General features: G+C 52.7%; 119 protein-coding genes, 10 tRNA genes, 2 riboswitches and 2 other annotated features (1 of these 133 running past the window's edge). Of the genes, 50 read left to right on the forward strand and 79 right to left on the reverse strand.

Going from position 1 to position 111,998, the window contains the following annotated elements; translation table 11 throughout:
* Positions 1-144 precede the first annotated feature (144 nt).
* The 18 genes from KNP68_RS08190 to acpS all read right to left on the reverse strand — a co-directional run bounded on the left by KNP68_RS08190 (position 145) and on the right by acpS (position 7,369).
* Positions 145-221 (reverse strand) — tRNA-Ile (locus KNP68_RS08190).
* Between the two features lie 10 nt (positions 222-231).
* A tRNA-Arg gene (locus KNP68_RS08195) sits at positions 232-308 on the reverse strand.
* Positions 309-312: 4 nt separating this feature from the next.
* Positions 313-400 (reverse strand) — tRNA-Leu (locus tag KNP68_RS08200).
* Positions 401-431: 31 nt separating this feature from the next.
* Positions 432-507: transfer RNA gene (locus KNP68_RS08205), tRNA-Lys, on the reverse strand.
* Positions 508-517: 10 nt separating this feature from the next.
* Positions 518-589: transfer RNA gene (locus tag KNP68_RS08210), tRNA-Gln, on the reverse strand.
* A 7-nt stretch (positions 590-596) separates the two neighbouring features.
* A tRNA-Asp gene (locus KNP68_RS08215) sits at positions 597-672 on the reverse strand.
* 23 nt (positions 673-695) lie between these two features.
* Positions 696-771, reverse strand: a tRNA-Val gene (locus tag KNP68_RS08220).
* A 6-nt stretch (positions 772-777) separates the two neighbouring features.
* A tRNA-Glu gene (locus tag KNP68_RS08225) sits at positions 778-852 on the reverse strand.
* 27 nt (positions 853-879) lie between these two features.
* Positions 880-971, reverse strand: a tRNA-Ser gene (locus KNP68_RS08230).
* 9 nt (positions 972-980) lie between these two features.
* Positions 981-1,055, reverse strand: a tRNA-Asn gene (locus KNP68_RS08235).
* A gap of 210 nt (positions 1,056-1,265) precedes the next feature.
* A complete protein-coding gene (locus KNP68_RS08240) occupies positions 1,266-3,392 on the reverse strand; it encodes a Tex family protein (protein ID WP_214799471.1) in 2,127 nt (708 codons plus the stop codon).
* A 75-nt stretch (positions 3,393-3,467) separates the two neighbouring features.
* Positions 3,468-4,268, reverse strand: coding sequence for an RNA polymerase sigma factor SigB (sigB, locus tag KNP68_RS08245; RefSeq protein WP_016510526.1), 801 nt, complete (start codon positions 4,266-4,268; stop codon positions 3,468-3,470).
* Entirely contained in the window at positions 4,234-4,710 is a 477-nt protein-coding gene (gene rsbW, locus KNP68_RS08250) for an anti-sigma B factor RsbW (RefSeq protein ID WP_029596221.1), read from the reverse strand. Before rsbW ends, sigB begins: the two co-directional genes overlap by 35 nt.
* Positions 4,707-5,033: an STAS domain-containing protein gene (locus KNP68_RS08255; protein WP_021068183.1), complete on the reverse strand. Its 327-nt coding sequence runs from the start codon at positions 5,031-5,033 to the stop codon at positions 4,707-4,709. Before KNP68_RS08255 ends, rsbW begins: the two co-directional genes overlap by 4 nt.
* Before the next feature lie 140 nt (positions 5,034-5,173).
* On the reverse strand, positions 5,174-5,524 hold the full coding sequence (locus KNP68_RS08260) for a type II toxin-antitoxin system PemK/MazF family toxin (RefSeq protein ID WP_029596222.1): 351 nt from the start codon (positions 5,522-5,524) through the stop codon (positions 5,174-5,176).
* Positions 5,525-5,529: 5 nt separating this feature from the next.
* On the reverse strand, positions 5,530-5,808 hold the full coding sequence (locus KNP68_RS08265; RefSeq protein WP_021068181.1) for a hypothetical protein: 279 nt from the start codon (positions 5,806-5,808) through the stop codon (positions 5,530-5,532).
* A 129-nt stretch (positions 5,809-5,937) separates the two neighbouring features.
* Positions 5,938-7,014, reverse strand: coding sequence for an alanine racemase (gene alr, locus KNP68_RS08270; protein ID WP_214799349.1), 1,077 nt, complete (start codon positions 7,012-7,014; stop codon positions 5,938-5,940).
* Positions 6,992-7,369 (reverse strand): holo-ACP synthase, encoded by a 378-nt coding sequence (gene acpS / locus KNP68_RS08275; protein ID WP_214799351.1) that lies wholly within the window; start codon positions 7,367-7,369, stop codon positions 6,992-6,994. The genes alr and acpS overlap by 23 nt, the downstream gene beginning before the upstream one ends.
* A gap of 63 nt (positions 7,370-7,432) precedes the next feature.
* Here acpS and KNP68_RS08280 point away from each other — a divergent pair, with 63 nt between their 5' ends.
* On the forward strand, positions 7,433-8,158 hold the full coding sequence (locus KNP68_RS08280; protein ID WP_131471554.1) for a rhomboid family intramembrane serine protease: 726 nt from the start codon (positions 7,433-7,435) through the stop codon (positions 8,156-8,158).
* 48 nt (positions 8,159-8,206) lie between these two features.
* On the opposite strand, the gene argF is transcribed toward KNP68_RS08280, so the two are convergent.
* The 7 genes from argF to argC are packed head-to-tail and all read right to left on the reverse strand — an operon-like array spanning position 8,207 to position 17,326.
* A complete protein-coding gene (gene argF / locus KNP68_RS08285) occupies positions 8,207-9,133 on the reverse strand; it encodes an ornithine carbamoyltransferase (RefSeq protein ID WP_214799353.1) in 927 nt (308 codons plus the stop codon).
* Complete coding sequence (gene carB, locus KNP68_RS08290; protein ID WP_214799355.1) at positions 9,130-12,150, reverse strand: carbamoyl-phosphate synthase (glutamine-hydrolyzing) large subunit; 3,021 nt, start codon at positions 12,148-12,150, stop codon at positions 9,130-9,132. The genes argF and carB overlap by 4 nt, the downstream gene beginning before the upstream one ends.
* The gene (locus KNP68_RS08295; protein WP_214799357.1) at positions 12,143-13,192 is read right to left on the reverse strand and encodes a carbamoyl phosphate synthase small subunit; all 1,050 of its coding nucleotides are present in this window, start codon (positions 13,190-13,192) and stop codon (positions 12,143-12,145) included. The genes carB and KNP68_RS08295 overlap by 8 nt, the downstream gene beginning before the upstream one ends.
* Complete coding sequence (locus tag KNP68_RS08300; protein ID WP_214799358.1) at positions 13,189-14,334, reverse strand: aspartate aminotransferase family protein; 1,146 nt, start codon at positions 14,332-14,334, stop codon at positions 13,189-13,191. Before KNP68_RS08300 ends, KNP68_RS08295 begins: the two co-directional genes overlap by 4 nt.
* Entirely contained in the window at positions 14,294-15,073 is a 780-nt protein-coding gene (gene argB / locus KNP68_RS08305) for an acetylglutamate kinase (RefSeq protein WP_214799360.1), read from the reverse strand. Before argB ends, KNP68_RS08300 begins: the two co-directional genes overlap by 41 nt.
* Entirely contained in the window at positions 15,070-16,287 is a 1,218-nt protein-coding gene (gene argJ / locus KNP68_RS08310; RefSeq protein WP_131471566.1) for a bifunctional glutamate N-acetyltransferase/amino-acid acetyltransferase ArgJ, read from the reverse strand. Before argJ ends, argB begins: the two co-directional genes overlap by 4 nt.
* A gap of 13 nt (positions 16,288-16,300) precedes the next feature.
* On the reverse strand, positions 16,301-17,326 hold the full coding sequence (gene argC, locus KNP68_RS08315) for an N-acetyl-gamma-glutamyl-phosphate reductase (RefSeq protein WP_214799362.1): 1,026 nt from the start codon (positions 17,324-17,326) through the stop codon (positions 16,301-16,303).
* Positions 17,327-17,505: 179 nt separating this feature from the next.
* On the opposite strand from argC, the gene KNP68_RS08320 reads away from it, so the two are divergent.
* Entirely contained in the window at positions 17,506-17,952 is a 447-nt protein-coding gene (locus KNP68_RS08320) for a YusW family protein (RefSeq protein WP_165569424.1), read from the forward strand.
* A gap of 38 nt (positions 17,953-17,990) precedes the next feature.
* Here the strand turns inward: KNP68_RS08320 and KNP68_RS08325 are convergent, their stop codons facing one another.
* The 3 genes from KNP68_RS08325 to KNP68_RS08335 are packed head-to-tail and all read right to left on the reverse strand — an operon-like array spanning position 17,991 to position 19,092.
* A complete protein-coding gene (locus KNP68_RS08325; protein ID WP_131471572.1) occupies positions 17,991-18,308 on the reverse strand; it encodes a hypothetical protein in 318 nt (105 codons plus the stop codon).
* Positions 18,309-18,341: 33 nt separating this feature from the next.
* Positions 18,342-18,824, reverse strand: a complete 483-nt coding sequence (locus KNP68_RS08330; RefSeq protein ID WP_242678966.1) for a hypothetical protein — start codon at positions 18,822-18,824, stop codon at positions 18,342-18,344.
* On the reverse strand, positions 18,817-19,092 hold the full coding sequence (locus KNP68_RS08335) for a 4a-hydroxytetrahydrobiopterin dehydratase (protein ID WP_131471574.1): 276 nt from the start codon (positions 19,090-19,092) through the stop codon (positions 18,817-18,819). Before KNP68_RS08335 ends, KNP68_RS08330 begins: the two co-directional genes overlap by 8 nt.
* Positions 19,093-19,234: 142 nt before the next feature.
* Here KNP68_RS08335 and KNP68_RS08340 point away from each other — a divergent pair, with 142 nt between their 5' ends.
* Together KNP68_RS08340 and KNP68_RS08345 are read left to right on the forward strand one after the other, a co-directional pair.
* Positions 19,235-19,768 carry a cysteine hydrolase family protein gene (locus tag KNP68_RS08340; RefSeq protein WP_131471576.1) on the forward strand — a complete coding sequence of 178 codons (534 nt, stop codon included), beginning with the start codon at positions 19,235-19,237 and terminating at the stop codon, positions 19,766-19,768.
* 22 nt (positions 19,769-19,790) lie between these two features.
* Positions 19,791-21,236, forward strand: a complete 1,446-nt coding sequence (locus KNP68_RS08345) for a nicotinate phosphoribosyltransferase (protein ID WP_131471578.1) — start codon at positions 19,791-19,793, stop codon at positions 21,234-21,236.
* Positions 21,237-21,282: 46 nt separating this feature from the next.
* Here KNP68_RS08345 and KNP68_RS08350 read toward each other — a convergent pair whose 3' ends face one another.
* Complete coding sequence (locus tag KNP68_RS08350; protein ID WP_021068165.1) at positions 21,283-21,585, reverse strand: hypothetical protein; 303 nt, start codon at positions 21,583-21,585, stop codon at positions 21,283-21,285.
* 114 nt (positions 21,586-21,699) lie between these two features.
* Here KNP68_RS08350 and KNP68_RS08355 point away from each other — a divergent pair, with 114 nt between their 5' ends.
* On the forward strand, positions 21,700-22,173 hold the full coding sequence (locus KNP68_RS08355) for a YwpF family protein (protein ID WP_131471582.1): 474 nt from the start codon (positions 21,700-21,702) through the stop codon (positions 22,171-22,173).
* Between the two features lie 74 nt (positions 22,174-22,247).
* Here KNP68_RS08355 and KNP68_RS08360 read toward each other — a convergent pair whose 3' ends face one another.
* From KNP68_RS08360 to KNP68_RS08370, 3 genes are all read right to left on the reverse strand, one after another.
* On the reverse strand, positions 22,248-22,724 hold the full coding sequence (locus tag KNP68_RS08360) for a DUF456 domain-containing protein (RefSeq protein ID WP_131471584.1): 477 nt from the start codon (positions 22,722-22,724) through the stop codon (positions 22,248-22,250).
* Between the two features lie 10 nt (positions 22,725-22,734).
* Entirely contained in the window at positions 22,735-23,334 is a 600-nt protein-coding gene (locus tag KNP68_RS08365) for a histidine phosphatase family protein (protein ID WP_214799364.1), read from the reverse strand.
* A 66-nt stretch (positions 23,335-23,400) separates the two neighbouring features.
* Complete coding sequence (locus KNP68_RS08370) at positions 23,401-24,336, reverse strand: alpha/beta hydrolase (RefSeq protein WP_214799366.1); 936 nt, start codon at positions 24,334-24,336, stop codon at positions 23,401-23,403.
* A 172-nt stretch (positions 24,337-24,508) separates the two neighbouring features.
* On the opposite strand from KNP68_RS08370, the gene KNP68_RS08375 reads away from it, so the two are divergent.
* Positions 24,509-25,501: a metal ABC transporter solute-binding protein, Zn/Mn family gene (locus KNP68_RS08375; RefSeq protein WP_214799367.1), complete on the forward strand. Its 993-nt coding sequence runs from the start codon at positions 24,509-24,511 to the stop codon at positions 25,499-25,501.
* Positions 25,502-25,543: 42 nt separating this feature from the next.
* Here KNP68_RS08375 and KNP68_RS08380 read toward each other — a convergent pair whose 3' ends face one another.
* From KNP68_RS08380 to KNP68_RS08400, 5 genes are all read right to left on the reverse strand, one after another.
* Complete coding sequence (locus KNP68_RS08380) at positions 25,544-25,996, reverse strand: hypothetical protein (RefSeq protein WP_214799369.1); 453 nt, start codon at positions 25,994-25,996, stop codon at positions 25,544-25,546.
* Positions 25,997-26,061: 65 nt separating this feature from the next.
* A complete protein-coding gene (locus KNP68_RS08385) occupies positions 26,062-26,520 on the reverse strand; it encodes a DUF1877 family protein (RefSeq protein ID WP_021068158.1) in 459 nt (152 codons plus the stop codon).
* A gap of 81 nt (positions 26,521-26,601) precedes the next feature.
* Positions 26,602-28,044 carry an alanine/glycine:cation symporter family protein gene (locus KNP68_RS08390; RefSeq protein ID WP_131471594.1) on the reverse strand — a complete coding sequence of 481 codons (1,443 nt, stop codon included), beginning with the start codon at positions 28,042-28,044 and terminating at the stop codon, positions 26,602-26,604.
* A gap of 181 nt (positions 28,045-28,225) precedes the next feature.
* Positions 28,226-30,694, reverse strand: a complete 2,469-nt coding sequence (locus KNP68_RS08395) for a CoA-disulfide reductase (protein WP_214799371.1) — start codon at positions 30,692-30,694, stop codon at positions 28,226-28,228.
* Complete coding sequence (locus KNP68_RS08400; RefSeq protein WP_021068155.1) at positions 30,691-30,996, reverse strand: rhodanese-like domain-containing protein; 306 nt, start codon at positions 30,994-30,996, stop codon at positions 30,691-30,693. The genes KNP68_RS08395 and KNP68_RS08400 overlap by 4 nt, the downstream gene beginning before the upstream one ends.
* A 286-nt stretch (positions 30,997-31,282) precedes the next feature.
* Between KNP68_RS08400 and KNP68_RS08405 the strand changes: the two genes are divergently transcribed.
* The 3 genes from KNP68_RS08405 (at position 31,283) to KNP68_RS08415 (ending at position 33,081) form a co-directional block, all read left to right on the forward strand.
* Positions 31,283-31,549 (forward strand): metal-sensitive transcriptional regulator, encoded by a 267-nt coding sequence (locus KNP68_RS08405; protein WP_021068154.1) that lies wholly within the window; start codon positions 31,283-31,285, stop codon positions 31,547-31,549.
* Positions 31,550-31,615: 66 nt separating this feature from the next.
* A complete protein-coding gene (locus tag KNP68_RS08410) occupies positions 31,616-32,047 on the forward strand; it encodes a type III secretion system chaperone family protein (RefSeq protein ID WP_016509669.1) in 432 nt (143 codons plus the stop codon).
* A gap of 89 nt (positions 32,048-32,136) precedes the next feature.
* A complete protein-coding gene (locus KNP68_RS08415; protein WP_242678969.1) occupies positions 32,137-33,081 on the forward strand; it encodes a DUF4003 family protein in 945 nt (314 codons plus the stop codon).
* Between the two features lie 20 nt (positions 33,082-33,101).
* Here the strand turns inward: KNP68_RS08415 and KNP68_RS08420 are convergent, their stop codons facing one another.
* The 4 genes from KNP68_RS08420 to KNP68_RS08435 form a co-directional block, all read right to left on the reverse strand.
* Complete coding sequence (locus tag KNP68_RS08420) at positions 33,102-33,824, reverse strand: YwiC-like family protein (RefSeq protein ID WP_021068152.1); 723 nt, start codon at positions 33,822-33,824, stop codon at positions 33,102-33,104.
* Positions 33,825-33,904: 80 nt separating this feature from the next.
* Entirely contained in the window at positions 33,905-34,540 is a 636-nt protein-coding gene (locus KNP68_RS08425) for a YitT family protein (protein ID WP_034797492.1), read from the reverse strand.
* Between the two features lie 253 nt (positions 34,541-34,793).
* Positions 34,794-36,917, reverse strand: coding sequence for an MMPL family transporter (locus KNP68_RS08430; RefSeq protein ID WP_214799373.1), 2,124 nt, complete (start codon positions 36,915-36,917; stop codon positions 34,794-34,796).
* A 102-nt stretch (positions 36,918-37,019) separates the two neighbouring features.
* The gene (locus KNP68_RS08435; protein ID WP_214799374.1) at positions 37,020-37,811 is read right to left on the reverse strand and encodes a hypothetical protein; all 792 of its coding nucleotides are present in this window, start codon (positions 37,809-37,811) and stop codon (positions 37,020-37,022) included.
* Positions 37,812-37,951: 140 nt separating this feature from the next.
* On the opposite strand from KNP68_RS08435, the gene KNP68_RS08440 reads away from it, so the two are divergent.
* A complete protein-coding gene (locus KNP68_RS08440) occupies positions 37,952-38,116 on the forward strand; it encodes a YycC family protein (protein WP_021068148.1) in 165 nt (54 codons plus the stop codon).
* 18 nt (positions 38,117-38,134) lie between these two features.
* On the opposite strand, the gene pulA is transcribed toward KNP68_RS08440, so the two are convergent.
* The gene (gene pulA, locus KNP68_RS08445; RefSeq protein ID WP_214799377.1) at positions 38,135-40,129 is read right to left on the reverse strand and encodes a type I pullulanase; all 1,995 of its coding nucleotides are present in this window, start codon (positions 40,127-40,129) and stop codon (positions 38,135-38,137) included.
* Between the two features lie 70 nt (positions 40,130-40,199).
* On the opposite strand from pulA, the gene KNP68_RS08450 reads away from it, so the two are divergent.
* Positions 40,200-40,691 (forward strand): YajQ family cyclic di-GMP-binding protein, encoded by a 492-nt coding sequence (locus KNP68_RS08450; protein ID WP_021068146.1) that lies wholly within the window; start codon positions 40,200-40,202, stop codon positions 40,689-40,691.
* Positions 40,688-41,266: a metallophosphoesterase family protein gene (locus tag KNP68_RS08455; RefSeq protein WP_214715006.1), complete on the forward strand. Its 579-nt coding sequence runs from the start codon at positions 40,688-40,690 to the stop codon at positions 41,264-41,266. Before KNP68_RS08450 ends, KNP68_RS08455 begins: the two co-directional genes overlap by 4 nt.
* 38 nt (positions 41,267-41,304) lie before the next feature.
* Here KNP68_RS08455 and argS read toward each other — a convergent pair whose 3' ends face one another.
* Positions 41,305-42,987: an arginine--tRNA ligase gene (gene argS / locus KNP68_RS08460; protein ID WP_214799379.1), complete on the reverse strand. Its 1,683-nt coding sequence runs from the start codon at positions 42,985-42,987 to the stop codon at positions 41,305-41,307.
* A 52-nt stretch (positions 42,988-43,039) separates the two neighbouring features.
* Positions 43,040-43,252 (reverse strand) — a binding site (T-box leader).
* 154 nt (positions 43,253-43,406) lie between these two features.
* On the opposite strand from argS, the gene KNP68_RS08465 reads away from it, so the two are divergent.
* Together KNP68_RS08465 and KNP68_RS08470 are read left to right on the forward strand one after the other, a co-directional pair.
* Entirely contained in the window at positions 43,407-45,086 is a 1,680-nt protein-coding gene (locus KNP68_RS08465; protein WP_242678972.1) for a GGDEF domain-containing protein, read from the forward strand.
* A 96-nt stretch (positions 45,087-45,182) separates the two neighbouring features.
* Positions 45,183-45,278, forward strand: a riboswitch (SAM riboswitch).
* Between the two features lie 52 nt (positions 45,279-45,330).
* On the forward strand, positions 45,331-46,632 hold the full coding sequence (locus KNP68_RS08470; RefSeq protein ID WP_034797487.1) for a Na+/H+ antiporter NhaC family protein: 1,302 nt from the start codon (positions 45,331-45,333) through the stop codon (positions 46,630-46,632).
* A gap of 27 nt (positions 46,633-46,659) precedes the next feature.
* Here the strand turns inward: KNP68_RS08470 and KNP68_RS08475 are convergent, their stop codons facing one another.
* Complete coding sequence (locus KNP68_RS08475) at positions 46,660-47,304, reverse strand: TVP38/TMEM64 family protein (RefSeq protein ID WP_021068141.1); 645 nt, start codon at positions 47,302-47,304, stop codon at positions 46,660-46,662.
* 225 nt (positions 47,305-47,529) lie between these two features.
* Here KNP68_RS08475 and trhO point away from each other — a divergent pair, with 225 nt between their 5' ends.
* From trhO to ald, 4 genes are all read left to right on the forward strand, one after another.
* On the forward strand, positions 47,530-48,471 hold the full coding sequence (trhO, locus tag KNP68_RS08480) for an oxygen-dependent tRNA uridine(34) hydroxylase TrhO (RefSeq protein ID WP_034804313.1): 942 nt from the start codon (positions 47,530-47,532) through the stop codon (positions 48,469-48,471).
* Between the two features lie 116 nt (positions 48,472-48,587).
* Entirely contained in the window at positions 48,588-49,013 is a 426-nt protein-coding gene (locus tag KNP68_RS08485; protein ID WP_131471602.1) for a divergent PAP2 family protein, read from the forward strand.
* A gap of 102 nt (positions 49,014-49,115) precedes the next feature.
* On the forward strand, positions 49,116-50,339 hold the full coding sequence (locus KNP68_RS08490; RefSeq protein ID WP_214799381.1) for a PucR family transcriptional regulator: 1,224 nt from the start codon (positions 49,116-49,118) through the stop codon (positions 50,337-50,339).
* Between the two features lie 129 nt (positions 50,340-50,468).
* Positions 50,469-51,599: an alanine dehydrogenase gene (gene ald / locus KNP68_RS08495; protein ID WP_021068137.1), complete on the forward strand. Its 1,131-nt coding sequence runs from the start codon at positions 50,469-50,471 to the stop codon at positions 51,597-51,599.
* A 93-nt stretch (positions 51,600-51,692) separates the two neighbouring features.
* Here ald and murB read toward each other — a convergent pair whose 3' ends face one another.
* Positions 51,693-52,613 (reverse strand): UDP-N-acetylmuramate dehydrogenase, encoded by a 921-nt coding sequence (gene murB, locus KNP68_RS08500; RefSeq protein ID WP_021068136.1) that lies wholly within the window; start codon positions 52,611-52,613, stop codon positions 51,693-51,695.
* A gap of 155 nt (positions 52,614-52,768) precedes the next feature.
* Entirely contained in the window at positions 52,769-53,419 is a 651-nt protein-coding gene (locus KNP68_RS08505; protein WP_029596251.1) for a diacylglycerol/polyprenol kinase family protein, read from the reverse strand.
* A gap of 148 nt (positions 53,420-53,567) precedes the next feature.
* Between KNP68_RS08505 and KNP68_RS08510 the strand changes: the two genes are divergently transcribed.
* Positions 53,568-54,191 (forward strand): DUF1836 domain-containing protein, encoded by a 624-nt coding sequence (locus tag KNP68_RS08510; protein WP_029596252.1) that lies wholly within the window; start codon positions 53,568-53,570, stop codon positions 54,189-54,191.
* A gap of 70 nt (positions 54,192-54,261) precedes the next feature.
* Here the strand turns inward: KNP68_RS08510 and KNP68_RS08515 are convergent, their stop codons facing one another.
* The gene (locus KNP68_RS08515; RefSeq protein WP_021068133.1) at positions 54,262-54,741 is read right to left on the reverse strand and encodes an LURP-one-related family protein; all 480 of its coding nucleotides are present in this window, start codon (positions 54,739-54,741) and stop codon (positions 54,262-54,264) included.
* 217 nt (positions 54,742-54,958) lie between these two features.
* The gene (locus tag KNP68_RS08520; RefSeq protein WP_021068132.1) at positions 54,959-55,444 is read right to left on the reverse strand and encodes a restriction endonuclease; all 486 of its coding nucleotides are present in this window, start codon (positions 55,442-55,444) and stop codon (positions 54,959-54,961) included.
* 134 nt (positions 55,445-55,578) lie between these two features.
* Here KNP68_RS08520 and KNP68_RS08525 point away from each other — a divergent pair, with 134 nt between their 5' ends.
* Together KNP68_RS08525 and KNP68_RS08530 are read left to right on the forward strand one after the other, a co-directional pair.
* On the forward strand, positions 55,579-57,753 hold the full coding sequence (locus KNP68_RS08525) for a PAS domain-containing sensor histidine kinase (protein WP_021068131.1): 2,175 nt from the start codon (positions 55,579-55,581) through the stop codon (positions 57,751-57,753).
* The gene (locus tag KNP68_RS08530) at positions 57,750-58,820 is read left to right on the forward strand and encodes an SDR family oxidoreductase (protein ID WP_131471608.1); all 1,071 of its coding nucleotides are present in this window, start codon (positions 57,750-57,752) and stop codon (positions 58,818-58,820) included. The genes KNP68_RS08525 and KNP68_RS08530 overlap by 4 nt, the downstream gene beginning before the upstream one ends.
* A 17-nt stretch (positions 58,821-58,837) precedes the next feature.
* On the opposite strand, the gene KNP68_RS08535 is transcribed toward KNP68_RS08530, so the two are convergent.
* Positions 58,838-60,217: a TrkH family potassium uptake protein gene (locus KNP68_RS08535; protein WP_058765479.1), complete on the reverse strand. Its 1,380-nt coding sequence runs from the start codon at positions 60,215-60,217 to the stop codon at positions 58,838-58,840.
* A gap of 141 nt (positions 60,218-60,358) precedes the next feature.
* Between KNP68_RS08535 and KNP68_RS08540 the strand changes: the two genes are divergently transcribed.
* From KNP68_RS08540 to KNP68_RS08550, 3 genes are all read left to right on the forward strand, one after another.
* Positions 60,359-60,610, forward strand: a complete 252-nt coding sequence (locus tag KNP68_RS08540; protein ID WP_233005246.1) for a hypothetical protein — start codon at positions 60,359-60,361, stop codon at positions 60,608-60,610.
* Between the two features lie 87 nt (positions 60,611-60,697).
* A complete protein-coding gene (gene motA, locus KNP68_RS08545; protein WP_021068127.1) occupies positions 60,698-61,480 on the forward strand; it encodes a flagellar motor stator protein MotA in 783 nt (260 codons plus the stop codon).
* The gene (locus KNP68_RS08550; RefSeq protein ID WP_021068126.1) at positions 61,458-62,234 is read left to right on the forward strand and encodes a flagellar motor protein MotB; all 777 of its coding nucleotides are present in this window, start codon (positions 61,458-61,460) and stop codon (positions 62,232-62,234) included. The genes motA and KNP68_RS08550 overlap by 23 nt, the downstream gene beginning before the upstream one ends.
* 33 nt (positions 62,235-62,267) lie before the next feature.
* Here the strand turns inward: KNP68_RS08550 and KNP68_RS08555 are convergent, their stop codons facing one another.
* From KNP68_RS08555 to KNP68_RS08570, 4 genes are all read right to left on the reverse strand, one after another.
* The gene (locus tag KNP68_RS08555; protein ID WP_058765477.1) at positions 62,268-63,692 is read right to left on the reverse strand and encodes a dihydrolipoyl dehydrogenase family protein; all 1,425 of its coding nucleotides are present in this window, start codon (positions 63,690-63,692) and stop codon (positions 62,268-62,270) included.
* Entirely contained in the window at positions 63,689-64,054 is a 366-nt protein-coding gene (locus tag KNP68_RS08560) for a DUF1499 domain-containing protein (protein WP_058765475.1), read from the reverse strand. The genes KNP68_RS08555 and KNP68_RS08560 overlap by 4 nt, the downstream gene beginning before the upstream one ends.
* 64 nt (positions 64,055-64,118) lie before the next feature.
* Positions 64,119-65,498, reverse strand: coding sequence for a sensor histidine kinase (locus KNP68_RS08565; protein ID WP_214756382.1), 1,380 nt, complete (start codon positions 65,496-65,498; stop codon positions 64,119-64,121).
* Complete coding sequence (locus tag KNP68_RS08570; protein WP_021068122.1) at positions 65,495-66,187, reverse strand: response regulator transcription factor; 693 nt, start codon at positions 66,185-66,187, stop codon at positions 65,495-65,497. The genes KNP68_RS08565 and KNP68_RS08570 overlap by 4 nt, the downstream gene beginning before the upstream one ends.
* 125 nt (positions 66,188-66,312) lie before the next feature.
* On the opposite strand from KNP68_RS08570, the gene KNP68_RS08575 reads away from it, so the two are divergent.
* Positions 66,313-67,134: a Cof-type HAD-IIB family hydrolase gene (locus tag KNP68_RS08575; RefSeq protein WP_021068121.1), complete on the forward strand. Its 822-nt coding sequence runs from the start codon at positions 66,313-66,315 to the stop codon at positions 67,132-67,134.
* A gap of 35 nt (positions 67,135-67,169) precedes the next feature.
* A complete protein-coding gene (locus KNP68_RS08580) occupies positions 67,170-68,159 on the forward strand; it encodes an alpha/beta hydrolase (protein WP_021068120.1) in 990 nt (329 codons plus the stop codon).
* A 40-nt stretch (positions 68,160-68,199) separates the two neighbouring features.
* Here the strand turns inward: KNP68_RS08580 and KNP68_RS08585 are convergent, their stop codons facing one another.
* The 4 genes from KNP68_RS08585 to KNP68_RS08600 form a co-directional block, all read right to left on the reverse strand.
* Positions 68,200-69,762: an aromatic amino acid hydroxylase gene (locus KNP68_RS08585; RefSeq protein WP_214756383.1), complete on the reverse strand. Its 1,563-nt coding sequence runs from the start codon at positions 69,760-69,762 to the stop codon at positions 68,200-68,202.
* A 53-nt stretch (positions 69,763-69,815) separates the two neighbouring features.
* Positions 69,816-70,012: a binding site (T-box leader), on the reverse strand.
* A 121-nt stretch (positions 70,013-70,133) separates the two neighbouring features.
* Positions 70,134-70,811 carry a uracil-DNA glycosylase gene (locus KNP68_RS08590; RefSeq protein WP_214756384.1) on the reverse strand — a complete coding sequence of 226 codons (678 nt, stop codon included), beginning with the start codon at positions 70,809-70,811 and terminating at the stop codon, positions 70,134-70,136.
* Positions 70,812-70,892: 81 nt separating this feature from the next.
* The gene (locus KNP68_RS08595) at positions 70,893-71,528 is read right to left on the reverse strand and encodes an FMN-dependent NADH-azoreductase (protein WP_214756385.1); all 636 of its coding nucleotides are present in this window, start codon (positions 71,526-71,528) and stop codon (positions 70,893-70,895) included.
* Positions 71,529-71,649: 121 nt separating this feature from the next.
* Positions 71,650-72,081 carry a MarR family winged helix-turn-helix transcriptional regulator gene (locus KNP68_RS08600; RefSeq protein WP_214756386.1) on the reverse strand — a complete coding sequence of 144 codons (432 nt, stop codon included), beginning with the start codon at positions 72,079-72,081 and terminating at the stop codon, positions 71,650-71,652.
* Between the two features lie 159 nt (positions 72,082-72,240).
* On the opposite strand from KNP68_RS08600, the gene KNP68_RS08605 reads away from it, so the two are divergent.
* The 3 genes from KNP68_RS08605 (at position 72,241) to KNP68_RS08615 (ending at position 74,177) form a co-directional block, all read left to right on the forward strand.
* Positions 72,241-72,615, forward strand: coding sequence for a hypothetical protein (locus KNP68_RS08605; protein WP_021068115.1), 375 nt, complete (start codon positions 72,241-72,243; stop codon positions 72,613-72,615).
* A 93-nt stretch (positions 72,616-72,708) separates the two neighbouring features.
* The gene (locus KNP68_RS08610) at positions 72,709-73,596 is read left to right on the forward strand and encodes a diacylglycerol/lipid kinase family protein (RefSeq protein WP_214756387.1); all 888 of its coding nucleotides are present in this window, start codon (positions 72,709-72,711) and stop codon (positions 73,594-73,596) included.
* A gap of 56 nt (positions 73,597-73,652) precedes the next feature.
* Positions 73,653-74,177 (forward strand): GNAT family N-acetyltransferase, encoded by a 525-nt coding sequence (locus KNP68_RS08615; RefSeq protein ID WP_214756388.1) that lies wholly within the window; start codon positions 73,653-73,655, stop codon positions 74,175-74,177.
* 34 nt (positions 74,178-74,211) lie between these two features.
* Here KNP68_RS08615 and cbpA read toward each other — a convergent pair whose 3' ends face one another.
* Positions 74,212-74,847, reverse strand: coding sequence for a cyclic di-AMP binding protein CbpA (gene cbpA, locus KNP68_RS08620; RefSeq protein WP_021068112.1), 636 nt, complete (start codon positions 74,845-74,847; stop codon positions 74,212-74,214).
* A 188-nt stretch (positions 74,848-75,035) separates the two neighbouring features.
* Between cbpA and pdxK the strand changes: the two genes are divergently transcribed.
* Genes pdxK through bshB2 form a run of 3 tightly spaced genes read left to right on the forward strand, consistent with a single transcriptional unit; the run spans position 75,036 to position 76,935 of the window.
* Entirely contained in the window at positions 75,036-75,860 is an 825-nt protein-coding gene (gene pdxK, locus KNP68_RS08625) for a pyridoxine/pyridoxal/pyridoxamine kinase (protein ID WP_021068111.1), read from the forward strand.
* Positions 75,861-75,913: 53 nt separating this feature from the next.
* Positions 75,914-76,285 (forward strand): YojF family protein, encoded by a 372-nt coding sequence (locus tag KNP68_RS08630; RefSeq protein WP_029596267.1) that lies wholly within the window; start codon positions 75,914-75,916, stop codon positions 76,283-76,285.
* Positions 76,282-76,935, forward strand: a complete 654-nt coding sequence (bshB2, locus tag KNP68_RS08635) for a bacillithiol biosynthesis deacetylase BshB2 (RefSeq protein WP_029596268.1) — start codon at positions 76,282-76,284, stop codon at positions 76,933-76,935. The genes KNP68_RS08630 and bshB2 overlap by 4 nt, the downstream gene beginning before the upstream one ends.
* Positions 76,936-77,099: 164 nt before the next feature.
* Here the strand turns inward: bshB2 and KNP68_RS08640 are convergent, their stop codons facing one another.
* The 4 genes from KNP68_RS08640 to KNP68_RS08655 form a co-directional block, all read right to left on the reverse strand.
* Positions 77,100-77,933, reverse strand: a complete 834-nt coding sequence (locus KNP68_RS08640; protein WP_131471616.1) for an undecaprenyl-diphosphate phosphatase — start codon at positions 77,931-77,933, stop codon at positions 77,100-77,102.
* A gap of 88 nt (positions 77,934-78,021) precedes the next feature.
* On the reverse strand, positions 78,022-79,167 hold the full coding sequence (locus tag KNP68_RS08645; RefSeq protein ID WP_371819357.1) for an MFS transporter: 1,146 nt from the start codon (positions 79,165-79,167) through the stop codon (positions 78,022-78,024).
* A gap of 115 nt (positions 79,168-79,282) precedes the next feature.
* Positions 79,283-79,795, reverse strand: a complete 513-nt coding sequence (locus KNP68_RS08650; protein ID WP_029596270.1) for a type 1 glutamine amidotransferase domain-containing protein — start codon at positions 79,793-79,795, stop codon at positions 79,283-79,285.
* A gap of 68 nt (positions 79,796-79,863) precedes the next feature.
* Entirely contained in the window at positions 79,864-80,454 is a 591-nt protein-coding gene (locus KNP68_RS08655) for a DNA-3-methyladenine glycosylase (protein WP_131471620.1), read from the reverse strand.
* Positions 80,455-80,578: 124 nt separating this feature from the next.
* Here KNP68_RS08655 and KNP68_RS08660 point away from each other — a divergent pair, with 124 nt between their 5' ends.
* A complete protein-coding gene (locus tag KNP68_RS08660; RefSeq protein ID WP_131471622.1) occupies positions 80,579-81,052 on the forward strand; it encodes an NUDIX hydrolase in 474 nt (157 codons plus the stop codon).
* A gap of 60 nt (positions 81,053-81,112) precedes the next feature.
* Here KNP68_RS08660 and nhaC read toward each other — a convergent pair whose 3' ends face one another.
* Entirely contained in the window at positions 81,113-82,489 is a 1,377-nt protein-coding gene (nhaC, locus tag KNP68_RS08665; protein WP_021068103.1) for a Na+/H+ antiporter NhaC, read from the reverse strand.
* A gap of 208 nt (positions 82,490-82,697) precedes the next feature.
* Here nhaC and queC point away from each other — a divergent pair, with 208 nt between their 5' ends.
* Genes queC through queF form a run of 4 tightly spaced genes read left to right on the forward strand, consistent with a single transcriptional unit; the run spans position 82,698 to position 84,989 of the window.
* Positions 82,698-83,342: a 7-cyano-7-deazaguanine synthase QueC gene (queC, locus tag KNP68_RS08670; RefSeq protein ID WP_021068102.1), complete on the forward strand. Its 645-nt coding sequence runs from the start codon at positions 82,698-82,700 to the stop codon at positions 83,340-83,342.
* Positions 83,339-83,794, forward strand: coding sequence for a 6-carboxytetrahydropterin synthase QueD (gene queD, locus KNP68_RS08675; RefSeq protein WP_021068101.1), 456 nt, complete (start codon positions 83,339-83,341; stop codon positions 83,792-83,794). Before queC ends, queD begins: the two co-directional genes overlap by 4 nt.
* Positions 83,794-84,489, forward strand: coding sequence for a 7-carboxy-7-deazaguanine synthase QueE (queE, locus tag KNP68_RS08680; RefSeq protein WP_236355772.1), 696 nt, complete (start codon positions 83,794-83,796; stop codon positions 84,487-84,489). Before queD ends, queE begins: the two co-directional genes overlap by 1 nt.
* A gap of 11 nt (positions 84,490-84,500) precedes the next feature.
* Positions 84,501-84,989 (forward strand): preQ(1) synthase, encoded by a 489-nt coding sequence (queF, locus tag KNP68_RS08685; protein WP_021068099.1) that lies wholly within the window; start codon positions 84,501-84,503, stop codon positions 84,987-84,989.
* Between the two features lie 26 nt (positions 84,990-85,015).
* Here queF and KNP68_RS08690 read toward each other — a convergent pair whose 3' ends face one another.
* Positions 85,016-85,672, reverse strand: a complete 657-nt coding sequence (locus KNP68_RS08690) for a TVP38/TMEM64 family protein (RefSeq protein ID WP_131471624.1) — start codon at positions 85,670-85,672, stop codon at positions 85,016-85,018.
* Between the two features lie 115 nt (positions 85,673-85,787).
* Between KNP68_RS08690 and KNP68_RS08695 the strand changes: the two genes are divergently transcribed.
* The gene (locus KNP68_RS08695; protein ID WP_058765452.1) at positions 85,788-86,297 is read left to right on the forward strand and encodes a hypothetical protein; all 510 of its coding nucleotides are present in this window, start codon (positions 85,788-85,790) and stop codon (positions 86,295-86,297) included.
* Between the two features lie 188 nt (positions 86,298-86,485).
* On the opposite strand, the gene KNP68_RS08700 is transcribed toward KNP68_RS08695, so the two are convergent.
* The 3 genes from KNP68_RS08700 to KNP68_RS08710 form a co-directional block, all read right to left on the reverse strand.
* Positions 86,486-86,986: a hypothetical protein gene (locus KNP68_RS08700; protein ID WP_131471626.1), complete on the reverse strand. Its 501-nt coding sequence runs from the start codon at positions 86,984-86,986 to the stop codon at positions 86,486-86,488.
* 92 nt (positions 86,987-87,078) lie between these two features.
* Positions 87,079-87,534, reverse strand: coding sequence for a GNAT family N-acetyltransferase (locus tag KNP68_RS08705; RefSeq protein ID WP_251131487.1), 456 nt, complete (start codon positions 87,532-87,534; stop codon positions 87,079-87,081).
* Positions 87,535-87,592: 58 nt separating this feature from the next.
* Entirely contained in the window at positions 87,593-88,357 is a 765-nt protein-coding gene (locus KNP68_RS08710; RefSeq protein ID WP_214799385.1) for a TrmH family RNA methyltransferase, read from the reverse strand.
* 221 nt (positions 88,358-88,578) lie between these two features.
* Between KNP68_RS08710 and KNP68_RS08715 the strand changes: the two genes are divergently transcribed.
* The 3 genes from KNP68_RS08715 to KNP68_RS08725 all read left to right on the forward strand — a co-directional run bounded on the left by KNP68_RS08715 (position 88,579) and on the right by KNP68_RS08725 (position 92,349).
* On the forward strand, positions 88,579-90,207 hold the full coding sequence (locus KNP68_RS08715) for a PTS transporter subunit IIBC (RefSeq protein ID WP_214762495.1): 1,629 nt from the start codon (positions 88,579-88,581) through the stop codon (positions 90,205-90,207).
* Positions 90,208-90,260: 53 nt separating this feature from the next.
* Positions 90,261-91,052, forward strand: coding sequence for an endonuclease/exonuclease/phosphatase family protein (locus tag KNP68_RS08720; protein WP_214756394.1), 792 nt, complete (start codon positions 90,261-90,263; stop codon positions 91,050-91,052).
* Positions 91,053-91,167: 115 nt separating this feature from the next.
* Positions 91,168-92,349, forward strand: a complete 1,182-nt coding sequence (locus KNP68_RS08725; RefSeq protein ID WP_214799387.1) for an MFS transporter — start codon at positions 91,168-91,170, stop codon at positions 92,347-92,349.
* Between the two features lie 34 nt (positions 92,350-92,383).
* Here the strand turns inward: KNP68_RS08725 and KNP68_RS08730 are convergent, their stop codons facing one another.
* Positions 92,384-93,088 (reverse strand): alpha/beta hydrolase, encoded by a 705-nt coding sequence (locus tag KNP68_RS08730; protein WP_214799389.1) that lies wholly within the window; start codon positions 93,086-93,088, stop codon positions 92,384-92,386.
* Positions 93,089-93,163: 75 nt separating this feature from the next.
* On the opposite strand from KNP68_RS08730, the gene KNP68_RS08735 reads away from it, so the two are divergent.
* Positions 93,164-94,429: a purine/pyrimidine permease gene (locus KNP68_RS08735; protein WP_029596280.1), complete on the forward strand. Its 1,266-nt coding sequence runs from the start codon at positions 93,164-93,166 to the stop codon at positions 94,427-94,429.
* A 21-nt stretch (positions 94,430-94,450) separates the two neighbouring features.
* On the opposite strand, the gene KNP68_RS08740 is transcribed toward KNP68_RS08735, so the two are convergent.
* From KNP68_RS08740 to KNP68_RS08755, 4 genes are read right to left on the reverse strand one after another with little or no spacing between them, the layout of a single operon-like run.
* The gene (locus KNP68_RS08740) at positions 94,451-94,843 is read right to left on the reverse strand and encodes an RDD family protein (protein WP_029596281.1); all 393 of its coding nucleotides are present in this window, start codon (positions 94,841-94,843) and stop codon (positions 94,451-94,453) included.
* Positions 94,840-95,487, reverse strand: coding sequence for an NAD(P)H-binding protein (locus tag KNP68_RS08745; protein ID WP_021068087.1), 648 nt, complete (start codon positions 95,485-95,487; stop codon positions 94,840-94,842). The genes KNP68_RS08740 and KNP68_RS08745 overlap by 4 nt, the downstream gene beginning before the upstream one ends.
* Positions 95,488-95,522: 35 nt before the next feature.
* Positions 95,523-96,827 (reverse strand): nucleobase:cation symporter-2 family protein, encoded by a 1,305-nt coding sequence (locus tag KNP68_RS08750; RefSeq protein WP_029596283.1) that lies wholly within the window; start codon positions 96,825-96,827, stop codon positions 95,523-95,525.
* A complete protein-coding gene (locus tag KNP68_RS08755) occupies positions 96,824-97,405 on the reverse strand; it encodes a xanthine phosphoribosyltransferase (RefSeq protein ID WP_029596284.1) in 582 nt (193 codons plus the stop codon). Before KNP68_RS08755 ends, KNP68_RS08750 begins: the two co-directional genes overlap by 4 nt.
* Before the next feature lie 77 nt (positions 97,406-97,482).
* Positions 97,483-97,584: riboswitch (purine riboswitch) on the reverse strand.
* Between the two features lie 130 nt (positions 97,585-97,714).
* Between KNP68_RS08755 and KNP68_RS08760 the strand changes: the two genes are divergently transcribed.
* Genes KNP68_RS08760 through KNP68_RS08770 form a run of 3 tightly spaced genes read left to right on the forward strand, consistent with a single transcriptional unit; the run spans position 97,715 to position 101,083 of the window.
* Entirely contained in the window at positions 97,715-98,323 is a 609-nt protein-coding gene (locus KNP68_RS08760; RefSeq protein WP_214799391.1) for an NAD(P)-dependent oxidoreductase, read from the forward strand.
* Positions 98,324-98,383: 60 nt separating this feature from the next.
* Complete coding sequence (locus tag KNP68_RS08765; RefSeq protein ID WP_021068083.1) at positions 98,384-99,937, forward strand: ABC-F family ATP-binding cassette domain-containing protein; 1,554 nt, start codon at positions 98,384-98,386, stop codon at positions 99,935-99,937.
* 21 nt (positions 99,938-99,958) lie between these two features.
* A complete protein-coding gene (locus KNP68_RS08770) occupies positions 99,959-101,083 on the forward strand; it encodes a DUF418 domain-containing protein (protein WP_214799393.1) in 1,125 nt (374 codons plus the stop codon).
* Positions 101,084-101,155: 72 nt separating this feature from the next.
* Here KNP68_RS08770 and KNP68_RS08775 read toward each other — a convergent pair whose 3' ends face one another.
* From KNP68_RS08775 to KNP68_RS08795, 5 genes are all read right to left on the reverse strand, one after another.
* Positions 101,156-102,085, reverse strand: coding sequence for a manganese-dependent inorganic pyrophosphatase (locus KNP68_RS08775; RefSeq protein WP_029596287.1), 930 nt, complete (start codon positions 102,083-102,085; stop codon positions 101,156-101,158).
* Positions 102,086-102,181: 96 nt separating this feature from the next.
* On the reverse strand, positions 102,182-102,319 hold the full coding sequence (locus tag KNP68_RS08780) for a hypothetical protein (RefSeq protein ID WP_021068076.1): 138 nt from the start codon (positions 102,317-102,319) through the stop codon (positions 102,182-102,184).
* 94 nt (positions 102,320-102,413) lie between these two features.
* Positions 102,414-102,695 (reverse strand): HesB/YadR/YfhF family protein, encoded by a 282-nt coding sequence (locus KNP68_RS08785; protein WP_029596288.1) that lies wholly within the window; start codon positions 102,693-102,695, stop codon positions 102,414-102,416.
* A 67-nt stretch (positions 102,696-102,762) separates the two neighbouring features.
* Positions 102,763-103,722 carry a LacI family DNA-binding transcriptional regulator gene (locus KNP68_RS08790; protein WP_029596289.1) on the reverse strand — a complete coding sequence of 320 codons (960 nt, stop codon included), beginning with the start codon at positions 103,720-103,722 and terminating at the stop codon, positions 102,763-102,765.
* Positions 103,723-103,733: 11 nt separating this feature from the next.
* Positions 103,734-103,967 carry a hypothetical protein gene (locus KNP68_RS08795; RefSeq protein WP_029596290.1) on the reverse strand — a complete coding sequence of 78 codons (234 nt, stop codon included), beginning with the start codon at positions 103,965-103,967 and terminating at the stop codon, positions 103,734-103,736.
* Between the two features lie 236 nt (positions 103,968-104,203).
* Between KNP68_RS08795 and KNP68_RS08800 the strand changes: the two genes are divergently transcribed.
* The 4 genes from KNP68_RS08800 (at position 104,204) to KNP68_RS08815 (ending at position 108,567) form a co-directional block, all read left to right on the forward strand.
* Positions 104,204-105,493, forward strand: coding sequence for an NCS2 family permease (locus KNP68_RS08800; RefSeq protein WP_029596291.1), 1,290 nt, complete (start codon positions 104,204-104,206; stop codon positions 105,491-105,493).
* Positions 105,494-105,731: 238 nt separating this feature from the next.
* Positions 105,732-106,469: a (Fe-S)-binding protein gene (locus KNP68_RS08805; protein WP_029596292.1), complete on the forward strand. Its 738-nt coding sequence runs from the start codon at positions 105,732-105,734 to the stop codon at positions 106,467-106,469.
* 2 nt (positions 106,470-106,471) lie between these two features.
* Positions 106,472-107,875 carry a LutB/LldF family L-lactate oxidation iron-sulfur protein gene (locus KNP68_RS08810; protein ID WP_029596293.1) on the forward strand — a complete coding sequence of 468 codons (1,404 nt, stop codon included), beginning with the start codon at positions 106,472-106,474 and terminating at the stop codon, positions 107,873-107,875.
* Positions 107,872-108,567, forward strand: a complete 696-nt coding sequence (locus KNP68_RS08815) for a LutC/YkgG family protein (RefSeq protein ID WP_021068069.1) — start codon at positions 107,872-107,874, stop codon at positions 108,565-108,567. The genes KNP68_RS08810 and KNP68_RS08815 overlap by 4 nt, the downstream gene beginning before the upstream one ends.
* Positions 108,568-108,615: 48 nt before the next feature.
* On the opposite strand, the gene KNP68_RS08820 is transcribed toward KNP68_RS08815, so the two are convergent.
* Both KNP68_RS08820 and KNP68_RS08825 read right to left on the reverse strand, forming a co-directional pair.
* Entirely contained in the window at positions 108,616-109,641 is a 1,026-nt protein-coding gene (locus KNP68_RS08820) for a DUF4097 family beta strand repeat-containing protein (protein ID WP_029596294.1), read from the reverse strand.
* A complete protein-coding gene (locus tag KNP68_RS08825) occupies positions 109,638-109,958 on the reverse strand; it encodes a PadR family transcriptional regulator (RefSeq protein WP_021068067.1) in 321 nt (106 codons plus the stop codon). Before KNP68_RS08825 ends, KNP68_RS08820 begins: the two co-directional genes overlap by 4 nt.
* A 191-nt stretch (positions 109,959-110,149) precedes the next feature.
* Between KNP68_RS08825 and KNP68_RS08830 the strand changes: the two genes are divergently transcribed.
* Positions 110,150-111,998, forward strand: partial view of a HAMP domain-containing sensor histidine kinase gene (locus KNP68_RS08830; RefSeq protein WP_029596295.1) — the 5' portion only. It continues 107 nt past the right edge of the window; only the first 1,849 of its 1,956 coding nucleotides appear in the window; it begins with the start codon at positions 110,150-110,152; its stop codon lies beyond the right edge, outside the window.

A 111,998-nucleotide genomic window follows, 5' to 3' on the forward strand; every position in this document is an offset into this window, starting at 1 on the left:
CCGCCAGCGTTCGTCCTGAGCCAGGATCAAACTCTCCAAAGAATTTGATATAGCTCTTTAAAAATGACGAAGCTTGCGCTTCATTCAAAAATTGTAAAACTTTTTTTGCCTCATCGTTCAGTTTTCAAAGTTCGTCAGTTTAAATGGTGGGCCTAAGTGGACTCGAACCACCGACCTCACGCTTATCAGGCGTGCGCTCTAACCGGCTGAGCTATAGGCCCATAATAAAAATGGTGCACCCTGAGAGATTCGAACTCCCGGCCTTTAGATTCGTAGTCTAACGCTCTATCCAGCTGAGCTAAGGGTGCATATTGGTGCGGTCGAGAGGACTTGAACCTCCACGGTGTTAACCACCACTAGGCCCTCAACCTAGCGCGTCTACCGATTCCGCCACGACCGCAGCGTATTAAGGTGTTACGAGGGATAAAAAATGGTGAGTCATGCAGGGCTCGAACCTGCGACCCTCTGATTAAAAGTCAGATGCTCTACCAACTGAGCTAATGACTCAAATTATAAGCTGGGCCGGAAGGGATCGAACCTTCGCATGTCGGAATCAAAATCCGATGCCTTACCACTTGGCTACGGCCCAACGTAAATGGCGGTCTTGACGGGATTTGAACCCGCGATCTCCTGCGTGACAGGCAGGCATGTTAACCCCTACACCACAAGACCGTTATACGTGCTTAAATTTGAAATGGTGGAGGATGACGGGATCGAACCGCCGACCCCCTGCTTGTAAGGCAGGTGCTCTCCCAGCTGAGCTAATCCTCCGTATGATGGTGACCCGTACGGGATTCGAACCCGTGTTACCGCCGTGAAAGGGCGGTGTCTTAACCGCTTGACCAACGGGCCAGATGTATGTGTTTTCTAAAAATTAAGTGGCGGAGACGGAGGGATTCGAACCCTCGCACCGGTTTCCCAGCCTACTCCCTTAGCAGGGGAGCCCCTTATAGCCTCTTGGGTACGTCTCCAAAATAAAATGGCTCCGCAAGTAGGATTTGAACCTACGACCTACCGGTTAACAGCCGGTTGCTCTACCACTGAGCTATTGCGGAACGTTGCTTGAATTTATCGAAGTAACGATTTAAATTGTAACCGCAAACCAGAAACCTGTCAATCACTTTTTTAGAAAAGCTTTAATATTCCATGTCGTCTCTCGGCGACTTCTATAAGATAGCACGGGCAGAAAAGACCGTCAACACTTTTTTATAAAAAAACCCGAGCAAAATGAAAAACATTTTGCCCGGTACTAGTTCCTTCTTAATTTAACGCTTCGGCTCCAACATCGTGAGACTGATCCGTCCACGATTGGCGTCCACTTGTTCAATCCATACGGTGACGATATCACCGACTGCAACGACATCAAGCGGATGCTTGACGTAGCGATTCGACAATTTCGAAATATGGACGAGTCCATCTTGCTTCACCCCGATATCAACGAACGCCCCAAAGTCGATGACGTTTCGCACCGTCCCTTGGAACTCCATCCCCACTTGAAGGTCCTCCAAGTTCATAACGTCGGTCCGAAGCAATGGTTTCTGAATATCTTCGCGCGGGTCACGTCCAGGCTTCGCGAGCGACTTCAAGATATCTTCGACTGTCGGTAGTCCGGCATCTAGCTTCTCACTTAGCACTTTGGCATCGACCGTCTTTAATCGTTCCCGCAGTTCGGCCGTGCCAACAGCTTGTTTCGAAACACCGAGTTCCTTCAATAGAGAGAGTGTCAGTTTATAGCTCTCTGGATGAATCTCCGTCTGGTCGAGTACGTCGCTCCCGTTCGTAATTCGTAAAAAGCCGGCTGCTTGTTCATACGCCTTCGCTCCAAGACGTGGTACTTTCTTGATTTCTTTCCGTGTATCAAACCGGCCGAACTCGTCACGATACGCGACAATATTTTTAGCCGTCGTCTTATTCAATCCGGATACATACGTGAGCAGTGACTCCGAAGCCCGGTTCACATCGACGCCGACCATGTTGACGACACTCTCGACAACGAACTCGAGCGACCCTTTCAACTTGTTCTGACTGACGTCATGCTGATATTGCCCGACCCCGACAGACTGCGGATCGACTTTGACGAGTTCCGCCATCGCGTCTTGAATGCGTCGAGCAATCGAGACGGCCGAACGTTCTTCCACTTTCAATTCCGGGAACTCTGATCGGGCAATTTCTGAAGCCGAATAGACACTCGCCCCCGCCTCGTTGACGATGGCATAGGCTATCTCGCGTTCCGCCTTCTTTAGCCAGTTCGATACGAACTGTTCCGTCTCACGGGATGCGGTCCCATTCCCGATGACGATAACCGAGATTGGATAACGTTTCACGAGTGACGCCAACACTTTCTCTGAGCCCGCGACATCGTGTTTCGGTGCCGTCGGATAGAAGACACCGACCTCTTCGACTTTTCCGATTTCATTGACGACGGCCCATTTACAACCTGTGCGATAGGCTGGGTCAATTCCTAGGACGACGACCTCACGAAGCGGTGGTTGCATGTAGAGCTGTTTCAAGTTTTTTGAGAACACGTCGATTGCCTGTTCTTCAGCCGTCTCAGTCAACTCGCTCCGGACCTCGCGTTCGATGGCCGGGAACACCGACTTCTTGAAGGCGTCCTTCACGGCGAGCGTAACGAGTTCACGTTTCTCCGTCGGCAAGCGGTCAAACTTGCCGAGCGCTTGTCGCATGAAACCCGTCTCGTCGAAGACGATCTTCACTTGCAACACATCCGTGCGCTCTCCACGGTTCAAGGCGAGGATTCGGTGTGGGACGATTCCTGCGATTTTCTCTTCATATTCATAATACTGGGCGAACACTTCTTTCTCATCTTCCGCCTGCTTTTTCTTCTGTGAACGAAGGAGCGCCTCTTTCCGGACTCGTGTACGGAGTGATTGTCGAAGCGTCGCCACTTCGCCCCACTCCTCCCCGATAATCGATTGGACGAACGGAAGTGCTTCTTCAAGCGAGAGGTCCCCTGCTAACGACTGCGCTTCGGTCACCGAATATGGTGTTGGTTGACGATACCAGTCAGCGAGCGGTTGGAGCCCTTTCTCCCGACCTTGTTCGGCTTTCGTCCGTCGTTTCGGACGATACGGAAGGTAGATGTCATCGACTTGTTGCAGGCTCGTCGCCGTTTCAAGCGCACGGGTCAACTCTGGTGTCGCCTTCTCGAGTTCTTCGAGTTTGGCGAGGACGTCCGTCTTACGTTTGTGCAAACTCTCTTCATATTGTAAGGCATCGAGAATGGCTTTGATTTCCACTTCATCGAGATTACCGGTCATTTCTTTACGGTACCGGGCCATGAACGGAATCGTCGCTCCGTCCGCGGCGAGTTGTTGCACCGTCTCGACTTGACTCGTCTTCAACTTCAAATCTTTTGCGATTTTCGTAATCAATCGAATCACTTCCTTTTCTCTTCTCTCTTGAAGTGTAGCAAACTCACGCGTGGACGACAAAAAAACGATGACCGTTTAGTCATCGTTTGAGAATACTTCATTGAGCGGGACTTTGATGGCCTCGCGTAATTTCTCGAGCGCACGACGCTGTAAGCGCGATACGTGCATCTGTGAAATCCCAAGGAGCTCACCCGTCTCTTTTTGGCTCATGTTTTTATAATAAGCACATTCCAGAATCGCCTGTTCCCGTTCATTCAACACGCTGAACGCTTTTTCAAGGATGAGGCGCTGGTCAACCGATTCGTAACCACGTTCTTGACTCCCGACGAGGTCTAGGAGCGTGACGGTCGAACCTTCGTTGTCCGCTTCGATTGAGCTGTCGACGGAAAGGGCTTGGTAGCTCTTACCCATCTCGAGCGTTTCGAGAATCTCTTCATCCGATACGCCAAGATAATCGGCAATCTCATCTATGCGCGGTGAGCGTTGCAATTCGGTCGTCAATTCTTCGACCGTCTTCTTGATTTTCGGTCCAAGCTCTTTGATTCGGCGTGGGACGTGGACGCTCCACGTCTTGTCCCGGATGAAACGCTTGATTTCACCGATAATCGTCGGAACGGCGAACGACTCGAAACTGCGTCCAAACTCAGGGTCGAAACGGCGGAGGGCAGCGAGAAGTCCGATCATCCCGACTTGAACGAGATCATCATGGATGGCCCGGCCCCGCGAAAACTTTCGCGCGAGCGCCTCAACGAGGTCTGAGTATCGGTTGATGAGGAGCATTTGGACTTCTTCATTTTGATCGTCCTGTTGATAACGCTCAATCCACTCTAATACTTCATCATCACTGTGATGGCGTTGTTGAGATTTTGCTGGCACTCTGATCCACCTCGTCCCTGTTAAGGAGTTTCGTCATCGTCACCTTGACACCATTGTCCTTGTTGATCGAGACGTCATCCATTAAGGCTTCAATGAGGAAAAGACCGAGTCCTCCTTCGTGAAGCGATTCGATTTCAGCCGTCTCTTCGACTGGCGCCGCTTGGCGTTTCACGTCGTCGGCAAATGTTTTGCCCGAGTCTTCAATCGTCATTTCGAGACGATCTTCATAAACGCCGCACGTGAGCTTCACTTCACCCTCTTGATCTTCATAGGCATGTTGAACAGCATTGCCACAGGCTTCCGAGACCGCGATTTTAATATCTTCGATCTCGTCGTACGTATATCCCATACGGTTAGCGATTCCTGAGACGACTAAACGGACCACACCGACATACTCCGGTTTGGCCGGGAACGTCATCACCGTCTGTTCGATGTTACTCATTGCGTGCCACCTCTTACGTTTGTATTGATCGAAAGCAACTTGTGCAGCCCTGTCAATTCAAAGAGACGGTTGACGCGGTCGGTGACGCCGACGAGCGACAACTCTTTCTCGTTACGTTTGGCTATTTTAAGGGCACCGACAAATACGCCAAGACCAGTTGAATCCATATAGTCCACTTCATCCAAATGAACGGTAACATCCTGCTCCGTAATAGCCGGGTGCAAGACTTCCTTCAATTTTGGTGCGGTATATGTATCCACTTCTCCGGATACGTAAAGGTGTAATTGTTCTCCAATGACTTGCTCGCGAATCGCTAAATCCATCGTATATTCCCTCCTAATGTGCGTACAGAAAAATTGAGTACGATTAAACTAAATTCCCGTTTTACAGAATTCTAAACTATTTTTTGAAGATTTTTTTGAAAAAAAACCGATACCCATGTATCGGTTTCTTTATATGTAAGCTAGAGAGGGATTAATCCCAGACTAATCTCTAGCGCTCGGTCAACTTTGTGCATCGTCTCATCATCGAGATGAGTGACTTTATCTGTCAGACGACGCTTATCAATCGTTCGAATCTGTTCAAGCAAAATCACGGAATCTCGTTCGAGACCATGTTTGACTTGATATACCTCTACATGAGTCGGCAGTTTTGCTTTCTGGATCTGAGCCGTAATCGCAGCGACAATGACGGTCGGGCTAAAGCGATTGCCGATATCGTTTTGAATGACGAGAACCGGACGAACTCCACCTTGCTCTGAACCGACTACGGGCGACAGATTCGCATAAAACACGTCACCACGCTTTACGATCACTCCGCTCACACCCCGCTTACTTGACGTAAGAGAGCATGTTCGGCTTCCGTCTCAATCATCAGCATCTCTTCTGCCATATTCAAATTAAACGCGGCCATCTCTTGATAGCCTCTCGCCAATTCTTCGCGCAGTGTTTGTTGTCGATCAGCAATTTCTTTGGACAAGTACGTCACTACATCGTTCAATGACAATGATTCACGATCTTTCATCGAAATCGGACCCACATGTTGCGAGAACCGATCTGGAACGGACGCTAAAGCACCCGCAGTTCGCTGTTTCAACATCTTACACCTCCAGAATCGTTTCAATGACTGGCGGAAATCTTCCCGCGTTCTTTACCAATATAACACGCGAGTTTGGGAAAATATAGAGGATTCCCGAAAGAATTCAGATAATTTCACACGTTTTCCGCTTTACACATAACGTCGTGGGAGGCGGCTCGTCAATTGACAGACGACCTCGTAGTTGATTGTCTCGAGATGCGTGGCCAGTTCATCAATCGCGACCGGTCCACCGATGAGCGTGACGACCGTCCCGACCGGAACTGACTCGGGAAGCCTCACCATGAAGCGGTCCATACAGACACGACCGACAATCGGACAACGGTGACCGTTTACGTCGACTTTGAATCCGCTCGCTTTACGAATCCAGCCGTCGGCATATCCGACCGGCACGGTACCAATCCACTCATCTTCAGTCGTCGTATACGTCGCCCCGTAGCTGATCGTCTGTCCGGCCTCGAGTTGCTTCACTTGCATGAGCTTGCTCTTCAACGTGAAGGCTGGACGTAAGAATGAATAGAAGGAAGCCATCTCAGCCGACGGATACAATCCATAGAGCGCGATGCCGACCCGGACCAAGTTATACGGCACATCAAGTCCCGCCATACGGATGGCCCCGGCCGAGTTCGATGTGTGAATGTAACGGAATCGTGAATGGAGACCATCCATCAATTGAGCGAACCGCTCCTGTTGCTCATAATACAGCTGGCTGTCCGGCTCATCCGCCGTCGCGAAATGCGTATAGATACCTTCCACAACGAAGCGGTCATCGACCGCCTCGAGCAGCGCATCGAGTTCAGTGCGAGTCCGTAGACCGAGACGCCCCATCCCAGTATCAACTTTCACATGGACGGTGAGCGGTCGGTCAGATAAATAGCTGCTCGCCTCGCGCAACCAGTCGGCTGAAAAGACAGATAACGTCACATCATGCTCGGCCGCGACGCCTGCAAATTCTGGAAACTGGGCTTCCATAACGAGAATCGGTGCTTCAATCCCAGCCTCTCGGAGCTCGATGGCTTCTTCAAGCAAGGCCACGCCGAGCATCGTTGCCCCGTTCTCGAGTGCGATTTTCGCGACTTCGACGGCTCCATGTCCGTAAGCGTTCGCTTTGACGACGGCCATGAGCGCTTGCGGGATCCGTTTTTTGATTTCGATTACGTTATGCTTGATCGCCGCCCGATCAATTTCAATCCAACTTGGACGAAACATCGTGATCCCCCTCTTCAATGATGACTTGTGCCACGGCGTATTGCTCGCTGTGGCTGATACTCACATGAATCCGGCCTGAGTAAGGCGCCGTCATATGTGGTCGCCCGGCCTCATCCGGTAAGATTTCGATTTGTTGCCACGACAGGCCCCGGGCAATCCCGGTCCCGACCGCTTTGGCATACGCTTCTTTCGCCGCGAACCGTCCAGCGACGAATTCGATGCGGCGTTGTTCTGGATAGGCGTCGGCGAGCGCCCGCTCAGCTTCGGTCAACAGACGCGCGACGAAACGGTCATTCCTGATCGAGCGAGCAATCCGCTCGAGCTCGACGATATCGATTCCGATTCCCACAATCACAGGACACTCGCTCCTTTCCTTTTTCACTCGTTTCCTTATACAATTAAGGAAAGAGGTGATGCTATGTTTAGTCGTACTGAGAATGTTCAAACGTTCGTCCGAGCGTATCCGCTCGTAACGCTGTTCATTGTAATCCAACTGCTCGTGTTTGTCATCGATTCTTTGGTACCTGACCTCCGAATCGTCGCACTCGGTGGGTCGTTCCATCTCGCGCTCGCCCAAGGGGAATGGTACCGTCTTTTGACGGCCAACTTCATCCATTTAGGGCTCGGTCATCTGCTGTTCAACTCGTTCGCTTTGATTATCTTCGGTCCTGCCATGGAACGCATGGTCGGTCATATCAAATTCGCCGTGTTTTATCTCGTCGCCGGTGTCGTTGCCAACTTGCTGACGTTCTTCACGGTAAGTGAACTGTTCTACCTGCAGGCCGGTGCGTCAGGTGCGATTTTAGCGATTCTCGGCTTCTATGTGTACATCGGTCGGTTCCGCCGGACGCTCATCTATAGCCAGGACGCGCGACTCGTCTATATTTTCGTCGCCATCAGTGCCGTGTTCACGCTCATCGGGGCGAACGTGTCGCTCTGGGGACATGTGTACGGCTTCCTTGCCGGGTTCTTGCTCGCGATTCCGCTTTCCCGGTTCGCGGTCCCGTACTCGCGCCCGCTCCGTTACGGGAAGTACAAACCTCGCAAGTATTCGCCGCCCATCATTCATACGGGTGAAGGCAAATGGATTTTCTACGTGATCGTCGGACTGGCCGTGTTCGGTCTGTTCGCCCGCTTTTTATGATAGTAATAAAGAGAGGATTCGCCAAAGCGGCGAATCCTCTCTTTTGGGTTAGGCGAGCAGCGTGAGCATGAGCGCTTTTTGCGCATGTAAGCGATTCTCAGCTTGATCGAATACGACCGATTGCGGACCGTCGATGACGTCGGCCGTCACTTCTTCGCCGCGATGGGCCGGGAGGCAGTGCAGGAAAATCGCCTCCGACTTCGCTCGTTGCATGAGCGAAGCATCGACTTGGAACGTCGCAAACTGCGTCAACCGTTCCGCCGCTTCCGCTTCTTGCCCCATGCTCGCGAACACATCCGTGTAAATGACATCCGCACCCGTGGCGGCAGCAACCGGGTCTTGCCAAAGCGTGATGCTCCCCCCTGTCGTTGCCGCGAGTTCATTCGCTCGTTCGAAAATCTCGGTCTCGACCGTATATGCTTCTGGCGAGGCGATGCGGATGTGCATCCCACTGAGCGCGCCCCCGATCATGAGCGAGTGGGCCATATTGTTCCCGTCGCCGATGTACGTCAACGTCTTCCCTGTTCTCGTGCCGAACACTTCCTCGACCGTCAACAAGTCGGCGAGTACTTGGCACGGGTGATGGGAATCGGTCAATCCGTTGATGATTGGAATCGAACCTGCCGAAGCGAGCGTCTCGACCGTCGCGTGGGCGTACGTCCGAATCATGAGCGCATCGACATAACGGCTCATGACTTGTATCGTATCCGTCAGCGGTTCCCCACGCCCGATTTGTAAATCACTGCTGCTCAAGAACAGCGGATAACCGCCGAGTTCGACGACACCGACCTCGAACGACATCCGGGTCCGGGTCGAGGCCTTCTCGAACAAGAGCGCCACTTTCTTGCCGGCGAGCGCCGACTGGAACGCTTCCGGCTGTCGTTTCACTTCGGCCGCGAGTCCAAGCAAGTCGTCGAGGGCGGACGGAGTCAGCTCCTCGAGTGTCAGTAGATGATTGATGGTTTTCGTCGTCATAATGGTAGTCCCTCTCCTGTCTGCATCGTTTGAAGTGAACGGACCGGCATCGGTTCCGCTTGCATCGCTTGTTGATAGTATTCGGCAAGATGTGTCTCCGAGATGATGTGGACGCCATTTCGGACCGCCGTCTCACGTGCCGCTTGCTCTTCTGGTGCGTTCGAGAATAGGACCGACACGTTTTGGAACTCGGTCGTCTCATCAAGCGTTTGATCACTATATGACGACCAGCCTTGGCTGGCTACGGTCTCAGTGCGATTCATGACGCGCGTCGTCGTCGCATCGTAACAGAACCGTTCGGACACGTAAGGGGTCATGCTGAATTGGAGTGTCTCTCCGGTCGAGCGCATGACGGGTCCGGTGAGCGGGTCGACGCCTGGCAATTTCAAACTCGAGAACACCGGTGTCTTGATGGCATAGCCGCTCCATACCGGACGTGCCTCTGGGACGACGGTTGCCAACTCATGGCCGAACGCCGCGAGCGTCGCCCATTCGATGAGTGGTTCCCCGGTCACTTTACTGACGATTGGGACCGTCCGAGATGCACGCGGATTGATTTCGAGCACGTAAATGACGTCGCCCTTCAAAACGAATTGGATATTGAGCGCGCCCCGGTACGTGAGTGCTCGCCCGATTGTTTGAACGATGGCTTCAATCTCGGCTTGTTGCGCGAGTGACGTCTTGATCGGCGGCAGAATCATCGTCGAATCGCCCGAATGGACACCGGCTGCCTCAATCTGTTCGAGCAAGACCGGAACGTAGACGGTTTTCCCGTCAGTGACACAGTCGACTTCGAGTTCACGTCCATCGACATACGCATCGACGAGGAGCGGATAAGTCAAGTGCGGTTCGACTTGAGCCAACTCCGCCGCAGTCCGGATGATATACATGCCTTTTCCACCGATGACGTAGGAGGGACGGACGACACATGGATACCCGAGACGATCGATCGCGGACGTCAACTCGTCAACTGATCCGACCTCTTCTCCAGGGATGTGGGCCACCCCGATTTCGTCAAGGAATTGATAGAACCGATCCCGGTCCTCCATTTGATCGATGACGTCTGCCGTCGCCCCGAGCAAGTGGTAGCCTTTGGTTTCTAGCGCACGGGCGAGTGAGATGCCGGTCTGGCCGCCGAACTGGATGAGGACGTCCTGACAGCCTTCTGCCTCCAATACGTGGACGACATCTTCAAACGTCAACGGTTCGACGTACAGTTTGTCTGCGACCGTGAAGTCGGTTGACACCGTCTCCGGATTGTTGTTGATCATAATCGTCTCGACCCCGAGCTTTTGAAGGGCCCAGACAGCGTGCACCGAACTGTAATCGAACTCGATACCTTGCCCGATGCGAATCGGCCCTGACCCGATGATGGCGACTTTCGGGCGCTCGCTCGGCACGACTTCAGACGTCCCGTGCCACGACCCGTAAAAGTACGGTGTGTGGCTCTCGAACTCGGCGGCACACGTATCAATCATCTGATAGACCGGATGGATGTCGTGTTCGAGCCGCATCGCTGCGACTGCGTCGGCCGTGACGTTCATCTGTTGCGCAATCTGGGCGTCAGTGAAACCGAACCGTTTCGCTCGCAACAAGTTTTCTTTCATAGACAGGTCCAGACGGATTGTCGTCACGAGTCGCTCGAACGTCATCATGAAGTGCGGGGCGATACCCGTCAGCGCTTCAAGCTGTGACGCCGTGGCGATTCCCCGATCGAGTAACGCGAGGCACGCCAGGAGACGACGATCGGTCGGTGCCGAAATTTCAGCGTAGAGCGCGTCAGGATCAGCTGTCGCCATCCAACTCGGATAGAGCGGACTCTGCTCGACACCGGCACCGCGCCACGCTTTCTGTAGCGCTTCTTCGAGTGTTTTGCCCATCGCCATGCTCTCCCCGGTCGCTTTCATCTGCGGTCCGAGCGTCCGGTCCGTCCCATTGAACAAATCGAACGGGAACGTCGGCACTTTCGCCGTCACATAATCGAGGGCCGGCTCGAAGCTCGCCATCGTCCCGTTCGTGACGGGATTGATGCAATCGTCGAGTCGTTCCCCGAGGGCAAGACGGGTGGCAATCTTCGCAATCGGATAACCGGTCGCCTTCGAGGCGAGCGCCGAGCTACGTGAGACACGCGGGTTCACTTCAATCACGTAATAGGCGTCTTCCGTCGGATGAACGGCGAACTGGATGTTACACCCGCCGACGACACCAAGTGCCGAGACGATTCGGAACGCGGCGCTCCGTAACGTCTGATGCATGACATCCGATAGTGTCTGGGCCGGGGCGAACACGACCGAATCGCCCGTATGGACGCCTACCGGGTCGATGTTTTCCATGTTGCAAACGATGATACACGTCCCGTTGGCGTCGCGCATGACCTCATATTCGAACTCTTTATACCCGGCGATACTCTGCTCGATTAAACACTGCGAGATGGGACTCGCCTCGAGACCACGTTGCGCAAGCGTGTAGGCGGCATCAATCGTCTCCGCAATCCCGCCGCCGGTACCGCCGAGCGTGAACGCCGGACGGACGATGAGCGGGACGCCCGTCTCGGCGATAAAGCCGTCAAGGGCTTCGATCGATTCGATGGTCGTGCTGACGGGGAGCGGTTCCCCAAGTTCGTTCATCTTCTGTTTGAACCGTTCGCGGTCCTCCCCGTCGCGAATCGTCTCGAGCGACGTCCCAAGGAGGGCGATCCCGTATCGTTCGAGCACACCGGCCTCGTCCAAGGCGAGCGCCAAATTGAGGGCGGTCTGCCCGCCGACCGTGGCAAGCAAGTGGGTCGGACGTTCTGTCTCGATAATCAACTCGGCCTTCTCTAACGTCATCGCCTCGATGTATGTGTGATCGGCCAAACCGGGATCGGTCATGATCGTGGCCGGGTTCGAGTTGAAGAGCACGACCTCACAGCCTGCTTCTCGAAGCGCTTGGCACGCCTGTGTGCCCGAATAGTCAAACTCGGCCGCCTGTCCGATGATAATCGGACCTGAACCGATGACGAGTACTTTCTTATGCATAGACGTTCACCCCTTGCTGAATCATTTCGTCGAAGCGGTCAAAGATGGCTTGTGCTTCCTTTGGTCCCGGACTGGCCTCCGGATGAAACTGGGCCGAGAGAATCGGGGCCGTCCGGTGCAATGTCCCTTCGACCGACAAATCGTTCACGTTCTCAAATAGTAGCTCGAGCGGCGTCGCTTCCAAACTGTCCCGTTTGACGACGTACCCGTGATTTTGCGACGTCATCCACACTTCACCCGTCTGGACGTTCCGGACCGGATGATTGGATCCGCGGTGTCCGTAAGCCTGTTTTTCAATCTCACACCCGAAGGCGAGCGCGAGCAGTTGATGGCCCATACAAATGCCGAGCGTCGGATACGCCAGTGACACTTCACGCACATCCTCGAGGTAGTCGATTAAATCACGTGGGTCTCCCGGACCGTTCGACACGAGAATCCCGGTCGGCGCGAGCGCGTGGACTTGGCCGGCCGTCGTATCGAACGGAACGACTGTCACCGCGTACCCTCGCTCCACCATCGCTTGAACCATCGACGCCTTCACGCCGAAATCAAGACAGACGATATGTCCGCTCGCCCCATCGCCGTGACGCACATGACTTGGCGTCGAAACGGTCTCCGTAATCTGATGTAGGTCCCCATCGAACGACACATCTGATTCCGACGTCATCACACCCCACTGATCCCCGTGTTCACGGAGGGCATGGACGAGCGAGCGCGTGTCGACGTCAGACAGTACCGGCACACCGGACTGCTCCAACCAATCCTTCAAGTCGGTCGCCGCCCCGTTGCCAGCTAACGTCTGGACGAGCACGCCCGCCACTTGAATGTCCGCACTTTCAGATGCTGCGTCGGTCAACCCATATTGTCCGATGAGCGGATATGTGAACGCGACGATTTGACCGGCGTACGAAGGATCGGTCAACACTTCTTGATAACCGGTCATCCCTGTGAAGAAGACGACCTCCCCTTTCGCCGAGCGCGCACTCGTCTCCCACGTCCCGTTGAACTGTTGACCGCTTTGTAACGTCACTGTCCCCGTCATGACACCATCTCCTTTGTAATCACATGTCCAATGATTGCGAGCGCCTCATCCACTTCGGCTTCTGTAAGCAACAAAGACGGCAAGAAGCGAATCACGTCAGGACCTGCCGCAACGACCAAGAGGCCAGCGTCTCGCAACTGTTCGATCCATGCCGCGACCGATTGCGTCGCGACGAGCCCGAGCATCAAACCGAGTCCACGTACCCCGGTGAATGTCTCTCCGTCGACAAATTGTTCCAAGCCCGCTCGTAATCGCGCGCCCATCGCATTGACGTGGGCAAGTGCGTCCGCCTCGAACAAAATGTCGAGCGTCGCTTCCGCCGCGGCCATCGCGAGCGGATTGCCGCCGAACGTCGAACCGTGACTGCCAGCCGTGAAGACGTGTTCCGCACCTGCTGCTGTCAAAATCGCTCCGACAGGAAAACCACTACCGAGCCCTTTCGCGAGCGTGACGACGTCCGGTTTAAGCGGTGTCTGTTCGAACGCGAAACGGGTACCTGTGCGGGCAATCCCGGTCTGCACCTCATCGACGACGATTTTGACACCATGCTCAGTCGCTTTCGCTTGAAGCGCTTCGAGCCATGCCGCGTCAGCGACGACGACCCCACCCTCGCCTTGGACGATTTCGAGCCAGACCGCAGCCGTCTCGTCATCGATCATGCCGAGTGCATCCATATCGTTGAACGGCGCGTGTACAAAATCAGACACCATCGGGCCGAATCCGGCTTTGACCTTGTCTTGTCCGGTCGCCCCGAGCATGGCGAACGAGCGACCGTGGAACGATTTCGTGAACGTCACGATTTTTGTCTTGTTCGTCCATTTCCGAATCAATTTGAATGCCCCTTCGTTCGCCTCGGTCCCGCTGTTACAGAAGAACGCATGCGTCAAATGCGTCCCTGACATGAGCGTCTCGGCGACGCGCGCTTGCCCGCTGATGTTGTAAAGGTTCGAGGTGTGCCACACTTTTTGAAGCTGCGCCTCTAGCGTTTGGCTCACGTGCGGATGACGATGACCCGTCCCGCAGACGGCGATGCCCATGACGAAATCGAGATACCGCTTCCCCGCCGTATCGGTCACGTAGGACCCGCTCGCCTGCTCAATCTCAATATGTCGTTGTCCGTATGTCGGTAGTAGTGAATGCATGGTGCACCTCCTGTAGTGTTGTCCCGGGATGAACCGGGTCCTTGCCGTCACGGATGACGGCGACTGCAATCCCTCCTGCTAGAGCTGCTAAGAGCGCCTCGGTTTTCGGGATCATCCCCCCATAGATATCCCCTGTGGTGATGGCCGTTTGGACGTCTTCACGTGTCAGCGTTTGACGGAACGTCCCATCAATCCGGATACCTGGGACGTCAGTGATCATTTCGAAGCAGTCGGCCTGCAGCGCGACCGCGACGGCAATCGCACAATCGTCCCCATTACAGTTCAACGTGCCTTCCGTACCGTGTAATAATGATGTCACGACAGGCACGTAGCGACCCGCGAGCAACAGCTGGAACAAGTCTGTCTCGACCCGGTCGACTTCACCGACCGCCCCGAGTTCCACCAATTGCTTTCCTGTCAGCGTCTGTCCGTCCACACCCGAGAGACCGACCGCTTGAATATGATGACGACCGAGGGCAGCGACGATTTCGGTCTGCATCTCCCCCGCGAGCACGCGCTCGGCACCGGTCAACACGTCCGCTGTCGTGACACGACGTCCGTCTTGAAACACCGGTTCGATTTGTTGGTGCTCGCAATAAGCGGACAACGCAGGTCCACCCCCATGAACGATCACAAGCTCATGCCCTGCTTCAATCCACTCCCGCCACTCGTTGAAATAGTCCGGATGGAGCGTGTCCCAGACGCTCCCGCCGAGCTTGACGACTTTTCGCTGTCTCATGTCCGGTAACTCGCATTGATTTTGACGTAGTCGTAGGTCAAATCGCAGCCATACGCCTGACCTTGTCCCGTTCCGTCCTGCAATCGGATGTGAATCGGGACGACGTCTTGTCCCATCTCTTCTGTCGCGAGCGCCTCATCGAACCAGACCGGTGCACTTTCTATCAATACATGCTGTGATCCGATGCGGATATCGACGTGATTCACGTCAATCGGTTGCTCCGAGGCACCGATGGCGGCGATGATACGACCCCAGTTCGCATCTTGTCCGTAGACTGCCGTCTTCACGAGCGACGAGCCGACGACTTGTTTCGCAATCATCCGCGCCGCCTCATCTGTCTTCGCTCCGACAACCTCGACCTCAATCAGTTTCGTCGCCCCTTCCCCGTCCCGGGCGATCGCCTTGGCGAGATCCGTGCACACGTCGGTCAACGCTTGGCGGAAGCGATCATAGGCTGGCGTTCCTTCGATGATTTCGTCCATCTCGGTCATCCCACTTGCCAACGCGAGTACCATATCGTTCGTCGAACTGTCCCCGTCGACGGTGATGCTGTTAAACGAGGCGTCCACACTCTGTTTCAGGGCCCGGCGCAAGACGTCGGGCGCAATGACGGCATCAGTCGTGATGAAGCCGAGCATCGTCGCCATGTTCGGATGAATCATCCCCGAGCCTTTGGCCACGCCCGCAATCGTCACGGTAGTGTCGCCTTCGATGTACGCGACGCCCGTACATTTCGTTCCCGTATCGGTCGTCAAAATCGCTTCCGCGAACGACTCCGCCCCAGCTTCTTCCTGGCTCGGTTCAAGTAAATCGATGCCGTTCAAGAGCGTCCCCATCGGCAACAGTTGACCGATGACACCTGTCGAGGCGATTGCCACTTCTTCCGGTTTGACACCGAGATGTTCGGCCGCCTTATCGCGCATCGCATACGCGTCCTCGAGCCCTTGTGGACCGGTGCAGGCGTTGGCGTTCCCACTGTTGATTAAGACGGCGCGAATCTTTCCGCCCGACGCGTGTAGCGTCTCTTTCGTCACTTGAATCGGAGCCGCTTGGAACTGATTCGTCGTATAGACCGCGGCGGCACTCGCCAACTGTTCACAGACGAGCAACGCCAAATCTTTGCGCTTCCGTTTCAGTCCGGCGTGCACCCCGCACGCCTGAAATCCTTTTGGCGTGACGACGTGGACGACAGGGCTCATCGTTGTTTCAATCATCCGTTCTACCTCCTTATATGTACTGGGGCTGTTCCGTCAACCCGGCCGTTTCATTTACTCCGAAGCGGACGTTGGCGTTTTGAATCGCCTGTCCGGCCGCACCTTTTTGCATGTTGTCGATGACGGAGACGATGGTCAATCGATTCGTCCGTGTATCGGCATACACCCAGATGTCACAATAGTTCGAGCCGACGGCCGTCCGAATCTCCGGTTCGCCTTGTTGCACCCGGATGAACGGCTCATTCGCATACGCCTCATTCAAGACATGCACCCAGCCCGCCTCGCTCTGTTGGATCGTCGGCACGACGCTCATCGTCGCCATGATGCCGCGATTGATCGGCAGCAGATGTGTCGAGAGCGACACCGTCGCCGGAATGCCCGACAACGTCTGGAGCGTCTGCTCGATTTCTGGAATGTGTTGATGTGTATGGACTTTATACAGTTGCACGTTTTCGTTGGAACGGGCATGATGCGTTTTGGCGCTGAGTCCTTTCCCGGCACCCGTGATACCGGAGCATGCCGAGACGATGATTTCGTTCGGGTCGATCCAACCGCCTTTCACGAACGGCAACAACCCGAGGGCGACCGCCGTGGCATAACACCCGGGATTGGCAATCCGATCGGCCGTCTTCACGGCATCCCGATTCCATTCCGTCAATCCATATACCGCCTGTGCTTGAAGCGATGTCGGTACGGCCGGTTTGTCGTACCACGTCTCGTAGCTCGATGCCGGCAGACGTAAGTCTCCGCTCAAATCGATGACGACGCCTTCATACTCCGTCAACTGCTTTACATATTGCGCCGACACCCCGCTCGGCGTCGCTAAAAAGATGACATCGATGTCGTCTAATACGTCCATCCGGAACGGTTCGAGCGTCAACTTGTCTGTTTCTAACCAGGGATACAGTTCTTCGAGCGTCAATCCCGCGCTCGAATCGCTCATCGCCCGGACGAGTGTGAACTCGGGATGTTTCCCGATGAGCTTTAACAGCTCCATCCCGGCGTACCCTGTGACGCCGACGATTCCACATGTGATCATCTGCCGAACCTCCTTAAAAGAATAAACTGATTAAAACATACGTATATTTATACTGTCAATTGTATTTTTATTCAATAAAGAAACAATTTTCTCTTCTCCCTCTCCAAAAACGTGTAAGTACAAAGCAAGACGGGAATTTATATGATATGAGAAAAAAGATAAAACTGGAGGGATTCAAAATGAAACGTTTGAAATGGGCTTTACCTGTGACAGCGACGTTATTGCTATTGGTCGGATGTGGGGATGCTGACGAAGTGACGAATCAACCGAGCGATGCACCGGTTGAGAACGAAGCGAATTCTGAAAACAATTCGATGTACACGTTCAATAAGTTCGAGCTCGACGTTGATTATCCAAACGTCAACGATGCCATTCAAGTCGAGTATGAGACAGAAATGAATTCGACCGAAGCGTCCTATGAACGAAAAGAAGACGATTTGAATTTGAGGGGGGACGAAGCGATGCAAGAACTCGATTCATTATTTGGCCAGTTAAACTTTGATAAAGACACGCCTGACGAAGAAGTTTTAAATCAAATTAAAGCCACGTTCAATGTGGAAGATGCACAAAGCATCGAGGCTGACGTGACGTTCACCGACGGCACGGAAAAAGAATATAGAGAGTAATAAAAAATGGCCAAGCGTCTAGCGCTTGGCCATTTGCATTAGATTTGATTTTTATGACGAGCGTCTTGAAGCGCATCGACCAAGTCTTTCACGTCTTCGACGAGATTTTGAATCGTATCTTGGTTTTCTTCATAGAGCGCCTTCAAATCCATGACACGATCTTTCAAACTCGCTTTCGAAGTGGCTTGAAGGCCGACCGAATGAGCTTGTGTTGACGTATCGTGCGACTTGAGACGTGATTTCATATGTTTGAGTTGGCTGACTTGTTGCTCACGCGTCTCTCTGTGGAGAAGCGATGCCCCAGCTCCAATGACGGCACCTGCGGCCATACCTAACCAGAAGTAGTTCTTGTTCATAAAAAATCCTCCCCTAACGTAACGTTATGTTTATTATAGGTCATCCACTTCATCGACGACATAATGTTTTATGATTGGACCGGCTCCTTTTTGCTCGACGGCTTCTTTCAGCCATTCTTGGAACAAGACGTAATCGGTCGAATCACGGAAACGATTTCCGCCTTCGGTGAATTGGATGAAGATAATCCCGTGATTGTCGTCCGGGTCGACACCGAGCCGATAGGCGGCAAAACCGCTATGACTGGACCCTAGACGTGATTTGTCTTTCAACAAACGATGGAATAAGAGCGACCGGGCGTTCGAATCGACCGGAATGTTCGCATAGATAATATTCCCTTTCGGGGCGAATTGTCCTTCCGCTTCCTCGATTTGAAACGTCTTGCCGCTCTGGAACGGGGACTTGTCCCCTTCGGCGAGCAGAATCGTTTCTGTCCCGTTCGCGACGAGCACGCCCGATTGTTGACGCAATCGTTCAGCGACCGTACCTGAGGCGAATGTCATGAATAGCTTAGACAAGCTCCTCACAACCTTTCGCGAGCATGATGTCTTTCTCCGTGATTCCACCTTCGTCATGCGTCGACACGGTCAACGTGACGTTCCGATATTCGATTAAGATGTTCGGATGGTGGTCGAGCGTCTCCGCCAAGTCGGCGACGAGATGGACGAATTGAATCGCCTCTGGAAACGTCTCGAGACGATACGTCTTTTGTAATTCCCCTTCGACAACGTCCCAGCCGTTTAAGCGGGACAGTTGCTCTGACAGTTCGGTTGATGACAGCAGCATGTGCTGATTCCCCTTTCGCAAACAGTTCTTCTTACACCTAGTACCCGACCGCGATCAAAAATAATCTTTTTCGCTTCATGCAAAATGATTTAGAATAAGAAAGATAGCCAACTATTCTTTACATGAGAGAGGAGATCTCGCCATGCGTGGATTGATTGTGATCGACTACACGTTTGATTTTATCGCAGACACGGGTCGTTTGACTTGTGGAAAACCAGGGCAAGACATAGAAGAACGAATCGTCCAGTTGATTGAGGAGTTCGCGGACGAGGATTATGTCGTCGTCGCGAACGATGTCCACGACGCTGGTGACACGTATCACCCTGAGACGACGCTCTTTCCGCCTCATAACATTCGTGGGACTGAAGGCCGCGAACTTTACGGCGCCGTTAAAACCGCGGCGAGCCGGGCCGATCATTGGATCGATAAGACACGCTATAGCGCCTTCGCCGGTACCGACCTTGATTTGCGTTTGCGCGAACGGGCCATCACGGAGATTCATCTCGTCGGTGTGTGCACGGACATCTGTGTGCTCCATACGGCAGTCGACGCGTACAACCTCGGCTATACAATCGTCGTTCACGCCGATGCCGTCCAAAGCTTCAACCCAGTCGGTCACGATTGGGCGCTCGAACATTTTGTCACGACACTCGGGGCCACTGTGACCGGGAAGTGACATAAAACAGAAAGGAACGATTATGTTACATCGCAACCTAGCGCTTCATACCGACCTATACCTCCCACGTTGGATGTATATTTATTGGAAACAAGGCCGTCACAACGAACAAGTCGTGTTCGACCTGTATTACCGCTCGAATCCATTTAGCGGAGGCTACGTCGTCTTCGCCGGCCTACAAAACATCGTCCACTACTTGGAGAACGTCTCGTTCACGGAAGAGGACATCCGTTACTTGAAGCAACAACTCGACTTCGAGGACGAGTTCGCGGACGTGCTCCGCAACTTCAAGTTCACCGGTTCGCTTTATAGCGTCCGCGAAGGAGAAGTCATCTTCCCGAACGAACAAGTCGTCCGAATTGAATCGACAATCTTTGAGGCGAAACTGTTCCAGACGGCGCTCTTGAACATCGCCAACCATGAGTCACTCATCGCGACGAAATACGCGCGCATCCGTCAGGCAGCACCGAATGAGACGTTGCTCGAAGGTGGGGCCCGCCGCGCCCAAGGCGTCGATGCCGCCTATTACGGCACACGAGCCGCGTATATCGCTGGCTTCGACGTCACGAGTTTGGTTTCGGCCGGACGTGATTTCGATGTCCCGACCGGCGGAACGATGGAGCACGCCGACATCCAGTTCCATGATGAAGAGCTCGAGGCGTTCCGCTCGTTCGCGGAGATGTATCCGGACAACACGAGCCTGTTGATCGACACGTACGACACGCTCAAGTCGGGTCTTCCGAACGCGATCACGGTCGCCAAGGAACTCGAGGAAAAAGGCTATCGTTTGAAGTCGGTCCGACTCGACTCGGGCGATTTGGCTTACTTGTCGAAACGGGCTCGCAAAGCACTCGACGCGGCCGGGCTCGACTACGTCAAAATCGTCGTCTCAGGCGACCTCGATGAGTACGTCATTCAAGACTTGCGGATGCAGGGCGCTGAAGCCGACACGTTCCTCGTCGGGACGCGCGGCATCACGGCGTATGAACAGCCTGCACTTGGCATGGTGTACAAACTCGTCGCCCGCGAAGGCGCCGACGGGAAGTTGAAGCCGGTCATCAAAGTTTCGTCTTCGAAAGTGAAGACGACGACGCCGCACAAGAAAGAATTGTATCGCATCATCGATAACGAGACCGGGAAATTCAAAGGGGACTATATCGCCCTGGCTGATGAGCCGGTCGAAACGTATAACGAGATCGACTTGATTGACGTCCGCGACCCGGCGTTCCGGATCAAGACACGCAACTTTAGCGTCAAACGTTTGCTCGTCCCGATTTTCCAAGACGGCGAACGCGTCTATGACTTACCGAACGCGAAAGCGATTCGCGCGTATCATCATGAGCAGATGAACGGTCTATGGGAAGAGTACAAACGCCTCCGTTTGCCGGAAGTGTACTCGGTCACGTTCAGTAAACCGCTCTGGGACTTGAAACTCGAAATGATTCGTCAAACACGGATCCCGAAATAAAACGAAAGGCTACGGATTTGTTCCGTAGCCTCTTTTGATGATGGTTTTATGCCGTCGTCATCTCGTTCGCATGGATTTTATCTTCTTTTCTCCGAAAGTAAAGAGCGATTGAAAGAGAGATCAAAATCAATATGAAGTAAACGGTCCGTTGCCAAAACGTCGCTTCCGTATCCCCTTGGAACAACGCGATGATATAATCACTCCCGCTCACGAAGAACAATCCCGCGAGCAAGAGAAAGATTCGATATCCGGCCCGACTCCGCTCTTGCTTTACTTTAAAGAAAAGGACACCATAATAACCGATTGCTAGAATTGCGATATACCCGATTATGCCAACAACCCAACTCATCTTGATGCCTCCTTATCCTCTATTTTTTTACGTCGCTTCCCCGCTATCGTAACACAATCTTCGAACCAGACTATGTTAAGATAAACTAAAGAAAATGTGGAAGGGACCGATACGATGAAAACGTTCCGCCTAGTCCAAGTTCACCTTGTCCAAGACGAGTATGGCAACGAGTTGAACCTCCCCGTCGAACTGCTCGATGGGTTGATTATCTCGAAAGAGCATGACAACGAATGGCTCCTCGAGATGCTCGTTCCAACCGAATTTGCCGTCACGCTTCATCACTATTTGAACAAGCGAATCCTGCTCCTTGCCGAAGCCGTCATCACGTCACCGGCGAACCGTCCGGCCGCCCTCGCGTTGACGTTCACAAGCGAACGATCGCTCAGCGACCATCACACGTTCGTCGCCGAAGGGCTCATGCTGATGCCGAAACAAGATCCGACCAAGCAAGTGCTCGATTCGTTGATTTCCGAAGGCGTGGCGAACGCCGAACTCAAACCTTCCTTCTTCGAAAAACAAGTCGAACAGCAGCAATCGTTCAGTCGTTCCGCCTTCACACAGCTCGTCAAGACAGGATCGTTCGAATAAATCGAACGGTCTTGTTTTTCTTTCCCCGTTTTTATAAAATTCTCAACCCAAAAAGGCGAAGAAATTTCTTCGCCTCAAACGTAGATGAAAAACAAGATGACCATCATCGTCATCCCGACGACTTTGAGCATCGTGCTGCCGAGGAAAGCGAGCACGGTCCCGACACCGATACTCCACGCCTCACGCGTCGATTTCCCGAGCGTGAGTTCGGCGAGAAACGCGAAGATGAACGGGAAGATGAGCACCCCAACGAGTGGGAAGATGAACGGTCCTGCAATCAAACCGATGGTCGCTCCCCATTTCGCCCGTTCCGAACCGCCCCGTTTATCGACTGTAGCCCGGGTGACGATATAGTCGACCACGAACAAGAAGATTAAAAATACGGTCTGCCAGAGCCAAAACGTCCACGTGAGCGGCTCGAATGAGAAGCCGAAGCCGTAAATGGCATAACCGATGAATAAGAACAAGACGCTCGGGATGACCGGATAAATCAATCCTGCGAACGCGACAACAAATGAAGCGATGATGAATATCCAGAGCAATGTCGTCATGAGTTTCTCCTCACTTTGCGACGATCACATTCGTAATATGGTCGGCGACATTGACCGCCTTGACCACGAACTGACCGTCTTGATGTTCGATATAGTTCGAGCAGGCGTTGCGCATGGCATGACGGAACGTATACGTGTCATCGATCGCCGACAGGGCGGCTTTAATCGCATGTGAATGACAGACGACGATGACACGCTTCCCGGCATGTGTCTCAACGAGATCGTGCATACCGTTCAAGACGCGAGCGCGCATCTCGTCTTCTGACTCGAGACCGGGTACACGGTCTTGGTCATCGGCTTGGACGGCTTCATAGATGCCCGGCACCGGTTTCCCCGACGCGACCCCGAATTCACGCTCGATGAAACGTTCGTCTTGAATGATATGTGATTCGTCGATGCCGCACGCCTCCGCGATGTAACGTGCCGTATCGACGGCCCGCGACAACGGGCTCGCCACAATGACGTCCCATGATTCTTGACTTAAAAAGGCCGCACTCTCTTCGGCCTGCCGATGTCCGAGTGCGTTGAGCGGGATGTCTTCCCGTCCTTGAATGATTTCTTGAAAGTTCCAATCGGTCTGACCATGTCGGACCAAGCAAAGTTCTGTCACGCGAGTCACTCCTTTTTGATTCCTAAATCCTACCCCATCGTACCATCTTTGCGAAAAAGCGCAACGTCACATCATCGCGTCATCGATGAAACGATCGATTCGGGCCATGAGTTGCGTTTCTTTGATCGGGTTGTCGGATTGGAGAAAGCTCGCTAACGAATGTGTGCCGTTCGGGAAGGAAATCAGTTGCACGTTCGCACCGACTTCGCTCGCATGTTCCACGAAATGGAGCGCCTGTCCGAACGGGACGATCGGATCTTTCTTTCCGTGCAAGAGGAGTATCGGCGGCGCATCATCGTAAAGATGTGTGACCGGGGAACACTTCACCATCAGCTCGCGCCACGCCTCCCGGCTCCCCTCATAAAATTTCAAATGCGCGAGCCACGTCTGGATGAACTTGAACAATAAGAAATTCGTCGGAGGATAGAGGGCGATGACCCCTTTGATCGGCGGGACGTCATCACCTAGTTCACCGGTGAACTGTTTGCTTCGATCGAGCGCCGTCGCTAAGACGAGGGCCGCACCTGCCGAGTCACCCCAGACGATCAGTCGGTTAATATCCAAGTTGAGCAGACCATCGTGCTGTTTCAAGTAGCAAAGCGCATCGGAGACGTCGATAATGTTATCCGGGAAATAGACCCCGTCCTCGAACAGACGATAGTCGATGCTGATGACCGCGAACCCTTTGGCGAGAAAATGGTCGAGCAACGGATGGAACAATGTCACCATGCCTCGATTCCCTCGTACGAACGCCCCCCCATGGGCATAGACCGCGACCGGGAACGGTCCATCCCCTGGCGGATAATACACGTCAAACTGGAGCGGACGGTCATTGACAATCTTGTACGTGTGAGTCCGGCGTTTGCGGGTCGAGGGGCGCAGCGGCAACTCGGGCTCTTGCCAACGCACGAGCGATCCATACTGGTTCCACACGCTGGCCCCGGCTGCCGTGGCGGCCGCGAGCGCCGCGCCACCGACGAACCAGGCGGTCTCCTTTCTCATATACATCCACTCCTCGTTCTTTTTTTAATCATATTCCCTTTTTCTCGAAAAACCATCCATCTGAAGTCGGACTTGACGTGCACGGATTCGCCACCTATAATATAACTCGCAGTCACAGAACGTAACGGTTACGATTTAAAGGTTCGCATAGAGAGGACAGGTGGAAGAGTTCATGAATAAAAAGTTATTAAGTGTCGCCGCTGCCGGCACACTTCTATTAGGTGGATGTGCAAGTAATGAAGAGAGCGGTGCGACGGAGGAGACGAGCGACCAGTTGACCGTCTACGCGTCAACGTTCGCCTTGAAATCATTCGCCGAGGAAATCGGGGGCGATCGTGTCCGTGTCGAGATGGTCATCCCGCCTGGCGCTGATCCCCATACGTACGAGCCGACCTCAAAGCAGATGACCGACATCGCCGAGGCGGACTTGTTCTTGACGGTCGGCCATGACCTCGAACCATACGTCGAGTCGATGGAAAAAAGCTTGGCCAATGAGAACGTCACGTTCGTGAAGACGGCCGAGGACGTCACACTCCTCTCGGCAGAAGACACGGTCCACGTCCATAGTGAGGACGAGCACGGACACGAGGAAGATGACCATGCCGAGGAAGAGGCCGGTCATAGCGAAGATGATGGCCATAACCACGGCCAGTACGACCCACACGTCTGGCTCGATCCAATGAATGCCGTCTCGATGGCGGAAGCGGTCGAAGCGGCATTCAGCGAACAGGCCCCTGACTATAAAGATGAGTTCGCGGATCGTTTGAGCGCCTTCAAAGAAGAGGCCGACACGCTCGACGCCGAGCTCAAAGCGGCGGTCGATGGTGGTTCGAAGTCAGAGCTCCTCGTCACGCATGCAGCCTACGGTTACTTGGCGGAACGGTATGGCTTTGATCAACTCCCAATCACAGGGCTCACGCCTTCAGAAGAACCGTCACAGCAAGCATTGAAGCGTGTCATCGAAGAGGCACGACTTCACGACTTGACGCACATCGCTTTTGAGGACACGGTGACGCCGAAAGTCGCACAGGTCGTTCAAAACGAGATCGGTGCGGAGACGGTGACGATTTACAACTTGGAGTCGGTCACGAAAGAGCAGATGGACAAGAGTTACTTCGACCTCATGCGCGAGAACGTCAAAGCGCTTGAGACGGCATTGAAATAAGAGTCTCAAAAAAAACAGCTCGGCGCGTTAGCGTCGAGCTGTTTATGTGTGTTCTGGTTCCCGGTCGATTTGTCGAAGCCTCGCCCAAATGACGCCGCATACGAAAATCGGCACCGTCAGCATCACTGTTTGAAGAAGCGTATCGCTCATCACGTTCGTCGGGTACATCAGTTCAATGAACACGAAACAGAGCACCGTCAAACAGAGAAGCGTCGCGAGCAGCCTCTTCAAACTCAGCAATGGATTGCGTTCGCGTAGGAAGAGCACACTATTCCCTATGGCGAAGCCACAGTTCACTACAATCAAAGCGTAGAAGAGCATCGAAATCGGATGATTATAGGCTGGACCCGTCGAGATGACGTAAAACCATATAATCAAAAATGCAAACACGGTGACGAGATTGATTCGACCTAACTGTTTACGACCTGCCCGATACGCGAAGATTGGGCTTAAGATACCGATGACAAACGTCATTTGGGCAAAGAAATCAAGCATACGTCCACTCCTTGAGAAACCATTTGTAATAGTTTACCAATTTTCAAGTTGTTTTCATAGCCTGTTCATTCATAGTAAATCAACACGAGCTCATCCCGCTCACTCGCCTCTTCACAGAATCGTTTCAACAGCGTCCATTTGAGCCAAACGTCATCGAACCCGTCATGGTCGACGAACGCCATATCGGCCACATCTTCTTTAGTAAATGCGTTCATCGCATCTTTGACGATATGGAGCAACTGCGGCGTCAAAATCCCGACGACGACCGCCTGCTTCTCATTGACAATCAACTCTTCCCCGATGACGGCCATCTCTAAATTATACGTGTCATCCCCATCGATATAAATCTCGATTTGTCCAAGAATCTTTTGGAAGCGTTCGATCCTCGGGAGCGTCAACGTCTCATACGTGTCACGTTGTTGACTGTGCACGTGCAACAGCCAATCTAAAATCATTTCCGGGTCTTGGCCGAACGAGACCCATACTTCCGGGGAAATGCGTATATAGTGTGTCGTCTCCATCATTGAACGCCCCCCTTTTCTTCAGTTTACCCATCTTTCGGGCGCAAAAAAACCGTCTACGCGCTTTCGTAGACGGTTTGTCGTTTATGAACGGATCGTGCCTGTTTTGACTTCTTCTTCTGATTCCCAAGCTTCGATGTACTCGCGACCTGGCAGATCTTCAATCGAATCGGCGTAGAAGACCGGATCTTCACCTTGACGGCGTTGCTCCAAGTAATCGTCGAGGACGAGACGGGCAACTTTTGTGAGGCGGAAAATCGCATACAAGTTGACAAGTGCCATGAGACCCATGAACACGTCCGCGATTGACCAGACGAGACCGGCCGAACGGACGGCTCCGAAGAGGACCATGCCGACGACACCGATACGGTAGAGTGTGACGTAAATCTTTTTATCCGAGATGAACTGGATGTTCGTCTCACCATAGTAGTAGTTTCCAAGAATCGAACTGAACGCGAATAAGAAAATCGCGATCGTGAGGAACGATGTCGCCATCGGACCAATCTCTGCTGTGAGCGCTGCTTGTGTCAATTCGACACCTGCGAACGACTCTGAACCGGCGACACCTGACAACAGGATAATCATCGCTGTCGACGTACAGACGAGAAGCGTGTCGACGAAGACGCTGAACGATTGAATCAATCCTTGTTTGACCGGATGCGATACTTCAGCAGTCGCCGCCGCGTTCGGGGCTGAACCCATCCCCGCTTCGTTCGAGAAGAGACCGCGTCGGATTCCTTGGAGCACCATCGCTCCGATGGCACCACCGAACAATTGTTGAAGTCCGAAGATTCCTTCTGAGAAAATCAAGCCGAAGACTTCCGGCAACAATGAGGCGTTCGAAATCATGACCCACCCGGCGAGCAAGATGTAACCGCCAGCCATAATCGGCACGATGATACTCGAGAGCACGGCGATTGATTGAATCCCGCCGAAGATAACGATGGCTGTCACGACAGCCAAGACGAGACCGACTGTCGTCGTGCTAATCCCGAACTGGTTGCTGACTGACAACGAAATCGTGTTCGATTGAACCGAGTTGAAAGCGAAGCCGAACGAGAACGTGATCAAGATGGCGAATAAAATCCCGAGCCAGCGCTGACCGAGCGCACGTTCCATATAGTAAGCCGGACCACCGCGCCATGTGCGACCGTCGCGAATTTTATATACTTGCGCGAGCGTACTTTCGACGAATGCCGAAGCCGATCCGATGAGCGCGATCAGCCACATCCAGAAGACGGCTCCCGGGCCTCCGAGCGCGATTGCAGTCGCGACACCGGCAATGTTCCCGGTCCCGACGCGTGCAGCCGTCCCGATGGCGAACGCTTGGAATGACGAGACTTGGCCTTTTTCACGCTTCATGCCGTCTTTGAACAAGAGGCGGAACATTTCAGGCAACATCCGGAACTGGACGAACCCCATGCGAACGGTGAAATACAAACCTAAGGCGACAAGGACAACGATTAGCACTGACGACCAGAGCAGGTCGTTGGCATTTGTAACGAGATCTTCTACGAATTTCTCCATCTTTAAATCCTCCGTGTATGTGTAAGTTATAAGAAAAAGTTATGTCAACTTTCTTTACATGAGTAGAATTATAGGAAAAACGTTAAAAAAATGCAATCTTTTTCGACAATTTTCATTTTTGGTGTCGAACAACAAAAAAGCGACCGGTCACGTGACCGGTCGACTAGATTATCTCATTTGATTAGATAAAGAGGTTCAAGTTACCACCTTCGGCTGCCCCGAGGTATGCTGCCACACCACCGAGATCGATGCCGTCGATTAACTCTTCTTCTTTAATTCCCATGACGTCCATCGACATCGTACAAGCGACCATTTTGACGCCTGCCTCTTGAGCCGATTTAATCATTTGATCGAGTGACGGGACATTTTTGTCGCTCATCACTTTCTTCATCATCTTCTGACCAACGCCACCGAAGTTCATGTTCGAGAGCGGAAGCTCACCTGCATGAGATGGCATCATCATGCCGAACATCTTCTCGAGGCCTTGCTTTTTCACTTCTGGTGCATCTGGTTTACGGATGACGTTGAGTCCCCAGAACGTGAAGAACATCGTGACGTCTTTACCCATTGCCGCTGCACCTTGCGCGATGATGAACGATGCGAGTGCACGGTCGAGGTCTCCACTGAACACGACCATCGATGCGCCGTCGCCTGCCGGTGTGCCCGCTTGGACGGCTGCAGGGCCTTGGCCTTTTTGAAGGACGGCTTCGACGCGACCGTTCACAAATTGTTTCGAGACGAGCTTGTTGCCCGTTTTCTTCGCCCATGCTTCGATGTCCGCAAAGAAGCCAGGATCACTTGCGAGGACGCGGAGCGTCTCGCCTTCGCCGAGTTCGGCTACTTTTTTATTGACTTCTAAGATTGGTCCCGGGCATTGCAGACCGCACGTATCTAGGAAAATCGGTTCCCCGATTGGTTCATTCATCATTACTGGTGGTGCCTCCTCCGTTGCTGTTGCGGCAGTCTCATTTGCTGCCGATGCGTCTGCCTCGATGGCATCGAAATCGCGTTTTACTTGTGACCACGTCTTGTAGCCACCGCTCAAGTTTTTAACCTTGAATCCGTTTTGACGCAAGATGCGGGATGCGAGATATCCGCGAAGTCCGACTTGGCATGTCACATAAATCGTTTCGTCTTTGCTGTAGTTGTCCAAGTGATCGCGTAGCGAGTTGAGCGGAACGTTGATTGAACCAGGAATTTTGCCAAGTTCATGTTCTGACTCGTCACGGACGTCGAGCAATGTCGCGCCGTTTTGGACCAACTCGTCAATCTCATTCCAGTGCACGACTTCGTTATCGCCGAGGACGACGTTCGACGCGACGTAACCGATCATGTTGACCGGATCTTTCGCTGAGCTGAACGGTGGTGCGTAGCTGAGTTCAAGGTCTGGAAGGTCAAGGACCGTCAAGCCACCTTTCATCGCTGTCGCAATGACGTCAATCCGTTTATCGACACCGTTCATCCCGACACCTTGCGCGCCGTAGATTTCACCTGTCGTCGGATGGAACAAGAGTTTAAGTGATACGGGTGTCGATCCTGGGTAATAACCCGCATGTGAACCCGGGTGCACGTGAACGGCTTCGAATTCTTTACCAGCTGCTGTTAAACGTTTTTCGTTCCAACCTGTCGAAGCAACGGTCATATCGAATACTTTGGCGATCCCAGTCCCCATCGTTCCGTTGTATTTAACGTCACGACCGTTGATGATATCGGCGACAAGACGGCCTTGGCGGTTGGCCGGCCATGCAAGCGGAACGACCGTCGGCTCTTTAAAGATATAATCGAGTACTTCGACAGCATCTCCGATCGCGTAGATGTTCGGGTCTGACGTGAGCATCTTCTCGTTGACGCGGATGGCACCGCGGATGCCTGTCTCAAGACCTGCTTCCGTTGCAATCGACGATTCGGGCACGACACCGATTGATAAGACGACCATATCGGTCTCGATGACGCGACCGCTCGTCAAGTAGACACGTTTCCCTTTCTCAGAGAACGAGTCGACACCGTCAGAAAGCTGAAGATCGACGCCGTGAAGGCGCATGTGCTCGTGAACCGGTGAGACCATCTCGCGGTCGAGCGGTGTCATGACTTGATCGGCCATCTCGACGAGCGTGACGTCGACGCCACGCTCCCGTAAGTTTTCAGCCATTTCGATTCCAATGAAGCCGCCACCGATGACCGTCGCGTGTTTTGGCGCTTTATCATCGACGTAGCTACGGATTTTATCCGTATCTGGGATGTTACGGAGCGTGAAGATGTCTTCTGCTTCTTCAATCCCAGGGATGTTCGGACGAATCGGTTTCGCCCCTGGTGACAAGACGAGCACATCATATGACTCATCGTACGTCTCACCTGTCTTGACGTTTTTCACCGACACCGTCTTCTCGGCACGGTTGATTTTCGTCACTTCCGTCAAGTTACGGATGTCGAGTTGGAAACGCTTGTTCATCCCTTCGACGGTTTGAACGAGCAATTTTTGACGGTCTTGAATCACGTCACCGATGTAATAGGGAAGACCACAGTTCGCGAACGAGATATACTCGCCCCGATCGAACATGACGATATGATTCTCTTCATTTAAGCGACGAAGGCGGGCGGCTGCCGAAGCACCACCGGCGACCCCACCGACGATTACGATTTTTTTACTCATTGCGCATTTCCTCCTTTGACGACTTCACCTGGCCAGCTCATCAAGCCATCTTCTATATTGACCACTTTATAACCTTTCGCTTCCATTTGCCAAGTCGCCTGCGTGCTGCGAGCACCTGAGCGACAAAGGACGATGTACTCTTCTTCAGGATTGAGCGTCTCAATCCATTCCGACATTTCGGAGAGCGGATAATTTGTCGCGCCAGCAATGTGCGCTTCTTGGAACTCGTCACGTTCACGAACGTCGACGATGTTGACTGGTACTTCAAAATCCATTTGACGTTTCAAGGCAGATGCTTTCATGTTTGTTTACCCATCCTTTTGATCTATAATATTTCACTTATTTATTCGTCAGCTTGGTAGCGGGCGTTCGACGAAAGTTTGTGATTCGTTGAACATATCGCTTCCACGTCATTAATATACCCCCTGTGGTATTTGATTGCAAGGGATTTGTTTGTCGAATCGGTAAACGTTTGAAAAATTTTCACATCAAACGTTGTTGCTCGACACATACTCCCCCACGTATTAAGATGAGACTACACAATAAATAGTTGGGTTACTGAACGATTTGAATATAGAGGTGAATCTAATGGAACAGTATCAATACGATGCAAAAGTGTTGAACCGGATGAAACGGGTCGAAGGACAAATCCGGGCCATCATCCGCATGATGGAAGAAGGGAAAGAGTGCCGTGACGTCGTGACACAGTTAAGTGCGGCTCGATCAGCGCTTGACCGCGCCTCGACCATCATCGTCGCGAAGAACTTGGAGCAGTGCATCATCACCGCCCAACAAGATGGCGAAGATACGTCAGAAACCGTCGAAGAAGCCATCAAAATGTTGATGAAACGCTAGTTCCCCTTGCTTTCCCTCCGCAAATGGGCGAAAGTTAGAGTAACGACTTTTAAGGGGGACTTGTTTGTGAACTTCGAAGAAAAAGTAGAATCATTTAAAGCGCTCGTCGCTGAACGCAATATGACGTTCAAAGAGAGCGAAACTGAAACGCATGTCACATTTTTGACGCGTGAAACGACTAAATCCGGGGCTCAGCCCGTTATGATTATCGCCTTCAATAAAAAGACGACAGATGCGGAACTGTATGCCGCGACGGTCACACACGTACCGGATTACGTCGAAGACCTACCGATTCTGAACGCCTTGAACGAGTTCAACCAAGAGTTCAAATACTTCCGCTGCGTGCTCGACAGCGACCGTGATGTCACGCTCGCCTCGACGCTCGACCTCGACCTCGGCTTCTCGCCAGAGATCATCTTGCAACATTCATTCATGATGTTCCAAGCGGCCGATGAAGTGAACGAGTATATGCAGAAGTTGTATACGCAAGTCCAATAACAAGCAGCCGCCCCGGACGAATCCAGGGCGGCTTTTTTTGAATCATTCTTTCGATTGGGCACGTATAAGGAGAAAAGGAGGAATTGCTGATGATGACACGCTATACGCATTACCTCGAAGCGCTCGAGGCAATCAGAGGAGCGACAAAGTGGTTCACCGATGATTTCCGACGCTTGATGGCCATCAATTATGCCATACACGACACCCCGTTCGATGAAACGCGGTTCGAGCAGGCTCAAGCGGCCGTCAAACGGAAAACGAAAGCCTTCTCCAAGTTTCGCGGCAGCAATAATTTCGTCTGGCTGTCGTTTCTCGATGCCAAGTATGAAGACATCGAACCGGCCATCGACGAGGCACTCCGGCTCGATACGTTGCTCGACCGGAAACACTTCCGCTTCAGTATGTTGCGTCCCTTCATCGCGAGCCAACTGATTAACGTCGATGAGCCCGAGCGCCGGCTTGACGAGGCGAGCGCACTCTATCAAACGTTCAAACGAAACCATCCTTGGCTGACGAGCGAAGAAGACCTTCTGTCTGCCCTCGTCCTCGTTCAAGCGTTCGATGACTACGATACGTTGAGTCAACGGATTGAGACGTATTACGAAGCGTTGAAAGCCGAGTTGCCCCGCTCAAACGAGCTCCAACTCGTCTCCCATCTGCTTGCTTTTAGCGACTTGCCTTCAGACGAGGTCATCAACCGCCTGCTCGAGTGGCGCGCGCGGCTCCAAGGACAAGCAATCGCCGTCAAAAATGAGCATCTGCCAGCGCTCGCCCTCTTGGCCATCGTCGCGGCTCCGAACGACAACGACGAGCGCGACCTGATCGACATTACGAACGCTGAGAAGGAAAAGCATCGCTGGTTCCACACCCACGCGTTGACGGTCGCCCTGCAACTCGTCGCGGCAAACAACATCAAGGAAGATGCGAGCGATTTACTGTTGCACGGGACGTTCGCCCATCTGCTCGCCATGCAACAGGCGGCCACGGCAGCGGCGACCGTGGCTATCATTTCGAGCACATCTTCGAGCGACTAAAAAAGAAGGGTTTCCCCTTCTCAACTAAATAAATACCAACTGAGACAACCGAGCACGAACACCGAGTTGGCGATTTCGACGATCCCGATCTTCATGATGGGGATCTTTTTGCCGTAGAATGCGACCGCCCGGACGAGACTCGGCACGTAAGCGAGTGCCAAGACCGGATAGCCAAACGCGATGAAGATGGCGACGAGCAAAAAGTGATATCCCCATGATACGTTCCGATAAAACAAGCTCTTCTTCTCCCGAATCATCGTTTTGACGAAAAAGATACTTCCGAGGAAATATAAGTACGGCAAAGCGAACATCCACACTATCGTCCCGTCCAAAGCATGTGACCCGAGATAATAGCTCGCCATCCCGCCGATGCAAAATGAGGTGACGGCGCTGACGTCGTTCCAGACGTTGCGCTCATCCTTAATTTTGGCGAAGTAGGCGTTGGTGAGACCGAATGGAATCATAGCAAGGACAAACCAGACAAGACGCCACTCGGACAAAAATACCGGGATGGCGGCTACAATCGCAATCGTCAAATACGTCACGACCGTGCGCAACAGCTCTTGTGACTTTTTTCGTTGCTTAATGTATTGGAACAAGAAAAATGTACCCATATAAACGAACAACCAGGCGATGGCGAACGGGATGTGCGCGAGCGTCCACCCTCCGACAATGCCGCCGAGTAAGAACGGTAAAATCAGCATCGACCACGCGCCGTGCTGTTTTGGAATCATCCATTTCATGTGACTCCCTCCTTCTATGTGTAGTGTAGAAGAAAGATGACTGTAAAACTGTGATAAATTTTACAAAACAAAAAACGATCTCACGCGAGATCGTTTTTTGTTTTTAGTTTGGTCACACTTGGCACGGTGATTTCGACCACATCGTCCGTCAACATCTTCGTGACGACACGACCTGCAATCGAGACCGCGAGAAGCGTATAAAGCGCATTCGACAATGGCAAATAGATGAGCGAGATCGCCAAAACGATGACATCAAATATGATGAGAATCGTCCCGACCGATACGCCGGTCCATTTTGATAGGCCGAGTGCGAATAAATCGTCGCCCCCGGTCGCCCCGCCCGATTTCAAGACGAGACCGAGACCGTAACCAGTCACAATCCCGCTCGCGATGGCGGCGAACAACGTCGCCGGCCACACTTGGATATCGAACGTGAGTAAATCCAACCGATCCCACATGGCGTAGCTGAGCGACAGTGACGCCGCGGCAAGCACGGCTTGCCCGACGAAGCGCCAGCCTTTCCACCAAAGGGCGATTAAAAAGAAGGGGATATCGAGTACGATCATCGAGATCGCCGGATCGATATCAAATAAATAGCGGCCGAGCAATGCTAGCCCGACGAAGCCCCCTTCTGCCAAACCAAACTGTTCATTCAAATAATAATAACCGAACGCCATGATCAGCGTTCCGAGCACTATGGTAGCAACTCGTTTCATTCCGATTGTCCTCCCCGTTTTCAACGGAGAGGAGGATCCTCAGTCGTAGCCGCGGTTCCATCTGTTCCATCTCCGATCTTCCGTTTGTTGATTTTTACATTGATGTCGCTTGTAAAAACTCAACGCTAGAAGTCCGGTAATTGAAACAGAGGCCATGTCCTCTCGGTATCCATAAAGACCTTCCTTTCCCAAATTGCGCGTAATCATGAAACTATTTTAACACATTTTCACGACTATTTCATTAAATGTATATTTAGTGTAGATTACGTTTCGGTAAATCTTTCTTACCGAACCACCACCAGTTCCAGTCCCCAAGCAGTTTCATCAAGGACGGGACAAGTAAAATCCGGATGATTGTCGCATCGATAAAGATCGCGAGCGCGATGCCGACACCGAGCTGTTTGATCGGACTAACACCGGTAAAAGCGAACGCCCCCGTGACGACAATCATGATGACTGCGGCCGACGTGATGATTTTACTCGTCTTGGCGAGTCCCATCTCCGTCGCGTAATCGTTATCCCCGGTCTCCCGATAATATTCCTCAATCCGCGAGACGAGAAACACCTCGTAGTCCATCGATAGGCCGAACACGAGCGAGAAGATGAACACCGGGGTCAAGATACTGATCGTCTCGGCATCGTACACATAGCCTGATTCGAAGATGATGACGAGCAGACCGAACGTCGCCCCGAGACCGAGCACGTTCATGATGATCGCCTTAATTGGAATCAAGACTGAGCGGAACGCCCACATGAGAATGACCATCGTCGCCAAGATGACAGTCACGACCGCATACGGGATGCTGTCATAAATCTCTTCATAAATTTCTTCGTTGAACGCGGCTGGTCCCCCGACGTCAAAACCGCTCTCGCGCCAATCTCGGACGAATGCTTGCGCGTCTTTATCACTCGGCGGGACGTTGAAACTAACGTTGACGAGGGCAAGGTCTGTATTCCCTTCAAGCGTGACGAGACGTTCGAACGCCTCGAGTTGCTCTGGTGCCGCTTCAGCGAGTTGTTGGAATTCGGCTGGTTCGAGACCGGATGCCGTCAAGAACGTCGTGACGTTGTCGACAATCGGATCCTCGGATAGCTCATCGGTGAGTGCAGTCAATTCATCGAGAATCATCGAATCGGTCAAGTCATTCGTCTCAAACAAGAGCACCGCATCGGTCGACGTCTCCCCGAACACGTCGTCCCACCGCTCAAGGGCGGCCCGCGACTCGTACGAGGTCGGGAGTGCATCGGCGTCCGGGATGTTCAGTTCGAGGTCACGAACGAACCAGAGGCTTGGCAATAGCAGCAAGAGCGCGACGAGTGTCATCGTGACGGGACGTCTCATGACGAAACGGGCCAACTTCTGCCACCGTACTTCAGAACGCGTCTCATTCGTTTTGATAAGACGCCCTTTATTGATCGCATCTCCGACGATATATAAGGCGGACGGCAACAGCGTGAGCGCTGATAAGACCGCGCCCGCCACCGCAATCAGCGCACCGAGCGCGATGGCTTGGAACACGTCGACTTGGATGAATAACAACCCGGCCAGTCCGACGAACACGCAAAGCCCTGAGAACAGAATCGAACGTCCGGCCGTCGCGACCGTTCGGACGATGGCTGCCTCTCGCGACTTCCCATGTGCGAGCTCTTCCCGGTAACGGTTGACGAGCAATAGGGAAAAATCGATGCCGAGCGCGATGGCGATCATCGCGACCGCATTCAAGACGAAAATAGACAGTTCCATCGTTTGGGCAAAGAAGAACAACGAGCCGGCAGCCACGATGAACGTAATCAATCCAACGAATAAAGGCATGACCGCGGCGAGCGGCGTCCCGAAGACGAGCAAGAGGACGAGCAACGCGACCGGGATTCCAATCAACTCGGCCCGAATCAAGTCATTCTTTGACGCTTCATTCAAGTCATCCGCGAAGACCGGCTCTCCGGTCAATCGCACGTCTGTATCCGTATCTCGAATCAAGGCGTTGCGAACGTCATCGATTGACGCCTCGGCCGTATCGTAATCCTCGAACTCGAGCAATAAGTAAGCTGCGTCCCCTGAGCGGGCATCGGGATTCTCGGCTGGCGTGATCACGCCGTCGACCCCATCGACGTCAATCAGTCGATCCCGTTGCTGCTCGATGATCGTATCAAGGTCGCCACCTTCCAACAAGACGATCATCGAGGCCCCGGCCCGGTCGAACCGGTCGTTCAACGTATCTTCCACTTGGGCGAAGCGCCCGTCTTGAATCGCAAATCCATTGCCGCGCAGTTCACTTGGCAACTGTAATCCGAAATATACCGATACCGCGAGCAATACCGTCCAAATCAACACGACAGCGTAGCGCCATCGGACTAACGCTTGTCCTAATCGTTCCATCCCTGTCCACTCCTCTCCATCTAAGAAGACTGTTCCCGTTTTTAGACGAGATTCTGTAAGCCTTCGTAAAAAAATCCTGAACCATGCCCTGGTCCAGGATTGTCAACGCTCGAACACTTGCAGCCAACTATGGCAGAAGCGACGCGGCGTCGATAGGACGACAAGTCTGTCGCCCGGCTCGTCCAATAAGACGACTTTCAACAATTCGGTCTCGGCACATACTTCTGATGAGAACACTTCACAATCGCGCTCAAACAGTTGGAACGATGTCATCGAGGTGATGGCGGTCGTCACACCCATTTGATCGACGATGACCAAGTCACGGTCACCCCCGTATGGAACCTTCCAACGCGCGCCCGCTTCGACGTCCTCGACCATGAACTGTTGATTCCGTTCATCGTACAAGGTCACGAGGCCAGGTGCCGTGAATCGTTCGAAATCATAGGTCGATTGATATGCGAGTTCGATGATGTTCCCGAACTCCGGGATCTCCTCGTAACGGCTATACCGAAACGTGTGATCGTTCAAGTTCAAGGCGACGATATCTGATTCGGCCGAGTACAAATACAAATCGTCCCCTGACCAGTAGTGCAGGTTACTGAACCAATCGTCATGGAACGTCCGTGGAATTGGGTGACGTTCCATCGTCCCGTTCGTCAAATCCATGACTCCGTATGTCTGCAAATCTCGAAATAGCGCGACGGCTCTTCTACCATGTGGTTCAATATATAGTGCGCAAGGTGCCCATTTCCACTCGAGTTCCCATCGGATTTGGAACGTCTCGTCAAAAAACAGAAACCCGGTTTGCGCCAAATACAACATCCATCCTCCACCAACGCGCTCTAACCATTCAACCGTTTGATGAAATTGATAGTCTGCTACTTGTTTGTACATTTGATCACTTCCTAGTTTCAGCTTAGCAACGCACGACGCATTTTTCGATTTTGAATGTGTTCACAGAACACATTCTCCATCTGTCCGCTTTTCCTGTATACTGGCAGTAGCATACCCGTAATTGGAAAGGAGGAACCCTCATGCGCCCACTTCAACTCTCTCCCGAGACGGCGGTTGAGCTTGCCAAAAAGCTAAACGTCCCACTCGAGGAACTCATGCATATGCCAAAACACATCATCGTCAAAAAGATGATGGAGCTCGAGGCAGCCAAAACTGAAACGAACGAGGAAAAGGAGACGGAATGACGTCTCCTTTTTTCGCGCTTACTGTTGTTTCGGTTTCCGTTTTTTCGCAACATACCAGAGACCGAGGATAGCCAAGGCAGCTCCACCGGCGACCGCATATTTGCTGTAATCCGGACGGCGTTCCGTCACGACGAGTGTCGATAACGGCGCGACCGTGACATGCCGCTCCTCGAGGAGACGTGGTGCCGTCAAATTGACGGTGTGATCTTCGACATGGACCTCGAACTTGCCGGACGGGAGTTTCACCTCGACCGCTTCTTCGAGTCCGTTATGGTATACGAGATGGCGTTCGACGTAACCTTCGACGTGGCGACTCAGTTCAAAGGCGATGACGCCCTCTTCTTCATCGAAGAAACGTAAATGTTTACGAATCTGTTCCGCGTTCTCAAGACGAAACAACGGATATTGTTTGCGCAGGCTGATCAAGCCCTTCACATATTCGACGCTCGGCGTCTCTTGCTCGGCCCGCGTCCAATCCAAACGGTTGACGACCTCCCCCGAATTGAAGCTGTTCTCGTCCCCGTCTTTTGTGCGGAAGAACTCTTGACCGCTATGCAGGAACGGGATGCCTTGACTGAGCAACACAATCGATGTCGCGAGACGATGCCGGCGGCGGCGTGTCGTCTCATCGTCGTCCGGATTCGTAACGGCCAGTTTGTCCCAAAGCGTCAAGTTGTCATGGCACTCGACATAGTTCACGACTTGGTTCGGTTCGTCAGCAAAGCTTTGGCTCGTGACTGCACCGGCAATCCCACGTTTGACGTCCGCCGTCATATCCGCGTTGCCGCTGATCCAACCTGGCAAGTCTTCGATGAACACATCCCCACGGACACCGTCGCGAATCGCGTCGTTGAACTGGGCGATGCGCGGCATCTTATGGGCGTTATGTTGGTTCGCTTTTTTACGGACCGGAAGCGGTGTGTCGAGATCCCAGCCTTCTCCGGTCACGAGAATCGATGGGTCGACGCGATCGAGCGCCTTGCGGACCTGGTTCATCGTCTTGACGTCATGGAGTCCCATCAAATCGAAGCGGAAGCCATCAATCATGAACTCTTTCGCCCAATACGACACACATTCGACGATCAATTTGCGCATCATCGCCCGTTCGGACGCCGTATCGTTCCCGCACGCCGAACCGTCGGCGAGCGTACCGTCCTCGTTCAAGCGGTAATAGTAGTCCGGTACGAACTGTCCGAGCGGCGTCGTCAATGTATCATACGTATGGTTGAACACGACGTCCATGATGACACGGATGCCACGATCGTGAAGTGCTTGAATCATCGCTTTCAACTCGATGATGCGAGCGGCCGGATCATCCGCTGAGGAAGCGTATGAGCCTTCGACGGCAAAATAGTGGACCGGGTCATAGCCCCAATTATAATTCGCCTCACTCTCGCGTGACTCATTCACTGAACCGTAATCGAAGAACGGCATGAGTTGGAGATGCGTGACGCCGAGCCCTGTAATATAGTCGAGACCCGTCGGATAACCCGTCGGTGTCTTCGTTCCGACTTCGGTCATCCCGAGGAATTTCCCGCGATGCATGACACCACTGTCCGGATGACTCGTCAAATCACGGACGTGCGCTTCATAGATGACCGCTTCTTGTGACGAGTGGAAGAGCGGACGTTCTTTAACCCAATGGTCTGGGTTGAGCGTAGATGGGTCGAGCAGACACCCGCGCTTCCCATTGATCCCGACGACTTTTGCATACGGGTCGAGCGATTCGATACGCTTCCCAGCTACGACCGCCTCGAACACATAAAACTGACCTTCGAACAAAGCACGATCGAGTTCGATGACCCACGTCCCTTTCTCGGCCCGTTCTAACGACAACCGTTCGAACTTCCGCGCTCGCGGTGTCCGGTATAGTTTTACCGTCATCTCTTCGGCAACCGGTGACCAGACCCGCAACCGGATGAGGTCACTTTTAAACGTCACCCCGAGGTCTTTGCCGTGATATGCCATATGGTCTAAATCTACATTTGTCTGTTGATCGATAGTATGTTCCATCTCTTTCACTCCTTCACTACTTCAAATCTGCTATCATTATAACAAAACCCTTGTAAAGGATGGATGAAACATGGCAAAAGACAATTCTTTTGATATTGTGTCAGAAATGAACCTCGAAGAAGTGAAGAACGCGATTCAAATCGCCGAGAAAGAAATTTTGAACCGTTACGACTTTAAAGGTTCGAAGAGTGAGATGTCACTTGATAACGGCGACCTCGTCCTCGTCTCAGATGACGACTATAAACTCGAGCAATTGAAAGACGTCATGATCACGAAATTGATTAAACGTGGCGTACCGACGAAAAACCTTGATTATCAAAAAGTGGAACGTGCGCTCGGCGGCACAGTGCGTCAACGCGTCAAATTGAAGAGCGGCATCGATAAAGACGATGCGAAAAAAATTAACAACGCCATCAAAGAATCAAAACTGAAAGTGAAGTCACAAATTCAAGACGATCAAATCCGTGTGACAGCCAAGTCGCGCGATGACCTTCAAGCCGTCATGCAGCTCGTCCGTGAGCTCGAATTGTCCGTCGATGCCCAATTCACAAACTACCGATGAAACTCGCCATCATCAGTGACCCACATGGTTCGTTTGATGATTTGAAAGCCGTGCTCGAGTCGGTCCGCCGCGAGACGGAGCACATCCTTTGCCTCGGCGATCTGTACGAGTGTCATATCGGTAAGAAACGGCGCAACGAGCGCTTCCATGAAGTGTCCGATGTCGTGACGTACGACCCTGACTACGAGGCGCTCCTCACCTTCCCTAGCCTGCGCGGCAATCAAGAAGAGCGGATTGACGAAGTGCTCGTGGTCTCGCATCCGGTCAAGACACGAATCGCCTTATTACCGGAGCAGACGACGCTCGATGAGGCGCTATTCTTGCATGGACACCAAGTGAAATGGAGTCCGGACTGGGAACCGCTTGTCGAGAAAGGGAAGTATCCGCTCGTCTTTATCGGACACAGCCATATTCCGGGGATTTACCGGAAAGGCCGCTCGATTCCCTGGGAAATCGGACAGCCGTTCGTCCTAAAGAAAAAACGTTACGTCATCAACGTCGGCGCCGTCATCTTCGACCGGGAGTGGTGTCTGTATGACACGAAAGCTCGGACGGTAACGCGGATGAAAGCATAAGAGAAGGGACCCCACGAAACGGGTCCCTTTTGTCGTCCTTACATTTCTTCTGGAGCTTGAACACCGATCAAACGGAGTCCTTCCGTCAATACGATCGTCACCGCTTTGACGAGGGCGAGACGTGATTGTTTGCCTGCATCTTCTTCAAGGACACGGACATGACCGTAATACTTGTTGAACGCTTGCGCCAAATCGAGCACGTAACGGCTAATGATCGATGGTTCGCGGCGTTCGTGGGCACGTGTGATGACGTGCGGGAACGCGTTGAGCATCGTCACGACGCCCCACGTGTGGTCGTCGTTTGCGCCAGTGAACGTCGAGCCGTCATAGTTGCCTTTACGAAGGAGCGAGTTCGCACGCGCGTTCGTGTACTGCACGTACGGGCCCGTCTCGCCTTCGAATTTGAGCATGCTATCGAGGTCGAACTCGATGTTGTTGATGCGTTCATTCTTCAAATCGTGGAAGATGACCGCGCCGACACCGACCATGCGTGCCACGTCGTCCGCGTTCGCAAGTTCCGGGTTCTTCTGAGCGATGTTCGCTTGTGCTTTCTCGATTGCTTCTTTGAGCACTTCCTCGAGCAAGACGATGCGACCTTTACGTGTCGACATCTTCTTCCCTTCTTGCAAAATCAAGCCGAACGGCACGTGATGCATGCCATCGACGAAGTCATAGCCGAGCTTGCCCAAGACTGAGAACAGTTGTTTGAAGTGAAGCGCCTGCTCACCGCCGACGACGTAGTTCGCCTGGACGAAGTTGTACGTCTCATGACGATAGACGGCAGCTGCCAAGTCGCGTGTCGCATAAAGCGTCGCGCCGTCTTTCTTTTTAATCAAGCATGGCGGTAAATTCTCGTCCTCGAGTGAGACGACCATCGCCCCTTCACTTTCGACGAGAAGGTTTTTCTCTTCGAGCATGGCGACGACACGATCCATCTTGTCGTTATAGAACGCTTCCCCGTTAAAGCTGTCGAATTCGACACCAAGGAGGTCATATACTTTTTGGAACTCTTTGAGTGATTCTTCGCGGAACCACGTCCAAAGCTCAGTCGCTTCCTCGTTACCGTCTTCGAGTTTCTTGAACCACGCACGGCCTTCGTCCTCAAGTTCCGGTTGTGTCTTCGCTTCTTCGTGGAAATGGACGTAAAGCTTCAAGAGCTCAGCAATCGGATGTGCCCGGACCGCTTCCTCGTCGCCCCATTTTTTATAGGCGACCATCAGTTTACCGAACTGTGTGCCCCAATCCCCGAGGTGGTTGATGCCGACGACGTCATAGCCGTTTTTACGGGCGATTTGGTTGATGGCATTCCCGATCACCGTTGAACGAAGGTGTCCCATCGAGAACGGTTTGGCGATGTTCGGTGACGAGAAATCGGTGACGATTGTCTCGTTGCGTGTCGCATGCGTCGCATAGTCCGCTTGTTCATCGAGCACCGTGTTGATGATTTCTTGTGAGACGACGTCACGGCTCAAGAAGACGTTCACATACGGGCCGGCCGCCTCGACTTTCGTGAACAACTCGTCGTTCAAGTCGTTCGCGATATCCGTCGCGATCATAACCGGTGCTTTACGATAGGCTTTCGCAAGTTGGAAACACGGGAAAGCAAGGTCCCCGTGTGCCTCATGTTTCGGTTTTTCAATCAATGCTTCAATCTGGTCGAGCGTCAACTCGTCCCCGATGACACGGGACAAGGCTTCCGCATATTTGCGTTCATAACTCATTCTAATTCCTCCTTATCATTTGTTCATAAAAAAAACGCCCTTTGCACAGATGCAAAGAGACGGGATGGCCCGCGGTACCACTCTTCTTGCCTGCTTGACGCAGACCGCTTTATCGGTGATAACGGGGGTCCCCCGGCTACGCCTACTCAAGTTCGGATAGCATCTCAAAAGTGCGTTTCGCGATGTTTGTCAGCCTAGGCTCTCACCAATCCCTAGGTCGCTTTGTTGACGGAACGATCGTTACTCTCTTTTTCATCGACTTTCGTCTATGTGGTTGAAAAGCAATTTCATTATAGAGGATATTTCATATAGACTCAATGCTAGAATTCCGCCATTATGATGGATAGGCAGGACTCAGGCGTGATTGTGCCGAATCTCCTACCATACATAATTGAATTTTTCCCACATAGGAGGGAACCATGAACCATTTCCGCAAGATGTCCGTCCTTGGTTGGAGTATTTGGAGTATGCTATTCGGTTTGACGCTCATCTTGTTCGCTACAGGCGTATTGAACATGCCGGCCATCGAGCCGTTACCGTTCATCTTGATCGCGTTGCTCGTCATTATTTTTCAAATGGACTCCATTGAACGGAAAGGCGTCTACTTTACCTTTTCAGAAAGTATCGTCTTAATTATTTTTCTATTCTTTGATTTTGAGACAGCGCTGTTCGTCAATCAGATTGGACTACTCGTCTTCCAGTTCGTCAACTTGAAACCGCGCGTCGCGCTTCGACGGTTCCGTTTTACGTATCCGTGGAATGCCATCACGTCATTTTTGGAAATCGCCATCCCGGCCAGCGTCTACTTGGCACTTGGTGGTGTGACCGGTCTCGGATTCTATTCCCAAGAATCGTTCCTCCCGCTTGCCGGTTTGATTATTGCCATCATTTTGAACACGGTCGTCCAAAAGTATCAAGTCGGCTGGTGGTTCCGCGTCGACATCCCGGTCCGCGACTTTTTAAGCATCGCGTTTTACACGTATATCGTCAGTCTCGTCTTCATTTTGGCGGCCTCGCTCTTCCGGGAGACAAACTTGCTCGTCGTCAGCAGTATCGCCGCCGCACTCACGTTCTTTATTAAGCGACTCATCATTCAAAAAGGTCGACAAGACGCCTTCAAATCGTTGATTGAACAATATGATGAAGCAAAAGAAGCCGTATCGCTATCGCAAAGCGAGGCACAAGCCATCGAAGTGTTCCTCAGTCAATGTGAGCGACTCAACGAGTACGATGAAGGGTACGTCGAGTTCAAACTGTTTGATCGCACACTTTACTTTGATTTGAAGACGCGCCAGCCGATCGATCGCCATGTCGTCTTTGAATTACTCGATGCAACCTATCCGAACGAAGCCTCGGTCGAGTACGAGATGCGCTTCGAATGGGACGCCCCGCTGTCGAACGAATTTAATGAAGACTATCATAGCTTCATCTCGGTCCGTTCCGAGGAAATCGAAGGAATCCGCACGTGGATTGTGATGACGGGCGAGCACGTCTATGGCTATCCGCCCATCATTCAACGCGAGATTGTCAAACTGCTCAAGTCGTTCAATCGGACGATCAGTCGTTGTCATGAACGCGACCGCCTCTATACCGAGAGCCGGACGGACAGCTTGACGCTGCTTGCCAATGCACGGGCTTTTTATGAATACGGGATTCAACAGATCTCGGACGGCTCGATGTATCCGATTTCCGTCGCGATGCTCGATATCGACTTCTTCAAAAAAATCAACGACACGCACGGTCACCAAGTCGGAGACAGTGTGCTCCAAGAATTCGGTCGCCGCATTCGTCAAGTGCTCCGCACCGAAGACTTTGCCGCCCGTTACGGCGGTGAAGAGTTCATCTTGCTCTTAAACCGTTGTGATGTTGAGGCCGCCGTCGAGATTGCCGAGCGCATCCGTCAACAAATCGAGAACAAACCGTTCCACGTCGACGGAATCGATATACCCGTCACCGCTTCAATCGGTGTCGATACGATTCAGTCGTTCGGCGACAAACGTCTTGACGATACGATTCGTAACGCCGACCGCGCGCTCTACGTCGGCGGGAAATACGCCGGTCGCAACCGCGTCGCCCATTATAATTTCTTAACGACCTGACTCGCCCCCACGTTCATCGCGTGGGGGTTTGCTATTGACAAGCAGATTTGAAACAGGTACGTTAGGGAACGTGTCTTATAACTAAATATCACAACTTTTTTATCAAGAGAGACTGAGGGACTGGCCCGATGACGTCTCGGCAGCGGGTAACCTGTGCCAAATCCAGCGAGCGGTCTGCTCGAAAGATGAAAAAAGTGTTTCTTGTCGAGAGAGCCTTTTTTCAGAAGGCTCTCTTTTTATTTTTATGAATGAGGTGAATCGATTGGAACAACCAACAGCTAACAAATGGGCGCTCTTGCCCTTACTCGTCTTCCTCGTCTTCTTTATCGGGGCAGGCATCTACTATGACGACTTTTATAAATTCCCCGTCTTGATCGCGGCCTTGATTGCCGTCATCGTCGCGGCGATGATGACGAAAGGGAGCGTCACCCAGACGGTCGAACGCGTCGCCCAAGGTGCCGGGAACCCGAGCATCCTCATCATGGTGTTCATCTTCTTGCTCGCCGGTGCGTTTTCAAGCGTCGCCGAAGCAATCGGTGCGATTGACGCGACCGTCAATGCGGCATTGACGTTACTACCGCCCTCGCTCCTATTGAGCGGCCTATTCGTCATCGCAGCCTTCATCTCGATGGCGATGGGTACGTCGACCGGGACGATCGCCGCACTGGCGCCGATCGCTCTCGGCATCCATGAGGAGAGCGGCGTCAATATCGCTATCGCGGCGGCCGCCGTCGTCGGGGGTGCCATGTTCGGGGATAACTTGTCGTTTATTTCGGACACGACGATTGCAGCCGTCCGCACCCAGCGGACGAACATGCGCGACAAGTTCCGGACCAACTTTTGGATCGTCTTGCCGGCAGCCGTCATCACAACGATTTTACTCGCTGCCCTATCGAGCGGAGAATCGACCATCGAGCCGGCGGCGTTTGAATGGTATAAGTTGATTCCGTATCTAGCGGTTATCGTGCTCGCTTTGACGGGAATGAACGTCATCCTTGTCTTGCTCGGCGGCATCGCCCTGACCGGCATCATCGGTCTATTGGATGGCAGTCTAGCCGTCACCACGTACGTCACCGCCATGGCGGACGGCATGATGGGCATGGCCGAGATTTCACTCCTGACATTGCTCATGGGTGGGCTCGTCGGACTCATCTCGCACAACGGCGGACTCACGTACTTGCGTGACGCGCTCACGTCCCGAATTAAAAGACGGGCCGGCGCGGAGTGGAGCATCGCCGGGCTCGTCAGTGCGACAAACGTCGCGACGGCGAACAACACGATTTCGATTCTCGTGGCTGGTCCGCTCGCCGCGAACATCGCCGACGATTATGACATCGAACGTAAAAAGTCTGCGAGTGTACTCGATATCTTCTCGTGCGGGGTCCAAGGTCTGCTGCCTTACGGGGCACAGCTTCTCATTGCGGCCGAACTGACGAACACGGCATCACCGGCGCTCGTGCCGTATATGTTCTATCCGTTCTTGTTGTTCATTTGCGGAGGATTGGCCATCGCCTTTAACTTCCCGCGTTTCAAAAAACGCGCTTAACGAAAACGACCTTGTGAAGCTGTCGCTTCACAAGGTCGTTTGTCGTTTCGCTTCAAGTTCACGTTTCAGCTGCTCGTTACGTTTTCTGAAGGCACGCCGTTTGAGCAGTTCTTCGAGTCCGCGGCTGATTACCCACAGAACGAACAGCAACAGGACGAGCATCGATAATCGGAACGGGCTTTGGATAAACTCTTCCCACTGGTCACCGATGACAGAGAAAATCAAGACGACGAGCAACTTCCCAAACCCGGCCGCCATAATGAACGTCCGGAGCGGCATTTGGATGAGGGCGAGTAAATACGTAATCAAACTGACCGGAATGAACGGGAGCGAGTAGAGAAATCCGAGCGAGACCGGACTCATATGATTGATGCGTTCGAGCCAATAGACGCCTTGTTTATGCCTCTCGAGCCATCGCGTCATCGGCTTTCGAAAGACGTAGCGAACAGCTGCAAACACAAGAATCGTCCCGAGCAAGCTTCCGACCCACGACAATAACGTCCCGAGCCAAAAACCGTACGTTGCTGCGTTCGCCGAGATGATGAGGACGAGCGGGAGAAATGGAAAGATGGCTTCCAGGAAAGGTGCCCCGAGTCCTGCCCAAGGTCCGCCCGGAAGTCCTTGTAGCCATTCAATCAAGTTTAAAATATATTGTTGGAGTGATGTCAGCATGTCAGTTTCCACCTTCAACTTTCGTTATTCCCTTTTTACCCGATTTCGCTCAGGAAGACGCATCCCCCTGCCCACCGCCGTAAAAAAATAAAAAGTATTTGCGAAATTCCGCTGTGATATCTATCATATAATATGGACTTGTGGTTGCAGGCAAGTCCGTTCGTCGAACGACACAACCCAACGTTCGTTTTCCTGCAAAAAACTGAACACAGGGGAGTAACACACATGGAAACAAAACCAATGCGGGTCTTGCTGTACTATAAGTACGTCAATATCGAAGACCCAGAAACGCTCACACAAGAGCACCTCAAGTATTGCAAGGACCTCGGTATCAAAGGACGCATCTTGATTTCTTCCGAAGGAATCAACGGGACGTGCTCTGGGACTTGGGAACAGACCGAGCAGTACATGAACGACTTGAAAGCGAACCCGCTATTCAGCGACATCGAGTTCAAAATCGATGAAGTCGAAGAGCATGCGTTCTCGAAAATTTTTGTCCGTCATAAGAAAGAGCTTGTGACGTGGCGCTTTGATGGTGAGTTCGACGTGCCTAAACAGCACGGTGCATACCTCGAACCGGCAGAATGGAAAGAGATGATGAATCGCGACGATGTCGTCATCCTCGACGTTCGTAACAACTACGAGTACGATCTTGGTCACTTTAAAAACGCGATCAAAATCGATGTAGAGGCTTCTCGTTACATGCCAGATTGGCTCGAAGAGAACAAGGACCTCTACGAAGGGAAAACGTTACTCACGTACTGTACCGGAGGCGTCCGTTGCGAGAAATTTACCGCATATATGCGTGACCAAGGTCACGACAACATTTTCCACCTTAAAGGCGGCGTCGCCATGTACGGCAAAGACGAAGCCACGAAAGGCGAAGACTGGGAAGGTGAGCTTTACGTCTTTGACGAGCGCATCAACGTCCCGGTCAACACGGTCAACCCGTCCGTTGTTTCGGAGTGCATGCACTGCGGAACGAAGACGGTCCGCTACGTTAATTGTGCCAACCCGGTGTGTAATGCCCAACACTTCTGTTGTGAAGAGTGTGAACCGAAACAAATGCGTTCATGCTCGAAAGAGTGCCAGGAGCATCCACGTAACCGCTATATCATCGAGAATATCGCGGACAAACTTCAGGAGACTGAAGGCGTCGTCGGGTAACAAAAATCGACCAGAAAGCACTTCGAGCCTACGCTCGAGGTGCTTTTTTGACAGAAACTTTACGTCTAGCCGATGACAGAATCGGGTATAGTGTAGATACCATTGTCAGACAGGAAGTGAATCGATTGCTCTTTAACGAACCTTTACTCGCCGCCTTGCTCGCTTGGTTCATCGCACAAGCAGCCAAGCTCGTAACCGAACTCATTAAAACACGAGATTTTGAATTAGAAATCATGTTTGCCTCGGGTGGGATGCCAAGTTCCCACTCTTCGACCGTCGTCGCCTTAGCGACCGTCATCGGTCGAGTCGAAGGAATCGATTCCAGTATGTTCGCACTCGCCTTGATTTTCGCGACGATCGTCATGTACGATGCGACCGGCGTGCGTCAAGCGGTCGGATTCCAGGCCCGTTTGTTGAACGACTACTTCAAAGGAATCAAGCACGAGACGCCCATCTTAAATGAGCTGGTCGGTCATACCCCGTTCCAAGTCATCGTCGGGGCTTTACTCGGTCTCGTGGTCGGACTGTTTTTCCCAATTTAATGTGAATGATGCAGGCATGTCGTTCCCCCCTTCTAAAAACTCACCATCTTTTTGTGAACTTTCACAACAGAGACGGTATAGTGAGAGAGAGGAGGAATCGACATGCCTTTTTTGCAGAAATCTTATGAGTCGCTCGATACGCTCGCCGAAGCAATCGGACAAGCGATTCGGGCCCCCATCACGATTGAAAATCGACACCATCAGTTGCTGGCCTATAGCACCCACCCCGACTCGACCGACCCGGCACGAATCGCGACGATTATCGGCCGCCGTGTCCCGGAAGCAGTCATCGAAGACTTATGGGAAAGTGGCATCCTTCAAGAAGTGATCGACCGCGACGAACCGGTCGTTATCCCGGCCCGCATGGCCGTCGGTCTCGGTGAGCGGGCGGCCGTCGTCATCAAGCAACAAGGTGACGTGCTCGGTTACATTTGGAGCCTGGCCCGAACGACGCCGTTCTCAGAACAGGAACTCACCGTCCTACAAGAAGGGGCGAACATCGCCAAAAAATTGCTGATGACCATCGCGATGCACGAACGGCGCATCGACGCCGAATTGGAACGTTTCTTTTTAGAAGTGCTGGCCACTCCCGTCTTATCGCCATCCCACCGCAATCGCTTGAATGAGCTCGCACCGATTGCCGTCGCCAGCCGCCTCACCGTGATTGAATGTGCCCAGCCGGTCACCCCGCAACTGGCGGAACGACTGTTTTATGTATTGGCGACCCAGCAAGCGATTGAAGTCGTCCTGCACGCGATCGATGGCCAGCAGTTACTCGTCTGGCATTATATGAAATCGGACTTGGCCGAGGAAGAAACGGCGCTCTTGCAGTGGGCCGACCGCTTTGAAACGCAGCTCCGAGACAAGTTCATTGAAGCGGAGCCGCGCCTTGGCATCAGTCGACGCTTTTTTGAGAGCGACATGCTCTATGCGGCGATGGAAGAAGCACGACGCGTCACGTCGCTTCGCCGAAAGTTCCCGTATGAGCTTGCGACATCGCGCACGTTCGAACAGATCGGAATTTATCAGCTCGTACCCGATTTGGCCCGACGCATCGGGCTTCGTCTCGAGACGCATCCGACCATCGAGCGCCTACAGGCGTATGACGTCACGCATCATACCGAGCTCGTCACGACGCTCGAATGGTATTTCTATTTTGATGGGAACGTCAAGCGTGTCGCCGCTCATCTTCACATCCATCCGAATACCGTGCTCTACCGGATTCGGCGGATTGAAGAACTGACGAACATCACACAAGTCTCGCTCCCTGAACGGGCCGCCGTTTATCTTGCCATTAAGGCCGGTCAATACCGCCAAGACGATTGACGCCTACTTTGTGTTTTTTCACAAAGTGGGCGTTATCACTTTTAGAATCCATGCTAAAGACGGCGTTTTCGGATGGGTCTATACTAGAGGTGTGAACAAATTGTGTCAGTAGAGAAAGGGGAACTTTACATGAAAATCGGGGTATTGAAAGAGATTAAAAACAACGAAAACCGCGTCGCCTTGACGCCGATGGGTGCAGCTGTATTAACTGAACTTGGACACGAGGTCCTCGTCGAGACGGAAGCGGGCGTCGGTAGCGGCTTCACAAATATGGAGTATGTCGATGCGGGGGCAACAATCGTCGACACCGCTGCGGACGTTTGGGGAAACGTGGAATTGGCGTTGAAAGTAAAGGAACCGCAACCATCGGAATATCGTTATTTCCGTCCTGACTTGACCCTTTTCACTTACTTGCATTTGGCGGCCGAACCAGAACTCACGAAAGCACTCGTCGATTCTGGTGTGACGGCCATCGCCTATGAGACGGTCGAGATCGACCGCACATTGCCGCTCCTCACACCGATGAGCGAAGTGGCCGGACGGATGGCTGCTCAAATCGGCGCCCAAATCCTTGAAAAACCGCACGGTGGAAAAGGGATTCTCTTGTCTGGCCTGCCAGGCGTACCACGTGCGAACGTCACCGTCATCGGGGGCGGTGTCGTCGGGATGAATGCCGCCCGCATCGCGATTGGTCTTGGTGCCAACGTCACGATTATGGACATCAGCCCGGCTCGTCTGCGCCAAATCGATGATCAGTTCGGCAACACAATCAACACACTCATCTCAAACAGCTACAACATCGCCAAACAAGTCGCTGAAAGTGACCTTGTCATCGGTGCCGTCCTCATTCCAGGCGCGAAAGCACCGAAGCTCGTCACGAAAGAAATGGTCCAACAGATGTCACCAGGTTCGGTCATCGTCGATGTCGCCATCGACCAAGGCGGAATCTGCGAAACCATCGACCATATCACGACGCATGACGCGCCGACGTACGAGCGTTACGGGGTTCAACACTATGCCGTCGCCAACATGCCAGGTGCCGTCCCACGCACGTCGACACTCGGTTTGACGAACGCAACGATGCCGTATATCGTCGAGTGCGCACAAAAAGGGATTTTCCCGGCACTCCGCGAGAACGCAGCCTTGCTAAAAGGATTGAACGTCATCGACGGGACGGTCACGTATGAAGCCGTCGCCCGCGACCTCGGCTACACGTTCGTCGCTCCAGCCGAAGCCATCACGAAGCAACTACAAGCGTAAACGTAAATCCGCCAGCAACGATGCTGGCGGATTTTTTGATGTCGGCACTCTATAAAAAAACGCTCGAACCGATCGGTTCGAGCGTTTGCGTGCTTATGCGTTCTCGACGGCGATGTCCTCACCGATGATTTTCACTTCTGGTTCAAGCTCAATCTCGAACTTCTCCTTCACCGTCGCCTGGACGTGACGGATGAGCGAGATGTACTCAGTCGCTGTCGCTTCATCGATATTGACGATGAATCCGGCATGTTTGAGTGAGACTTCCGCTCCACCGATCCGCTTCCCTTGCAGGCCACAGTCTTGAATCAATTTGCCGGCGAAGTAGCCCGGTGGTCGTTTGAAGACGCTACCGCATGATGGATACTCGAGCGGTTGCTTCGACTCGCGCTTGTACGTCAAGTCGTCCATGACGTCTTTGATCGCTTCATAGCCGAGCGGTTCGAGTTCAAACGTCGCTTCGAGCACAATCAACCCGTCTTTCGAAATCCGGCTCGTCCGGTAGTCGAGATCGAGTTCGTCTTTCGTAAGTGTCATGAGCTGCCCTTCAGGCGACAATACGACCGCACTCGTGATAACGTCTTTCGTTTCTCCACCGTAGGCGCCTGCGTTCATATACACCGCGCCACCGACCGTTCCCGGGATGCCACAGGCAAATTCTAAGCCAGATAACTCTTCGGTCAACGCTTGACGTGAGACGTCGATGATGGCCGCACCGGCTTGGGCGATCAGTTGATTCCCGTCTCGACGAATCGTTTTCAGTTCGTTCAAGTTTAAGACGATGCCACGAAGGCCTCCGTCACGGACAATCAAGTTCGACCCGAACCCGAGAATCATGAATGGGACGCTCTCGCGATGGGCGAGCTCAAGCACGGCTTGAACTTCTTCATACGTGTGCGGGGCCACGAAATAATCGGCCTGCCCACCTAATTTTGTATACGTGTGTGCCGACAGCGGCTCATCTTGCTTCACGCGATCGGCCGGAATGATAGTGAGTAGTTGATTTAAAAAGCTCATGCGTTGCCTCAATCCTTTACGTTCAATTTTAAAGCATGCCTCGGTTCGTCAAGAGAGAGGCAGGCACGTCACTGAATGATTTCAGTACGAAACACAGTATACAAATCTTTGACAGGGGTGACAAGCAACGTTTTCTTTACAATGAAGGAATTGGTTTATAACAATAATGATGTAGCAACGGCAACGACGATAGGAATTGTAAAGTTATCCCAATCTCGATATGAAATTGCTTCTGTGAGTGTGGCAATGATTGAAATAATGAATCCATATGTTACCACTTGCCAAAGTGGAATATCATCCCACAAAAATAATAAGAAGAGGACGGCATACGAGCTGAGGAACATGGCCATGCTACCTTGGAACGAGCGCTTCTGTCCGTATAAATCATAGGTCACTGTCCCGTACTTCCGACCGATGAGCGCGGCCAGGCCATCGCCCCACGCCAAGACGAGCGATCCTGCCAAAAAGGCGAGCGGCTCTGATTCAAAGAAGAAGAACAGGATGACGAGCAAGGCGATCGGATAATAGACGGTGCCGAGCGATTTACGTTCCGTCTGATGAACCGGTGACGGACTCTTATAAAGAAGGAACGCGTTCGCGAACGTGAAAAAGACGAGCGGCACGGCGGCGACGTACCAAGTTTCCATTAACCAAACTGCAAGCAGTGACCAATGGCCGACCGCGATATGTACACTTTTACGAATTGTCTCATCCGTCCAGCCGAGGCGTTTGCCAATCTGTTCAAGACCGACGAGAAACACCAGGACAATGACGATGGACAGGATGGAACTGACCCATTCATTCATCTTTGAACCACCTTTATCTACATTTTTTGTACGTTTTCATTATACCTTAATCAAGCGATAGCCTAGCTTCCTTTTCAAACATTTGGTAGAATGAGGTCAAATGACTGTATAGCCAACGAACGAAGGCGGCTATAGAAAGGAGGCCTGAATGCGCGACGCAATTTCGATTCAAACTTTGGCTGATTGCCTTCACTATATGCGGGTTGGCGACGTTGACCGGGCCATCTCACTCTTCCCTGAGGACGTACGCGAGCATTTCCCGAAAGAACTTCGCAAAATCCACTTGTTTCATATTGAAAAGAACGGGCTGTCAATCAATCAAATCGTCGCTTTGGCGAACACGTTGACCGGAGAGCATTTGTCCGCTACCACGATTCAAAACTGGACGAAGCGAGAAGTCCGTAAAATCATCGGGGTTCCCCGGGTCGGAAAGAAATACTCGCTCCAACAAGCGGCCATCATTTATTTGCTGGATGATTTGAAGCACTTGTTCTCACTTGAAGAGACGAGTTCTCTCCTCGCACTCATCTTCAACAATCCTGACCGCGACGAGGACGACCTCATCTCGCCCATCGATTTTTATCGCCTCTACGCCGAGTACGCCAAGTCGACGAGCCCGATCGAGCTCCTCGACACGCGTGCGAAGCGATCGATTGAAAAGATGGGGGTCACCCACCCGAACATCTTGCACGTCCTCAAACTCTGTCTATACGCCCATCGCGTGACGACACTCGAGATCGAGGCGAAACATTATTTGAACCGCTTCATTTGACCTTCGTCGAATGAGGCTTTTTTTTTCAGAAAAAAACACCAGTCGCAGTGACTGGTGTTCGTCATATTGGTTACACCGATACCGCGATTGGCATCCGTGATTTGACTGTCAACGTTTTAAGGACAGACAACAACTCGAACATCGAGAGTTGGTCGGCCTCTTTCGTCAGGCAGAAGCAATCATCGTCTTGTTTGCGGAGTTCCGCCACAAGCTTACCTGCTTTGTCTCGAACGCTGAACTTGTAACGCTCGACATCGTATTGAATCGTATAGAGACCGCGTTCGTAGACGTTGTACTCACACTTTTTCCCGAATAACGAGAATTTGTCCTTCAACTGACCAATCGCTTGTCCATCGTGGTTCATGACGACCCACTTCTGACAGTTCGGGATATACTTCCCGTGAGCGATTTGACGGCCTGACAAGTTGTGCACTTGAACACTGCCCTCCGCGTCGCGGTGAACAGATCCGATCGCATCATTTGTCTCGTCATAAATGGTCGCTTCGCCTTGCGTAAAGACGCAACCTTTTACATAAATTAATTTGCGCACCGCTTTTCCTCCTAATACGTTCCAACCGTTGATTTGTGTGTGTTTGGTTGGTATTTCTATGAAACCCCCAAATTGGTACTGCGCGTCGCTTTTTCTCGTTTCAGCGACTACATATTTCATATGACGAAGATGATTATTGCACCTATTCGTGAAAAAGACAACCCCTTTTTCTTCGACACAATCCGCTATTCTGTCAAAATTGTGAACACGCCTGATATTATCGCTTGAAACCGGCCTGTTTCAACATCTCTTCGAGCTCCGTTCTTGCAATCAGACGAACTTGATTTGGCTCCGCCAATTCGTATGCACTATCGGTATAAGAGGAGTTCGTCACGACCCAACCTTCGTTCACCCCATAGTATGGAACGGAGGCTGCGACTTGTTGGACTGCCTCAAGCCCGACCGCTTTTTCATAGCGCTTCGCTTGGACCGCGATTGACCATCCGTCCTCCGCTTCAAGGAGCAGGTCCGCCCCGAAGTCACGCGACGCCGGCGTCACCGTCACCGTGTAACCGAGTGCGGTGAACACTTCTTCTAAAAACAATTCAAATTCACGACCGTCCATCCGATCGATGCGGTGAATCGTCGACAGACGCATGCGCCAGATGAGCCAGAGCAGGCCGATTCCTAAACACGCGACGATACTCCATATCGGCGCATCTCCCCACCATAATCCGATGGCGATCAACAAGCTGAGCCCCATTCCCTTCACATCTATCGTCCTCTCTATCTGTTCTTGTCTTCACTTTACCGTTTGGAGGCAGGAAAACAAAGGGGGAGCTGTCGAATGTATTGAAGATGTACCCGTGTGACATACAGAAGGAGGGATCATCGTTAATGGAGAACCGAGGACATCTCCAAAACGAATTGCTGCACGCCTTGCCTTACGGTGTAGCGTTAATCATGACGGACGGGACAATCGTCCAAGCGAACCGGCCGTTTTTAGAGCAATTCCCTGAAGACTTACAAACGAGAACAAACATCTTTCATATGGTCAACCAATCACCGATTACGATGGAGCTATCGAGACGAATGGAGCAAGGCTTGCCTTGGACGTACGAGATGCCGACAATCCGCATCCACGCCATCCCGAACGGTGACGTCTATATCTTATCGATTGAACCTCTCCCGCTCGATACGCGGGTGACCGTCCAACATAACGCGTTCGAAGCGATGATGCACACCGAACTCGACATGGCGATGGTTATGACCGATGCCAATCTGTTAATCAATCGCTTCAATAAAGGAGCGACCGAGCTGTTCGGTTACGAGCCGCATGAAGTACTCTACGAAATGACCCCGTTCGGTCTATTCGAGTCGCGCGAGCTGAGCGAGAAACGGACCCATTATCAAGACGAGACAGAGCGGTTGTTGTCATTCGAACAGATGCTGCGTGTGGCACTAGACCGTGGCGACCGTGAATGGAAGTTTCAACGAAAAGACCGGACTCATTTCGTTGGAAAACTGTTCATGCATCCGGTCTACGAACAAGCTCGCGTCATCGGCTTTTTCTTTTTCGTCTTCGATGTCAGTCCTGAAATCGCCTTGAAAGGCGAGTTGCTGCATAAAGAACAACGGTATCGCATGTTCGCCGAATCGGTCATCGAAGCCGTCCTGTTTCACGAGGGCGGGACCATCTTAGATGCGAACAAGGCGGCCGAATCGATTTTCCGAATCCCGGCCGAACAGATGGTCGGTCGCCAAACGATTGAATTTATCGCCGAAGGCTATCGGGCCGACGTGTTGCGCCGGATCCGGAACCACATCCAGACACCTTACGAGGTCATCGGCCGTCGTGAGGACGGGACGTTCCTCGAGATGGAAGTGTATCCAAAAGAAGTAACGTTCCAAGGCCAGACGCTCCGGGTCGCCGTCATGCGCGACATTAGCGATCGGAAGAAAGTCGAGCGGATGCTCGAGCGGGAGAAGAATGCCATCGCCCGGCAACGAGATATCATCCAATCGATTTTACAGGCCTCCAATGAAGCGTTCGTTTTGACCGAATCGAACGGCAGCGTCCTGTTCATGAACGTGCACGCCCGTCGCCTGCTCGATTTGCCAGGAATCGCCCCGAACAAGATGCAAGAGCGGATCCCGCTCCTGTCGACGTTCCGCACGCGCGACCGCACCGAGATGTTGAAAAAAATCGACTTATTACTCGACGGCTCTGCCCGCGAAGTGTCGATGCGTTTCTCCATCCCGCAACCGAACGACCGGGATGAACAGTATTACGAGATGTACGGAACCGGTATGGATACAAAACGCCAAATCGGAATGGACAGCGGCTTCTTATTCGTGTTCCGCAACCGAACCGAGGAAGAGCGGATGGACCAAATCAAAAACGAACTGGTCAGCACCGTCTCACACGAACTTCGCACCCCGCTCTCGTCACTGTCGGGATATATCGAGCTGATGCTTACCCGCGACTTGAATCCCGAGAAGCGCGAGCGTTACTTAAAGACGATGGCGAAAGAAGCGAAGCGTTTGACCGACCTGTTGAACGATTTTCTCGACATTCAACGCATGGAAGACGGCAATCAAGAGTATAAGAAAGACCATTTCGTCTTGAACGAACTCGTCCGTGACGTCGTCGAACGCTTCCGCGAGACGAGCAACCACTCCATCCATTTCGATGATGCCGATGAAGTGCTCCACCTCATCGCCGATCAGGACCGCATCGAGCAGGTCATCATCAACTTGTTATCGAACGCCATCAAGTATTCGCCGAACCATCACGAAATCGAGGTACGGGTGCGCAAAGAACGAAATCAAGCCCACGTCTCGATTCAAGACTTTGGTATCGGGATTCCGGAGCATGCGTTCGAAGAACTGTTCAAGAAGTTTTATCGAGTCGACAACTCGGATACACGCCAAATCGGCGGGACGGGTCTCGGGCTATCCATCTGTAAGGAAATCATCGAATCGCACGGCGGAAGTATCGAGGTCGAATCGAGCGTTGGCGTTGGCTCGACATTCACGTTCACGTTGGACTTAGCGGAGGAGACACTATGAACCATTACGCTTTCACCGGTTTCCCCGGGTTTTTAGCCGGAAAGATGATCACGCACCTCGCGTCATTGCCGAATCAGATTGGGACGATTTACGCACTCCACCTCCCGACCGAACGTTCCGGCGCACATGCTTTAAAACAGGAGCTGTTGGAAGCGACGTCGTTACGAGATGATCAGCTCGTGCTCGTCGAGGCCGATATCACGCTACCTGAAGTCGTGCTTGATCCAATCATGCGCTCCGTCATCGAGCGTGAAGTGAATTACGTGTTCCATTTGGCAGCCGCTTACGATTTGAACATCCCTTATGATGTCGGATATCGCATCAACTTGCTCGGGACGAAACACATCACCTCATTGGCGAAACGGGCACCCTATTTAAAGCGGTACGTCTACTTCAGCACCGCCTATGTGTCTGGACGCCGTCAAGGGACCGTTTATGAGAACGAGTTATGGCACCGCGTTCGTTTTAAAAACCATTACGAGGCGACGAAGTATGAGGCCGAGGCCATCGTCTCGCGCGAGCTCGGCTCGATGCCGGTGACCATCATCCGTCCGGGCATCGTCATTGGCCATAGCGAGACCGGCGAGACGAAGAAGTTTGACGGGGTCTATTTCGTCTTAAAGTTAATGGACCAACTTCGTCAAGCTGCCCCGCTGCCTTACATTGGACGACAGAATATCGAAGTAAACCTCGTTCCTTATGATTACGTCGTCGAGGCAACCGCTTATCTCGCTCACGCTCCGGTCGGTTTGAAGCGGACGTTTCATTTGACCGACCCGTTTCCACACGGGGCCCGCGAAGTGTACCGTATGATTCACGAAGAGATGTTCGGTCGCCCTCCACGCGGGACCATCCCGCATGCGGTCGCGGAGACCGGATTCTCGGCGCTACATCTGTCGGAACGTTACGGCGTTCCGCGTGAGCTACTCGCCTACTTTAAGCATCAAGTCCATTTCGATTCGACACAGACGCTCCGCGCACTCAGCGGCACTGATATCGTCTGTCCGGATTTAAAGGACTATCTGCCAAAAGTCGTTGCCTATTACGAGACACACAAAAAGCCCTAATTAGGGCTTTTTGTGTGTCATCCGATTAGCAACTTCTCTTTTGGATAGCGAATCTTCCGGTCCATCTGGCGTGCGACCGTGAAGAGGATCGTCAACGAACCGACACGACCGAGTAACATCATGAACATGATAAAACTCTTACCTGCATCGTTCAGTTCCGCCGTGATCCCGAGTGATAACCCGACCGTCCCGAAGGCCGAGACTGTCTCGAACAAGAGTGCTGTCGCCGGAATATGACCGTTCGTCAAGATAGTCAGTGCGGTAATCAATAAGATGAAGAAGAAACTCGTAATAGCCACGATGTACGCTTTTTTAATTTGGAACGCGTCAATCGTCCGCTCGAGGATGACCGTCTCTTTTTTCCCGACGATGAACGCCCACATATCGGCCAAGATGACGGCTACGGTCGTCACTTTAATCCCAGACCCAGTGGAAGCGGCTCCAGCACCGATATACATGAGAATCAAGACGACCCCGATTGAGATCGGCGCCATCGTCGTGAGGTCGATTGTATTGAAGCCTGCGGTCCGTGTCGTCACAGCCTGGAAGAAGGTGACGTGCATCGCTTCTCCGAACGGACGGCCATACAGTCCGCCCTCATTCGATACCCACTCAAACAACATGAGCGAGAACCAGGCAATCCCGTTGACGATGGCAAGCGAGGCAATCATGATTTTCGAATGGAGGGCGAGGCGCTTCCAACGTTTCACCTCGGTCGCATCCGCGATGGTCGTGAAGCCGAGACCCCCAATCATGAGCAGCACAGCAATCGTGATCACAATGGCCGTATTCTGCTCGAACTGCATCAAATTGTCCGGCCATAGGGCGAACCCGGCGTTGTTAAACGCTGAGACCGCGTGGAAAAAGCCATAATACAGCGCCTCACCAAAGCGATACTCACCGGTGCTGTACAGTTCGACCGTCAAAAACAACATGCCGAGAAACTGGACGATGAGCGTCGTGAAGACGATGTTGCGGACGAGACGGACCGTGCCGCCGGGTCCCGACAAGTTGAGTGATTCTTGGAGCAAGATGCGCTGCTTTAAACCGATTTTCTTTCCGAGCACACTAAGCAGCATGAGCGCGACCGTCATAAAACCTAAACCGCCGATTTGAATCAAGGCGACGATGACGAGCTCACCGAACGTATTAAAGGAAGTCCCAATATCAATTGTCGATAATCCGGTCACCGTTCCGGCCGACGTCGCGATAAACAGACAATCAATCCAGGACACGGGCTGTGTCTGTGCGAACGGCATATAGAGTAACGTCGCCCCTAAAAAAATGGCGAGCAAAAAGCCTGTCGCGATAAAACGGGCCGGCTTTTCAAACACGAGCCGGTAAAGCGCCTCAATTCGTTTTATGCGCAATTCCCGTACGGTCAATCGATGTCGCATCTCGCTATCTCCTTCAAATCAAGTTTTCTAAGGCTCATATTACTCCTCACTTATAAAATTGCCAACTAGAAAAATGTATCGCTAACTGTTTGCCAGATTTTTTGGTAATATGAGAGATAGACTTTATGAATGTTGAGGAGGTTGAATGAAACCGTGGACCCTAGTACGGTAGATCATTCGCTAACGGATGTCTCGCGAAGGTTGGAGCGTCAGTCACAATGCATGCCCGCCCATCTTTATTTCCAGCTCGAAGAACTGCTACATTGGTCACTTGATCAAGAAGTTGTGAATCAATTGTACGCATTATTAAAAAAATACGACGTGTTAACCGATATAGAGCGTGAAGAACGAAATATCAGCATCCAAATGCTGATTGACGAAAACGGCGCTTAACCATCGGGAACGCATTTGCGGGAGACGAGTTAAGTCTCTCGCTTTTTTTGTCTCCTGATTTTTTTTAGAAAGGTGGAAAACATAGACATGGATGTCGTCACGTTAGTAGGACTCATACTTGGGTTCCTCACCCTCGTCGGAGGGATGGTATTGAAAGGAGCCGGGATTGCCCCGCTCATCAACCCGGCAGCACTCGTCATTATTTTTGTCGGGACAGCGGCCGCGGTCAGTATCGCCGTTTCCAAAGAACAGCTGCAAAACGTACCGAAGTTGTTCGGAATTCTCTTCAAAAAGCAGGAGTTACCAAGTAAATCCGGGCTGTTGACACAGTTCGTCGACTTGTCGACGCAAGCGCGTAAAGAAGGACTCCTGTCGCTTGAGACAGCGCTCGAACAAGTTGAAGAGCCGTTCTTGAAACAAGGGATGATGATGGTCATCGACGGCCAACCATCCGAATATATCGCCGAGGTCATGTCGCGCGATATCGAGAACATGGAGCAACGCCATAAAGCAAACTCGGACATCTTTACACAAGCCGGCACGTACGCGCCGACACTCGGCGTTCTTGGAGCCGTTATCGGTTTGATTGCGGCCCTAAAAGATTTGTCTGATATCGAAAAGCTCGGTCACGCGATTTCAGCCGCGTTCGTCGCGACGTTGTTCGGGATTTTCACAGGATACGTCCTCTGGTTCCCGTTCGCCAATAAATTAAAGCAGTATTCGAAGAGCGAGGTCATCATCAAAGAGATGATGATTGAAGGGATTCTCTCGATTCAAAGTGGGGAGTCTCCGAAGACGTTAGAAGATAAATTGTCTGTGTATTTGTCTCCAAAGGAGCGAGCCGACTATGAAGCGCAAAAAGAAGCATGATCATGAGGAACATATCCCGGAAGGTTGGTTAATCCCGTACGCCGATTTATTGACGCTCTTACTCGCCCTCTTCATCGTCTTGTTCGCCTCGAGTAACATCGACCAGACGAAGCTCGAGAAAATGTCTCAATCCTTTAACCAAGTGTTCTCTGGCGGGACGAGCGTGTTCCAAGCTTCGACCGCCTCGAACAGTGACATCAGCCGTACGAACAAGACAGATACGACGGCGAATCCTCGGACATATGAGCTCGCCAAACTGGATGAGTTAAAAGAAGAGGTCAATCAATACATCAAAAAGAACGGGCTCGAACAAGAGATTGAAGCGACCATCAACTCGAGCGGTCTCGTTTTGACGATTCAAGACCGAGCCTTGTTCAGTATGGGGGAAGCGACGCTTGACGCCGAGGCTAGAACGGTGGCCGGCTCGATTAGCGGTATCCTGGAAAAAGCCGGTAACCGTGAGATTGTCGTATCGGGTCACACCGATAACATCCCGATCAACACGGCCCGGTTCCCGTCGAACTGGGAACTCAGTTCGGCCCGGGCCACGGCTTTCATGCGCGGTCTGTTGACGAACGATGCTTTGAATCCCGGACAATTCACGCTTGCCAGTTACGGAGAATACAAACCGATTGCGACGAACGACACCGAAGCAGGGCGCTCGAAAAACCGCCGCGTCGAAGTGTTGATTAAACCACTCGTCGATTTATCAGAAGGCTCACCGAAGATGCTCGAAACAATCGTCTTGCCATAAAAAATCCCACTCTGTTGAGAGTGGGATTTTTCGTTATCGGGTCCATTCGAAGTACTTGCGTGACAAATCCGTGAGCGGGCTGTTGAACAAGCGTTTCCGCCAGTAAAGGTCGGCCACTTTTTTCACGGCCTCGCTTCGCGACGGGTACGGATAAATCATGCGGGACAGCTTGCCGATTTTATCGCCTCGTTGCATCGCATAGACGACGATTTGCATCCAATCCCCGGCCGTCATACCGATGGCGTGACCGCCGATGATTTTGCCGTTCTTGCGCGTGATAATTTTGACGAAACCTGTCTCTTGTCGGTCGGCGACGAAACGGTCGACCTCGGACAGTTTCGCTTCAAACACCTCGACATCGTCACCATGACGCTCCCGTGCCTCAGCTTCGGTCATGCCGACGTGGAACACTTCCGGTTCCGTGAACGTGATCCACGGCATCTTCGTGTAGTCGACCTTGTTCCAAAGTCCGAACAAGGCGTTGGCCACGACCGCTTTTCCTTCCTCGCCAGCTGCGTGCGTGAACGGTAACGTCTTAATCGTATCGCCAATCGCAAAGATATGAGGTTGTGACGTGCGGTACGTCGACGTGACGTCGACGAATCCGTCTTTGACGTGGACGTGAGCCCGGTCGAGTCGAAGCTCATCGATTCTCGGTTTCCGTCCTGTCGCCACGAGCAGCTTGTCCGCCTCGTACGTGACCGTTTCGCCATCGATTTCGCCGGTGACGTGAACGCGTCCCTCGACTTCCGAGACTTGATTGATGTTGATGCCGATTTTAAGGCGCATCGCCATCTCGAGCTGCGAACGGAGCAACTTACTGACCGATTCGTCCTCTCGCGGTAAGAACGTGTCCTGAGCCTCGAGCACGGTCACTTGACTACCAAGACGAGCGAACGACTGGGCGAGTTCGAGACCGATCGTCCCGGCCCCGATGACGATGATGCTCTCCGGCAACGTCTCTTCTTCAAACACTTGCTCATTCGTTAAGTATGGCACGTCGTCCAAGCCGTCAATCGGCGGTATCGTCGGTTGCGAGCCGGTCGCGATGACGAATTTCTTCCCAATCAGTAAATCGTCACCGACTTTGAGTTCGTATGGGCTTTGGAACGAGGCCTCGCCGATATACACGTCGACCCCAAGTTTTTCGAAACGTTCCGTCCCGTCATGGTCTTGAATGATGGCACGGGCACGGTCGACGCGTGCTTTCGTCGTCTGGTAATGGTCGCGGCCGTCAAACTCGGCTCCGAGTACTCGGGCAGCTTGCATCATGCTGCTCGCTTCTTTCGAGGCGGCGATCAGCGCTTTCGACGGGACACACCCAACGTGAAGACAGTCTCCACCCAGGTGTTTTTTCTTCTCGACCAAAGCGACTTTCGCCCCTAAATTTGCGGCACCGGCCGCGACCGTCATCCCGGCCGCACCCCCACCAATCACAATCAATTGATAATCCTTCATCTCATCAACCTCCGATAGCGTTCACTCACGTCTTGCATCCGTTTCCGGTTCACTCCAAAGTCAGAGTGACCGAGTCGTGATGCCGAGCGGAATTCAATTTGTCTTGTCTCATCGTCGAATCGAAATTCGACGTCATCTTTAAAGCGCATCAGTTTCGTCGTGACGACATAATGGAGCGTGTCCTCCGTCTCCTTGACGAGCTCGGTCCGAGGCAGTTGCCCCATCACCATCTTGATTGTCTCGATGCTCTCGGCGCGGTCTCGCCCGTACGGGAGCGGCTCCATGCGTAGCGCTTCGATTGTCGTTTCGGTCGAGACGGCGTTCGGACTACCTGACAATGGCTTCAATGATTTCGTTGCCATGAAAAAAACCTCCCTCATTCTACATACAATTACATGTATCCTGAATTCGGAAGGTTTAACCCTTTTAATGCAGTTCGCTCGGGTCGAGCGGCAAGAGAACGGTCACCGTCGTCCCATGACCGATCTCACTTTCGATGACGAGCTTTCCTTCGTGGGCCTCGATTAACTCCTTAGCAATCGCCAGGCCGAGCCCGCTGCTCCCTTTCGTCACTTGCGCCTGATAGAACATTTCAGTGATGCGCTGCAAGTGTTCCCGTGAAATACCAGGTCCCTCGTCAATAATTGAGATGAACGCGACTCGCTCCGATTGCACGAACCTTACCGTCAACGTCCCACCTTCTGGCGAGAAGCGGATGGCGTTCTCGAGCAAGTTTAAAAATACTTGCTTCAGCCGGTTCTCATCGAACAGTCCGATCGACTTTTGCGGATATCGCTCAATGAGCGTAATCTGTTTGTCTTCGAGTGACTGTTTCAATTGAATCGTCACTTTCCGTAACAACGACACGAGATCAAGTTCTTGCCGATACAAGACGAGCCGGCTCTCTTCAATCTTCGTGTAATCGAGCAGCTGCTCGACGAGCCCGATCATCCGCTCCGTCTCCGAATGGATGATGCTCAAACCGAGCTCGGTCTCGTCCGACACTTTCTCGTCCCCGCCTCGAATCGTCTCCGTCCACCCTTTAATCGAAGTGAGCGGCGTCCGCAACTCGTGCGACACGTTGGATAGAAATTCATTTCGCGTCGATTGGTGCTGCTGGACTTTCGCACCTAAATATGTGAGCGTCCGGGCCAGTGCCCCGAGCTCATGTTTTTCATTGGAATAGACTTCAACATCGAAATCACCTTGCGCCATTTCATCGGCCGTCTCAATGATGTCTCGAATCGGTCGCACGAATCGGTCTGCAATCCGAATGACAGCATAGAGCGCGACCAACCAAATCAAGACGCCAATCATGACGACAGCCATCCAAATCTCGCGAATCAACGTGTCAAGGTCGGCGAGCGGCCGCGTGAAGCTGATGGCGAATTCACTCGTCTCTTCCGTGATGATTGGACTCGTCACCGACAAATAGTGATTCCCATCGGCATCGTAGTCTTGGACGACGGACTCGCCTCGAGCGAGATCTTGCAACTGTTCGGTCGAAAAGGCCGCCTGTTGCGCCCGCTGTCCCGTCGTTTTGATGATTTGACCGGTCCGGTCGACAATCGTCAAATCGGTACCGGGATAGCCGAACGTCCGAACGAGCACCGAGAACGCGCTCGGTGTCTCGAATCCGACTTGCGCCTGTGGATACAGATAGGCGCTCTTCGTCGCATGGCTGAGTAGTGTCTCTGATTCATATTCATAGTAATAGCGGTACGTTCCGTACGACAGGACGCTCACGAGCAAGACGAGCACGAGCGTCATGACGAGCATAATCCGAATGACGAGCTGTTGCTTCATCCGTCATGTCTCCGCCACTTGTACCCATGCCCCCATAGCGTCTCGATATAAGCCGGGTGACTCGGGTCGTCTTCAATCTTTTGACGTAGACGACGGATGTTGACGTCGACCGTCTTTCTGTCCCCGAAGTAATTGATGCCCCAGACGGCATCTAACAGCGCGTCACGCGATAAGACGACTTCCTCGTTTTGGACGAGGTGACAAATCAAATCGTATTCGGTCGGGGTCAAATCAATCGCCTGCCCATACTTCGTCACTTGCTTCGCCGCCAAATCGATGGCGAACGGTCCGGACTTCAACCGTTTCTTTTCTTTACGCTTCACTTTCTCGACACGGCGCAGGAGTGCTTGAATCCGTGCCACAAGCTCACCTGGGCTAAACGGCTTGGCGATATAATCGTCCGCCCCTCTGCCGAGCCCTTCAATCTTATCTTCTTCAAGCGTGCGTGCCGTCAGCATGATGATGCCGACGTTCTCATCTAAGTCGCGGATGGCGGCGCATGCCTCGAATCCATCCATCTCAGGCATCATCACGTCGAGCAAGACGACATCGAACGGCTCACGGTCGAACGCTGTGACCGCCTCGCGTCCGTTCGTCGCCTCAAAGACGTCAAATCCGGCTCGTTTTAAATTAACGATGATAAAGCTGCGAATCGCATGCTCATCTTCGGCTACTAATATTCGATTCATATATCCACCTCTTCTGAAGTTCACTACTCTACATTATAGTTACGTTTTTGCGACAAGGTTGTCAATTGACCTCAAATCGTATTAGGATGGAGTCATTAGATTCTGAAGGAGGACTCCTTACCATTATGAGTTACAAGATGATTGTTTTAGATATGGACGATACGCTCCTCACGAGCGACCATACAATTTCCGCCAAGACGAAAGCAGCCTTGCTAGATGTACAAGAACGCGGACATAAAGTCGTGCTCGCGAGCGGTCGCCCGACATACGCGATGTGGGATGCCGCCCGTGAACTCGAACTTGCCAAATATGGTAGCTATATTCTCTCATTCAACGGTGCCTCAATCATCAATTGTGAGACGAATGAAGAAATCTTCTCGAGTACGTTGCTTCCGGAGACGGTCGCCCATCTCCATGATATCAGTGTCCGGGAAGAAATCGCGATTCATACGTACATCGGTAACGAAATCGTAACCGATCAACCGAACCCGTATACTGATATCGAAGGTGAATTGACGGGGATGCCGGTCATCCATGTCGCCGACTTCAAAGAAGCGGTCACGACGCCTGTCGTCAAATGTCTCATGCTCGGTGACGGCGACACGCTCGCTCCAATCGAAACGAAACTGCAAGTCGAACTCGAAGGAAAACTTGCGGTCGCACGTTCGAAGCCGTTTTTCCTTGAGTTCACGGAAGCGGGTGTGACGAAAGGGACGAGCCTTGCTTTCCTCGCCGAACACGTCGGAATCGAACAGGCCCACGTCATCGCTTGTGGTGACGGGAACAACGACCTTACGATGATTGAATGGGCCGGCCTCGGTGTCGCCATGGGCAATGCCAACACGACAGTCAAAGGCAAAGCCGACTTCATCACGAAATCAAACAACGAAGACGGGATTGCCCACGTCATTGAGACGTTCATGGGAACGGTCCTCGTCGATCGGTAAGTGAACAAACTGGATTGAACCAAGGAGGAATTACGATGAATAAAGGATTGAAACGAGCAGGACTTGGACTGGTCGGTACGGCTGTCGCCGGTGCCGCCTATGTATTTTTGTCCCCGAAACCGACCTCACGTCTCGTTAAGACCTCATTTGCCGGCGGGAACGAAGTGGCCATCAAAGGGTTTGATGAAGTCGTTCAAAAAACATCGGTCCGGAAAGATATCGACTATCATTCAGCCTATGAGAACGGGACGTTCGACTTGATTCGCTATGAAGGCGAGAAACAAATTGTTCCGACCATCTTTTGGGTGCACGGCGGTTCGTTCGTCGGTGGCGACAAGGCCGACGTCTTCAAATATGCGACGTCAATCGCGAGCAACGGCTATAACGTCGTTAGCGTCAACTACGCGCTTGCCCCTGATGTCACGTATCCCGTCCCGCTCCAGCAGCTTGAAGAAGCCTACACGTATATCGCGGAAAACAATGACCGCTTCCGTCTCGACCTCGACCGCGTCTTTTTTGCGGGCGATTCGAACGGTGCCCAACTCGTCGCTCAGTTCGTCGGTATTCAATTGAACGACGACTACGCACCATCGGCTGAAGTGAATCAAGTCGTTCCGAAAACGTCGATTCTCGGCACGATTCTCATGTCAGGTCCTTATGACTTGAAACGAAGCATCATCGAGTCATCGAAGGCGGTCAACCGTTTCTTGTTCAAACGGATCGGTTGGGCTTACTTCGGAACGTACAATTGGGAAGACTTGCCGGTCGTCGCGGAAGCGTCGCCGCTCGTGAATATCCCGGCCACGTTCGTTCCGACGTTTATCACCGATGGCAACACCGGTTCGTTCGAAACGCAAGCGAAAGAATTTGCGACGATCCTCTCAGGTCGTGCGGACGTCACGAGCGTCTTTTATGACCGGAACGAGCACACACTCGGCCACGACTACCATTTTGAGATGGATAAGCCGGCAGCCAGTGCAACGTATCGCCGTTTAATCACGTTCTTGCGTGAAACGACGCGTTAACAAATAATCCCCGCCCATCATTGGGCGGGGATTATTTTTGTCAGTTGAGCAATGCGAGCGCGCGGCCAATCAACTCATGCCGCGACGGTGACGTCTCACGTAACGCGTGCAACCGTTCCGTCAACGCCTGTCGAAGCGCATCAGACTCGACGAGCTCCAAACATTCGATGTGGAGCAACCAAGCATCGGGATGATCGGTAAGAATCGTCGGCACGAGCTCATCAATCGACTCGCCTTGCTCCCGCATATTGCGGACCTGATTGAACATCGGGTCATCGTTCGTCCATACTCGGGCGTCACGTTCGATCTGGACCGGCTTCTCCAAGATGACGAGTTCTTCAATCTCGGTACCCGGGAAAATCGACGGCAGCGTATCTTGTCTCACTTCGAGTGTCTCCAGTTTAATCTGTCGTCCTTCGATGGTGACAACGACGTCTTCGAGATGCAACGCCTCTGTCGTCTCGCTGACGACTTGACCGTCTAACCGAATGTCCGCTGTCGCCAACACGTCTTGAAGCGGTCCATCGAGCACGAGCAGGCCATGATTATGCAAGTTCGTCAATTGACCGTGATTGACGTTCACACAGTCGTCCCATTGGATGAGGGCACGTGCCCCAGAGCGTGTCACGTGACGAATCACACCGACGCGATCCGTCCCGTCTTCTAGTCGGATGGTCGATTGACTGCCCGACGCGAGCGCCTTCTCGAGCGAAGCGATCCCACCTTGGTTGACCGCCATCCGTGACTCGAGTTCGTCTAGCGCGTCCTTCAACGCTTCAAAGTCTGGAATGACGAATAACTCGCGTTGCATATTCGTCACGTCTTGTTTCGTCTCAAGGGCGTGCTCCAAATTGAATGGATGCTTCGTGACGGCGTCTGTCAAACAGTGACGGCTCTCTCCGACCGAAGATAACAGGCCTGCCCCGTAGATGAGCGGATTGTCTACATCACCGATGAGGCCAAACTCGACCGTCCACCAAAAGATGCGGGCGACTTGTTGTGCTTCAGAGAAGCCGGTCACTTGGGCTTTGGCCGCATGAACTGCCGCTTCCGCGGCTGCAATCTCCTCGTCCGTCGAGTTCGCATTCTCCTTCACGACGGTCAATCGTTTAAGTGCTGCGAACGAGGCATGTTCTTCTCGATTCATGAATGCCCTCGCCCCGAGCTGACCGAACCGCTTCACAATCTGTGAAAATTCAGGATCCATCAACATTGGTGCATGGCCGGCCGCCTCGTGGATGATATCCGGTGCCGGACTGTACAAAATATTCTCGACTTTTCGGATATCGGTCGCGACCGGCAACATCCCGTTGCCTTGGAAATCAAAGAAAGCGACGCCTGGAATGAGACCATCGACTGCGACCGTCGACCAACCGGCCGACCGCATCTCTTCGGTCATCTGTTCGACGTTCGGGAGACGCTCCGGTCCCATCCCCGTCTTTTTCAACCCTTCGATGTAGAACGGGTGGGCCTTCCCTTCAAGCGTGTGCAAGTTCAGTCGTAAGACGAAGCGCCAGACAGCATGATCGGTCGGCGTGTACTCGTCGTAGAACTGTGGCGAAATATGAGGGGCCAAATGGCGTGGAATGATTTGTGTGAGCATGATGTTTCCTCCTTTAGTTGACTGAACGTAAAAAAATCCCTATCGATTCACTCGATAGGGACGACGATGCCGCGGTACCACCCTGATTACTAGACGGACGTCTAGTCACTCTACTCCGATAACGGGGGACCGCTCAACACGTGAGAGCTCGCGAACTGTAATTCGATTCATCCTATGGGCGTGTTCACAGCACCACACGCTCTCTGGGCCAGGGAAGATGTCTCTACTTCGGTTCGATCATCGCTTTTATACTGTTATACAGTTATGCTTCTATGCACATACGCTTTTAAGTGGTAAAGCATCTTGTTGCTAGTAATAATAACAGACCGTTTTTGCGACGTCAACAAAAAACAGTCCGCATATGCGAACTGTCATAAACACCAATCAATTTCAGGTTGGCCCCACGCCTTCAGCTTGACGTTCACTTGTGAGAACGGCTTCGACCCGAAGAAACCGCGATGGGACGAGAGTGGGCTCGGGTGGACCGACGTCAAGACGACGTGTTGCGGACCGATCCATTTCTGTTTCTTCTTCGCATCGTTGCCCCATAGGATGAAGACGATCGGCTCTTCCCGCTCTCCGAGTCTTTCGATGATAGAGTCGGTGAACTGCTCCCATCCCTGTCCCCGATGTGAACCGGCTTTGCCTGCTTCGACCGTGAGCGCGGTGTTGAGCAGCAACACGCCTTGCCGTGCCCACTTCTCTAAATTCCCGCTGGTCGGTACCGGACAGCCGATATCGTCATGCAGTTCTTGAAAGATATTCCGCAATGACGGCGGGAAGCGGACACCGTCTTGGACCGAGAAGCTGAGTCCATGCGCTTGGTTTGGTCCATGGTAGGGATCTTGTCCGAGAATGACGCATTTGACGTCCTTAAACTTCGTGTAGACGAACGCATTCCAAATGTCGTCTCGGGCCGGATATACGGTCGATGTCGCATACGCCTCATCGACGAACGCTTTCAAGTCAGTAAAATAAGGCTCGGTCATCTCGGATGCAATGATGTCGCTCCAATCCCCGAGCAGGCGATCTGATAACTGTTCTCCCATGTCACTCTCCCCTTTCCGTCTTATCATACCCGAATCAATGGCACACAAAAAGGCGAGCCCGCTTGGACTCGCCCTTGAAGATTATACAGTGACTGCGCCTGCGACTTCTTTCGCAAGTGTTTCAGCTTTCGCTTTCGCATCAGCAACGATTTCTTCGATTTTGTCTGGGTATTGGTTCATGCCTTCAACCGGAAGTGTCGTCACTTCTGTCACGCCTACGAATGCGAGTGCTTGACGAAGGTATGCGTCTGCGAAGTTGAGGTCTGTACCTGTGTAGATTCCACCCGTACCTTGGATGTGAATCGCTTGTTTGTTCTCGAGGAGGCCAACTGGACCTTGTTCTGTGTAACGGAACGTCTTACCAGCAGTCAATACGCTGTCGAGGAACATTTTCATGCGAGCTGGGAAGAAGAAGTTCCACATTGGTGTCGCGAACACGTAAATGTCAGCTTCCATGAACTTCTCGAGCATGCCGCTCATCGTCGCTACTTTAGCCGCTTCGACATCAGTGAGTGCTTCGCCTGAAGCGAATTTGCCCCATGCGCTGAGGACGTCGCCGTCGATTTCTTGAACATCGACATCGTAAAGTTCGATCGCTTCGACTTCAAGTGCCGGGTTCTCGTTCGTGAGTGTCGTCATGAACGTTTCTGCGACTTGTTTGCTGTATGACAATTCAGTTGGTTTCGGGTTAGCCGATACGTATAATACCTTTTTCATAAATGGTTTCCTCCATAAGCGTAATCTCTATTTTTGTAACAACAGTTAGAACTATATCATCTGTATATCTCACAGTCAATTAGTTTAACTTCAAGATAAATGATAAAAAAACAGGCAGGCGTCATTTGCCTGCCGCGTTATAACCGACTCGTTTCAATAAATCGATTAACTGTTCCGTCTCTTGGTCGCTAAGTGGACCGTAGATGTCTTTAAAAATCTCGATATGCTCTGGATAGACGACATCCATCAAGTGCTTGCCTTCCTCTGTCAACGAGGCGTATGTGACGCGCCGGTCAGACGGGCAAGCCACACGCTCAATCAAGCCACGTTTTTCAAGTTTATCGATCACGTATGTGACACTGCCGCTCGTAATCAAAATTTGGTCCCCGATTTGCTGGAGCGGGGTATCCCCTCGTTTATACAAGACCGATAAAACACCGAACTCTGTTGAATTCAATTGGTGGCGTCGTAAATCGTCCTTCACACGGTCACTGATCGCGTCCATCGCTCGTGCCAAGACGATCCATGCCTTCAATTCGAGTGATTCAATCATGTCGGTTTCACCTCAATTCGTTCATCATTTACCTTTAGTATAGCAGGACATGAGCAGTATACGGTGGGAAAAACGCTTCGTCAAGAAACTTCTTCGTTGTCGCCCCTGTCTGAAACGTATAGAATGGAATTATTGCGATTTTTAGAAAGGGTGGACGGTATGCGTGAGTATTACGAGATATCATTGACGATTAAACAAGCCTATTTGAGTACGGTCATCGAGTTGTTGAACCGGGAAGGGATCGCCCCAGACTATGCGCTCGAAAAAGAAGGCGCGGTCTTTTTACTATTCAACCACTTGCCATGGCCGAACGTCACGCGCGAACCCCATGCGGTCGAACGCTTTTTATTGACGTTGTCGCGTGAGGACTATTTGTTCGTCAAAACGAAACGTAAGTCCCCCGTCCCGGACCATGAGCCGGTCGCCTGCATGGGTGCATTCGACTCGCCGTTCCATGAACATTTGAAGATTGAACTCGCCGTCGACGAATCAGATGCAAGCCACCTCGATATGTCGGCATTCCGCCATTATTAAACAACACGTCTGTGTTGTTTTTTTTATGACTAGTCTCGCCACAGGACGGGAATAGATGACAATATCTGAATGTGAAAAGGGGAATGTGCTTTGATGGATACAGTCATGTTAATCGTCAACCCGTCGTCCGGGAAAGAGTTAGGGAAAGAACACGCCGCGGCCGCGGAGGAAGTCTTGCGAGAGCGTTACGGCAACGTCGATGTCCGGTTCACGGAGAAAGCAGACGATGCCACACATTTTGCGAAAGAAGCGGCATCGAAACAATATAAAGCTGTCATCGCGATGGGTGGCGACGGGACGCTGAACGAGGCCGTAACGGGGCTCGCCGAAGCGGATCATCGTCCTGATTTCGGCATCATCCCGCTCGGTACCGTCAACGATCTCGCACGCGCGCTCGGCGTCCCGAGCGACCCCGCAAATGCCATCGAGGCACTCAAGACGGCGCAACCGACACCGATGGATATCGGCAAATACGAGAATGGCTACTTCATGAACGTCATCGCGATCGGCCTCATCGCCGAGGCTGTCGACGAGGTCAGTGTCGAGGAGAAAACAAAATGGGGCCCGTTCGCCTACTTGATTGAAGGAATCAAAGCGTTCCGTGAGCATAGTCCATACGCCTTGTCGGTCCAAGCCGAAGAGCACACGTTCGATGGAGACGCCTATTTGGTCGTCATCGCCCTCACGAACTCGGTCGGCGGGTTTGAAAACTTTGAACCGGACGCCGAACTGAACGACGGGTTACTTCACGTCTATCTGTTTGAGAACCTCGGCTTTAAAGACGCCATCCAACTCGCACCGGCCCTCTTCACCGGCAAGTTGAAAGAGACGGACAGCGTCACGTCGTTCACGACGAAACGGGTCCATGTCGACTCGCCAGAATCACTTCCGATCAATGCCGACGGAGATACGGGCGGTAAACTCCCGCTCACGTTCGAAGTGCTTCCGAGCCACCTCAACGTCTTGAAGCCGATTCAGTAAAAAGGGGACTTTTCAGTTCGAGGGCAAAGAAGAATGCCTGAAAGGAGGGGAACTCGATGCCCATCTCGCTCGTCCCATTGCGAGAAGCGTCCGACGCCATCGTCGCGACGTTCAATCGTTGGAATAACGATCCCGCCATCGTCCATTTGATTCGTCCGGCCCGATCCGAAGCCGAACTCGTCGCGGAACACCAAATGACGGTCGCAGACTTGACGGAACGTCTGGACACGCACGATATTTTCTTGATTTACGACGATGATCGGCTCATCGGCGAGGTGAACTTCATCTATGACGCCCCGCACTTGTATGACAAAGAACGCGGCAGCGCTTGGCTTGGTCTGGTCATCGGTGAACAGACAGGTCGCGGGAAAGGCGTCGGCACCGCAGCCCTCACGTTACTGGCAGATCGACTTCGTGCCCAAGGTGTGCCACGCATCGAGCTCGGTGTGTTCGGATTCAATGAAGCGGCGCATCGCCTCTATCAAAAGCTCGGTTATCACGAAATTGCCCGTATCGAAGCGTTCACGTACTGGGACGGTCAATTTTGGCCGGATATCCGGATGGAAAAACGATTGGATTGAATAAGGCCTTCCTCGCATCGAGGAAGGCCTTTCGTCAGTTATTTAAATTCTCGACTTCGACGACGCGGAACCCTTTTTGTTCGAGTTTGGCGACAATCTTGTCTTTTGTCTTCTCGTCACAGTCCGGCGGCAACGTGATTAACACGCGACGCAACACCTTGCTCTTGGCGTCAAGCGTCATGAGGCTGGCGATTGATGAATATTTGCTGATGACTTTCGTGATTTTCTCGAGCGCCCCTGCCTGCTCACTGAGTGCAATCGTGACGACATAGCTCCCCGTGTCACGGCTCCATGCCTCTTCGAGCATGCCGAGCATCTTCCCGTGTGGCAAAATCCCGTAAAATTCGTTGCTCTCGTCTTTCAAGACCGCGATATACGGAAGTTCTTTGATTGAGAAGAAGACTTTGAAAAAGCCGTCTGACTCGTGAACGTACTTTTGCGTGTTCTTGATGAGTTCCATAACGTTATCGTCTAGGCTCGCCCCACTCATCCCGTGGCGATAAATATGCATTTTATAAATATTACCGCGGAAAAACGTTCCCGTCTCATCGAGCACAGGGACACAACGGTAGCCTGTCTTTTCGAGCGTGTCGAGCGCTTCGCGCAATGTCGCCTTTTCACTGATTGTGACGACATCTTTCTTCGGAATGCATAAGCTATGCACTAACATGCGGTTTTCCTCCTAGCCAAATTGAAAGTGGTCTACACCCTATTCATTACTATTCCCCAAATACGATTGAAATCCTGCCATCAATTTTCAAAACTTATTCCGGTCTGGATGCGACCTCGGGATTTGTCGTAACGCCAAAAAGTCGTTATAGTGAAACTATCCAAACAGACAAAGGGGATTGAACGACTATGACGATGAAAAAAGCTTTAACAATCGCTGGCTCGGACACGAGTGGCGGTGCAGGCATCCAAGCTGACTTGAAAACGATGGAAGAGCTAGGTGTTTACGGCATGACCGCCCTCACGGTCATCGTGGCTCAAGATCCGCATAATGCGTGGCATCACGAAGTGTTCCCAATCGACACGACGTTGATTGAGAAACAGATTGATACGGTCCTCGCTGGGATTGGTGTCGATGCCGTCAAGACAGGGATGCTCCCGACTCCAGAGATTATCGAACTCGCTGCCCGTAAAATTAAAGAGTACGGCATCCAAAACGCGGTCGTCGACCCAGTCATGGCATGTAAAGGTGCCGACGAGATTCTCAACCCGGACGTCGCGGTCGCGATGCGCAAGCACCTCGTACCGGTCGCTAAAATCATCACACCAAACTTGTTCGAGGCGCGTATGCTCGCTGGCCTCGATAAGACACCTTCAACGATGGAAGAAATCAAAGAGGCTGCTCGCTTGATCCATGAACTCGGCGCTGAAATCGTCATCGTCAAAGTCGGTGGCAAGCTCGGCTTCGACACAGCATTTGACGTGCTTTACGACGGCAACGAGTATCGCCTCCTCGAGAGCGAAAAAATCGACCCTGCCTTCACACACGGCGGCGGCTGCACGTTCTCGTCAGCGATCGCGGCTTCACTCGCGAACGGTCACTCGGTCGATGAAGCCATCGAAATCGGAAAAGAGTTCATCACGGAAGCGGTCCGTCACTCGTTCCGCCTCAACCAATATGTTGGGCCAACGAACCATACCGGTTACCGCAAAAAACTAGCAACACAATCATAACGGGTGGCCCGGGACGCATGTCTCGGGTCATCGTTTCCATTGGAGGGAACCGCGTGAAATCAATTCAACCTACAACCATCCAGACTTATTTGGACGCGCATGTATCCATGCCGCTCTATGTCCATGTCGAGACGACGAACGGGGCGTATGCGACGCATAACGACCCTGATTTTCATAACGCCGGTATGTTTATCCGCAACGTCGTCATCGAATATAGCATCGGCCAAATCAAGGGCGATGGACCATACCGGGTCGGCTTGAAGCTCGATCATGGTTGGCTTTACGTCGAAGGTTTGACCGACTACGAACAGCACGGAGACCAGCTCCTGCTCGCCGGCCATGACCGCCTCGGACGCCTCGCCTGCGCCTTACACTTAGACATCAAACCGCTCCCACAAGGAGCCTCGGAGGTGGAAAGCCAATGAATGGACCATTACTCGTTATTTTTCCGCATCCCGATGATGAAGCGTTCAGCTCGGCCGGGACGATTATCCAACACCATAAACACGGATTCCCGGTCACGTACGTCTGTCTGACGCTCGGTGAGATGGGCCGCAATATGGGCTCGCCGATTTTCACGACGCGTGAAGAGTTGCCGAAAATTCGTAAACATGAGCTCGAGGAAGCGTGTGCCGTCATGGGCATCGACGACCTCCGCATGTGGGGACTTCGCGACAAGACCGTCGAATTCGAAGACGAAGCGGAACTCGCGGCACGTTTCAGCGCCTTAATCGAGGAAGTACAGCCGACACGCGTCATCTCCTTCTATCCGGGTTACGCCGTCCACCCCGATCACGAGGCGACGGCACGTGCGGTCGTCCGAGCGTTGCAAGACATCGATGCCTCGAAGCGTCCTGAATTTTTAGGAGTCGCGTTCGACCATCGCACCGACGCCGAACTCGGAAACCCGCACGTCGTCATCGAAGTCGGTCAAGAGAGCGCGGCGAAGCGTGAAGCGTTGCTCGCCCACCGTTCACAGACGGAAGGCCTGTTACGCGCCATCGACAACGCAGAAAACGCCCACGTCATGGAGTTACTCCAACGTGAGCGCTTCTATCACTATCCGTTCTCATGATTCATAGGCAAGGCGTGTCACGTACAATAATGTACCGACAGCTCCTAAGCCGATTAACGTTCCCAATACGACAACGATATGTTCCATGTTCTCACCTCTACTTGGTTATACGAACTTGATGGATCATTGGTTTCAAAGCGCATGTGCTGACATGCGCTTTTTTCTTAGAAGTACAAGAAGTAAATCACAGCCGCCAACACGATGCGATAAATCGCGAACGGCGTCAACTTCACTTTGTTGATCAACTTCAAGAAGAACTTAATCGACAAGAGCGCAAACAAGAACGCGCTAATGAATCCGACAACGAAGACCGGGAGGGTCGCCATCGTAAAGTACTCCCATTTGCTGTAGAGCGACAGTGCACTAGCACCGAACATGATCGGTACGGCCATAATGAACGTGAAGTCCGCTGCGGCCCGGTGACTCATCCCTAAGAGGACGCCCCCTGAGATGGTCGACCCTGATCGTGAAAAACCTGGCCAGAGCGAGAAACATTGAATCAAGCCGACACCGAGCGCTTGTTTATACGAAATCTCATCGAGCGTGGCCGTCGTTTGACGCTTCACGCCTGACAAGTCCGCTACAATCATGAAGAATGCCCCGATGACGAGCCCAATCAAGACGGTCTTGATGGAGAACAAGTTCTCATCGATGTAGTCTTCAAACAACAGTCCAAGCACGCCTGCCGGGAGCAGCCCGATGAAGATATGTAGCAAGTTCAGTTTCTTTGTCGGCCCGCTGCTACGAATCGCGAGCAACTCCTTCGGATTCAATAACTCTTTAAACCGATTTCGAAATACGACGATGACCGCTAAAATCGAACCGAGCTGAATTACGATCTTAAATGTGTTCGCCACCTCTTGACCGAGGAAGCTACTCGAGTTGAGCCACAGGTCGTCCACGAGGATCATATGTCCCGTTGACGATACCGGAGCAAACTCGGTCAGTCCTTCGACGACGCCTAACAAAAAGCCAATAAATAATTCATACCATTCCATTGTTTATCTCCTACTCCAGTATTGTTTCTTATCATACACAACTTTAACCTCACCCGCCCTAGGTCTTAAGGCGTAAAAAAGAGGAAGCTCATGAAGCATCCTCTCTCCGCGCTATGACCGTGACAATCGCTTGATGCAGACAAACGATGATCCCGATGAACAAAAAGGCGGCAAAAAGCGTCATACCTGCCCCGGCGGCGAACAACAGACCGAACAGGATGATCCCGCCATGCAACAACATCGAGACGGACGATTCCGTCGTCGCCCTGATTCCGGATGGGACCCGATGATGCAACACACCGAGATAGAGCGGTTCAACAATACCGATGAGACAGGCCATTCCGACCATAATCACGAGACCAATCGGCCCCGGATAGAGCCCGAGAACGACAAAACCAACGCCGATTCCCCAACCGATCCAGCGTAGCCAACACTCGGCCGTGGCGAAGCGTAGCAGCATCGGTGCGACCAACTGTCCCGGTATTTGGATGAGCAGCAGGATCGTTGACATCGTCCCGAACCAATAAATCGGAAGCTCGACGTCGCGCGCATACAGTTGCCAGAACTCATCGATAAAATTGAACGCACTAATGGTCACGACAAACAACGACGTCACGATGAACACGCGACGATGTTGCCGGATAAAGCGGAAACCAGACCCGATATCTGCCCACGTCAAGCGCTCGTCCGACACGACTCGTCTCGGTTCGACAAGGCCAAAACTACATGCTGTCGCGATGAACAAACTGACAATCGACAGCACGTAGTTCAGCTCGAACGGGAAGCGTGTCGCCAGCAGACTACCACTGATGGCAGCGAGAACGGCTGCGACGATTCCAATGACATTCAATCGACCGATCGTGCGTTCAAACGTTCCCGCCTTCCCGTCCTGTTCGAGCGTCTCATACAACAACGCGTTCTCGGCCCCGCTCCGAAACGCCGCCCCAATGCCCGACAAGGCGATGGCGACAGCAAACCCGACAAACGAGAACGACAACAGTAGAACGATAAACGATAGACATTCCAACCCGACCCCGATCTGCATCAGACGCCGCCGCTCGAATCGGTCGGCAAGGACACCCGTCGGCACTTCAAGCAACACGACGAGGACGGCATAAAGCATCTCGAGATAGACGACCTCTTGAATCGTGATCGTCCGCGACTCCCAAAACAGACGTTCAATCGTATAGGCTGGGATGAGCGCATCGAACCAACGCATCCAGCCGAGCAACACAACGTTTCGACCGACTTAACTAGGTGAACGTGCTCGTTTCATCATACATCTCCTCCTTATTTGTCTATTCCCGCTAACACAAAAAAAGCCACGGAAAAATTCCGTGGCCTGCACATTATTTAAGCAGATTGAGCATCTCGCGATTGAACGCCGGGATGTCATCCGGTTGTCGGCTCGTGACGAGCTGTTCTTGGCAGACGACGACTTCTTTGTCCGCATACTTCGCTCCAGCGTATTCCATGTCGACTTTAATCGACTTGTAGCCGGTCGCATCGCGGCCTTCGAGCGTCTTCGCCGTAATCAACAGCTGTGGTCCATGGCAGATGGCGAATACCGGCTTTTTCGCGTCCATGAACGCCTTGGCGAACTGGACGAAACGGTCATCTTCGCGTAACAAGTCAGGTGAGAATCCGCCCGGTAAGAGCAGTGCGTCAAAGTCTTCTGGTGAGACGTCGTCGATGGCTTTGTCGATTGTGACCTTCGACTCCCCTTGTTTGCCTTCGACTGTATTCCCAGCTTTCTTTTCAATCGTGACAACTTCGTGCCCCGCTTCCACCAATGCGTCGCGTGGACCCGTGAACTCTACGTCTTCAAACATGTCTGTGATTAGCGTTGCTACTTTTGCCATATTGAAACACTCCCTCATTATTTTTATGCACATAGGGAGTGTTCCACACCTAACCGGAGCATAAACATTCAGCGAAACTTGGAGACGTACGGATTCGAGCGTTCAAAGAAACGATACGGATAGTCACGCGCTTCGCCCGTGTTAGGAATGCCGATGCGCGGACCGGCCTCGATGTCTGGAATGACGTCCCCTTCGACGATATAGAGCGGTTCATGTTGGAGCGAATGCCCATACAGGTCCATCGTGATCCCGAGCGCTTTCGTCAGCTTGCCGGGACCGTTCGTCTGATCGAACCGTTTGATGCCAGGACGATTCATGTCGATGATGGCCTGTCCTTCAATCGGCTCGATGGCTCGGATGAGGACGGCTTCCGGCGTGCCGACCGGACCGCTCACGACGTTCAAGAGCGTATGCGTGTGCATCTGATACGTATAGACGTGTCCCGGCAATCCGAACATGACCTCGGTCCGATTCGTCCGTCTGCCCCCGAAGCTATGGGCCGCCCGATCGATGGCACCTAAATAGGCCTCCGTCTCAACGATTTTGCCGACAATCTGACCGTCGAGATGATCGTGGACGAGATAGTGACCGAGCAATGAGCGTGCCAATTCAATCGTCGGTTGCTCGTAAAATGATGGATCGAGTCGTTTCATCGTCATCCCTCCTTCGGTTTATTTTCTCAAATGAAGACGGGGTGACACAAAGAAGATGCCTTTTCTGATCAAAGGGATTTCATGATGAGAGCCGAACTATATGACATACGAGAAAGTGAGGCGAAACAAGGTGGGGTATCTATTAGAGTTAAGACAGACAGTCGGGAACAGACCATTAATCTCTGTCGGGGCGACCGTGCTCGTCTTGAATGACAATCATGAGTTGCTGTTTCAACAGCGTTCCGATACGGACGATTGGGGATTGCCTGGAGGCTCGATGGAGTTGAATGAGACGTTGGATGAAGTGGCGGCTCGTGAATTGAATGAAGAGACAGGGCTTGAAACCAATCAATTTGAACTCATCGGTGTCTGCTCAGGGCCAAAATTTTACTTTACGTACCCGAACGGGGATGAGACGTATAGTGTCATCAACCTTTTCCATGCGAAGCGCGTGCAAGGGACGTTAGCCATGAACGACGGAGAAAGTCTGGACTTGCAGTATTTCTCAAGAGCCGACTTGCCATCGGACATCGAATCGAGGGCTCAGGCGCTCATCGACCAGTTCGGGGATGCGTTATGGCAACTCGAGAACTCTTTTATCTGAGACACTCAAAAACCATCCAGGACAGCTAATTGTCCTGGATGGTTTTTTTGAGTGATTCGATTAAGATGCGATTCGCATCGTCTCACGCTGCTTTCCCAACTTCACGTATCCGAGAATAATCGAGAAAATCGGGCTGAGCCAGAGGAAGAAGGCGAATGGTGCGTATTCAAGCACCGGCACCCCGAGCGTGGCCGCGAAGAACGCACCCGACACGCCCCATGGGATGAGCGGGTTGATGACCGTCCCACCGTCTTCGAGGGCACGTGACAAGTAGCGCGGATCGATGCCGCGATCGATGAACCCTTGCTTGAACGCTTGACCTGGGAGCAAGATTGACAAGTACTGTTCGCCCGCGAGCAAGTTGACGCCAATCGAGCTGAGGACGACCGACAACACCGAGCTGCCTGGTGATTTCAATCGTTCGAGCAACGCATCGACAATCGCTTGGAATACGCCGAGCTCACGGAGCAAGCCACCGAACGCGAGCGCAATCAAGACGAGACTGACCGACCAGAGCATCGACTCGAGTCCGCCACGATCGAGCACAGCTGCAATCGTCTCGTTCTCGACACCCGACTTGAACCCGGCCTGCATGACACCGAACCAGTTTGTGACGTTCCAGTTGCCTTGAACGAAACCAGCTGTCAACACCCCGGCGAACATCCCGACGAGCATCGTCGGCAAGACCGGCATGCGACGGAACGCAAGCACCGCGACGAGAACCGGCGCGAGTAGCGTCAACCATGACAAGTTGAATCGTCCAGCGAGTGCTGCCTGCGCTTCAGCGATTTGCGTCGTATCCGCCGCTTGACCGCTCCGACCGAGAAGCGTGAACAAGACAAGGGTGATGAGGATGGCCGGTACGGTCGTCCCCATCATAAAGCGGATATGGTCGAACAGTTTGACACCAGCCACGGCTGGTGCGAAGTTCGTCGTATCCGACAGCGGGCTCATCTTGTCACCGAAGAGTGCACCCGAGACGATGGCCCCGGCTGCGAGCGCCGGAGAGATCCCGAGCGCCATCCCGATTCCGAACAAGGCGACCCCGACCGTACCGACTGTCGTGAAGGCACTGCCCGTGAACGACGAGACGATCATCGTGATGAGCAGGACGCTCGGCAAGAACCATTGTGCTGAAATTGTATCTAAACCGATGGAGAGGATCGTCGCCACGGTGCCAGACATTTGCCATACGCCAATCAACATCCCGATGAGCAGTAAAATCAAGACCGGCATGATGGCTTCACGGATCCCGCTAATCATCGCCGCTTCGATTCGTTTGAAATCACGCGTCCGATAATACGCGTAACCCCCTATTAATACCATTGTGCCAAAGATCGCCATATGTGGCGTCGCTTTGGCCAAAAACATCAGTGCGAGCAGGGAAATCCCGCTCATCAGCACGACGAATACAGCCTCTTTTCCTTTCATCTGCATCGACGTCCCCTCCTTTCAGTTCCATTATTTTCTACCTAACCGCTTAAACGCTTTTATGCGCGAAAGTGTTTCAGTGATGTTCTTTACTATACCTGCTTCTCTTTTCCCTGTCAAACGTCTTTTTATGGTAAAGTAAACGCTCGAGGGTGACCTCCGGAGTTCGTAACCTCCTCCGACATCAAAACTAGCGAAAAAGGAAGTGTGCACGTTGCAACACGAAAAAGCATTGGTCGTCTTTAGCGGCGGTCAAGATTCAACCACCTGTCTATTTTGGGCAAAACAACAATTCTCTCATGTGGAAGCGGTGACGTTCGCCTACGGGCAACGCCATGACGCGGAAATCGAGGTCGCAAAAGAAATTGCGGCCGAACTCGATGTCCCGCACCACATCCTCGACTTGTCCTTACTCGGACAACTCACCTCTAACGCGTTGACGAGACATGATCTCGACATCGACAATGCGGACGTCCCAAACACGTTCGTCGATGGACGCAATCACTTATTCTTATCCTTTGCGGCCGTCATGGCCAAACAGCTCGGTATGCATCACATCGTCACCGGCGTATGTGAGACCGACTTCTCAGGTTATCCGGATTGCCGGGACCAGTTCGTCAAATCCTTGAACGTGACGCTCAACTTGGCGATGGACTATCCGTTCGTCATCGATACACCGCTCATGTGGCTCGACAAAAAACAGACGTGGGAACTCGCGGATCAGCTCGGTGCGTTCGATTACGTCAAAGAACGGACGCTCACGTGCTATAACGGCATCCTTGGATCAGGTTGTGGCGAATGCCCGGCTTGCGTACTCCGTCAAAACGGCCTCGCCGCTTATGAGGAGGTGCGCGTATGAAGAACGCTCCATTCCTTGCCCCGACGAGTGTCGAAGCTAAACAAGACGGCTCGCTCATCTACTGTCCGCACCGCGTCCAAATCGTCAAAGAAGTGACATTCGATGCCGCCCATCATTTGTTCGATTACGACGGCAAATGCCGCGCGCTGCACGGACATACGTATAAATTGCAAATGGGCATCAGCGGTTTTCTCGATAACCGTGGCATGACGCTCGACTTTGGTGATTTAAAAGCCATCTTTAAAGAAGAACTCGAACCATACCTCGACCATCGTTATTTGAATGAGTCGTTACCTTATATGAATACGACTGCCGAAAACATGTGCTACTGGATTTTCGAACAGCTCGCCAAGCACTTGCCTGACGAGCGCGACGTCCGCGTCGAATTCGTCAAACTGTACGAGACGCCGACCTCGTACGCCGAGTTCCGCCGCGAATGGTTGGTGGACTGATGAAAATCCCTGTCCTCGAAGTGTTCGGCCCGACGTTTCAAGGGGAAGGCCGCGCCATCGGGCAAAAGACGATGTTCGTCCGGACCGCCGGTTGCGATTATCGCTGTTCATGGTGCGACTCTGCCTTCACATGGGACGGCTCGGAGAAACCCGACATGCTCACAGCCGACGAAATCATCGAACGTCTCGACGCGCTCGGTGTGTACGACTACGTCACCATTTCGGGCGGTAACCCGCTCCTCATCGCCGCGATGAAAGAGCTCGTAGCGAAATTGAAGGCGCGTGACGTCAAGCTTGCCGTCGAGACGCAAGGCAGTCGCTATCAGGACTGGCTGTCTGACATCGACGACGTGACGCTCAGCCCGAAACCACCGTCTTCCGGCATGACGACCGACTGGGAGAAACTCGACGCCATCGTCGAACGACTGCGCCCCGAACAGATGACGTTCAAAGTCGCCGTCTTCGATGAGCTCGACCTCGCCTATGCGAAATCGGTCCAGACGCGCTATACGCCGGACGTCATGTACTTATCGGCCGGCAATCCTGAGCCTGGTGCGGACGGTGACATCACCGACGCCCAGCTCCGTCGCTTGAAAGAACTATGGGAGGACGTAGCCCGTGACCCGTCATGGCAAAGCGTCCGTGTCCTGCCGCAACTGCACACATTACTGTACGCCAACGAACGTGGCGTCTAAGGAGAATACTCATGAGACCAGAAGACTTACAAGACTTGTCGCTCCTCGGACAGAAGAGCGTCCCCTACATTTTTGAATACGCACCGGACGTCCTCGAGGCGTTCCCGAACCGTCACCCGGAGAACGACTACTTCGTGAAGTTCAACGCACCGGAGTTCACGTCGCTCTGCCCGATCACGAACCAACCGGACTTCGCGACGATTTACATCTCATACATCCCGGACGAGAAGCTCGTCGAGTCGAAATCGCTCAAGCTGTACTTGTTCAGCTTCCGCAACCACGGAGACTTCCATGAGAACTGCATCAACGTTATCGGAAAAGACCTCGTCAAGTTGATGGAGCCGCGCTATCTCGAAGTGTGGGGTAAGTTCACGCCACGCGGCGGCATCTCGATCGACCCGTACTACAACTACGGCAAGCCGGGCACGAAATATGAAAGAATGGCGGAACATCGTTTGTTCAACCACGATTTGTATCCTGAGACGGTCGACAACCGTTAAATCAAAAAGTAGGCGCCGATGAGCGCCTACTTCTTTTTATAACGATTGATTTGTCGTTTAATCGGTTCGCGGAACACGGTCGCAACGAGTGTCAAGACGACTAGCACGCCGAGCGCGAACAATACCATTTTTACATCGCCGCTTACGAGGCTGCTGCCGAGAAAGTTGTTCGCGAACGCCCCGGGAATCATCCCGACCATGGTCGCGAGCACGTACCCCGGGAGGCGCACTTTCGCGAGCCCGGAGGCATAGCTGACCAAGTCAAAGTTGACGAGCGGGATCAGGCGTAAAATCAAGACGTAGAAGAAGCCGTCCTCTTCGATTTTATGTTGCAGCTTCTCATAGCTGCTCGTCTCGAAATGATGCAAAAAGCGGTCACCAAAGCGAATCGCCACGTAGTACGCGACGAGGGCGCTGAGCGTGGCCCCAATGACCGTATAGACGACGCCGGCGAACGTCCCGAACGCCAAGCCGCCGGCGACGGACAAGACGGACGTCGGGAAGAGGATGAGCGGACGGAACGTGAACAAGATGATATAGACGAGCGGGGCGAGCCATCCGAATTGAACGATATAATCCCGAATCTCCGCCGGTCGCAAATCAATCCATTGATAGAGGAACATCGCCGTCCCGAACACGACCAAGACGATCGCAATGATCCACTGCGTTTTCCACTTGTTCATCGGTCGCCCTCCTCTCTTTCTTTCATCATATCGCCTCGTCTCGAAAAAGTAACGCCTTCCTTTTTTTAGGAGTCACATTATGGTACGGTTAGAAAAAGCAGAAGGAGGAATCCCTATGTACTTGGCAGATGCCATCAAACTGAAGAGCCTGCTCCATAAGCAGATTGATAAATTGTTAGAAGAAGTCGAGCGCGTCGCGTTCATCGAACTCGAGAAAGACGAGCCGCTCCCGACGATTCAATCGCGCTCACTCGAGGATATCGAAGTCGAACTCGAGTCGATTCGTCGAGATATGCGTTGTCTCGATCGTCTCGTTTATGAGGCGAACTTGAAGACGGTAATTGAGACGCACGACGGGCCACTCCCACTCGTCGAGGCCATTGAGTTCGCGATTCAACTACGTGCTCAGGCCCGCATGTATCAAGAACTATCCGAGCGTCCGAAGCGCGAGTTTCAATACGGTTTTGGTGAAGGGACTGCCGTCATCAAGCATGCACTCTACGATCCAGAGCTATATCGCTTGAAAGCGATTGACGTCGAGAAGCGGGCGAACCGCATCTCAAACGCCATCAACGCGGCCAACTATCGAACGGAGATTGACTTTGACCCGAGTCGTTACATGTGACCTTGGCCCGGTGAGACTCCGGGTCAAGGATTGGCGCCACCACTTGTTCCTACGTCTAGGATGAGCATACGGCCATGGACCAACCAATTACCGATGACCGATGACACCTTTACTTGTCACTCGTTCCTAACCAGACACGATTCAAGTGCGCCGAAAACGCGCCGGGGAACATTTCCCTGGCGCGTTTTTCACATGTGGTGATTATGATGGTCGTTGTGGTGATGATGATGATGCGAGCTCGAACTACGTCGCGGAGCCGGCTCGTCGGCGAACTTCTCCCCGTCTAAAATACCGAGCCGTTTATATTGGCGGTCAATCCGCTCTTTCGTCTCATCGTGCACGTGCGGTGACTCCATCACCAACTGGTAGCTGCCGAGCGCGACCCGGAACGGCTCCATCTGTGTCCGTTCGACCGGGAACGACGTCACGTCCCGCAAATAGTCGGCGAGACGGTTCGCCGACTCGTCACTCGGATGGTCGGCCAGATCTGACGCGAACTGCTGCATATCTTTCAATAGGCTGTTCGTCTTCACTTGATTGCGGATGCCTGCCATCACGGCGAACACAATCAGTGCGATAATACTAATAATCACAATCGGAAAGATGCTGAACATCCCCTCGAACAATGAATCCCCCATCCCGGTCGAATCGATATATACTTCCTCTCCAAATGCAAACGTATGGACCATGCTGTTGCCCCCCTTTTTCTATAAATACGGATGCAGTCCCATTTGGTTTCAAGACAATAAAAAAACCGTGGCATGCGCCACGGCTTCAGCGGTCAGTTCAATTGTTTCTCCATCATGATGCGAGGCTCGTTATCCTCTGTATACGCCCCCATGATGTCGTAGCCACACAACAGATTCAAGATGATGACCCCTTTGTTCGTGTTGCGCGCTTTCGTTCGAATCGAATGGAACCCTTGCGCCTTCACCCATTCGAGTTGCGTGTCCATCAACTTGCGGCCGATGCCATGCTTTTGAAACTCAGGGTGAACGCCGCCGGCCCAGCTATAGAAGCGATACGGCTCGGCCTCATAACCGATTTTGAAGCCGACGAGACGCTCGTCTGAAAACGCGAGCAACACGAGCGGATTCGCATAGCGATATAGCCGTTCTTTAAAACGCAGTTGATCGATGTCCCCGTATAACGTCCGATACAGGTTAAAGAATTCCTCTTCATAGTCTTTGAAATTCGTTGTCACATCTTTCACGATAAATGAACTGGTCGTACTCATCTTTCCATCCCCTTTCCGAATATGGACAAGTTGTTCGTACGCCTGTACCTTTCGCCGTTTACTCCGTTTTTCCTGTCTCGCGCGCAAAAGCGGTCAAACCTTTTTGCTTATACACGCCGAGCGACCGCTTCGGAAGGCTCTTCACCATCCAATTTTTTAAGATGCGTTGCTTGTCTTTCGCCTTCAGTCCATAGCCTTCCGTCACGACATGACGCGCCCGCGTCGTCACATCGTATAACGAGATGGCGGCAGCGACCGAGATGTTCAAGCTTTGGACATATCCTTGCATCGGAATCAGATAATTGCCGTCCGCCTTGGCGAGCGCCCGTTCCGATACGCCGTGATGCTCGTTCCCGAACAACAGCACCGTCGGTTTCGACACGTCGATGTCCTCAAGCGGAACCGCCTCTTCACTGAGTGCCGTGGCGAGAACTTGATATCCCTCCGCCTTCAACCGGTCAATCGCGTCCTCAATGGAAGGGTGTTCGACCACGTCGACCCAACGATCGGCGCTCTTGGCGATAATCGAGTTCGGTTTGAACTTGGCCCGACCCTCGACGACGTGCAACGTCTGCACACCGAACGCGTCCGCCGAGCGGAGCACGGCCGACTGATTGTGGGGATCATCGACCCCTTCCGTCAAAATCGTGATGTGGTTCGTCCGTAACGCCAACACTTCCTGCATCCGTTTGACACGGTCTGGCATCAACATGCTATACAGTAATCGATCTTCTTCTAATAACAGGCCCGACTGCAACAACTCCTTAAGCAAGGCCGCCTGCTCTTCTTTTGATAATGCCGATGTCGTCTGTCTCCATCCCATCGTTCTCGCCCCTTTCAACCTCTAGTATTGTAGCGAGATTCGTTCCGACTGACAAGCTGTGGGCGAAACGAGTCGAATCAGATTCGATTATGAAAATCCATGAAAATTAGGAAAACGGTTGCACAAATTTATGCAATCGATTACAATCATTTATGCAAGCGATTGCATTAGTGGTCGCCATAGACAGATAAAAAGTTCCGTATAGGAAGGAAGCGTATAGCATGAAACAACTCATCTCGTTCGACTTTTGGCAGAAACTCGGTAAGGCCTTAATGGTCGTCATTGCCGTCATGCCAGCCGCAGGTCTCATGATCTCGATCGGTAAATTAATTGGCATGTCAGCCGGAGACGTCAGCATCTTGCTCACGACGGCTCGCATCATTGAAGATCTCGGTTGGGGAATCATCGTCAACTTACATATCTTGTTCGCGGTCGCCATCGGTGGCTCGTGGGCGAAAGATAAAGCCGGCGGTGCTTTCGCTGCACTCATCGCCTTCATCTTGATTAACCGTGTCACAGGTGCCATCTTTGCCGTCAACGGAACGATGCTCCAAGACCCGGAAGCGACAGTCCAGTCACTCTTCGGAGCTGACCTTGTCGTCGCTGACTACTTCACATCAGTACTCGGTTCACCAGCTCTTAACATGGGCGTGTTCGTCGGGATTATCGCTGGTTTCCTCGGTGGTGCCCTTTATAACAAGTTTTATAACTTCAACAAATTGCCGAACGCCCTCTCGTTCTTCAACGGGAAGCGCTTCGTCCCATTCGTCGTCATCCTCGGTTCGGTCGTTGCCGCGATTGCCTTGTCAATCATTTGGCCGACGATTCAAGGTGCGCTCAACAGCTTCGGTGAATGGATTGCGACGTCACGCAACACGGCACCAGTCCTCGCGCCGTTCATCTATGGTGCGCTCGAACGCCTCCTCTTGCCGTTCGGACTTCACCATATGCTCACTGTGCCAATGAACTACACGGAACTTGGTGGCACGTATACGATTTTGACAGGTGCGACAGCCGGTTCGGTCGTTGCAGGTCAAGATCCGCTCTGGTTGGCTTGGGTAACGGACCTCGTTAACCTGCGTGCCGCTGGTGATACAGCCGCTTACAATGCATTGCTCGCAGACGTCGTACCGGCCCGCTTCAAAGTCGGTCAAGTCATCTTGTCGTTCGCTGCCTTGATCGGTGCTGCTTACGCGATGTACCGCAACGTTGACGAAGACAAGAAAGCACAATACAAGCCGATGTTCTTGTCGGCTGGTCTCGCCGTCTTCTTGACAGGTGTCACAGAACCAATCGAATTCATGTTCATGTTCGTCGCTCCAGTCCTTTACGTCGTCTATGCACTCATGGCCGGTGCCGCCTTCGCTTTGGCGGATGTCATCGACCTTCGTGTCCACGCATTCGGTGCGATTGAATTGCTCACACGGATCCCGATGATTGTGAAAGCAGGATTGCTCCAAGACTTGATTAACTTCTTCCTCGTGTCAGCGGCCTTCTTCTTCTTGAACTTCGGTGTGTTCAACTTCTTCATCAAGAAGATGAACCTTCCGACGCCTGGTCGCAACGGGAACTACATGGAAGAAACAACTGAGAAATCGAACGTGACCGGCAACGAGCAGGTCATGGGGATTATCGCTCTACTCGGTGGGGAAAATAACATTGAAGACGTCGATGCCTGCATGACGCGTCTGCGTGTCACAGTCAAAGACATGTCGCTCGTTTCAGAAGAGAGCGAATGGAAAAAGAACGGCGCCATGGGTCTCATCTTGAAAGACCGCGGTGTCCAAGCAATCTACGGCCCAAAAGCCGACGTATTGAAGTCTGATATTCAAGACGTCATCGGTGCATAATCAACAGGCCAGCTCGTACGAGTTGGCCTGTTTTTTTCTAAAGGAGGACTATCGTGAATATATTAACGCTGAACTGTCACGCCTGGTTAGAGGACCGTCAACAAGAGAAAATCGACTCGATTGTCGAACGGATCGCGAGCGAGGAATATGACATCATCGCACTCCAAGAAGTGAATCAACATAAAGAAGCCCCGCTCATCGATGGCTTGATTCGAGAGAACAACTTCGCCTATGTGCTCGTCGAGCGTTTGAAAGAACAAGGCGTCGATTACTACATGACGTGGGACTTCGCCCATTACGGCTATGACGTCTACGAGGAAGGGGTCGCAATCTTGTCGCGCACTCCGTTCGTGTCGACCGAATCGTTCTTCGTCTCGCAGACGACCGATCCGAACGATTACAAATCTCGGAAAATCGTCAAGGCGGTCTTGGACGGCTTGGATGCGCCGACGGCAATTTACTCATGTCACCTCGGTTGGTGGCATGACGCCGATGAACCGGTGCGCCATCAGCTCGATGAACTGTTGCGTCGCGTCGAGGACGACGATCGTGCCTTGTTGCTCGGTGACTTCAATAACGACGCGTTCATCCGTGGCGAAGGGTACGACTACTTGATTGAGCACGGTCTCCAAGACCTGTTCCATTTGGCGACCGAGCGTGAAGGTGATGCGACCGTCCAAGGTAAGATTGCCGGCTGGGACGAGAACAAGCAGGCGCTTCGCATCGACTTGATGCTGACGAACGCCCCGATTCATGTCTCGCGTCACGCCGTCGTCTTTGACGGCGAGAACGGTCCTGTCGTTTCCGACCACGCCGGTGTCGAAGCGACCGCGTTCTGGCGCTAATCAGACCCTTTTCTTTTACAATGTGAGAGAAAAGGGTTTTGCTTTTGGCGAAAATTCGGTATGGTTGGAAACGACTGATGTCTAACAACAATCTTTTTGAAAGTAGTGATTCTTTTTGACGACTTCTTCAACGCTCAGTCGGACCGACTGGACGCTCATTTTATCGCTCGCCTTGCTCACGTTCGTGCTCGGGACGAGTGAATTTGTCATCGTCGGGATTTTGCCTGATATCGCCGACGGTCTGTCGATTTCGATTGCCACGGCCGGAACGCTCGTCTCGGCATTTGCCATCACGTTCGCCATCGGGACCCCGCTGACGATGTCATTGACGAGTCATTTGCCGAAACGAAAACTGATGCTCACGCTCACCGCGCTATTCATCGTCTTCAACTTGTTCAGCAGTCTCGCCCCGACGTATGGGACGTTACTCGCGCTCCGGATGATGACCGCCGTCGTGACGGGCGTGCTCATCTCGCTCGCCATGCTCGTCGCCAGTGAATCGGTGCCGACCGGGAAGCGTGGGATTGCCGTCTCGTTCATCTTCGGTGGCTTCACGATGGCAAACGTATTCGGTGTCCCGCTCGGTACGTTCATCGGGCAACGGGCCGGATGGGAAACGACGTTCTTGTTGACGACCGCTTTAGGCGTCGTCGCATTTCTCGCCGTCTACCGCGTCGTCCCGAGTCAGTTGACGAGCGTCAAGACGTCGATTGCCGATCAGTTACGCCTCTTGACGAACCCGCGGATTTTAACCGCGTTCTTCATCCCCGCGTTCGGCTTCGGCGCGACGTACGTCGTCTATACGTATCTCGTGCCGATTTTGAAAGGCGTGCTCGGCGTCCCTGTCGCTTGGGTCAGCCCGATTCTGTTCGCTTACGGATTCATCTCCATCTTCAGCAATATGGCGGCCGGGAAAATCGCCAGCCATAATCCGATTGGACGGCTCCGGTTCGTCTTTCTCATCCAAGCGCTCGTCTTGGCTGCCTTGTACGTGACGACATCGAACGTGACACTCGGTCTGATCAATATCGCGCTCATGTCGTTCATGGCAATTCTGCTGACGACCTCGACGCAAATCTATTTGATCGACTTGGCCGAAAAGTTCAATCCGGACGCCAAAGGCCTGGCTTCGTCACTCATGCCGGTCGCCAGCAACGTCGGGATCGGGATGGGCTCGGCCCTAGGTGGTCTTGTCTATGCGAACGCACCTGTCATGACGCTCGCCCTCGTCGGTGGCGCCGTCGCGCTCATGACCGCCTTGCTGACCGCGGTCAGTCATCAGCTCGACCAACGTTAAAACAGCGTGCCCCATGATGTGGGCACGCTGTTTTTTAGAGCCAATCCAAGATTTGATTAATCGTCTCGTCGAGTTGTTGTTTGGCGCTGAGTGGGCTATCGTTATCCCCGTCCTGCGGGCCGTACATTCCGAAGTTGGCGTGATTGCCGTCTTTGATTTGATGGAAGACGGCGTCATCCGGGACGTTGTCACGGCTCGCCTCGATATCAGCCGGTGTGGCCAGATCGTCACGTTCACCGGAAACCGACAAGACACGCAGATTGCTATCCGCCATCGTACTGATCGGATACGATGCGAGGAAGATGACCCCCTCGACTTGCTCCTCGTGTTCGAGCGCATAACCGGACGCCGCCGAACCGCCGAGTGAATGACCGCCGACGACCCAACGTTCGATGTCTGGATGGGCGGCGATAATCGTCTCCGCAGCATCGATATCTGCTATCCCGAGATTCAAGCGCAACGATGGGATGGCGACGAAGACACCTTCCTCTGCCAGTCTGGTGCCATAGTAAGCGTACGCCTCTTTCTCGACTTTCGCCCCAGGATACAGGATGAACCCAACCTCGCTGTCCGTCTGCCCGAACTCGAGTCGATTGTCCACTTTCGTCGCCTCAGCCGCGTAACCGCGCGCTTCTTCCGTCGGTCCGTACGTCAGTTGCGTCCACACGAGGAAGCCGATGATGGCGACCAAGATGACTCCTAATAGGCCGAGGCCAATCCACTTCAGTTTTTTCTTCATTATATACCTCCATTTGCATCCACTTCCCCGTCACGGTACACTAATATTAAAAAAGGGAAATACCAGGGGGGCACCATGACCAAAAGTTCTGTAACCACGACGATTCAGTGGTTTATTTTTATTTTAGCTACAAACATTGTACCACCGCTCTCGATCGCTGCCCTATTTGAACTGTCGCCAGGCGAGACGATGACGTTCATCTCACGTTCACTGTTCGTCTTCGCACTCTTCAGCATCATCCAGACGCTTCTCGGCCACCGCCTGCCCATCTTAGAAGGACCAGCCGGGATTTGGTGGGGTGTGTTCACACTCTATGCCTCCATCGGTCCAGCACTTTATGGGAGCGGACAAGAGACGCTCCAAGCGCTCGGTTTCATGTTGTTCTTAAGTGGTGTGCTCGGTGTCGTCATGACTGTCACCGGCCTGTTGCGACGGATGCTGTCGTTGTTCACCCCGCAAGTGCTCGGGGTCTATATGATTCTGCTCGTCCTGCAACTGTCGGGTGCCGTCATCAAAGGCGGCTTTGGCGTGACCGAGGACGGCATTAACATCGTTCAAGCCGTCGCGACGGCCGGTCTCGTGTTGTTCGCGCTCACACTCGAGCGTAGCCGGTTCAAACAGTATGGACTCGTCATGACGCTCATCGCCGGATTTTGGTTGTTCAACTTGCTCGGACTCGGCAACCCGATTGTCCGTTCCGAGTCATTCTTCCTTGTTCCTGAACTGTTCCCGTTCGGAACGTGGGTGTGGGATTGGAACTTGCTTCCGACTGCGTTCGTCATCACGCTCCTTCTCATGACGAACGTCCTTGCCAATATCAAATTGATTGAACGCATCGTCAGCTCGCGTGAGAAGCGTCAAATCGAAGGCAACGTCCCGGCATCTGGTGTCGTCAGTGGGATCAGTCAAATGGTGGCGGGCATGTTTGGGACACCGGGACCGGTCGCCATCTCTGGAACGGCTGGTTTCTTATCCTCGACGGAGAGCGTTCATCGCTCACCCCATCTCGTGGCCCATGCTGTGATGATGGTGCTCGCCCTCATCGGTCCGTTCGTCTCGCTAATCGCGAGCATCCCAGCCGCCGTCGGATACGCCATCGTCACCCCGCTCATCGCGACGATGATTATCATCGGAATTAACGAGGCAGCGTTCGAATTGAACCAAAAGACGGCGTCACTCACTGTCGGTCTTCCACTTGTGATTGGGGCCGGCGCGATGTTGCTCCCACCTGGGGCGATGAACGATTTGCCGCCGCTCTTGGCGACCGTGTTCTCGAACGGACTCGTCCTCGGAACAATCGTCGCCTTGACAACAGCCATCCTCAGCCGTATCAAAGACTAAAAAAACTGACCTCGCGTGAGGTCAGTTTTTTTCGGTTACGTGCATATGGAACGCAGCGTCGTGCGGCAAGACGGCACCGTCTTCGGCCTCGAAGTGTGCGCGGTCCTTGACGTAGGCGGCAATCGAGATCGTGTCGCGGTGAAGCGCCCGTTTGAACGCTTGCTCGGCCGTCACCGGTGTCCCATCGTCATTTTTCAACTCGAGACCCATCAGCTTATACCCGAGCGTCTGTCCGCCACGGCGCATCTGACATGCTTCGAGCGCGTAGGCGATGAGTGTCGGCGTGATGACGACGTGGACGAACTCGCTCTTCACTTTCTTGCGGACGAGCTGCTCGACACCAAAACTTAGCAATCCGGCAATGACACCGTCAATCAAGACGGCTTTGGTCCGTTTCTTCGTTAATGGGTTCATTGGCTCATCCTCTGCATCATGCCAGACGTCAATACTTCGATGCCTTGTCCTTCTTCCGCGGCCATAATCAACGCGCGCGCCACATGGAGCGCTTGAATCGGTGCAGCATCTGGTAATTTATCGAGCAATAACGGTTGGAGCGGACGGCTGACGACCTCGGCTGCTTTCTCGCCGAGACGGAACTCCTCTCGATCCCCGAGCAAGAGCGACGGACGGGCGATAATCAAGTGTTCGAAGCCAAACACTTTGAGCCCGTTCTCGAGCTCCCCTTTCACCCGGTTGTAGAAGAAAGGTGACCGAAGTGACGCGCCTTGCGCCGAGACGACGGCGTAACGTGTCGCCCCGTGTCGTTTCGCGACACGTGCCACTTCAAGCGGCAAGTCGAGATCGACATGTTTGAACGCCTGACGTGAACCGGCGACGGCAATCGTCGTCCCAAGTGCGCAGTAGACATCATCAATGTGCGGCAACGCCTCGTCCATTCCTTCGAACCCGACGACTTCATGCAGTTTCGGATGACTCCATCGTTTCGAGCGGCGGACGATTATCCAGACTTGATCATACCGTTCTTGTTCGAGCAACTGTTCGACGAGTTCGCGTCCAATCAATCCGGTGGCGCCAACGACAAGTGCAGTTTTCCCCATGCTTGTTCCCCCCTAGTTACGTAGTTCCTTTCAGTCTAGCTGACTTGCCGGTTATCGGCAACGACCTCTGCCGGACGGAACCGGTCGACGAGTCGGAAGAACCCGTTCAATAACAAGGCAGTGAACGATCCGGCGACGATGGCACTGTCCGTGAACAACTGCACCGCTTCCGGCATATTTGCGACGATGGCCGGGTTGGCCGTGATGCCAAGTCCGACACCGATCGACAAGGCGATTGTAATCAAGTTCTCATTTTTCGCAAAATCGACTTGGCTCAAAATCCGAATCCCTGACGCGGCGACCGTGCCGAACATGACGAGCATCGCCCCGCCGAGAACCGGTTTCGGGATCAATGTCGTGAACGTCGCGACTTTCGGCAAGAAGCCCAGCAAAATCAACAGACCGCTCGTCCAGAAGATGACGCGACGTGATTTGACGCCTGACAATTGGACGAGACCGACGTTTTGACTGAACGTCGTGTACGGGAAGCTGTTGAAAATCCCTCCGAGAATCGTTGCCACACCCTCGGCCCGATACCCTTTCGTCAACTCGTTCGAGCCAATCGGTTTTTTCGTGATATCGCTCAATGCTAAGAAGACACCGGTCGATTCAATCATCGAGATGATGGCCACGAGCGTCATGACGAGGATGGCCGAGACGTCAAACGTCGGCATCCCGAAGTAGAACGGTTGTACCATTTGGAACCAACCGGCCTCACGGACCGGACTGAAATCGACGAGACCGAGGAACGCGGCGACCCCTGTACCGATCAAGACCGCAAACAAGACAGCGGCCGCGCGCGTGAACACGGTACCGATTCGGTTCAAGACGAGAATCAAACCGATGGTCAAGCCACCGAGCGCCAAGTTTTGCATCGAAGCGAAGCCAGGCTCACCTGGCATCCCACCGCCGATATCATTGACAGCGACTGGGATGAGCGAGAGACCGATAATCGTCACGACCGAGCCGAGCACGACCGGCGGGAAGAAGCGAGCCAGTTTCCCGACAAAGCCTGAAATTAAGATGACAATGATTCCGCTCGCGATGAGTGCCCCATAGATGGCGGTGATGCCGCTCGAACTACCGATGGCAATCATCGGACCGACCGCGGTGAACGTACAACCGAGTACGACTGGCAGACCGACACCGGTGAAACGAGTCGTCCAGACTTGCAACAGCGTCGCGACACCACACATGAACAAATCGATGGCGACGAGATACGCGAGTTCCGTCGGACCGAGTCCGATGGCACCACCGACGATGAGCGGGACGATGGCCGCGCCCGTGTACATGGCGAGTAAGTGTTGGAAACCAAGGCTGGCTGTCTTAAACGTATTCATCGGACCACCTCCACGAAGGAAATCTCACCCTCTTCAAGCTTCGCAATTCGGGCGAGTGACTCGACTTGATAGCCTCGCTCGAGCAACTTGTCCCGTCCCGGTTGGAACGACTTCTCGATGACGATGCCGACACCGGCGACGACCGCACCGGCGGATTCGACGAGTTGCGTCAAACCGAGAGCGGCTTCCCCGTTGGCAAGGAAGTCATCGATGACGAGCACGCGCTCCCCGGGTTGGACGAAGCGTCGGCTCAAACTGATGCGGTTCGTCTCTTGTTTCGTGAACGAATAGACGTCCGCTTCAACGAGATCGTCTTGGAGCGTGAGTGATTTACGTTTACGTGCGAAAACGAACGGGATGTTCATCTCAAGCGCCGTCATCATGGCCGGAGCGATTCCGCTCGATTCCAATGTGACGATGCGGTCAATTCCCGCGTCACGGAACCGGTCTGCGAACTCGCGTCCGATCGCCTGCATCAAGACAGGATCGACTTGATGGTTCAAGAAGGCATCGACTTTCAATACGTGTTCGGACAACGCTTGTCCTTCATCTCTGATTTTGTCTTCTAATTGCTTCATTGTTTTCCCTCCAATAAAAAAATGCGATTCGTCACCCCAACCCGGGGACGACGAACCGCATGGAAACAAAACGAATGCACACGACAAGCGTCACCCGTAGTCGAACCATTTACGGTGGTTCGGTAGAGACTTGTGAGCCATATTCTCACGGATATACGAGTGCGAATCTTTTATTTATATAAGATAGGACTTATTCTAGACGATATTTTATAAATTGCAACCTGTTTCTGAAAAGACGGCTAAAAGTTCGATTTTTCTGAAACTGCTGTATACTGAAGATACTGGAAAAACGAGAGGAGCCACATCCATATGAAGCTATTCGTATTAGGGGCCACCGGCCGGACCGGTCATCAGTTTGTCGACCAGGCCATCGAGCATGGCCACCACGTGACCGCCTTCGTGCGGGAACAGAAAAAATTGATTCCGACCCCGCAACTTGAAATCATCGAAGGCGACGTCACAGACAGCGCCGCACTGACAGACGCCCTCGCTGGTCATGATGCCGTCATCAGCTGTCTCGGGACTGACTTGAGCGACACTGACTTCTTGGCCCGCGTCACCGACGCACTCGTCCCGGCGCTGAAAGCAAATGACGTCACTCGGGTCGTCTATCTCGCCTCGGCCGGAATCGACAAAGAGATTCCCGGAATCGCTGGTACGGTCGTGACGTTCATGCTTCGGAAGCCGCTCCGTGATCACCGGGCCGCGGTCGATTTGTGGCGCAACTCGTCGTTCGATTACACGATCGTGCGGCCGATGCAACTGACGGACGGCCCCCGGACCTCGGTGTATCGAACGTCTATCGACAGCATTCCAGACAACGGAAAACAGATTTCACGGGCCGATGTCGCCCAGTTCATGCTGAACGCCGTTGAAGAACAACACTTCGTCCGCCAATCAGTCGGGCTGGCGTACTAATTTTTTTGAATCCATGCTACAATATCGGATAGTCAACTTTGAAGGGAACGAATAAGAAATATGAGTATATTAACAGTACAAAACTTGAGCCACGGTTTCGGTGACCGCGCCATTTTGAACGACGTGTCTTTCCGTCTATTGAAAGGCGAACACATCGGCCTCATCGGAGCGAACGGTGAAGGAAAATCAACGTTCATGAACATCATCACACGTAAGCTCCAACCGGACGAAGGCAAAATCGAGTGGGCGAAAAACGTCCGTGTCGGTTACCTCGACCAGCACGCTGTCCTCGAGCGTGGGATGACGATTCGGGACGTGTTAAAGAGCGCATTCCAATACTTGATTGACACCGAAACACGAATCGGTGAGCTCTACATGGAAATGGGCGATGCGACGCCTGAACAGATGGACGACATGCTCGCTGAAGTCGGCGAACTGCAGGAAATGCTCGATTCGAACGACTTCTATATCATCGACGCGAAAGTCGAAGAAGTCGCACGCGGTCTCGGTATTTTAGATGTCGGACTCGACCGTGACGTCACGGACCTCTCAGGTGGTCAGCGGACAAAAGTATTGCTCGCGAAATTGCTTCTCGAGAAGCCGGACATCCTCCTCCTCGATGAGCCGACCAACTATTTGGACGAGGCCCACATCGAGTGGTTGAAGCGGTATCTCCAGAACTACGATAACGCCTTCATCTTGATTTCGCACGATATCCCGTTCTTAAACAGCGTCATCAACTTGGTCTACCATATGGAGAACCAAGACTTGTCACGCTATGTCGGGGACTATGACAAGTTCATGGAAGTGTACGAGATGAAACGCTCGCAGCTCGAATCGGCTTATAAACGCCAGCAGGCTGAAATCGCCGACTTGAAAGACTTCGTCGCCCGCAACAAGGCACGCGTCTCGACGCGGAACATGGCGATGTCGCGCCAGAAGAAACTCGATAAGATGGATGTCATCGAATTGAGTGCGGAACGTCCGAAACCAGAGTTCCGGTTCTTGCAGGCACGCACGTCAGGTCGTCTCATCTTTGACGCCAAAAATCTCGTCATCGGTTATGACGAGCCCCTCTCACGCCCGCTCGACCTCCAAATGGAGCGCGGTCAGAAGATTGCCCTCGTCGGTGCGAACGGGATCGGGAAGACAACGCTGTTGAAGAGTCTGCTCGGCATGATCAACCCGCTTGAAGGAACCGTCGAACGCGGTGAGTTCTTGGAGATCGGGTACTTCGAACAAGAAGCGGCCGTCAGCAACAACACGTGTATCGAAGAGATTTGGAGCGAGTTCCCATCACTCAACCAGCAACAAGTCCGCGCCATGCTCGCGAAATGCGGTCTCATGACGAAGCATATCGAGAGTAAAATCGCGGTCCTCAGTGGTGGAGAGAAAGCGAAGGTCCGTCTCTGTAAGCTCCAAAACAACGAATCGAACTTGCTCCTCCTCGATGAGCCGACGAACCACTTGGATGTCGACGCGAAGGAAGAGTTGAAACGTGCGTTGAAAGAATATAAAGGCAGTATCCTACTCATCAGTCACGAACCAGAGTTCTATCAAGACATCGTCACCGACGTCTGGAACTGCGAATCGTGGACGACAAAAGTATTCTAATCCGTGTAGAGGAAGTGGCGTATGGCTGGCCCGATTCAAGTTAATGAACGCATCGTTCTGTATGACATCATTCGAGGTTTTGCCCTGTGCGGCATCTTCCTCGTCAATATCCCCACAATGCTCGGAAGCGACTGGATTTCCGGTCGCGCCGACTATGCGGGGAGCGATTTACTCGTTCGGACGCTGTTCGATTTGTTCGTCCAGACGAAGTTTTACACGATTTTCTCGCTCCTGTTCGGAATCGGCTTCTCGATTTTTCTCGAGCGCTCGTATGCGCGCGGGGACTCGGTCGCCCGTTATATCCGCCGTATCGCGATTTTGTTTCTATTCGGACTCGTTCACCTGGCCATTTGGTCGGGTGACATCTTACATACGTACGCGATGTGGGGCTTGTTGCTCCCACTGTTTTATGGATTAAGCAACCGGGCGATTTTGACATGGGCATGGAGTTTGTTGATTGGGAGCTTTTTACTCTTCTATGTCTCATCCATGTACTTAGAATTGTCGCTCGGATTTAGGTTTAGTGGTGATCCTTTCCCGGCAATCTTTAATTCTGGATTCGGCCCATGGTTCGACTATCGCTTAGACGAAGAGATTTTTGACATGTTCCAAAACTCATTTTTTGTTGGGGTTGAAATTCTAAGCCTGTTCTTGTTCGGCCTGTATATTGGACGCGAACGGAAACTCCTCACGTGGAGCATCCGAGGATTGACCCGGACGGCCATCATCTGCACGATAGCGGCCCTACCGTTCTTCGCAGTTATTATTTGGCATCACTACGGTAGCGGTGCCGAGTATTCGGCGACGAACTCTGCGGCTGTCCTCGTCTCTGGGAAACTGCTCGCGACGACGTACGTCTGTCTCTTTACGATCGCCGTCCGTAACGGGCGCGCATTCCGTCCGCTGCAGGCGCTCGGCCGTATGGCGCTGACGAACTATTTGACGCACACGCTCGTCGTCGTCCTGCCCGTTATCGCCCTCGGCTACTACGGTCGCCTGTCGTTGACGGAAGGATTGTTCTTAAGTATCGCAATTTTGATTGCCCAAGCGTTCTTCTCGATGTGGTGGCTCAAATCACATCGATACGGTCCGTTCGAGAAATTATGGCGAATCGGAACGTATGGACGACAAAAACAAGCATCTTAACCGCAAAAAGGCTCGAAGCAGATTGACCTGCTTCGAGCCTTTCTCGTTTCTTATTCGAGCCTTTCTCGTTTCTTAGTTCGTCGCCGCTGCTGTGAGCACCGGTACGATTTGCTTTTTACGTGAGACAACACCAGGGAGTGTCGCAAGACCATCGACCAATTTGACGTTGAACGCCTGCTCGAATAGATCCGTCTTCTTACCGACAACGAGTGCTTCTGAATCGTTCGTCAAAATGTTCGTGATGGCGAAGACAAACAAATCGAGTTCTTTGTCTAACATCTTCACGGCCATTGCCGCTTCGACTTCAGCTTTACGGCTCAATACATCGTTCGCGTCGACCGTGTTCACTTGAGCAATCTCAATGCGGTAGTCACCCATCGCAAACTCTTTCGCGTCGAGCGAGATGAGTTCTGGGATTGTCTTTTGGCTAAGGTCGGCTCCAGCTTTCAACATCTCAAGACCGTATGTCTCGATGTCTGTACCTGAGATAGCTGCGAGTTCTTTTGCCGCTTTGATATCCTCGTCCGTGCATGTCGGTGACTTGAACAAGAGCGAGTCCGAGATGATCGCCGATAGCATCAATCCTGCCATGTCAGGCGCGATTTCGACACCGTGCTCTTTATAGAGTTTGAGCAAAATCGTCGCCGTGCATCCGACCGGCTCCGCCCGATAGTAGAGGGCATCTGCTGTTTGGAAGTTGGCGATACGGTGGTGATCGACGACTTCAAGGATGCGCACGTCTGCGATGTCTTCCGCACTTTGTTGGAACTCGTTATGGTCGACCAAGATGACCGAGTTCACTTCGTCTGAGACGCGTTCCACGAGGCGTGGTGCCTTGACGCGGAAGTGGTCGAGCGCATATTGCGTCTCCCCGTTCACTTCACCGAGGCGGATCGCCTCGGCGTCCATCCCTAACTTTTTCTTGAGCTCCGCGTAAGCGAGCGCCGAGCAAATCGTATCCGCATCTGGATTTTTATGTCCAAAGACTAGTACTGTACTCATCATACATTCTCCTCACTATGATAGTTTTCCCTTATCCATTATAACGTCTATACTCATTCTTTCAATTCCCAAACAAAAAGAGCCACTAGGGGCTCTTTACGCTTGTTCGTCTTCGTCCGTCTCTTCGAGGTCCGAATGATCCCCTTTTGAATCTTCTTCGTGCGAAATATCCGGTTGGTCTCGTTTCAACTTCTCTTGTTCTTCTTGTTCACGCTTTTTATCTTGTTCTGACATCTGTCTCATCCTTTCGGTTTTGTCATGTCGTAGACTGTTCCCCGAGCTGGATGGCTTCAAACGGATGTATTCTTTCTGTTAACAAACTGTGATGTCACGCTTGAACGAATACGACCTCGTCGCCACGAATCTCGACGTTGACGTCTTGTCCTTGGAACAACCATTCATCCTGTTCAGCCACGACGAAGCGAATCCCGTCCTCTTCCGTTTCGACTACAGCGTTGTCGATGTCTTCTGTGATGACGCCCACTGAGAAGCCGTGCGTCAAATCGGTCGAACCCCCATATTTGGCGAAGAGGCGCACCGTCTGGCCTGCCTCGACTTCCATTTCATCTTTAAAAAATTGGAGTGCTTCTTCTGTCACGTTAATCTTCATCTGTCATCCTCCTCTCGACTTCTGTCTCCATTCTAATCGTTTCAGAAAAGACGAGCGAGGAAGTTGCCTAGAGTGTCGTCCCCGGCAAATACGTGACCGTTAAACTGTTTGTGACCGAAGCTGCACCGTTCATTTCATCAAACGTCACGTCGAACAGCGTCCGGCCGATGTCTTCATTTGGCGAGTGCATCGTCGACAGACCGAATGCCTGACCGATCGGATGACCATCGAAGCCCAGGATGGCGACTTCATCGGGGATGCTGACACCGCGACGGCGTAATTCCCCTAAAAAACCGAGCGCCACATAATCCGACGAGAAAAAGAGCGCTCGAGGACGCTCTTGTTGACGCAGAAACGCATCGGCCAGTCCGATTCCGTCCTCGCTCGTCAAGTAACCGGTCCAGACCCACCGCTCACGCGCAAGTTCGACTTCATCGAAGTACGCTTGCTGACGCGCGATCGAGCTTGGACTGTCTTGTCTTGACAACACGATGCCGATTTCGGCATATCCCGCTTGCGCCAACACGCGCAAACCGGCGACGAACGCGGTGTAATGATCGACGTGGACCGAAGAAATCGTCTGCGGCGCTCCGACGGTCGCGACCGCAATCGGACCAAACTGTCTATACGTTTCCATCTCATCGAATGACATCGTATGGGATAACAGAATCGCCCCATCGACTTCACGGTGCTTCAATAAATCAAGCGCTTGCCGCTCTTGGTCGAGTTGATATTCTGTCTGCCACATGACGAGTCGATAATCTCTTTGGAGGGCAGCTTTCGCGAGCCCGTTGACGAACAGTCCATAATACGGATGATCCAAATACGGCAACACGACGACGAAACGCTGCGTGCGACCGGTCGATAACGTCAGCGCCTGCTGATTCCGTAAATAGCCAAGTTCGGCCATCGCCCGTCGCACCCGTTCCCGCTTCTCTTTCGACACGTACGGATGCTCATTGAGCACGCGCGATACCGTCGTCACGGATACGTCCGCATATTTCGCGATATCTCGGATGTTCGCCATTCCGCTTCACCTCAATCTGTCAGTCTTTGCATATAGTGTACCCACTCTGACTCCTGACTGTCACCTTTCGCAATCACTTGTTTCCGGATGGCTTGGACGAGACGAAACCGTTCTTCGACGGAGAGATGAAGAAACTCGTCTTGGAAACGGGCGCACAACATTCTTCCGAGCGGCGTATACAACTGATTGATGACGAGTTCGTAGACGATCCCACTACACCATGTCTTCCACGTTGTCGGATTCATGAGCTTTCCCTCCTTTGACTTAACCGTACAGTCTGAAACGCGTTTCAGAGCAAGTACTATTTTTATTTTGTCTATTTCCGAACATTCAGCGCTTACATGAGAATATTTTAGGTATTTTCACTCAAAATCATTGACGACAGCCAGCTCATTTTGTATAGTCATCAAGTTGATAACGTTAATTCGAAGATTGACGAACATTATTGTTCGGAAATTACTAATGATAGGGAGTTTTATTCATGAACTTTTTTCAATTGAAACAACATGGGACGAACGTTAAAAAAGAAGTGATGGCCGGCATCACAACGTTCGTGACGATGGCATACATCTCCGTCGTCAACCCTGCGATTCTGTCAGATGCCGGCATCCCGTTCGCACAAGCGTTCACGGCGACCATCATCGCCATCTTGATTGGTACCGGCCTCATGGCGTTCTACGCCAACCTCCCAATCGCCGTTGCACCAGGGATGGGACTGAACGCATTCTTCGCGTATACACTCGTCGCCCAGCAACAGATTGCTCCGTCAGCCGCGCTCGGCGTCGTGTTCGTCTCGTCGGTCTTCTTCTTGATTTTGTCGCTGTCACCGATTCGGACGAAACTGATTCAAGCGATTCCAGCGTCGCTCAAGCATGCCATCACGACCGGTATCGGTTTGTTCATTGCCTCGCTCGGATTGAAGTTGTCAGGTCTCATCGTTGCGGATGAGGCGAACCTTGTCCGGCTCGGGGACTTGTCATCGCCGAGTGTCTTGCTCGTCCTCGGTGGCTTGATTGTCTCGGCGCTCTTGTTCTCTCGGAACGTCCCAGGCTCGCTCCTCATCGGGATGGTACTTACCGGAATCGCCGCCTATTTCATGGGTCTCTTGAAGATTGAAGGCGTGACGGCGATGCCGACATTGCCGGAAGGACTGATGGTCAATCCGCTCACGGCGTTCTCAGACGTCATCCAATACGGCTTGTTCGGTGCCGTCTTGTCATTCTTCCTCGTCACGTTATTCGATACGACGGGAACACTCGTCGGTGTCGGAAAACAGGCCAACCTGTTGAAAGAGGATGGGACGATTGAGAACGGTCACCGCGCTTTGTTCGCCGACTCGCTCGCGACAATGGGTGGCTCGCTCGTCGGGACGAGCCCGTCGACGGCTTACATTGAATCAGCTGCCGGTGTCGCCCAAGGCGGACGGACCGGTCTCACGACAGCGGTCGTAGCCGGTTTGTTCGGACTCACCCTTTTCTTCAGCCCGCTCATCGGTGCCATCTCTGGTGTCGCCGCCATCACGGCGCCGGCGCTCATCATCGTCGGTGCGCTCATGTTGACGAACGTCCGCTATATCGACTGGACCGATTTCAGCGAATACTTCCCGGCGTTCATGACGATTCTCATCATGCCGCTCTCGGGCAGTATCGAACGCGGGATCGCCTTCGGGTTCATCCTGTATCCAATCTTTAAAGCGATGAACAAAGAGACGGTCCACCCGCTCATCTACTTGTTCGGCGCACTGTTCATTTTGGAAATGTTCTTCTTATAAGTTAGATTCGTGCCCTCGTCGACCGACGAGGGTTTTTCTGTTATTCAGCACGGGAACACTGTCGTATATCAGTTCCATCCTGAATCTTGATTCATTATCATTTAGTTCTCAATTAGGTAGGATTTTACATTTATTTGAGAGATTCGTCCCATTTTTCTGTTTTGTGGCTGTTTGTTATGGAATAATAACTGTGAAACCGTTTACGAATAAAACTATGAACAGGAAAGAAGGAATGGACATGCCTAAAGTGGCACTGTTCGTCACTTGTCTCTCTGATACGTTGTTCCCATCGGTAGGACAAGCGACGGTCGAACTATTAGAACATCTAGGTTGTGACGTCAGTTTCCCGTTTGAGCAAACGTGTTGCGGACAGCCCGCCTATAACAGCGGCTACCATGAAGAAACAAAGAAGATTGCGAAGCATATGATTGAGACGTTCGAGAAGGCCGATGCCGATTATATCGTCGGCCCGTCCGGTTCATGTGTCATGATGATGCGCGACTATCCACACTTGTTCAAAGATGACCTTGCCTGGAAGATGCGGGCCGAGGCCCATGCGGCGAAGACGTTCGAGTTGACGCAGTTCATCGTCGACGTGCTCGAAGTGACGGACGTCGGGGCCAAGTTCTCCGCCAAGGCGACGTACCACGCCTCATGCCACATGACGCGCCTGCTCGGCATCGAGGCGGCACCGGGGCAGTTGCTCAAAAATGTCGACGGCTTGACGATGCTCCCGCTCGACAATGTCCACAACTGTTGCGGCTTCGGGGGGACATTCTCCGTCAAGATGCCAGACGTCTCGGTGCAGATGGTCGATGAGAAAGTTGAATCGATCTTGAACTCGGGGGCCGAGGTGCTCATCGGGGCGGACGCCTCGTGTTTGATGAATATCGGGGGACGCCTGCATAAACAAGGTCATCCAATCAAAGTGATGCATATCGCGGAAGTGTTGAACGAAGGGGTGAAACAAGCATGAGCATGGGGATTCGGTTAGATGAGAAGTTTCAAGATCGACGCAAAGACGGGATTGATAATCCATTCATGCGCCAAGCTGTCAGTTCGGCCCAGAACCGATTACGTGACGGAAGGCTGAACGCGGCAGGTGAGCTTGGGGATTGGGAAGCGTTTCGGGACCATTCGGAAGAGATTCGCCAACATGTGCTCGAACATCTTGACTATTACTTGTATCAATTGAGCGAGAATATCTCCAAACGGGGCGGCAACGTCTTTTTCGCCGAGACGCCGGAAGAAGCCAACCGTTACATCCGGGAAGTCGTTCGCGCCAAGAATGCCAAGCACGTCGTCAAATCGAAATCGATGGTGACAGAAGAAATCGGGTTGAATGAGGCGCTCCATGAGGAAGGATGCACGGTCGTCGAGTCCGATCTCGGGGAATGGATCCTGCAGCTCGACAACGATCCACCGTCGCACATCGTCGCCCCGGCCTTGCACAAAGACCGAAACGCCGTCCACGAGACGTTCACGGCCCACGGCTATGAAGGATCGAACGACCCGACCGAGCTCGGGCGTTATGCTCGCCGTGAGTTGCGGAAAGACTTTTTGAAAGCAGAAGTCGGCATCACGGGCTGTAACTTCGCCATCGCCGAGAGCGGTGCCGTCGGGCTCGTGACGAACGAAGGGAACGGTCGAATGGTGACGTCGCTTCCGGACACGGTCATCTCGGTCATGGGCATGGAACGGATCGTGCCATCGTATGAAGAGTTCGAGGTGCTCGTCAATATGCTATGTCGGAGCGCCGTCGGTCAACGACTCACCTCGTACATCACGACGTTCGCTGGCACGCGCGGTCACGGCGAAGTCGATGGACCAGAGGAGTTCCATCTCGTCATCGTCGACAACAAACGCTCTGGCATCCTCGGCACACAGTTCCAGTCTGTGCTCCAATGCATCCGCTGTGCGGCCTGTATCAATGTCTGCCCAGTCTACCGCCATATTGGTGGTCACGCCTACGGCTCGATTTATCCGGGCCCGATCGGTGCCGTGCTCGCCCCGCTCCTCGACGGATACGAGAATTATAAAGAGTTGCCATACGCCTCGAGCCTATGCGGTGCCTGTACGGAAGCCTGTCCGGTCAAAATCCCGCTTCACGAGCTGTTGATTGAGCATCGCCGGGTCATCGTCGAAGAGAAGAAACAATCACCGTTCGTCGAGCGCATCGCCATGAAAGGCTTCGCCGTCACGTCCTCGAGTCCGTTCTTATTTGAAGCGGCCGAACACATCGCGCCGTTCGCATCGTCCCCGTTCACGAAAGCGGGACAAATCGACAAAGGCTTGCCGGCGTGGACGGATTCGAAAGACTTACCGCAACCGGCCAAGCAGACGGTGCGGGATTGGTTCAAGAAACGGGGGAATGCAGAATGAATCCAGGCACGATCACCAATCGCGAGGATTTTCTAAAACGAATCGCAGGGCAACTCGGACGTGACGTCGATTTGACGCCGCCGAAACGAGTGTATAAGCATCGACCGCAAGACGAGGTGTTGAAAGATGCGTCCGACGAGGAACTGCTCGAGACATTCCGGATGGTCGCGACACGCATCCACACCGACGTCGTCGAATGCGAGTCGGCCAACCTCGATGATACGCTCCGTCTGTTAATTGATCGGTATGAAGGGAAAGCCATCATCGCTGAACATGACGACCGGATTCAGGCGTGGGCCCCAAACACGAGCGAATCGTTTGACTGGTGGGATGTGGAGCGACCGGAAGACAGCCGTTCCCTCGCCATAAAAGCCGATATCGGCATCACGATTGCCGACCAGGCCCTCGCCGAGAGTGCAACCATCGTTCAATACGCAGCACCCGGCAAGTCACGTACAATCAGCCTATTGCCGCGCGACCATATCGCCATCATCCCGAAATCGGTGCTCGTCCCGCGGATGACGCAGGCGGCCAAACAACTAGCCGACCTCGACCGCTCCGGTGAGCTCAACTCGCCGAACGGGGTCAACTTCATCTCAGGTCCATCGAACTCGGCCGATATCGAGATGAATTTGATTGTTGGGGTGCACGGACCGGTCCGTGTCGCCTACTTGCTTGTCCACGATCTGTAAACAAAAAGACTCGCGCGTGAATAGCTCACGCGCGAGTCTTTTTCATGCTTATTCGACGGTGATGCTCCCGTTCGAGCTCGTCAGTTTGAGTTCGACCGTCCCGTCCCCGAACGTCCGCTCGTTCGCCCGGTCGCCGAACAGTTCGACTTTGCCGTTTCTCGTCTTGGCCCGGATGACGGCGTCACGCGGATCTCGCTTCAGACGCACATCGATGCGTCCGTTGTTCGTTTTCAGACGGACCGGATGCTCGAGCACATCTATGACACAGTCGATGCGTCCGTTCGATGTCTTCGCCTCGACTGCCCCTGTCACGTCATGGATATCGAGACGGCCGTTCGACGACTGAACCTCGAGACGATCCACAGTCGAGCCAAGCACTTCCACGCGTCCGTTCGACGATTGCGCGTCAAGGTCCTGCCCTATCATCGACGTGAGACTGACTTTCCCGTTCGAAGAGCGGAACGAGCCTCGCTTGGCGCTAACAGTATGGGCCGTGATGCTCCCGTTCTCACTCTCAACTTCGACCGATGCGGCCTCGAGATTGCGCACGTCACAGGAGCCGAGACGATTTTTCAAGACGACTTGCTCATATGCATGGCGTGGTAACTCGACGTGTAACACCGGTGCCTTGGTCACCGCCCAGGCGAACAAGTTCGACAGACCAAACCGGCGCTCTGATTCGATTCGAATCTCCAGGGTGTCCCCGACAATCTCCATCGTCACCCCGTGGTCTCGTTCCGTCTCGAGCGTGGCGTAGGCAAAGCCGTCATGAGACGGCACGACTTGGACGTGCGCTTGCAGGACGTTAATCGAGACGTTGCGAAACGCCACGTTCTGGCTTTTGACAACGGCCGGTTCTTTGCGCACCTCAGACGAGAGCTCGTTTGATTCGAGCAACTCGCTCGCGAGCGCGCTTGGCGCCCCGAGTTCTTCAATCATCGCCGCATCTGTCTTCCCGTCAACCCGTCCGCTCGCAAAGTATTCCGACACATCCCGTAAAATATCGACCCGCTCGATGACGCTCATGCCCATCAGTAACCGTTCGAGTTCCAATAAATACTGTTCTTCTGTCATTTGTCCGTTCCCCCTTCAATCAATTCGTTGACACCGGTCGTGAACGCTTCCCATTCCGCACGTAGTTCTGCCAAGTGAGCTTTCCCCTGCTCTGTGATCGTGTAGTACTTTCGCGGTGGTCCTTCTGCCGACTCCTTTAAGTACGTTGTGAAATACCCGTCCGAGGTGAGTCGCCGCAGGAGCGGATAGACGGCCCCTTCCGAGATGGCGACTTTTGCCGAGATGGCTTGCACGAGCTCGTATCCGTAGCGGTCATGCGTCTCGACGAGCGCGAGCACACACAAATTGAGTACGCCTTTCTTGAACTGAGGATTCATTTCCTCGCCTCCTCTACTATATATTAAACAATAGCTCATCATTCACTATTATTCAATAGATAATAGTTAAATTTCCGCTTATTTCTTGATTGGTGGAAACAACTGGTTTAAATCTGTACAATGAAGGAACGACACTCGTAGGATATTTGTCACAGCAGGAATGTACGCAGTTCCAGGAAGGAACGGTCTTTATGAAAGCATGGATTGACCAGCGGATCGGAAGACAGTTTTTATTCGTCTTCTATTTATTCATCGGACTGATCCTCCTGACCTCACTCGCCGTGTACATGTATACGGAAAACCGAATCGAACAGACGACGTCATCGCTCGAGAACATTAGTGAACGTCGCACGAACGCGACCGAACTATTCGAGACGTGGCAGTCGATGCAATATGAAATGCGTGGCTATGTCATCCTCGGCGACGAGGCGATGCTCGCCCGCGTGAAAGAAAAACAAGACTTAATTGAGATTCAGACCGCATGGTTCGAGACGAACGCGGTCACTGAAAAAGAGAAGACGTATGCCAGCGACGCACGGACGCTATTCTCGGCTTATCAACAACGCGTCATGCCGAGCCTAGAGCGATATGTCATCGCCAAACGCGAAGGGACGGTCACCGAACCGTTTTTGAAAATGCCGACGCTCGGTAAAGTGACACCGCAAGCGGAACCGCCTGCCGACCGCAAATTTAAAATCAACTCAAAAAGTGCAGCTGACATGAGTGCGAGCATCGTCGATATGGAGACGGTGTTCACCGAATACCGCAACTCGTTGAATGAAGAAGAGAATCAGTTGCGAGAACAACTCGCCACTCATACAAAGTGGGCGCAAGTGCTCTGGCTCCTCTCCCTCCTCGCCGTGTTGCTCGTCCTCTTTATCGCTGCTCGTCCTTACGTGAAACGATTAACCGGTCAACTTCAAGAGTTGATCGTCAACAGTGAACGATTGGCGGATGAACGCATCATTCCGATTCCAGCGGCCGTATCTTCACGAAACGAGGTCGGACAATTGACGAACTCATTCCGTCAAATGGCCTCTTCGCTCGCGACACAACGCAACCAAGTCGAGGAAGAACGCGAGAAAACGGCGCGCCTCCTGCACTCGATTCGTGATGCGGTCATTTATGTCGAGCATACGACACATGAGAAGTTCGCCAACCAGGCCCTCTTCATCATGTTCAATCAAGCCGCCACGAAACGGAACGAGATGGACTTGTATCGTTTGGATGCCGATTTAGAAGAACTTGGTTTCCAAGTCGATCAAAAAGACTCGTTCTTCTCATTCATGCGCCGCGCGTTTGATGGCGAGAGCATGGAAGAAAGTGTGACGTTCTCGATGAATCAAGAAGAACGCTTCATTCAGATGTATGCGGAGAAAATCCACTTGCGCGGCACCCGTCACGGCACGATGCTCGTCTTCCGGGACGTGACACAAGAGACCGAGGTCGACCGTTTGAAAACGGAGCTCGTGTCGACCGTGTCGCACGAACTGCGCACACCGCTCACGAGCATCATCGGTTTCACCGAGCTGCTTCGCTATCGGACGATGCCCGCGGAGCGCATCGATCAATATTTAGGGATGATTCACCAAGAGACGCTCCGTCTCGAAGACTTGATTTCCAACTTGCTCGATGTGCAACGGATGGAGTCCGGAAAACAGACGTACCATAGCCGACCCGAGAGCTTGCATACGATTTTAAAAGAAACGATCGCCATCCATCAAGGTGCGAGTGAACATCATCAGCTCGACCTCGAATGTGATACGAATCTATATGTATACGGTGATCGGGATCGCTTGAGTCAACTGTTCACGAACTTGCTCCACAACGCGATCAAATATTCACCAGAAGGCGGAAAAGTCGCCGTCTGTGTCACGAATGACAAGTCCGATGTCATCGAAATTTCGATTCAAGACACCGGCATCGGCATTCCGACGTCGGCGCTGCCGAAACTGTTCGACAAGTTTTATCGCGTCGACAACTCGGCCAGTCGTAAAATCGGTGGCACGGGCCTCGGCCTGGCCATCTGTAAAGAAATTG

This window comes from Exiguobacterium sp. s50, from assembly GCF_018618175.1.
GTDB classification, from domain to species: Bacteria; Bacillota; Bacilli; order Exiguobacteriales; family Exiguobacteriaceae; genus Exiguobacterium; species Exiguobacterium chiriqhucha.

Coding starts and splice junctions, on each gene's coding strand:
- KNP68_RS08400 (WP_021068155.1), bottom strand. CDS start 30,996: ATGAAAGCATCTGCCTTGAAACGTCAAATGGATTTTGAAGTACCAGTC.
- KNP68_RS08715 (WP_214762495.1), top strand. CDS start 88,579: ATGAAACAACTCATCTCGTTCGACTTTTGGCAGAAACTCGGTAAGGCC.
- KNP68_RS08335 (WP_131471574.1), bottom strand. CDS start 19,092: ATGCTGCTGTCATCAACCGAACTGTCAGAGCAACTGTCCCGCTTAAAC.
- KNP68_RS08585 (WP_214756383.1), bottom strand. CDS start 69,762: ATGCTCACACAAATCATTCCACGCCATTTGGCCCCTCATATTTCGCCA.
- murB (WP_021068136.1), bottom strand. CDS start 52,613: ATGAGCTTTTTAAATCAACTACTCACTATCATTCCGGCCGATCGCGTG.
- KNP68_RS08535 (WP_058765479.1), bottom strand. CDS start 60,217: ATGCGACATCGATTGACCGTACGGGAATTGCGCATAAAACGAATTGAG.
- KNP68_RS08405 (WP_021068154.1), top strand. CDS start 31,283: ATGGAACAGTATCAATACGATGCAAAAGTGTTGAACCGGATGAAACGG.
- KNP68_RS08580 (WP_021068120.1), top strand. CDS start 67,170: ATGAATAAAGGATTGAAACGAGCAGGACTTGGACTGGTCGGTACGGCT.
- KNP68_RS08415 (WP_242678969.1), top strand. CDS start 32,137: ATGATGACACGCTATACGCATTACCTCGAAGCGCTCGAGGCAATCAGA.
- KNP68_RS08605 (WP_021068115.1), top strand. CDS start 72,241: ATGCGTGAGTATTACGAGATATCATTGACGATTAAACAAGCCTATTTG.
- KNP68_RS08555 (WP_058765477.1), bottom strand. CDS start 63,692: ATGAAGGATTATCAATTGATTGTGATTGGTGGGGGTGCGGCCGGGATG.
- KNP68_RS08745 (WP_021068087.1), bottom strand. CDS start 95,487: ATGGGGAAAACTGCACTTGTCGTTGGCGCCACCGGATTGATTGGACGC.
- KNP68_RS08740 (WP_029596281.1), bottom strand. CDS start 94,843: ATGAACCCATTAACGAAGAAACGGACCAAAGCCGTCTTGATTGACGGT.
- KNP68_RS08255 (WP_021068183.1), bottom strand. CDS start 5,033: ATGGATTTAGCGATTCGCGAGCAAGTCATTGGAGAACAATTACACCTT.
- alr (WP_214799349.1), bottom strand. CDS start 7,014: ATGTTTCGTCCAAGTTGGATTGAAATTGATCGGGCGGCGATCAAGCAT.
- KNP68_RS08790 (WP_029596289.1), bottom strand. CDS start 103,722: ATGGCGAACATCCGAGATATCGCGAAATATGCGGACGTATCCGTGACG.
- KNP68_RS08390 (WP_131471594.1), bottom strand. CDS start 28,044: ATGGAGAAATTCGTAGAAGATCTCGTTACAAATGCCAACGACCTGCTC.
- KNP68_RS08440 (WP_021068148.1), top strand. CDS start 37,952: ATGCGCCCACTTCAACTCTCTCCCGAGACGGCGGTTGAGCTTGCCAAA.
- KNP68_RS08590 (WP_214756384.1), bottom strand. CDS start 70,811: ATGGGAGAACAGTTATCAGATCGCCTGCTCGGGGATTGGAGCGACATC.
- cbpA (WP_021068112.1), bottom strand. CDS start 74,847: ATGTTAGTGCATAGCTTATGCATTCCGAAGAAAGATGTCGTCACAATC.
- KNP68_RS08300 (WP_214799358.1), bottom strand. CDS start 14,334: ATGCATTCACTACTACCGACATACGGACAACGACATATTGAGATTGAG.
- KNP68_RS08475 (WP_021068141.1), bottom strand. CDS start 47,304: ATGCTGACATCACTCCAACAATATATTTTAAACTTGATTGAATGGCTA.
- KNP68_RS08775 (WP_029596287.1), bottom strand. CDS start 102,085: ATGAGTACAGTACTAGTCTTTGGACATAAAAATCCAGATGCGGATACG.
- KNP68_RS08370 (WP_214799366.1), bottom strand. CDS start 24,336: ATGAGAAAGGAGACCGCCTGGTTCGTCGGTGGCGCGGCGCTCGCGGCC.
- KNP68_RS08355 (WP_131471582.1), top strand. CDS start 21,700: ATGAAAACGTTCCGCCTAGTCCAAGTTCACCTTGTCCAAGACGAGTAT.
- KNP68_RS08730 (WP_214799389.1), bottom strand. CDS start 93,088: ATGAAGAAAAAACTGAAGTGGATTGGCCTCGGCCTATTAGGAGTCATC.
- KNP68_RS08360 (WP_131471584.1), bottom strand. CDS start 22,724: ATGACGACATTGCTCTGGATATTCATCATCGCTTCATTTGTTGTCGCG.
- KNP68_RS08765 (WP_021068083.1), top strand. CDS start 98,384: ATGAGTATATTAACAGTACAAAACTTGAGCCACGGTTTCGGTGACCGC.
- argF (WP_214799353.1), bottom strand. CDS start 9,133: ATGACGACGAAAACCATCAATCATCTACTGACACTCGAGGAGCTGACT.
- KNP68_RS08820 (WP_029596294.1), bottom strand. CDS start 109,641: ATGACAGAAGAACAGTATTTATTGGAACTCGAACGGTTACTGATGGGC.
- KNP68_RS08770 (WP_214799393.1), top strand. CDS start 99,959: ATGGCTGGCCCGATTCAAGTTAATGAACGCATCGTTCTGTATGACATC.
- KNP68_RS08640 (WP_131471616.1), bottom strand. CDS start 77,933: ATGGAATGGTATGAATTATTTATTGGCTTTTTGTTAGGCGTCGTCGAA.
- KNP68_RS08695 (WP_058765452.1), top strand. CDS start 85,788: ATGTACTTGGCAGATGCCATCAAACTGAAGAGCCTGCTCCATAAGCAG.
- carB (WP_214799355.1), bottom strand. CDS start 12,150: ATGCATAAGAAAGTACTCGTCATCGGTTCAGGTCCGATTATCATCGGA.
- KNP68_RS08430 (WP_214799373.1), bottom strand. CDS start 36,917: ATGGAACGATTAGGACAAGCGTTAGTCCGATGGCGCTACGCTGTCGTG.
- KNP68_RS08450 (WP_021068146.1), top strand. CDS start 40,200: ATGGCAAAAGACAATTCTTTTGATATTGTGTCAGAAATGAACCTCGAA.
- KNP68_RS08815 (WP_021068069.1), top strand. CDS start 107,872: ATGAATCCAGGCACGATCACCAATCGCGAGGATTTTCTAAAACGAATC.
- KNP68_RS08505 (WP_029596251.1), bottom strand. CDS start 53,419: ATGAATGAATGGGTCAGTTCCATCCTGTCCATCGTCATTGTCCTGGTG.
- KNP68_RS08565 (WP_214756382.1), bottom strand. CDS start 65,498: ATGAAGCAACAGCTCGTCATTCGGATTATGCTCGTCATGACGCTCGTG.
- KNP68_RS08265 (WP_021068181.1), bottom strand. CDS start 5,808: ATGTTGAAACAGCGAACTGCGGGTGCTTTAGCGTCCGTTCCAGATCGG.
- pulA (WP_214799377.1), bottom strand. CDS start 40,129: ATGGAACATACTATCGATCAACAGACAAATGTAGATTTAGACCATATG.
- rsbW (WP_029596221.1), bottom strand. CDS start 4,710: ATGAGTAACATCGAACAGACGGTGATGACGTTCCCGGCCAAACCGGAG.
- KNP68_RS08805 (WP_029596292.1), top strand. CDS start 105,732: ATGCCTAAAGTGGCACTGTTCGTCACTTGTCTCTCTGATACGTTGTTC.
- pdxK (WP_021068111.1), top strand. CDS start 75,036: ATGACGATGAAAAAAGCTTTAACAATCGCTGGCTCGGACACGAGTGGC.
- KNP68_RS08385 (WP_021068158.1), bottom strand. CDS start 26,520: ATGATGGAGACGACACACTATATACGCATTTCCCCGGAAGTATGGGTC.
- KNP68_RS08550 (WP_021068126.1), top strand. CDS start 61,458: ATGAAGCGCAAAAAGAAGCATGATCATGAGGAACATATCCCGGAAGGT.
- KNP68_RS08655 (WP_131471620.1), bottom strand. CDS start 80,454: ATGACGATGAAACGACTCGATCCATCATTTTACGAGCAACCGACGATT.
- ald (WP_021068137.1), top strand. CDS start 50,469: ATGAAAATCGGGGTATTGAAAGAGATTAAAAACAACGAAAACCGCGTC.
- KNP68_RS08800 (WP_029596291.1), top strand. CDS start 104,204: ATGAACTTTTTTCAATTGAAACAACATGGGACGAACGTTAAAAAAGAA.
- KNP68_RS08755 (WP_029596284.1), bottom strand. CDS start 97,405: ATGAAGCAATTAGAAGACAAAATCAGAGATGAAGGACAAGCGTTGTCC.
- KNP68_RS08280 (WP_131471554.1), top strand. CDS start 7,433: ATGTTTAGTCGTACTGAGAATGTTCAAACGTTCGTCCGAGCGTATCCG.
- KNP68_RS08530 (WP_131471608.1), top strand. CDS start 57,750: ATGAACCATTACGCTTTCACCGGTTTCCCCGGGTTTTTAGCCGGAAAG.
- KNP68_RS08465 (WP_242678972.1), top strand. CDS start 43,407: ATGAACCATTTCCGCAAGATGTCCGTCCTTGGTTGGAGTATTTGGAGT.
- KNP68_RS08700 (WP_131471626.1), bottom strand. CDS start 86,986: ATGGTCCATACGTTTGCATTTGGAGAGGAAGTATATATCGATTCGACC.
- argC (WP_214799362.1), bottom strand. CDS start 17,326: ATGATCACATGTGGAATCGTCGGCGTCACAGGGTACGCCGGGATGGAG.
- KNP68_RS08320 (WP_165569424.1), top strand. CDS start 17,506: ATGAAACGTTTGAAATGGGCTTTACCTGTGACAGCGACGTTATTGCTA.
- argB (WP_214799360.1), bottom strand. CDS start 15,073: ATGAGACAGCGAAAAGTCGTCAAGCTCGGCGGGAGCGTCTGGGACACG.
- KNP68_RS08600 (WP_214756386.1), bottom strand. CDS start 72,081: ATGATTGAATCACTCGAATTGAAGGCATGGATCGTCTTGGCACGAGCG.
- argS (WP_214799379.1), bottom strand. CDS start 42,987: ATGAGTTATGAACGCAAATATGCGGAAGCCTTGTCCCGTGTCATCGGG.
- queD (WP_021068101.1), top strand. CDS start 83,339: ATGAAGAACGCTCCATTCCTTGCCCCGACGAGTGTCGAAGCTAAACAA.
- KNP68_RS08490 (WP_214799381.1), top strand. CDS start 49,116: ATGCCTTTTTTGCAGAAATCTTATGAGTCGCTCGATACGCTCGCCGAA.
- KNP68_RS08825 (WP_021068067.1), bottom strand. CDS start 109,958: ATGAATCCTCAGTTCAAGAAAGGCGTACTCAATTTGTGTGTGCTCGCG.
- KNP68_RS08575 (WP_021068121.1), top strand. CDS start 66,313: ATGAGTTACAAGATGATTGTTTTAGATATGGACGATACGCTCCTCACG.
- KNP68_RS08690 (WP_131471624.1), bottom strand. CDS start 85,672: ATGAACAAGTGGAAAACGCAGTGGATCATTGCGATCGTCTTGGTCGTG.
- KNP68_RS08570 (WP_021068122.1), bottom strand. CDS start 66,187: ATGAATCGAATATTAGTAGCCGAAGATGAGCATGCGATTCGCAGCTTT.
- KNP68_RS08425 (WP_034797492.1), bottom strand. CDS start 34,540: ATGAAACGAGTTGCTACCATAGTGCTCGGAACGCTGATCATGGCGTTC.
- KNP68_RS08345 (WP_131471578.1), top strand. CDS start 19,791: ATGTTACATCGCAACCTAGCGCTTCATACCGACCTATACCTCCCACGT.
- trhO (WP_034804313.1), top strand. CDS start 47,530: ATGGAAACAAAACCAATGCGGGTCTTGCTGTACTATAAGTACGTCAAT.
- KNP68_RS08380 (WP_214799369.1), bottom strand. CDS start 25,996: ATGCTTGATTTCTTTGCCCAAATGACGTTTGTCATCGGTATCTTAAGC.
- KNP68_RS08735 (WP_029596280.1), top strand. CDS start 93,164: ATGACCAAAAGTTCTGTAACCACGACGATTCAGTGGTTTATTTTTATT.
- KNP68_RS08595 (WP_214756385.1), bottom strand. CDS start 71,528: ATGAAAAAGGTATTATACGTATCGGCTAACCCGAAACCAACTGAATTG.
- KNP68_RS08810 (WP_029596293.1), top strand. CDS start 106,472: ATGGGGATTCGGTTAGATGAGAAGTTTCAAGATCGACGCAAAGACGGG.
- KNP68_RS08780 (WP_021068076.1), bottom strand. CDS start 102,319: ATGTCAGAACAAGATAAAAAGCGTGAACAAGAAGAACAAGAGAAGTTG.
- queE (WP_236355772.1), top strand. CDS start 83,794: ATGAAAATCCCTGTCCTCGAAGTGTTCGGCCCGACGTTTCAAGGGGAA.
- KNP68_RS08615 (WP_214756388.1), top strand. CDS start 73,653: ATGCCCATCTCGCTCGTCCCATTGCGAGAAGCGTCCGACGCCATCGTC.
- KNP68_RS08435 (WP_214799374.1), bottom strand. CDS start 37,811: ATGTACAAACAAGTAGCAGACTATCAATTTCATCAAACGGTTGAATGG.
- KNP68_RS08295 (WP_214799357.1), bottom strand. CDS start 13,192: ATGACGGGGACAGTGACGTTACAAAGCGGTCAACAGTTCAACGGGACG.
- KNP68_RS08560 (WP_058765475.1), bottom strand. CDS start 64,054: ATGGCAACGAAATCATTGAAGCCATTGTCAGGTAGTCCGAACGCCGTC.
- KNP68_RS08610 (WP_214756387.1), top strand. CDS start 72,709: ATGGATACAGTCATGTTAATCGTCAACCCGTCGTCCGGGAAAGAGTTA.
- KNP68_RS08785 (WP_029596288.1), bottom strand. CDS start 102,695: ATGAAGATTAACGTGACAGAAGAAGCACTCCAATTTTTTAAAGATGAA.
- KNP68_RS08705 (WP_251131487.1), bottom strand. CDS start 87,534: ATGAGTACGACCAGTTCATTTATCGTGAAAGATGTGACAACGAATTTC.
- KNP68_RS08395 (WP_214799371.1), bottom strand. CDS start 30,694: ATGAGTAAAAAAATCGTAATCGTCGGTGGGGTCGCCGGTGGTGCTTCG.
- argJ (WP_131471566.1), bottom strand. CDS start 16,287: ATGATTGAAACAACGATGAGCCCTGTCGTCCACGTCGTCACGCCAAAA.
- KNP68_RS08375 (WP_214799367.1), top strand. CDS start 24,509: ATGAATAAAAAGTTATTAAGTGTCGCCGCTGCCGGCACACTTCTATTA.
- nhaC (WP_021068103.1), bottom strand. CDS start 82,489: ATGCAGATGAAAGGAAAAGAGGCTGTATTCGTCGTGCTGATGAGCGGG.
- KNP68_RS08340 (WP_131471576.1), top strand. CDS start 19,235: ATGCGTGGATTGATTGTGATCGACTACACGTTTGATTTTATCGCAGAC.
- KNP68_RS08350 (WP_021068165.1), bottom strand. CDS start 21,585: ATGAGTTGGGTTGTTGGCATAATCGGGTATATCGCAATTCTAGCAATC.
- KNP68_RS08455 (WP_214715006.1), top strand. CDS start 40,688: ATGAAACTCGCCATCATCAGTGACCCACATGGTTCGTTTGATGATTTG.
- KNP68_RS08525 (WP_021068131.1), top strand. CDS start 55,579: ATGGAGAACCGAGGACATCTCCAAAACGAATTGCTGCACGCCTTGCCT.
- KNP68_RS08650 (WP_029596270.1), bottom strand. CDS start 79,795: ATGGCAAAAGTAGCAACGCTAATCACAGACATGTTTGAAGACGTAGAG.
- KNP68_RS08750 (WP_029596283.1), bottom strand. CDS start 96,827: ATGAATACGTTTAAGACAGCCAGCCTTGGTTTCCAACACTTACTCGCC.
- KNP68_RS08325 (WP_131471572.1), bottom strand. CDS start 18,308: ATGAACAAGAACTACTTCTGGTTAGGTATGGCCGCAGGTGCCGTCATT.
- bshB2 (WP_029596268.1), top strand. CDS start 76,282: ATGAATGGACCATTACTCGTTATTTTTCCGCATCCCGATGATGAAGCG.
- KNP68_RS08470 (WP_034797487.1), top strand. CDS start 45,331: ATGAATGAGGTGAATCGATTGGAACAACCAACAGCTAACAAATGGGCG.
- KNP68_RS08710 (WP_214799385.1), bottom strand. CDS start 88,357: ATGGGATGGAGACAGACGACATCGGCATTATCAAAAGAAGAGCAGGCG.
- KNP68_RS08420 (WP_021068152.1), bottom strand. CDS start 33,824: ATGAAATGGATGATTCCAAAACAGCACGGCGCGTGGTCGATGCTGATT.
- KNP68_RS08760 (WP_214799391.1), top strand. CDS start 97,715: ATGAAGCTATTCGTATTAGGGGCCACCGGCCGGACCGGTCATCAGTTT.
- KNP68_RS08510 (WP_029596252.1), top strand. CDS start 53,568: ATGCGCGACGCAATTTCGATTCAAACTTTGGCTGATTGCCTTCACTAT.
- queF (WP_021068099.1), top strand. CDS start 84,501: ATGAGACCAGAAGACTTACAAGACTTGTCGCTCCTCGGACAGAAGAGC.
- motA (WP_021068127.1), top strand. CDS start 60,698: ATGGATGTCGTCACGTTAGTAGGACTCATACTTGGGTTCCTCACCCTC.
- KNP68_RS08520 (WP_021068132.1), bottom strand. CDS start 55,444: ATGGGGCTCAGCTTGTTGATCGCCATCGGATTATGGTGGGGAGATGCG.
- KNP68_RS08795 (WP_029596290.1), bottom strand. CDS start 103,967: ATGAATCCGACAACGTGGAAGACATGGTGTAGTGGGATCGTCTACGAA.